This window comes from Leifsonia sp. PARNA 1/14 (assembly GCF_055720965.1).
In genome coordinates this window covers 113335-226635 of sequence record NZ_JBVQSP010000004.1, presented here as the reverse complement: position 1 = coordinate 226635, position 113301 = coordinate 113335, and the positions used below count along the sequence as shown (strand labels likewise).

General features: G+C 70.0%; 99 protein-coding genes (2 of these 99 cut by a window edge). 46 read left to right on the top strand and 53 right to left on the bottom strand.

Going from position 1 to position 113301, the window contains the following annotated elements; genetic code table 11:
* The 6 genes from AC0HS0_RS12665 to AC0HS0_RS12640 all read left to right on the top strand — a co-directional run.
* Positions 1-381 carry the 3' portion of a potassium channel family protein gene (locus AC0HS0_RS12665; protein WP_472964374.1) on the top strand. Its footprint begins 342 nt before the window's first position, so the window shows 381 of its 723 coding nt (coding positions 343-723); its start codon lies beyond the left edge, outside the window; the stop codon is at positions 379-381.
* A 40-nt stretch (positions 382-421) separates the two neighbouring features.
* Positions 422-1627 carry a homoserine O-acetyltransferase MetX gene (metX, locus tag AC0HS0_RS12660; protein WP_472964373.1) on the top strand — a complete coding sequence of 402 codons (1206 nt, stop codon included), beginning with the start codon at positions 422-424 and terminating at the stop codon, positions 1625-1627.
* A 15-nt stretch (positions 1628-1642) separates the two neighbouring features.
* Positions 1643-2809, top strand: a complete 1167-nt coding sequence (locus AC0HS0_RS12655; protein WP_472964372.1) for a sensor histidine kinase — start codon at positions 1643-1645, stop codon at positions 2807-2809.
* Complete coding sequence (locus AC0HS0_RS12650; RefSeq protein ID WP_472964371.1) at positions 2806-4065, top strand: hypothetical protein; 1260 nt, start codon at positions 2806-2808, stop codon at positions 4063-4065. Before AC0HS0_RS12655 ends, AC0HS0_RS12650 begins: the two co-directional genes overlap by 4 nt.
* 33 nt (positions 4066-4098) lie before the next feature.
* Entirely contained in the window at positions 4099-4752 is a 654-nt protein-coding gene (locus tag AC0HS0_RS12645; RefSeq protein WP_055918427.1) for a response regulator, read from the top strand.
* 80 nt (positions 4753-4832) lie between these two features.
* Positions 4833-6113, top strand: coding sequence for an MFS transporter (locus tag AC0HS0_RS12640; RefSeq protein WP_472964370.1), 1281 nt, complete (start codon positions 4833-4835; stop codon positions 6111-6113).
* Between the two features lie 91 nt (positions 6114-6204).
* Here the strand turns inward: AC0HS0_RS12640 and AC0HS0_RS12635 are convergent, their stop codons facing one another.
* The 4 genes from AC0HS0_RS12635 to AC0HS0_RS12620 all read right to left on the bottom strand — a co-directional run bounded on the left by AC0HS0_RS12635 (position 6205) and on the right by AC0HS0_RS12620 (position 9141).
* Positions 6205-6402, bottom strand: a complete 198-nt coding sequence (locus AC0HS0_RS12635) for a hypothetical protein (protein WP_472964369.1) — start codon at positions 6400-6402, stop codon at positions 6205-6207.
* Positions 6403-6410: 8 nt separating this feature from the next.
* The gene (locus AC0HS0_RS12630; RefSeq protein ID WP_472964368.1) at positions 6411-6725 is read right to left on the bottom strand and encodes a thiamine-binding protein; all 315 of its coding nucleotides are present in this window, start codon (positions 6723-6725) and stop codon (positions 6411-6413) included.
* Positions 6726-6801: 76 nt separating this feature from the next.
* Positions 6802-8202 (bottom strand): hypothetical protein, encoded by a 1401-nt coding sequence (locus tag AC0HS0_RS12625; protein ID WP_472964367.1) that lies wholly within the window; start codon positions 8200-8202, stop codon positions 6802-6804.
* A gap of 69 nt (positions 8203-8271) precedes the next feature.
* Complete coding sequence (locus AC0HS0_RS12620; protein WP_472964366.1) at positions 8272-9141, bottom strand: ADP-dependent NAD(P)H-hydrate dehydratase; 870 nt, start codon at positions 9139-9141, stop codon at positions 8272-8274.
* Positions 9142-9174: 33 nt separating this feature from the next.
* Between AC0HS0_RS12620 and AC0HS0_RS12615 the strand changes: the two genes are divergently transcribed.
* Together AC0HS0_RS12615 and AC0HS0_RS12610 are read left to right on the top strand one after the other, a co-directional pair.
* Positions 9175-9792 carry an HAD family hydrolase gene (locus AC0HS0_RS12615; RefSeq protein ID WP_472964365.1) on the top strand — a complete coding sequence of 206 codons (618 nt, stop codon included), beginning with the start codon at positions 9175-9177 and terminating at the stop codon, positions 9790-9792.
* A 7-nt stretch (positions 9793-9799) separates the two neighbouring features.
* Positions 9800-10885 carry an NADH:flavin oxidoreductase/NADH oxidase gene (locus AC0HS0_RS12610; protein WP_472964364.1) on the top strand — a complete coding sequence of 362 codons (1086 nt, stop codon included), beginning with the start codon at positions 9800-9802 and terminating at the stop codon, positions 10883-10885.
* 14 nt (positions 10886-10899) lie between these two features.
* Here the strand turns inward: AC0HS0_RS12610 and AC0HS0_RS12605 are convergent, their stop codons facing one another.
* From AC0HS0_RS12605 to AC0HS0_RS12595, 3 genes are all read right to left on the bottom strand, one after another.
* Positions 10900-11286, bottom strand: a complete 387-nt coding sequence (locus AC0HS0_RS12605; RefSeq protein WP_472964363.1) for a VOC family protein — start codon at positions 11284-11286, stop codon at positions 10900-10902.
* Positions 11287-11360: 74 nt separating this feature from the next.
* Complete coding sequence (locus AC0HS0_RS12600; protein ID WP_472964362.1) at positions 11361-12398, bottom strand: hemolysin family protein; 1038 nt, start codon at positions 12396-12398, stop codon at positions 11361-11363.
* A complete protein-coding gene (locus AC0HS0_RS12595; protein ID WP_472964361.1) occupies positions 12395-13717 on the bottom strand; it encodes a hemolysin family protein in 1323 nt (440 codons plus the stop codon). The genes AC0HS0_RS12600 and AC0HS0_RS12595 overlap by 4 nt, the downstream gene beginning before the upstream one ends.
* Positions 13718-13956: 239 nt before the next feature.
* Between AC0HS0_RS12595 and AC0HS0_RS12590 the strand changes: the two genes are divergently transcribed.
* Positions 13957-14358, top strand: coding sequence for a hypothetical protein (locus AC0HS0_RS12590; protein ID WP_472964360.1), 402 nt, complete (start codon positions 13957-13959; stop codon positions 14356-14358).
* A 6-nt stretch (positions 14359-14364) separates the two neighbouring features.
* Here the strand turns inward: AC0HS0_RS12590 and guaB1 are convergent, their stop codons facing one another.
* Positions 14365-15804 carry a GMP reductase gene (guaB1, locus tag AC0HS0_RS12585; RefSeq protein ID WP_472964359.1) on the bottom strand — a complete coding sequence of 480 codons (1440 nt, stop codon included), beginning with the start codon at positions 15802-15804 and terminating at the stop codon, positions 14365-14367.
* Positions 15805-15939: 135 nt separating this feature from the next.
* On the opposite strand from guaB1, the gene AC0HS0_RS12580 reads away from it, so the two are divergent.
* A complete protein-coding gene (locus tag AC0HS0_RS12580) occupies positions 15940-19821 on the top strand; it encodes a multifunctional oxoglutarate decarboxylase/oxoglutarate dehydrogenase thiamine pyrophosphate-binding subunit/dihydrolipoyllysine-residue succinyltransferase subunit (RefSeq protein WP_472964358.1) in 3882 nt (1293 codons plus the stop codon).
* 65 nt (positions 19822-19886) lie between these two features.
* On the opposite strand, the gene AC0HS0_RS12575 is transcribed toward AC0HS0_RS12580, so the two are convergent.
* Entirely contained in the window at positions 19887-20291 is a 405-nt protein-coding gene (locus tag AC0HS0_RS12575; RefSeq protein WP_472964357.1) for an arsenate reductase ArsC, read from the bottom strand.
* A gap of 218 nt (positions 20292-20509) precedes the next feature.
* On the opposite strand from AC0HS0_RS12575, the gene AC0HS0_RS12570 reads away from it, so the two are divergent.
* On the top strand, positions 20510-20857 hold the full coding sequence (locus AC0HS0_RS12570; protein ID WP_472964356.1) for an ArsR/SmtB family transcription factor: 348 nt from the start codon (positions 20510-20512) through the stop codon (positions 20855-20857).
* Positions 20858-20861: 4 nt separating this feature from the next.
* Here the strand turns inward: AC0HS0_RS12570 and AC0HS0_RS12565 are convergent, their stop codons facing one another.
* Positions 20862-21968 (bottom strand): epoxide hydrolase family protein, encoded by a 1107-nt coding sequence (locus AC0HS0_RS12565; RefSeq protein ID WP_472964355.1) that lies wholly within the window; start codon positions 21966-21968, stop codon positions 20862-20864.
* Positions 21969-22002: 34 nt separating this feature from the next.
* On the bottom strand, positions 22003-24360 hold the full coding sequence (locus AC0HS0_RS12560) for an arylsulfatase (protein WP_472964354.1): 2358 nt from the start codon (positions 24358-24360) through the stop codon (positions 22003-22005).
* Positions 24361-24509: 149 nt separating this feature from the next.
* On the opposite strand from AC0HS0_RS12560, the gene AC0HS0_RS12555 reads away from it, so the two are divergent.
* Positions 24510-25916, top strand: coding sequence for an MFS transporter (locus AC0HS0_RS12555; RefSeq protein ID WP_472964353.1), 1407 nt, complete (start codon positions 24510-24512; stop codon positions 25914-25916).
* Positions 25917-25920: 4 nt separating this feature from the next.
* Here the strand turns inward: AC0HS0_RS12555 and AC0HS0_RS12550 are convergent, their stop codons facing one another.
* Positions 25921-26838 carry an HAD family hydrolase gene (locus AC0HS0_RS12550; RefSeq protein ID WP_472964352.1) on the bottom strand — a complete coding sequence of 306 codons (918 nt, stop codon included), beginning with the start codon at positions 26836-26838 and terminating at the stop codon, positions 25921-25923.
* A gap of 63 nt (positions 26839-26901) precedes the next feature.
* On the opposite strand from AC0HS0_RS12550, the gene AC0HS0_RS12545 reads away from it, so the two are divergent.
* On the top strand, positions 26902-27681 hold the full coding sequence (locus tag AC0HS0_RS12545) for a VOC family protein (RefSeq protein ID WP_472964351.1): 780 nt from the start codon (positions 26902-26904) through the stop codon (positions 27679-27681).
* A 21-nt stretch (positions 27682-27702) separates the two neighbouring features.
* On the opposite strand, the gene AC0HS0_RS12540 is transcribed toward AC0HS0_RS12545, so the two are convergent.
* The gene (locus AC0HS0_RS12540; protein ID WP_179607524.1) at positions 27703-27948 is read right to left on the bottom strand and encodes a zf-HC2 domain-containing protein; all 246 of its coding nucleotides are present in this window, start codon (positions 27946-27948) and stop codon (positions 27703-27705) included.
* The gene (locus AC0HS0_RS12535; protein ID WP_200935271.1) at positions 27945-28553 is read right to left on the bottom strand and encodes a sigma-70 family RNA polymerase sigma factor; all 609 of its coding nucleotides are present in this window, start codon (positions 28551-28553) and stop codon (positions 27945-27947) included. Before AC0HS0_RS12535 ends, AC0HS0_RS12540 begins: the two co-directional genes overlap by 4 nt.
* Positions 28554-28725: 172 nt before the next feature.
* Here AC0HS0_RS12535 and aroA point away from each other — a divergent pair, with 172 nt between their 5' ends.
* The 3 genes from aroA (at position 28726) to bcp (ending at position 31728) form a co-directional block, all read left to right on the top strand.
* The gene (gene aroA, locus AC0HS0_RS12530) at positions 28726-30090 is read left to right on the top strand and encodes a 3-phosphoshikimate 1-carboxyvinyltransferase (RefSeq protein ID WP_472964350.1); all 1365 of its coding nucleotides are present in this window, start codon (positions 28726-28728) and stop codon (positions 30088-30090) included.
* Positions 30091-31137, top strand: a complete 1047-nt coding sequence (rsgA, locus tag AC0HS0_RS12525) for a ribosome small subunit-dependent GTPase A (RefSeq protein WP_472964349.1) — start codon at positions 30091-30093, stop codon at positions 31135-31137. It abuts the gene before it with no gap.
* Between the two features lie 117 nt (positions 31138-31254).
* Complete coding sequence (gene bcp, locus AC0HS0_RS12520) at positions 31255-31728, top strand: thioredoxin-dependent thiol peroxidase (protein ID WP_472964348.1); 474 nt, start codon at positions 31255-31257, stop codon at positions 31726-31728.
* Positions 31729-31797: 69 nt separating this feature from the next.
* On the opposite strand, the gene AC0HS0_RS12515 is transcribed toward bcp, so the two are convergent.
* From AC0HS0_RS12515 to AC0HS0_RS12485, 7 genes are all read right to left on the bottom strand, one after another.
* Positions 31798-32562, bottom strand: coding sequence for an ABC transporter ATP-binding protein (locus tag AC0HS0_RS12515; protein ID WP_472964347.1), 765 nt, complete (start codon positions 32560-32562; stop codon positions 31798-31800).
* Positions 32559-33347, bottom strand: coding sequence for an ATP-binding cassette domain-containing protein (locus AC0HS0_RS12510; RefSeq protein WP_472964346.1), 789 nt, complete (start codon positions 33345-33347; stop codon positions 32559-32561). The genes AC0HS0_RS12515 and AC0HS0_RS12510 overlap by 4 nt, the downstream gene beginning before the upstream one ends.
* Positions 33344-34222: an ABC transporter permease gene (locus AC0HS0_RS12505; RefSeq protein ID WP_472964345.1), complete on the bottom strand. Its 879-nt coding sequence runs from the start codon at positions 34220-34222 to the stop codon at positions 33344-33346. The genes AC0HS0_RS12510 and AC0HS0_RS12505 overlap by 4 nt, the downstream gene beginning before the upstream one ends.
* Positions 34219-35181 (bottom strand): ABC transporter permease, encoded by a 963-nt coding sequence (locus AC0HS0_RS12500; RefSeq protein ID WP_472964344.1) that lies wholly within the window; start codon positions 35179-35181, stop codon positions 34219-34221. Before AC0HS0_RS12500 ends, AC0HS0_RS12505 begins: the two co-directional genes overlap by 4 nt.
* Positions 35182-35268: 87 nt before the next feature.
* Positions 35269-36768 (bottom strand): ABC transporter substrate-binding protein, encoded by a 1500-nt coding sequence (locus tag AC0HS0_RS12495; RefSeq protein ID WP_472964343.1) that lies wholly within the window; start codon positions 36766-36768, stop codon positions 35269-35271.
* A 47-nt stretch (positions 36769-36815) separates the two neighbouring features.
* Positions 36816-37565: a DUF1684 domain-containing protein gene (locus AC0HS0_RS12490; protein ID WP_472964342.1), complete on the bottom strand. Its 750-nt coding sequence runs from the start codon at positions 37563-37565 to the stop codon at positions 36816-36818.
* A gap of 36 nt (positions 37566-37601) precedes the next feature.
* Positions 37602-38042: a hypothetical protein gene (locus AC0HS0_RS12485; protein ID WP_472964341.1), complete on the bottom strand. Its 441-nt coding sequence runs from the start codon at positions 38040-38042 to the stop codon at positions 37602-37604.
* A gap of 225 nt (positions 38043-38267) precedes the next feature.
* On the opposite strand from AC0HS0_RS12485, the gene AC0HS0_RS12480 reads away from it, so the two are divergent.
* A complete protein-coding gene (locus tag AC0HS0_RS12480; protein ID WP_018190103.1) occupies positions 38268-38516 on the top strand; it encodes a WhiB family transcriptional regulator in 249 nt (82 codons plus the stop codon).
* 120 nt (positions 38517-38636) lie between these two features.
* Here the strand turns inward: AC0HS0_RS12480 and AC0HS0_RS12475 are convergent, their stop codons facing one another.
* Positions 38637-40130, bottom strand: a complete 1494-nt coding sequence (locus AC0HS0_RS12475) for a sensor histidine kinase (protein WP_472964340.1) — start codon at positions 40128-40130, stop codon at positions 38637-38639.
* Between the two features lie 183 nt (positions 40131-40313).
* Here AC0HS0_RS12475 and AC0HS0_RS12470 point away from each other — a divergent pair, with 183 nt between their 5' ends.
* Positions 40314-40829: an Rv3235 family protein gene (locus AC0HS0_RS12470; RefSeq protein ID WP_472964339.1), complete on the top strand. Its 516-nt coding sequence runs from the start codon at positions 40314-40316 to the stop codon at positions 40827-40829.
* A 59-nt stretch (positions 40830-40888) separates the two neighbouring features.
* On the opposite strand, the gene secA is transcribed toward AC0HS0_RS12470, so the two are convergent.
* From secA to mtrA, 6 genes are all read right to left on the bottom strand, one after another.
* Positions 40889-43699: a preprotein translocase subunit SecA gene (secA, locus tag AC0HS0_RS12465; RefSeq protein ID WP_472964338.1), complete on the bottom strand. Its 2811-nt coding sequence runs from the start codon at positions 43697-43699 to the stop codon at positions 40889-40891.
* Positions 43700-43899: 200 nt separating this feature from the next.
* Positions 43900-44598: a ribosome hibernation-promoting factor, HPF/YfiA family gene (hpf, locus tag AC0HS0_RS12460; RefSeq protein WP_472964337.1), complete on the bottom strand. Its 699-nt coding sequence runs from the start codon at positions 44596-44598 to the stop codon at positions 43900-43902.
* A gap of 172 nt (positions 44599-44770) precedes the next feature.
* Positions 44771-45448 carry a ComF family protein gene (locus tag AC0HS0_RS12455; protein ID WP_472964336.1) on the bottom strand — a complete coding sequence of 226 codons (678 nt, stop codon included), beginning with the start codon at positions 45446-45448 and terminating at the stop codon, positions 44771-44773.
* A gap of 96 nt (positions 45449-45544) precedes the next feature.
* Complete coding sequence (locus AC0HS0_RS12450; RefSeq protein ID WP_472964335.1) at positions 45545-47239, bottom strand: LpqB family beta-propeller domain-containing protein; 1695 nt, start codon at positions 47237-47239, stop codon at positions 45545-45547.
* Complete coding sequence (gene mtrB, locus AC0HS0_RS12445) at positions 47236-48939, bottom strand: MtrAB system histidine kinase MtrB (RefSeq protein ID WP_472964334.1); 1704 nt, start codon at positions 48937-48939, stop codon at positions 47236-47238. Before mtrB ends, AC0HS0_RS12450 begins: the two co-directional genes overlap by 4 nt.
* 15 nt (positions 48940-48954) lie before the next feature.
* Entirely contained in the window at positions 48955-49638 is a 684-nt protein-coding gene (gene mtrA / locus AC0HS0_RS12440) for an MtrAB system response regulator MtrA (RefSeq protein WP_472964333.1), read from the bottom strand.
* 225 nt (positions 49639-49863) lie between these two features.
* On the opposite strand from mtrA, the gene AC0HS0_RS12435 reads away from it, so the two are divergent.
* The 5 genes from AC0HS0_RS12435 to AC0HS0_RS12415 are packed head-to-tail and all read left to right on the top strand — an operon-like array spanning position 49864 to position 55540.
* On the top strand, positions 49864-51201 hold the full coding sequence (locus AC0HS0_RS12435; protein ID WP_472964332.1) for a hypothetical protein: 1338 nt from the start codon (positions 49864-49866) through the stop codon (positions 51199-51201).
* Between the two features lie 2 nt (positions 51202-51203).
* Complete coding sequence (locus AC0HS0_RS12430; RefSeq protein WP_472964331.1) at positions 51204-51860, top strand: DUF4129 domain-containing protein; 657 nt, start codon at positions 51204-51206, stop codon at positions 51858-51860.
* Entirely contained in the window at positions 51857-53140 is a 1284-nt protein-coding gene (locus AC0HS0_RS12425) for a DUF4350 domain-containing protein (protein WP_472964330.1), read from the top strand. Before AC0HS0_RS12430 ends, AC0HS0_RS12425 begins: the two co-directional genes overlap by 4 nt.
* Positions 53137-54198 (top strand): AAA family ATPase, encoded by a 1062-nt coding sequence (locus AC0HS0_RS12420; RefSeq protein WP_472964329.1) that lies wholly within the window; start codon positions 53137-53139, stop codon positions 54196-54198. The genes AC0HS0_RS12425 and AC0HS0_RS12420 overlap by 4 nt, the downstream gene beginning before the upstream one ends.
* A gap of 10 nt (positions 54199-54208) precedes the next feature.
* Positions 54209-55540, top strand: coding sequence for a DUF58 domain-containing protein (locus AC0HS0_RS12415; RefSeq protein WP_472964328.1), 1332 nt, complete (start codon positions 54209-54211; stop codon positions 55538-55540).
* Between the two features lie 138 nt (positions 55541-55678).
* Here AC0HS0_RS12415 and AC0HS0_RS12410 read toward each other — a convergent pair whose 3' ends face one another.
* A complete protein-coding gene (locus AC0HS0_RS12410; RefSeq protein ID WP_472964327.1) occupies positions 55679-56674 on the bottom strand; it encodes a stage II sporulation protein M in 996 nt (331 codons plus the stop codon).
* A 35-nt stretch (positions 56675-56709) separates the two neighbouring features.
* Between AC0HS0_RS12410 and AC0HS0_RS12405 the strand changes: the two genes are divergently transcribed.
* The 4 genes from AC0HS0_RS12405 to AC0HS0_RS12390 all read left to right on the top strand — a co-directional run bounded on the left by AC0HS0_RS12405 (position 56710) and on the right by AC0HS0_RS12390 (position 59155).
* Positions 56710-57576, top strand: coding sequence for an RDD family protein (locus AC0HS0_RS12405; protein WP_472964593.1), 867 nt, complete (start codon positions 56710-56712; stop codon positions 57574-57576).
* Between the two features lie 44 nt (positions 57577-57620).
* Positions 57621-58523 carry a cyclase family protein gene (locus AC0HS0_RS12400; protein WP_472964326.1) on the top strand — a complete coding sequence of 301 codons (903 nt, stop codon included), beginning with the start codon at positions 57621-57623 and terminating at the stop codon, positions 58521-58523.
* 90 nt (positions 58524-58613) lie between these two features.
* Positions 58614-58892, top strand: a complete 279-nt coding sequence (locus tag AC0HS0_RS12395) for a type II toxin-antitoxin system Phd/YefM family antitoxin (protein ID WP_472964325.1) — start codon at positions 58614-58616, stop codon at positions 58890-58892.
* The gene (locus AC0HS0_RS12390; RefSeq protein WP_472964324.1) at positions 58889-59155 is read left to right on the top strand and encodes a type II toxin-antitoxin system RelE family toxin; all 267 of its coding nucleotides are present in this window, start codon (positions 58889-58891) and stop codon (positions 59153-59155) included. Before AC0HS0_RS12395 ends, AC0HS0_RS12390 begins: the two co-directional genes overlap by 4 nt.
* A gap of 3 nt (positions 59156-59158) precedes the next feature.
* Here AC0HS0_RS12390 and AC0HS0_RS12385 read toward each other — a convergent pair whose 3' ends face one another.
* The 4 genes from AC0HS0_RS12385 to AC0HS0_RS12370 are packed head-to-tail and all read right to left on the bottom strand — an operon-like array spanning position 59159 to position 62878.
* Positions 59159-59710, bottom strand: a complete 552-nt coding sequence (locus AC0HS0_RS12385) for a GNAT family N-acetyltransferase (protein WP_472964323.1) — start codon at positions 59708-59710, stop codon at positions 59159-59161.
* Positions 59710-61191, bottom strand: coding sequence for an adenosylhomocysteinase (gene ahcY, locus AC0HS0_RS12380; RefSeq protein ID WP_472964322.1), 1482 nt, complete (start codon positions 61189-61191; stop codon positions 59710-59712). The genes AC0HS0_RS12385 and ahcY overlap by 1 nt, the downstream gene beginning before the upstream one ends.
* Positions 61192-61215: 24 nt before the next feature.
* Complete coding sequence (locus AC0HS0_RS12375) at positions 61216-62655, bottom strand: phosphomannomutase/phosphoglucomutase (protein ID WP_472964321.1); 1440 nt, start codon at positions 62653-62655, stop codon at positions 61216-61218.
* A gap of 10 nt (positions 62656-62665) precedes the next feature.
* Positions 62666-62878, bottom strand: a complete 213-nt coding sequence (locus tag AC0HS0_RS12370; RefSeq protein ID WP_055918289.1) for a DUF3499 family protein — start codon at positions 62876-62878, stop codon at positions 62666-62668.
* A gap of 42 nt (positions 62879-62920) precedes the next feature.
* Between AC0HS0_RS12370 and AC0HS0_RS12365 the strand changes: the two genes are divergently transcribed.
* A complete protein-coding gene (locus AC0HS0_RS12365) occupies positions 62921-63364 on the top strand; it encodes a metallopeptidase family protein (RefSeq protein WP_472964320.1) in 444 nt (147 codons plus the stop codon).
* A 28-nt stretch (positions 63365-63392) separates the two neighbouring features.
* On the opposite strand, the gene AC0HS0_RS12360 is transcribed toward AC0HS0_RS12365, so the two are convergent.
* The 5 genes from AC0HS0_RS12360 to AC0HS0_RS12340 all read right to left on the bottom strand — a co-directional run bounded on the left by AC0HS0_RS12360 (position 63393) and on the right by AC0HS0_RS12340 (position 70866).
* A complete protein-coding gene (locus AC0HS0_RS12360) occupies positions 63393-64823 on the bottom strand; it encodes a DUF5719 family protein (RefSeq protein ID WP_472964319.1) in 1431 nt (476 codons plus the stop codon).
* A complete protein-coding gene (locus AC0HS0_RS12355) occupies positions 64816-68061 on the bottom strand; it encodes a glycosyltransferase family 2 protein (protein ID WP_472964318.1) in 3246 nt (1081 codons plus the stop codon). The genes AC0HS0_RS12360 and AC0HS0_RS12355 overlap by 8 nt, the downstream gene beginning before the upstream one ends.
* Before the next feature lie 70 nt (positions 68062-68131).
* Positions 68132-68455, bottom strand: a complete 324-nt coding sequence (locus AC0HS0_RS12350; protein WP_082518918.1) for a WhiB family transcriptional regulator — start codon at positions 68453-68455, stop codon at positions 68132-68134.
* A 185-nt stretch (positions 68456-68640) separates the two neighbouring features.
* Positions 68641-69603: a UDP-glucose 4-epimerase GalE gene (gene galE / locus AC0HS0_RS12345; protein ID WP_472964317.1), complete on the bottom strand. Its 963-nt coding sequence runs from the start codon at positions 69601-69603 to the stop codon at positions 68641-68643.
* An 84-nt stretch (positions 69604-69687) separates the two neighbouring features.
* Positions 69688-70866, bottom strand: a complete 1179-nt coding sequence (locus AC0HS0_RS12340; RefSeq protein WP_472964316.1) for an acyl-CoA dehydrogenase family protein — start codon at positions 70864-70866, stop codon at positions 69688-69690.
* Positions 70867-70978: 112 nt separating this feature from the next.
* On the opposite strand from AC0HS0_RS12340, the gene manA reads away from it, so the two are divergent.
* Genes manA through AC0HS0_RS12325 form a run of 3 tightly spaced genes read left to right on the top strand, consistent with a single transcriptional unit; the run spans position 70979 to position 74818 of the window.
* Positions 70979-72154, top strand: coding sequence for a mannose-6-phosphate isomerase, class I (gene manA / locus AC0HS0_RS12335; protein WP_472964315.1), 1176 nt, complete (start codon positions 70979-70981; stop codon positions 72152-72154).
* A 14-nt stretch (positions 72155-72168) separates the two neighbouring features.
* Positions 72169-73518, top strand: a complete 1350-nt coding sequence (locus tag AC0HS0_RS12330; RefSeq protein WP_472964314.1) for an O-antigen ligase family protein — start codon at positions 72169-72171, stop codon at positions 73516-73518.
* Between the two features lie 10 nt (positions 73519-73528).
* Positions 73529-74818 (top strand): O-antigen ligase family protein, encoded by a 1290-nt coding sequence (locus AC0HS0_RS12325; RefSeq protein WP_472964313.1) that lies wholly within the window; start codon positions 73529-73531, stop codon positions 74816-74818.
* A 28-nt stretch (positions 74819-74846) separates the two neighbouring features.
* On the opposite strand, the gene AC0HS0_RS12320 is transcribed toward AC0HS0_RS12325, so the two are convergent.
* The gene (locus tag AC0HS0_RS12320) at positions 74847-76919 is read right to left on the bottom strand and encodes an FG-GAP-like repeat-containing protein (protein WP_472964312.1); all 2073 of its coding nucleotides are present in this window, start codon (positions 76917-76919) and stop codon (positions 74847-74849) included.
* Positions 76920-77134: 215 nt separating this feature from the next.
* On the opposite strand from AC0HS0_RS12320, the gene AC0HS0_RS12315 reads away from it, so the two are divergent.
* A complete protein-coding gene (locus tag AC0HS0_RS12315; RefSeq protein ID WP_472964311.1) occupies positions 77135-79738 on the top strand; it encodes a GH25 family lysozyme in 2604 nt (867 codons plus the stop codon).
* A gap of 28 nt (positions 79739-79766) precedes the next feature.
* On the opposite strand, the gene AC0HS0_RS12310 is transcribed toward AC0HS0_RS12315, so the two are convergent.
* Positions 79767-80492 carry an LbetaH domain-containing protein gene (locus AC0HS0_RS12310; protein WP_472964310.1) on the bottom strand — a complete coding sequence of 242 codons (726 nt, stop codon included), beginning with the start codon at positions 80490-80492 and terminating at the stop codon, positions 79767-79769.
* Between the two features lie 87 nt (positions 80493-80579).
* Between AC0HS0_RS12310 and AC0HS0_RS12305 the strand changes: the two genes are divergently transcribed.
* From AC0HS0_RS12305 to AC0HS0_RS12285, 5 genes are all read left to right on the top strand, one after another.
* Positions 80580-81680: a DegT/DnrJ/EryC1/StrS family aminotransferase gene (locus AC0HS0_RS12305; protein WP_472964309.1), complete on the top strand. Its 1101-nt coding sequence runs from the start codon at positions 80580-80582 to the stop codon at positions 81678-81680.
* The gene (locus tag AC0HS0_RS12300; RefSeq protein WP_472964308.1) at positions 81677-82642 is read left to right on the top strand and encodes a Gfo/Idh/MocA family protein; all 966 of its coding nucleotides are present in this window, start codon (positions 81677-81679) and stop codon (positions 82640-82642) included. The genes AC0HS0_RS12305 and AC0HS0_RS12300 overlap by 4 nt, the downstream gene beginning before the upstream one ends.
* Positions 82639-83118: a GtrA family protein gene (locus tag AC0HS0_RS12295; protein ID WP_472964307.1), complete on the top strand. Its 480-nt coding sequence runs from the start codon at positions 82639-82641 to the stop codon at positions 83116-83118. Before AC0HS0_RS12300 ends, AC0HS0_RS12295 begins: the two co-directional genes overlap by 4 nt.
* A gap of 2 nt (positions 83119-83120) precedes the next feature.
* Complete coding sequence (locus AC0HS0_RS12290) at positions 83121-84083, top strand: glycosyltransferase family 2 protein (protein WP_472964306.1); 963 nt, start codon at positions 83121-83123, stop codon at positions 84081-84083.
* 74 nt (positions 84084-84157) lie between these two features.
* A complete protein-coding gene (locus tag AC0HS0_RS12285) occupies positions 84158-85378 on the top strand; it encodes a hypothetical protein (protein ID WP_472964305.1) in 1221 nt (406 codons plus the stop codon).
* 12 nt (positions 85379-85390) lie between these two features.
* On the opposite strand, the gene AC0HS0_RS12280 is transcribed toward AC0HS0_RS12285, so the two are convergent.
* The gene (locus tag AC0HS0_RS12280; RefSeq protein ID WP_472964304.1) at positions 85391-86371 is read right to left on the bottom strand and encodes a glycosyltransferase family 2 protein; all 981 of its coding nucleotides are present in this window, start codon (positions 86369-86371) and stop codon (positions 85391-85393) included.
* A complete protein-coding gene (locus AC0HS0_RS12275; protein ID WP_472964303.1) occupies positions 86371-87570 on the bottom strand; it encodes a glycosyltransferase family 2 protein in 1200 nt (399 codons plus the stop codon). Before AC0HS0_RS12275 ends, AC0HS0_RS12280 begins: the two co-directional genes overlap by 1 nt.
* 85 nt (positions 87571-87655) lie before the next feature.
* Here AC0HS0_RS12275 and AC0HS0_RS12270 point away from each other — a divergent pair, with 85 nt between their 5' ends.
* From AC0HS0_RS12270 to AC0HS0_RS12260, 3 genes are read left to right on the top strand one after another with little or no spacing between them, the layout of a single operon-like run.
* The gene (locus AC0HS0_RS12270) at positions 87656-88600 is read left to right on the top strand and encodes a glycosyltransferase family 2 protein (RefSeq protein ID WP_472964302.1); all 945 of its coding nucleotides are present in this window, start codon (positions 87656-87658) and stop codon (positions 88598-88600) included.
* 1 nt (position 88601) lies between these two features.
* Positions 88602-89744, top strand: a complete 1143-nt coding sequence (locus AC0HS0_RS12265; RefSeq protein WP_472964301.1) for a hypothetical protein — start codon at positions 88602-88604, stop codon at positions 89742-89744.
* A gap of 9 nt (positions 89745-89753) precedes the next feature.
* The gene (locus AC0HS0_RS12260) at positions 89754-90839 is read left to right on the top strand and encodes a glycosyltransferase family 4 protein (RefSeq protein WP_472964300.1); all 1086 of its coding nucleotides are present in this window, start codon (positions 89754-89756) and stop codon (positions 90837-90839) included.
* Here AC0HS0_RS12260 and AC0HS0_RS12255 read toward each other — a convergent pair.
* The 6 genes from AC0HS0_RS12255 to AC0HS0_RS12230 all read right to left on the bottom strand — a co-directional run bounded on the left by AC0HS0_RS12255 (position 90815) and on the right by AC0HS0_RS12230 (position 102209).
* Positions 90815-91978, bottom strand: coding sequence for a glycosyltransferase family 4 protein (locus tag AC0HS0_RS12255; RefSeq protein WP_472964299.1), 1164 nt, complete (start codon positions 91976-91978; stop codon positions 90815-90817). The two genes, AC0HS0_RS12260 and AC0HS0_RS12255, sit on opposite strands and share 25 nt — an antisense overlap.
* On the bottom strand, positions 91971-93563 hold the full coding sequence (locus AC0HS0_RS12250) for a DUF2142 domain-containing protein (protein ID WP_472964298.1): 1593 nt from the start codon (positions 93561-93563) through the stop codon (positions 91971-91973). The genes AC0HS0_RS12255 and AC0HS0_RS12250 overlap by 8 nt, the downstream gene beginning before the upstream one ends.
* On the bottom strand, positions 93560-95140 hold the full coding sequence (locus tag AC0HS0_RS12245; protein WP_472964297.1) for a DUF2142 domain-containing protein: 1581 nt from the start codon (positions 95138-95140) through the stop codon (positions 93560-93562). The genes AC0HS0_RS12250 and AC0HS0_RS12245 overlap by 4 nt, the downstream gene beginning before the upstream one ends.
* A 27-nt stretch (positions 95141-95167) precedes the next feature.
* Positions 95168-97609: a hypothetical protein gene (locus AC0HS0_RS12240; protein WP_472964296.1), complete on the bottom strand. Its 2442-nt coding sequence runs from the start codon at positions 97607-97609 to the stop codon at positions 95168-95170.
* Between the two features lie 149 nt (positions 97610-97758).
* On the bottom strand, positions 97759-100248 hold the full coding sequence (locus tag AC0HS0_RS12235; RefSeq protein WP_472964295.1) for a glycosyltransferase: 2490 nt from the start codon (positions 100246-100248) through the stop codon (positions 97759-97761).
* Between the two features lie 122 nt (positions 100249-100370).
* Positions 100371-102209: a glycosyltransferase gene (locus tag AC0HS0_RS12230; protein ID WP_472964294.1), complete on the bottom strand. Its 1839-nt coding sequence runs from the start codon at positions 102207-102209 to the stop codon at positions 100371-100373.
* 36 nt (positions 102210-102245) lie between these two features.
* Between AC0HS0_RS12230 and AC0HS0_RS12225 the strand changes: the two genes are divergently transcribed.
* Positions 102246-103646: a glycosyltransferase family protein gene (locus AC0HS0_RS12225; RefSeq protein WP_472964293.1), complete on the top strand. Its 1401-nt coding sequence runs from the start codon at positions 102246-102248 to the stop codon at positions 103644-103646.
* A 24-nt stretch (positions 103647-103670) separates the two neighbouring features.
* Here the strand turns inward: AC0HS0_RS12225 and AC0HS0_RS12220 are convergent, their stop codons facing one another.
* Positions 103671-105578 carry a glycosyltransferase gene (locus AC0HS0_RS12220; RefSeq protein WP_472964292.1) on the bottom strand — a complete coding sequence of 636 codons (1908 nt, stop codon included), beginning with the start codon at positions 105576-105578 and terminating at the stop codon, positions 103671-103673.
* Between the two features lie 179 nt (positions 105579-105757).
* Here AC0HS0_RS12220 and AC0HS0_RS12215 point away from each other — a divergent pair, with 179 nt between their 5' ends.
* Together AC0HS0_RS12215 and AC0HS0_RS12210 are read left to right on the top strand one after the other, a co-directional pair.
* Entirely contained in the window at positions 105758-106684 is a 927-nt protein-coding gene (locus AC0HS0_RS12215) for an ABC transporter permease (protein WP_472964291.1), read from the top strand.
* Positions 106685-106696: 12 nt separating this feature from the next.
* Positions 106697-107938, top strand: a complete 1242-nt coding sequence (locus tag AC0HS0_RS12210; protein WP_472964592.1) for an ABC transporter ATP-binding protein — start codon at positions 106697-106699, stop codon at positions 107936-107938.
* Between the two features lie 11 nt (positions 107939-107949).
* On the opposite strand, the gene AC0HS0_RS12205 is transcribed toward AC0HS0_RS12210, so the two are convergent.
* Entirely contained in the window at positions 107950-108879 is a 930-nt protein-coding gene (locus AC0HS0_RS12205) for a GDP-mannose 4,6-dehydratase (RefSeq protein WP_472964591.1), read from the bottom strand.
* 4 nt (positions 108880-108883) lie between these two features.
* A complete protein-coding gene (locus AC0HS0_RS12200) occupies positions 108884-109861 on the bottom strand; it encodes a glycosyltransferase domain-containing protein (protein ID WP_472964290.1) in 978 nt (325 codons plus the stop codon).
* 66 nt (positions 109862-109927) lie between these two features.
* Here AC0HS0_RS12200 and AC0HS0_RS12195 point away from each other — a divergent pair, with 66 nt between their 5' ends.
* Together AC0HS0_RS12195 and AC0HS0_RS12190 are read left to right on the top strand one after the other, a co-directional pair.
* Positions 109928-110785: a hypothetical protein gene (locus AC0HS0_RS12195; RefSeq protein ID WP_472964289.1), complete on the top strand. Its 858-nt coding sequence runs from the start codon at positions 109928-109930 to the stop codon at positions 110783-110785.
* A 52-nt stretch (positions 110786-110837) separates the two neighbouring features.
* Positions 110838-111704 (top strand): glycosyltransferase family 2 protein, encoded by an 867-nt coding sequence (locus AC0HS0_RS12190; RefSeq protein WP_472964288.1) that lies wholly within the window; start codon positions 110838-110840, stop codon positions 111702-111704.
* Between the two features lie 15 nt (positions 111705-111719).
* On the opposite strand, the gene rfbA is transcribed toward AC0HS0_RS12190, so the two are convergent.
* Together rfbA and AC0HS0_RS12180 are read right to left on the bottom strand one after the other, a co-directional pair.
* The gene (gene rfbA / locus AC0HS0_RS12185) at positions 111720-112583 is read right to left on the bottom strand and encodes a glucose-1-phosphate thymidylyltransferase RfbA (protein ID WP_472964287.1); all 864 of its coding nucleotides are present in this window, start codon (positions 112581-112583) and stop codon (positions 111720-111722) included.
* Positions 112584-112615: 32 nt separating this feature from the next.
* On the bottom strand, positions 112616-113221 hold the full coding sequence (locus tag AC0HS0_RS12180) for a dTDP-4-dehydrorhamnose 3,5-epimerase family protein (protein WP_472964286.1): 606 nt from the start codon (positions 113219-113221) through the stop codon (positions 112616-112618).
* A 70-nt stretch (positions 113222-113291) separates the two neighbouring features.
* On the opposite strand from AC0HS0_RS12180, the gene rfbB reads away from it, so the two are divergent.
* A protein-coding gene (rfbB, locus tag AC0HS0_RS12175) for a dTDP-glucose 4,6-dehydratase (protein WP_472964285.1) crosses the window boundary here: on the top strand, positions 113292-113301 show its 5' portion. The gene runs 980 nt beyond the window's last position; 10 of the gene's 990 nt are visible here — the first part of the coding sequence; its start codon is at positions 113292-113294; its stop codon lies off the right edge, out of view.

Genomic DNA, 113301 nt, shown 5'->3' with positions numbered 1-113301 from the left:
CGGCGCATCCTGATCATCGCCGGCACCTTCGTGCTGATGTTCATCTACGTCATCTCGCTGGCGGTCTACCAGGTGGAGCGCTTCGCCCCCGGCTCCAACATCCACTCGTTCGGAGACTCGCTGTGGTGGGCCTGCGTGACGATGGCGACGGTCGGCTACGGCGACTACTATCCGGTGACGCTGACCGGGAGGCTGCTGGCCGTGGTGCTGATGATCGGCGGCATCGCCATCGTCGGAACCGCCAGCGCGACGATCGTCAGCTACCTCAACGAGCAGACGCAGCAGGCTCGCCAGCGGCGCTCGAGCCAGGAGCGCATGGGGCGCGAGCTGAACCTGCCCTCCGACGACGAGCCGGACGATCGCCCGGACGGCTCCACGTAACACAGCAGCCGGCGCCTCCACGCTCCGGGAGAATGAACCCATGGAGTGGCAGACCTCGGCGGACACAGCACCCTCGAGCTTCATCACGGAGGCTCAGGCGCGATCGCTGCTGGGCAAGCCTCCGGCGAGCGGAGCGTGGAAAGAGTCCGACCCCGAGGGCGAGCGGCGCTTCGCGGGCATCGGTGCGTTCGCGTTCGAGAGCGGCGAGAGCCTCCCCTTCGTGCGCGTCGCCTACGAGACCTGGGGTGAGCTCTCGCCGGAGGCCGACAACGCCGTCCTGGTGCTGCACGCTCTCACCGGCGACAGCCACGTCGTCGGAGGCTCGGGAGACGGTCACCCCACCGCCGGCTGGTGGCAGGGCGTCATCGGCCCGGGCAAGGCGGTCGACACCGACCGCTGGTTCGTCGTCGCCCCCAACATGCTCGGCGGCTGCCAGGGCACCACCGGTCCCGCCTCGATCGCGCCCGACGGCGCCGAATGGGGTCCGCGGTTCCCGTTCACCACTATCCGCGACCAGGTGAACGCGCAGGCCGCGTTCGCCGACGCGATCGGCGTGGGCCGCTGGGCCGCCGTGATCGGCGGGTCGATGGGAGGCATGCAGGCGCTCGAGTGGGCGGTCTCGTTCCCCGAGCGCGTCGAGCGACTCGCGGTGATCGCCGCTCCGCCGTTCTCCACCGCAGACCAGATCGCGCTCAACTCGGTGCAGATCGAGGCTGTGCGCACCGACCCGCTGTTCCACGGCGGTCACTACTACGACGAGAAGGACGGCGAGGGCCCGCACCGCGGCCTGGCGCTCGCCCGCCGGATGGCGCTGCTCAACTACCGCAGCCCGTCGGAGCTGAACGAGCGGTTCGAGCGCGCCTGGCAGAGCGAGATCAGCCCCCTCGGCGGTGGCGGACGGTTCGCGGTCGAGTCGTACCTGGACTTCCACGGCAACAAGTTCACGCGCCGCTTCGACGCCAACAGCTACCTCACGCTGGTGGAGGCCATGAACTCGCACGATGTCGGCCGCGGACGCGGCGGACTGGCCGCCGCGCTCGCCCGCGTCACCGCCCGAACACTCGTGGTCGGCATCGACAGCGACCGACTGTTCCCCGTGGAGGGACAGCAGCTCATCGCGTCCCACCTCCCGGAGACGATCGACGGTAGAGTTCCGGTGGTGATCCGCTCCGACTTCGGTCACGACGCGTTCCTGATCGAAGACGACGCGATCACCGAGCAGCTGAGGAGGCTGTTCGCGGCCTGAGGGGAACGGAGAGGCATGTCGCGCATCCAGAAGGAGCGTGATCGGCTTCTCGCCACCACCGCCCGCACCGTCGGTCTCGTCGCCAGTGCGACGACCCTGTTGACCCTGAGCGTCCCCGGCACGATTCCCTTGCCCCTGTACTTCGCGTCGCTCGTGCTGCTCGCCTGCATGGGGGTGGCGCAGTTCCAGCTCGCCACGCTCAGCCGGCTGACGGTCTGGATGTGCGTCATCATCGTCACGGGAGTCGGGATCATCGCGCTGAACCTGCTGCCCAAGACGCAGCTCGGACCGTCGGCGGTCACCACGATCGGCGTCGTCGGCGCGGTCGGGGTCGCCTGCGTCTCGTTGCTGGGGCCGACCTCCCGGCGCCGCACCCTGCTGGCCATCCTCGCCGGCGCGGTGACGCTCGCCGCCACCGTGACGACGCTGCTCGTCACGGGCTCGCGGCTGGTCGAGGTCCTGATCTTCATCGTGGCCGGCTGGGTCGCTCTCACTGCGACCGGGATCTGGCTGGGCCGCACCGTGCCGCGCGCCCTCAAGCGCATCTCCACCATGAGCCGCGCGTACCGGGTCGAGCGCCAGGCGAGCGAGACCGAGGCGCGACGCCGCCAGGGCGCCCGCCTCCTGCACGACACCGTGCTCGCCACGCTCACGCTGCTCGCCCACTCCGGCGTCGGCGTCGGAGCCGGAGCGCTGCGCGAGCAGGCCGCGGAGGATGCCGCCCTATTGCGACAGCTGCGCCTCGGCTTCACACCGGACCCGACGCGGTCGGGCGACTATCGCCTCAAGCCCGTCGAGGAGTCCACCCTCGGCAACACCCTGGAGTCGGTGAAGCAGCGCTTCCGGAGGATGGGGCTCGAGGTCAACTGGCACGGCGCCGGGCAGGTGCTGCTGCCGAGCGACGTCCTCGACTCGTTCCTGCTCGCGCTCGGCGAGTGCCTCGAGAACGTGCGCAGGCACTCCGGCGTCAACGAGGCGCACGTCACGATCACCGACGACGAGACCACGGTGCGCGCGATGGTCACCGACGCCGGCAAGGGGTTCGACGTCGCGAGCATCGAGGAGGGCCGGCTCGGCTTCACCGAGTCCATCGTCGCCCGCCTGCGCGACGTCGGCGGCAATGCGCGACTGTTCTCGTCGCCCGGCAGCGGGACGACCGTGGTGCTGGAGGTGCCGAAGTGAGCCAGGACGACCGCACCATCCCGATGTCGCGCGGGCTGCTCGGCTCCCGCCGGTCGGGAGCGGTGGGCTCCGCGAACCTCCCCCGCGGGCGCCAGGAGCGCGACGCGCTCGGCCGTGCGCGCCTCGACCTCGGCTTCAACATCGCCTCCGTCGCCCTGATCGCGTTTCTGTTCGCCATCATGCTGATCGCCGCGCCGAACTACCCCGACCTGGCTTTCAGCGTGGCCGCATGGGGTGTGCTGCTGGTCACCCTGGTGACGGCGCTCGTGCTGCGGTTCCGGCTGCCCGATCTCCTGCCGAACTGGCTGTTCGCCGTCGCGCTCGTTCTGTGGGCGGCGGTCGTCGCGCTCGACATCCTCGGCACCTCGACGTCGGGAGTGTGGATCCCGCTGACGGCCGCAGCGGCCGTCGGCCCTGCCCTCCTGCTGTGCGTACCGGTGCGGCCGGCCCGCGACATCGTCGTCGCAACCGCGGTGCTCGGCGTCGTGCTGGCGACGGTGCTGCTGGTGCGCTCGATGGGCGACCTCCAGATGCTCGGACCCGCGATCGCCACCGTGGCCATCGCGATCGCGCCTCCCCTGGTCGGTATGCAGGTCGTCCGCTCGCTCAGCACCCTCGTGCAGTTGGAGCTCGACCTCGTCCAGGTGCAGAGCACCGTGTCGTCGCCCGGTTACGCGGTCGGGATGATGGCCTCGGAGGAACTCGCCCGCCTCGACCTCGCCGCTGAACGGCTGCTCGACGGCGTCGCGACCGGACGCACCGCCCTCCCCCTCGACGAGGCGACGGCCGACACGGCCGCCAGCATCGCCACCGAACTGCGGCTGCACCTCATCCAGGGCCGCAAGGAGACGTGGCTGTACCACGCGGTGACCGAGTCGGCGCTGCTCGGCCCGACGGTCACCCTGACCGACCCGGACGGACTCGCAGCCGGGCTCACCCGCGACCAGCGCGACGGCCTGCTCACGGCGGTGTGGCTGCTGATCAGCGACCCGGTCCGCTCCGGGGCCGGTCAGGCACGCACGCTCAGCCTCGACATCGAGCGGGCCGCGGGCCCTCAGGTCGCCGCCGGATCGGCCGTCGCGACCGGTGCGACAATGGCGATCGTGATCACGACGACCGGTGTGCCGCGAAACGGGGTAGACCCTGCGGCGTGGCAAGCTATCCGTAAGGTGGGACGCCACGCCGAGTCGTACTCCGACTCGGCGCTCCGCATCGAGATCACCACCGTGAGCGACACAACGGCCGAGCTGACCTGACCAGACGGCCATCCGAAGGAAGAAAGGCTGCTCATGAGCGAGGCTCCCCCCATCCGAATCGCCATCGTCGACGATCACAAGATGTTGCTCGGCGCCCTCACCGAATGGATCCGCGGCGCAGCGGACGACATCCGCATGGTCGCGGCCGTCGCCAGCTGGCCCGAGCTGCTGACCCACCCCGAGTTCCCGGTGGACGTCGTGCTGCTCGACCTCGACCTCAAGGACAACATCCCGATATCGCTGAAGCTGTCGACCCTGAAGACGACGGGCGTGCGGACGGTGCTGATGAGCACCTACTCCGAGCCGGCGGTCGTCCGCGAGGCGCTGGCCGCGGGCGCGCTCGGCTATCTCGTCAAGAGCGAGGACGCCGAGATGATCGTGGAGGCCATCCGCGCCGCGAGCAAGGGCGAGTCGTTCATCTCCGCAGAGCTCGACCTGGCCCTCAATGCCGGCGAGCTCGGCGGCGCGCCGAAGCTCAGCGCGCAGGAGCGCCGCGTGATGGCGCTGTACGGCGCAGGCGAGCCGGTGAAGGCCGTGGCCTTCCAGCTCGGGATCTCGGACGAGACCGCGAAGAGCTACCTCAAGCGCATCCGCGAGAAGTACCGCGTGGCCGGCTACGACGTCGGCACGAAGGTGGCGCTGCGCAAGCGCGCCATCCAGGACGGCATCCTCCTCCAGAACGACTGACGCGGGCGGCCTGGCCACAGTTCGTTTCGTCGTAACCCGGTTGAAACGTCACACTCGAAACGATTCGATAGACTGACGTAGTGAACCCCGTCATCAACGGGCCGACGCAGCTGTCGTCGGCCCGTACTCGTCTTGCGCTGCTCGCTCTCGCCCTGGGCGGCTTCGGCATCGGCTCCACGGAGTTCGTCGCCATGGGCCTGCTGCCGAACATCGCCCACGATCTGCTGCCGCAGCTCTATGCCGCCTCCCCCACCGAGGCGAACGCGCAGGCCGGCTGGATCATCTCGGCGTACGCACTCGGCGTCGTCGTCGGTGCGCCGACCATCGCCGCGGCCGCCGCGCGCTGGCCCCGCAAGAAGCTGCTGCTCTGGCTGCTGGTCGCGTTCACGCTCGGCACCGTCGCCTCCGCGCTCGCTCCGACCTTCCAACTGGTGCTGCTGGCCCGGTTCGTCTCGGCGCTGCCGCACGGCGCCTACTTCGGCATCGCCTCCCTGGTCGCCGCGTCGCTGATGGGGCCGGGCAAGCGCGGCCAGGGCGTCGCCTTCGTGCTCTCGGGCCTGACGATCGCCAACGTGATCGGCGTCCCCTTCATCACGTGGATCGGGCAGACGCACGGCTGGCGCATCGCCTACCTGGTCGTCGCGGCGATCTTCGCCCTGACCTTCGCCGCCGTCGCCCTGCTCGTGCCGTGGCAGGCGGGCGACGCGAAGGCCACCCTGCGCAACGAGCTCAGAGCGTTCACCCGCCTCCAGGTCTGGCTCGCCCTCCTCATCGGAGCGATCGGCTTCGGCGGCTTCTTCGCCGTCTACACGTACGTCGCCCCGATGGTGACGACGGTGACGGGCCTGTCGGCCTCCGCCGTGCCGCTGGTGCTGATCCTGATCGGCGTCGGGATGACGGTCGGCAACATCCTCGGCGGCCGCCAGGCCGACCGCAGCGTCGAGCGCGGGATGCTGCTGTTCTTCGGTGTGATGCTCGCCGGCCTGGCCGCGCTGTTCTTCAGCGCGTGGAGCCTTGCCGGCCTCCTGATCTCGGTCTTCGTCATCGCTGCGGCGGCGTCGGCGCTCTCGCCGATGATCCAGACCCGGCTGATGGATGTCGCGCACGACAGCCAGTCGATCGCCGCGGCGCTGAACCACTCGGCGCTCAACATCGCGAACGCGTCCGGCGCGTTCCTCGGCGGCCTGACGATCGCAGCCGGCTTCGGCTATCTGTCGCCGATCCTCGTCGGCATCGTCCTGGCCGTGGCCGGCATCGTGCTCGCGCTCGTGTCCTTCGGCATCGACCACTCGCGCATGCGCCGCGGTGTCGACACCGGCGTCGTGCACGCCCAGCGCCCCGACCCGGTCCCGATCGACTGAGGCACGCGTAACCCACCGCCGAGGGGCACGTTGTTGTCGCTTTCGGGGCCCGAAAGCGACAACAACGTGCCCCTCGCGCAGTAGCGGAGGCTCAGTGCGACTGGGCCTCGAAGAATTCGGTGACGTCGACGTCGTCGTCGACGGCGTCGGCGCGCCGGAACCCGGTTCGGATCGCTCCGACGATCGCGACGAGCACCGCCCCGAACAGCGTGCCGGCGACCAGTACGAGCACCGGCAGGTAGATCGGCCAGCCATAGACAAGCACGTAATAGCCGATCGTGAACGCCACCGGGTCCACTACTGCGCCTCGCCCCGCTCCAGCGCCGCCTCCAGCCGCTCGACCTTGCCCTCGATCTCGCCGCTGTAACCCGGCCGGATGTCGGCCTTCAGCACGAGCGAGACCCGCGAGCCGTAGGCGCCGACCGCCTCGGTCGCCCGGCGGACGACGTCGAACACCTCGTCCCAGTCGCCCTCGATCTCCGTGAACATCGACGACGTGCGGTTCGGGAGGCCGGACTCCCGCACGATGCGCACTGCGGCCGCCACCGCGTCGTGCACGGACGCGTCCGGCGCTTCGCCCCCGCTCGGCGCCACCGAGAATGCGACCAGCATGAGTCCTCCTTCGTCTGGCACCCGAGTGCCCGGGCACACCAGTCAGTCTAGGAGGGTCGCCCCTCGTTGCGACCCCTCAGCCGGCCTCCCGCACCGGCACCGGGTGCGCGTCGGGCGCCGCGCGGAACGGCCAGGCGTGCGCAGGCAGCAGGTCGCCCGCGGCCTCGTCGGCGTGGCGCTTGCGCCAGAGCGCACCGATCGTCCAGCCGAGGATCACGAAGTACATCAGGTTGCGCACCGTCAGCACCGCCACCATGATCGGCAGCGGGACGAGCAGTCCGTCGTAGAGGTACGGATAGATCACCTGGGTGAGGGTCGCGGTGATGAGCACGAGTACCGCCGGCGTCTTGAACCCACGCCCCTGGTAGACCAGGCCGATGATGACCGGAGCGGCGAGCCACGTGATGTACTGCGGAGAGCCGACTTTGTTGAACGCGATGAACGCCGTCACCAGCGCCAGCGACAGCTCCGGCAGGATGCGCGTGTACGGCGTGCCCCGCCGCAAAGAACGGATGCCGATCAGGGCGACCACGATCGCCGTGAGGCCGAACAGCGGGTTCATCAGCGAACCGGCCGCCACCGTGCCCTCGCCCGTGACCTGGAAGGTCAGCAGGTCGCGGTCGTAGTAGACGACGGCGCCCGGCACGTGGAACGCGGCCTGCCACATCCAGAATGTCGCCACCGGCGCCTCGATCTGGATGCCGCGCCCGGTCTGCATCGTGATGAAGCTGAGCACGTGGAGGCCGGCGCCGAAGATCAGCGGTACGGCGACGATGATGGCGCTGGTGATCGCCGCGGTGGCGACGATGCGCCATCGTGTTTTCAGCCCGATCACCGCGGCCAGCAGGATGGCGGCCGGCCACACCTTGATCCAGGTCGCGACGGTCAGCACCACCACCGCGGCGCGCTCGTGGAGGGTGAGCCAGAGCACGCCGACGACGGCGAGCGCCGCCGAGACCGAATCGAGCCGGCCGACGGCGATCGGGCCGAGCAGCAGCAGGAACGACAGCCACCACCAGCCGGCGACGAGTCGCCGCGGCTCGCGGCCGACGATGAGGACGGCGAAGGCGGCGGCGTTCAGCAGCAGCACCATCGTCAGCCAGCCGCCGACGTAGTTGTCCGCTCCGAACAGCAGCGGCAGCATCACCGGCACGATCGCCGCGAACGGGTACACCCAGTCCGCGTTGACGCCGACGATGTCGGTGCCCTGCGCGGCGAGCTGCGCCCACGGCTTGTACACCCACATCACGTCGCCGAGGCCCTTGCCCTCGCTGAGCGCGAGCGAGCCGATCACGAGGTGCACGGCCAGGAACGCGATCCACAGGCTCAGCGGGCTGGAGGCCACGCGACTGAGGGTCGTGCCGGGCAGCAGTCCGGCGATGGCCTGAGCGCCGTCGTATCGAGCGGCGACACGTGCCCCGGAGGCCGCGCCCGAGTCGCTGCTCGCAGCGCTCGTCCCCGCCGCGTCAATCCCCATGGGGCCTCATCCTAGGGGACGTAACCGAACCCGGACCGACGCCGCAGGCCCGCTCGTGTGCGAGGTCGCTCAGCTTGCGGCGAGCAGTCGCCGCAGCACGCCCGGTACGGCCTCCGCCACGTCGAAGGCGACCACGGGGCCGCCCTGCGACGCGCTCTCGCCCGCCCGGCCGTGCACCCAGGCCGCGGTCGCGGCGAGCGCCGCCAGCGCGTCGTGACCGCGCTCGCCCACCGCGTCGGCGTGCGTCGCGACCAGCGCTCCGAGCACGCCGCCGAGAACGTCGCCGCTGCCGGCGGTGGCGAGCCAGGAGGGCCCGGCGGTGACGGTGAGGCGCTGCCCTCCGGGGGCCGCCACGTGGGTGGTGTGCCCCTTGAGCAGCACCGTCACGCCGAGGGCGGAGGCCGCGCGCTCGGCCCACCCGCCGGGGTCGGAGCGGATCTCGTCCGCGTCGGGGGTCGGCGCGTCGCCGCCCGCCGCCGCGAGGGCCACCGCCAGTTCGCGATAGTGCGGCGTGATGACGACCGGCCCGCTCGCGCGGGACACCAGGTCGAGCGCCCCGGCGTCGATCACGAGCGGGGTGCCGTCGTCGAGCGCAGCGTTCAGCCGACGCGCGTCGTCGTCGCTGCGGTCGTCGGCCGACATCCCCGAGCCGAGGAGCCAGGCCTGCACCCGCCCGGGCGCGGAGACGACCTCGGGGCGGCGGCGCAGCACCTCGTCGGCCGCGTGCTGCGCCCCGAGGTACCGGATCATCCCCACCCCGGTGCGCGCGGCCGCCTCGGCGCCGAGCACGGCTGCGCCCGGATACCGGGCCGAGCCGGTGACCATCCCGAGCACGCCGCGCGAGTACTTGTCGTCGTCCTCCGTCGGCACGGCGATCCACCCTCGGGCGTCGCCGGCCTCCCAGGTGGCCGGCACGTGCCGGTCGCGGTTGTCGTCCATCGCACCTCCCCTCGCCCACGATAGATTCAAGAGATGAGCATCTCCATCCCCGGAACGGTGGTCGTCTTCGATTACGGCGAGGTCATCTCGGTCACTCCGAGCGAGACCGACCGCACGGCCCTGGTGGGGATCGCCGGCGGCGACGCGGAGCAGTTCTGGCCGGCCTACTGGCGGCACCGCAACGCGCTCGACCAGGGCACGCTGACGATCCAGCAGTACTGGCGCGGCATCGAGCGCGAGCTCGGCGAGAGCTGGGAGGATGCGACGATCCACCGGTTGTGGCTGGCCGACTTTCGCAGCTGGCTGACCATCGACCACGACACGCTCCAGGTCCTCCTCGACCTGAAGTCGGGAGGCACCCGCCTGGCTCTGCTCTCGAACGCCGGGCGCGATTTCGGCTCGTACTTCCGGCACGGCACGCTCGGCGACCTGTTCGAGCAGGTGTTCGTCAGCGGGGAGCTCGGCACCGTCAAACCGAGCGCCGAGATCTTCGAGCACGTCATGGCAGAACTCGGCGTGACCCCCGAGCAGACCGTCTTCATCGACAACAAGGCCGAGAACGTGGAGGGCGCCCAGGCACTCGGGATCGCCGGGCACGTCTACACGTCGGCCGCCGACCTCCGGGCATATCTGCAGCGGTTGGCGGCTTAGGAGATACATGACCTCCCTCTTCGATCCGATCACCCTGCGCGGGATCACCGTCCGCAACCGCATCTGGACCTCGCCGATGTGCCAGTACTCCGTGCTCGACGAGTCGGGCGTGCCGCAGACCTGGCACCTGGCCCACCTCGGCTCGCTCGCGACCGGCGGCAGCGGGATCGTGTTCACGGAGGCGACCTCCGTCAACGCGGAGGGCAGGATCTCGCCCCGCGACACCGGCATCTGGACGCACGAGCAGGCGGAGGCCTGGCGGCCGATCGCGGCGTTCATCGCCGAGCAGGGCGCCGTCCCGGGCATCCAGCTCGCCCACGCGGGCCGCAAGGCCTCCAGCTGGCCGGCCTGGGGCTTCGAGGACCGCCACGGCTCCGTCCCCGCCGAGGAGGGCGGCTGGGCGACAGTCGCGCCGTCGCCCGTCGCGTTCGGCGACCTCGCGGTGCCCGCCGAGCTCGACCTCGCCGGCATCGACACGATCGTCGACGACTTCCGCTCGGCGGCGCGGCGCTCGGTCGAGGTCGGCTTCCGCATCCTCGAGCTGCACGCCGCGCACGGCTACCTGCTGCACCAGTTCCTCTCCCCCATCTCCAACCACCGCACCGACGAGTACGGGGGCTCGCTCGAGAACCGGGCGCGGCTGCTGCTGCGGATCGTGTCGGCGGTGCGCGACGAGGTCGGCGACGGCGTCCCGCTGTTCGTGCGGTTCTCCGGCAGCGACTGGACGCCGGGAGGCTGGGACGAGCAGCAGACCGCGACCGTCGCCGCCTGGGCGCAGGAGGCCGGGGCCGACTTCTTCGACATCTCGTCCGGCGGCATCCAGACCGGCGTGCGCATCCCGCTCGAGCCCGGCTACCAGGTGCCGTTCGCCGAGCACGTCCGCAGCTCGGCCGAGGTGGACGTGAGCGCCGTCGGCCTGATCACCACGCCGCAGCAGGCGGCCGACATCGTCGAGAACGGCAGTGCGGACGCCGTGATGCTGGCGCGCGAACTCCTGCGCGACCCGCATTTTCCGCTGCGGGCCGCGCACGAACTCGGCGCCGCGATCGACTACTGGCCCCCGCAGTACCTGCGGGCGCGCTGGCGCGACTGACTAGGTGCGACTGATCACATCGGCGTATTGGGCTGCGTCAGGCAGAGGTAGTTCCCTTCGCTGTCCTGGAACCAGGCCGACTTGCCCTGGTCGTCGGTCGCGACTCCGTTCTCGGTCTTGAGCCCGGGGAAGTCGTAGTCGGCGAAGACGACACCGTTGCCGCGCAGGTGCTCCATCTCTGCGGCGATGTCGTCCACCAGCCAGCACATCGACGTGTTCTGGGCGGTGCCGGCGTTGGCGGTCTCGTAGATGTAGATCCAGGAGTCGCCGCCCGTGCGGTAGCGGACCCCCTGTTCGCCCACGTCCTCCGGCTCGAGCTCGAGCTTGTCGCGGAACCACGCCATGGCACGGGAGAGGTCCGCTGCGGGGAGGACGGAGTAGGTCTTGCTGGACGATAACATGAGAATTTCTCCTCTTCTTTCCGCGCCGCATGGTACTCCCGGTCGGCCGGTTTGGCCCTCCTGAACCGGACGTTCTAGCGGCGTCGGGTGGCGTCCTGCACTTCGCCCACGAGCTCCTCGATGATGTCCTCGAGGAACAGCACGCCCGCGGTCGAGCCCTCCCCGTCGACGGCGCGCGCCAGGTGGCTGCCGGTGCGGCGCATGCTCGCCAGGGCGTCCTCCAGGTCGCTGTCGACGAAGACGGTCACCAGCCGGCGGACCCGCTTGGCGGGCACCGGGAGGTCGAATCCGGTCTCCTCCAGGTCGAGCACATCCTTCAGGTGGAGGTAGCCGGTCGGCTCGCCGTCGCCGTCCGGCACGACGTACCGCGAGAAGCCGTGCTTCGCCACCGCCTTCTCGACGTCGGCGGGAGTCGGCGCCGGCGGCAGCGAGACGAGCGTCTCGGGCTTGACCATCGCGTCGCGCACCTTCTTCGCGGTGAACTCGAACGCGGCGGTCAGCGCACCGGTGCGGTCTGTCAGCAGGCCCTCCCGCGTCGACTGGTTCACGATGGTCGCGACCTCGTCGAGGGTGAAGGTGCTCGCGGCCTCGTCCTTCGGCTCGACGCCGAACAGGCGCAGCACGCCGTTCGCGGTCGCGTTCAGGGCGACGATGATCGGACGCACCGCGCGACCCACACCGACCAGCGGAGGCGCGAGCAGGAGCGCAGCCCGGTCCGGCATCGAGAACGAGATGTTCTTCGGCACCATCTCGCCGAACACGACGTGCAGGAACGACACCAGGATCAGCGCGATGATGAACGCGACCGTGCCGATCACGTCCTCCGACCAGCCCGTGGCGCCGAGCGGCACCTCGAGCAGGTGGTGGATCGCCGGCTCGGAGACGTTCAGGATCAGCAGCGAGCAGACGGTGATGCCGAGCTGCGTCGTCGCGAGCATGAGTGTCGCGTGCTCCATGGCGTAGAGCGCGGTCTTCGCGCTGCGCTTGCCGCGTTCGGCGAGCGGCTCGATCTGCGAACGGCGTGCGGAGATGACCGCGAACTCGGCGCCGACGAAGAAGGCGTTCACGAGGAGGAGCACCACCAGCCAGGCGATGCCGGCCCAGTCGCTCATGCGTCACCTCCCGCCGTCGATTCCTCCGGGTCGGGCGTGTACCGGATCCGGTCGACTCGGCGCCCGTCCAGCCGCTCGACGCGCAGCGTGCCGCCCTCGATCAGGACCTCGTCGCCGACTTTCGGGAGGCGGCCGAGCTCGTTCATGACGAAGCCCGCCACCGTCTCGTACGGGCCTTCCTCCGGCACGGTCACGCCGGCCTGCTCCTGCAGCTCGTCCGGCCGCAGGATGCCGGGGAAGGTGATGGAGTCGCGGCCGCGCACCACTCCGGCCCGGGTACGGTCGTGCTCATCGGCGACCTCGCCGACGATCTCCTCCACGAGGTCCTCCAGCGTGGCGATGCCGGAGGTTCCGCCGTACTCGTCGACGACGACCGCCATCTGGTAACCACGACCGCGCAGCTCCCCGAGCAGCGTGTCGAGGCTCATCGTCTCAGGCACCCGCAGCGCCTCCGTCTGCAGAGCGGAGACGGGGACGCGCGCGCGACGCTGCCGCGGCACGCCGACGGCCTGCTTGACGTGCACGAAGCCGACGACGTCGTCGACGTCCTCGTCGACGACCGGGAACCGGGAGTAGCCGGTGGTGCGGGCCAGGCCGATCACCGTCTGAGCGGGATCGGTGCGCTTGACCGCCTCCACCCGGGGCCGGGGCGTCATCACGTCGGAGGCCGTGCGCGTCGAGAACGCGAGCGTGCGGCTCAGCAGGGTCGCCGTGTCCGCCTCGAGCACGCCGGCACTTGCCGAGCGGCGGACGAGCGACGAGAGCTCGTCGGCCGTGCGCGCCGCCGACAGTTCCTCCTTGGGCTCGATGCCGAGCATCCGGAGGAACCCGTTGGCGGTGCCGTTGAGCACGAACACGAACGGGCGGAAGACGGTCGTGAAGACCGTCTGGAACGGGATGACCAACTTGGCGGTCGCGATCGGCAGCGCCAGCGCGAAGTTCTTGGGCACGAGCTCGCCGAGGATCATCGACAGCAGCGTCGCGACCGCGATCGCGACCACGGACGCGATGGGGACGACGGCGACGTCGGGCAGCCCCAGCGCCGTCAGCGGCCCGCGCAGGAGCGAGCTGATGGCCGGCTCCATCGTGTAACCGGTGAGCAGCGTCGTCAGCGTGATCCCGAGCTGGGCGCTCGAGAGGTGCGTCGAGGTGATCTTGAGAGCGGCGATCGTCATGGTGAGACGGGATTCACCGCGTGCGCGTCTGGCCTCGAGGTCGCCGCGGTCGAGGTTGACCAGAGCGAACTCGCTGGCCACGAAGAGGCCGGTGCCGACGGTGAGCAGGAGCCCGACCCCCAGCATGATCCACTCATAGAGCATGGCGATCACCCCGCACAGGGGGACTCATCGGATGGAATGGGCTGGCAGAAGGAGGGTCGTCCATTTCGCGAGTCAGTATAGCGGCGCGGCCCGCAGAAATGCCGGGGCCGAGCGATTCTCAGCCTGCGCGGCGATTCTCAGCCGGCGCGGTGATTCTCAGCCTGCGCATCGACTCGGCATAGGACGCCCGAAGCGAGCGGCGGGATCCTCGCGGCAGAAGCCCACCGAGAGGACCAGCCATGAGTACCGCAGCCCCGAACCCCGGCCAGCCCTGGCAGCCGGCTCCGCAGTACCAGCCGCAGCAGCCGGTTCCCGGATACGCACAGCCCGCCTCTCAGCCCGCGCCGCCCGCGACTGCCGGGCCGTCGGCGTCGGCCGGCGCGTCGCACCCGAGCGTCCTGCACCGCTGGCCCGCCTGGGCGCAGAACACGGCGCTCGCGGTCGGCGCGGTCGCGGTGCTGGTGATCGTCTTCTTCGCGGGGTACTTCACGGCCAACGCCGTCGACCATGCCCGCAGCGGCTTCGGCACCGGACAGAATTTCACCCCGCGCCAGTTCGGAGGCAACGGCAACGGCTTCGGCGGTCAGTCCGGAAACGGCTCCGGATCGGGCTCGCAGTCCGGGTCGGGCAACGGTTCCTGAGCGTCGCTACCAGCTGACGGGGAGGGCCTTGCCCTCCTCGTAGCCGGCGGCCGACTGGATGCCGACCAGCGCGCGGTCGTGGAACTCCGCCAGCGTCCGGGCTCCGGCGTAGGTGAACGAGCTGCGCAGCCCGGTGGTGATCATGTCGAGGAGGTCCTCCACCGACGGACGGAGCGGATCCAGGTAGATGCGCGAGCTGGAGATGCCCTCGGCGAACAGCGTCTTGCGCGCCTGCTCGAAGGGGTCGAGTCGCTCGAACCGGCCCTTGACCGCCTTGGTGGAGGCCATCCCCCAGCTCTCCTTGTAGAGGCCGCCGCGGTCGTCGGCCACGAGCGCGCCGGGCGCTTCGATGGTTCCGGCGAACCACGAGCCGATCATCACGGAGGCGCCGCCCGCGGCGAGCGCGAGGGCGACGTCGCGCGGATAGCGCACGCCGCCGTCCGCCCAGACGTGGGCGCCGAGCTCGCGGGCGGTCGCGCTCGTCTCGAGCACGGCGGAGAACTGGGGGCGACCGACGGCCGTCATCATGCGGGTGGTGCACATCGCGCCCGGGCCGACGCCGACCTTGAGGATGTCCGCGCCGGCCGCGACCAGGTCGCGCACCGCCTGCTCGGTCACCACGTTGCCCGCTACGATCGGCAGCCCGAGGCCGAGGCCCTTGACCGTGTGGATCGCCCGGCGCATGCCGTCCTGGTCGCCGTGCGCCGTGTCGATCACGAGCACGTCGACTCCCGCGGCGGCGAGGGCCTTCGCCTTCGAGGCGACGTCGCCGTTGATGCCGATCGCGGCGGCGACGCGCAGGCGGCCGTGCTCGTCCAGCGCCGGAGCATAGATCGTGGAGCGGAGCGCACTCGTGCGGCTCAGCGTTCCGACGACGCGCCCGTGGTCGAGAACCGGCGCGAACGACAGACCCGCGGCCTCCATCACGTCGAACGCCGCGCGGCCGTCGGGGAGGTCCTCCGCGTCCAGCGACGTCAGCGCTCCGTGCAGGAGGTCGCCGATGCGCGCGTCCGGCAGCGCCGACCCGAGCTGCGCGGCAGCGAGGCAGCCGAGGTAGCGGCCGCCGTCGTCGCTCACCACGACACCGTGCCCCTCCACCGGCGGCACGCGGCGGAGCACGTCGGCGACCGTCTCGTGCGGGAGGGCGGAGTACGGGGTGTCGAAGGCGACCGGCTGGGCCTTGACCCAGCGGATCGCCTCGTCGAGGTCCTGCAGGTGCATGTCCTGCGGGAGCACCCCGAGGCCGCCGCGTCGGGCGAGCGTCGCGGCGAGCCGTTTGCCGGTCACCGAGTTCATGTTCGCCGACACGATCGGGATGGTGGCGCCTGTGCCGTCGTGGGGTGCGAGCGAGACGTCGAGCCGGCTGGTCACGTCCGAGCGCGACGGCACCAGGAAGACGTCCGAGTAGGTGAGATCGTGGCGCGGGGTCGTGGCATAGAACTGCATGGGAATAACGGTATCCTCCCGGCTCGGACGGCCGCACCCGGCCGCCGATGGGATTAGGCTTGATGCTCGGATGGAACGGGCGGTCGACGGACCCCCGATCGGAACGAAATCAACGGAGAGAGTGGGCGATCGGCTGTGTCGAGCCAATTGACCGGTGTGGGAACCGACGACGGATCGTCGGGCGAATTCGGAGCCAATGAGTGGCTCGTCGACGAGCTGTACGAACAGTTCGTCCACGACAGGAACTCGGTCGACAAGTCCTGGTGGCCGATCCTGGAGAGCTACAAGCCGACCGTGAAGGACGACGAGGCGTCGACCCCGAGCGAGACCCCCGCTCCGACACCGGCCGAGCCGGGCGTCCCGACCCCGAGCGAGCCGACGGTCCCCGCGCCCAGCGAGCCGACCGTCCCGACCCCTCCCGCCGAACCGGCTCCCACGCCCGCCCCGGCCCCCGGTGCTCCGCAGCCGCCCGCGGCGCCGGCCGGGTCGGCCGCGCCCTCCGAGCCCCGCCCGGTCACCACGCCCATCCCGATCATCGGCTCGCAGCCGGCGGCACGGACCACGTCGATCGCGCCCAAGCCGCAGCCTGTCCCGGCGGACGCCCCGGTCACCTCCCCCAACGCCGCCCTCGAAGCGGCCGAAGAGGACAAGGTCACTCCGCTGCGCGGCATGTCCAAGTCGCTGGCGACCAACATGGACGCCTCGCTCAGCGTGCCCACCGCGACCAGCGTCCGCACCGTGCCGGCCAAACTGATGATCGACAACCGCATCGTCATCAACAACCACCTCAAGCGCGCCCGCGGCGGCAAGGTGTCGTTCACCCACCTGATCGGCTGGGCGCTGATCCAGGCGCTCAAAGACTTCCCGAGCCAGAACGTCTTCTACGAAGAGGTCGACGGCAAGCCGTCCGTCGTCGCCCCCGCGCACATCAACCTCGGCATCGCGATCGACCTGCCCAAGCCCGACGGCACGCGCGCCCTCCTGGTGCCGAGCATCAAGCGAGCCGACACCATGAGCTTCGGCGAGTACCTCGCCGCCTACGAAGACCTCGTCTCCAAGGCGCGCAACAACAAGCTCACCGCCGGCGATTTCGCCGGCACCACGATCTCGCTGACCAACCCGGGCGGCATCGGCACCGTGCACTCGGTCCCGCGCCTGATGAAGGGCCAGGGCGCGATCATCGGCGCAGGCGCCCTCGAATACCCCGCCGAATTCCAGGGCTCCAGCGAGAAGACCCTCGCCGGACTCGCGATCGGCAAGACGATCACGCTGACCAGCACCTACGACCACCGCGTCATCCAGGGCGCAGGGTCGGGCGAATTCCTCAAGATCGTCCACGAGCTGCTCATCGGCAAGCGCAACTTCTACGAGGACATCTTCGCCGAGCTGCGCATCCCGTACGTGCCGATCCACTGGAATCCGGACATCTCGGTCGACCTGGCGAGCGCCGTCGACAAGACCGCCCGCGTGCAGGAGCTCATCAACTCCTTCCGCGTGCGCGGCCATCTGATGGCCGACATCGACCCGCTGGAGTACGTGCAGCGCAGCCACCCCGACCTCGAGATCGAGAACCACGGCCTCACGTTCTGGGACCTCGACCGCGAGTTCGTCACCGGCGCATTCGGCGGCGACAAGCGCACCATGAAGCTGCGCGACATCCTCGGCGTGCTCCGCGACTCGTACTGCCGCACGGTCGGCATCGAGTACATGCACATCCAGGACCCGGCCCAGCGCAAGTGGTTCCAGGACAAGCTGGAGCGTCCCTACGAGAAGCCGGGCCACGACGAGCAGCTGCGCATCATGGGCAAGCTCAATGAGGCGGAGGCGTTCGAGACCTTCCTGCAGACCAAGTACGTCGGCCAGAAGCGCTTCAGCCTCGAAGGCGGCGAGTCCACCATCGCCCTGCTCGACACCATCCTGCAGGGCGCTGCAGAGGCCGGCCTCGACGAGGCCGCGATCGGCATGGCCCACCGCGGCCGCCTGAACGTGCTCACCAACATCGCGGGCAAGACCTACGGTCAGATCTTCCGCGAGTTCGAGGGCACTCAGGACCCGCGCACCGTGCAGGGCTCCGGCGACGTCAAGTACCACCTCGGCACCGAAGGCACCTTCACGGGCGCAGACGGTGCGGAGATCGCCGTCTACCTCGCCGCGAACCCTTCGCACCTGGAGGCCGTGGACGGGGTCCTGGAGGGCATCGTCCGCGCCAAGCAGGACCGCCGCCCGGCGGGAACCTTCCTCACGCTGCCGATCCTCATCCACGGCGACGCCGCAATGGCGGGCCAGGGCATCGTGGTCGAGCAGATGCAGATGTCGCAACTGCGGGCGTACCGCACCGGCGGCACCATCCACGTCAACATCAACAACCAGGTCGGCTTCACCACGCCTCCGGCCGAGGGCCGTTCGTCGGTCTACTCGACCGATGTTGCGAAGACCATCCAGGCGCCGATCTTCCACGTGAACGGCGACGACCCGGAGGCCGTGGTGCGCGTGGCGCAGCTCGCCTTCGAATACCGCCAGGAGTTCAAGCGCGACGTCGTCGTCGACCTCGTCGCCTACCGCCGCCGCGGTCACAACGAGGGCGACGACCCCTCGATGACCCAGCCGCTCATGTACAACCTCATCGAGGCCAAGCGCTCCGTGCGCCGCCTGTACACCGAGGCCCTCGTCGGCCGCGGTGACATCACCGAGGAGGAGTACGAGGCCGCGCACGCCGACTTCCAGGACCGCTTGGAGCGGGCCTTCATGGAGACGCACGCCGCCCAGACCCACTCGACCCCGGTCATCACGCAGGGCGAGGCCACCGCCGACATCGAGCATCCGATCGCGCAGCAGGACGACAACGACAACGTCGGCGAGCCGGAGACGACGGCGGTGAGCGAGCAGGTCATCCAGCTCATCGGTGACGCGTTCAACAACCCGCCCGCCGGCTTCACTGTGCACCCCAAGCTGCAGCAGCTGCTCAACAAGCGCAGCGACATGAGCCGCAACGGCGGCATCGACTGGGGCTTCGGCGAGCTGCTCGCGCTCGGCTCCGTGTTGCTGGAGGGCACCCCCGTGCGCCTCGCCGGCCAGGACGCCCGCCGCGGCACGTTCGTGCAGCGCCACGCGGTGCTCCACGATCGCGCGAACGGCCAGGAGTGGCTGCCGCTGGCGAACCTCAGCGACAACCAGGCGAAGTTCTGGATCTACGACTCGCTGCTGAGCGAGTACGCGGCCATGGGCTTCGAGTACGGCTACTCGGTCGAGCGGCCCGACGCCCTGGTGCTGTGGGAGGCGCAGTTCGGCGACTTCGCCAACGGGGCGCAGATCATCATCGACGAGTTCATCTCGTCGGCCGAGCAGAAGTGGGGCCAGCGCTCGTCGCTCGTCCTGCTCCTCCCGCACGGCTACGAGGGCCAGGGACCGGACCACTCCAGTGCTCGCATCGAGCGCTACCTGCAGCTGTGCGCCGAGAACAACATGACCGTCGCGCGCCCGTCGACGCCGGCGTCGTACTTCCACCTGCTGCGCCGCCAGGCGTACGCGCGGCCCCGCCGCCCGCTGGTGGTCTTCACGCCGAAGGCGATGCTGCGGCTGCGCGGCGCCTCCAGCGACGTCGCCGACTTCACGAACGGCAAGTTCGAGCCGGTCATCGACGACGCCCGGATCACCGACAAGGCCGCCGTCAAGCGGGTGCTGTTCATGGCGGGCAAGCTCTACCACGACCTCGTGAACGAGCTGGAGAAGAACCCGAACCCCGAGATCGCCCTGGTGCGCGTCGAGCAGTTCTACCCGCTCCCCGGCGCGGAGCTGAAGGCCGTGGCCGACTCCTACCCCAACGCCGAGCTGGTGTGGACGCAGGACGAGCCCGAGAACCAGGGTGCGTGGCCGTTCATCATCCTGGAGACCTCCAAGCTGGGCCCGCGCCCGATCGGCGTGATCTCGCGACCGGCGTCGGCATCGCCGGCAGCCGGTTCGGCGAAGCGTCACGCGCAGGAGCAGTCGGTGCTGATCCAGCGGGCGCTCACGCTGTAAGGCGCTCCGAACGCGAGGAGCCCCGGTCCGCATGGACCGGGGCTCCTGCCGTTTCGGGCGGTGAGTCAGCCGAGCTCGGCGAGCAGGGCCTCCACACGCCGCTTGATGTCGTCGCGGATCGGCCGCACCTCCTCGATCGGCCGACCGGCCGGATCGGTGAGGTCCCAGTCCTCGTAGCGCTTGCCGGGGAAGATCGGGCAGGTGTCGCCGCAGCCCATCGTGATGACGACATCGGACTCGCGCACCGCGTCGGTCGTGAGGATCGCGGGGGTGCTGCCCGCGATGTCGATGCCCTCCTCTGCCATCGCCTGCACGGCGACCGGATTGAGCCGGTCGGCGGGCTCGGAGCCGGCGGAGAGCACCTCCACGCGGCCTCCGGCGAGCTCGCGCAGGTAGCCCGCGGCCATCTGCGAGCGGCCCGCGTTGTGCACGCAGACGAAGAGCACGGTCGGGGTGGCGGTGTCGGTCATCGGGTCTCCAGATCGAAAGGGGTCGGGCCGCCGCTCGAGAGCGACGGCCCGAGCGGTGTCAGCAGCACTCGGGCGAGCAGGAGCCGTCGGGCAGCACTTGGCAGTCGTCGGTCTCGCAACATCCCATGATGATTCTCCCTTCTTCATCGACGTATGTCGATGAAGCAAGCGTGAACGTATACATTGACGTTTGTCAATGTATAGCTCAGAATCGATGCGTGACGATCGAGCTCCTCCCCCTGCGGGACCTCCAGGCGTGCTGCGCCCCGATCACGAAAGAAGTGATCAGCGAGGAGAACGCCGCCTCGGTCGCCCGGGCGATGAAGGCGCTGGCCGATCCGGCCCGCCTGCGCCTGCTCTCGATGATCGCTGCGCACGAAGACGGCGAGGCCTGCGTCTGCGACCTCACGGAGCCGCTCGACCTGTCGCAGCCGACCGTCTCGCACCACCTCAAGATCCTCGTCGATGCGGGCTACTTGAGCCGGAGCAAGCGCGGAACGTGGGCGTACTACCGCATCGTGCCGGGCTCGCTCGACACCGTCTCGTCGTTCCTGGCCACGGTCTGACGCGTCAGGAGTCGTCGCGCAACCGCGAATGGAACCGCCGGATCGCATCCGCCGCGAGTTCAGGATGCTCGAAGCCCGCGAAGTGACCTCCCGCCGGGGCGAGCACGAACTCCCGCAGCCCGGGCGCTGCTCGCTCGGCCAGCGAACGCGGGAAGCCCGCGAACCCGGGCTCCCGGCCCAGGTACACGCCCAACGGCGCCGTGATCGGCGGGCGAGGCGGGTTCTTCTCGTAGTCGTAGTACTGCTGAAACGACGTGCCGATGCTGTCGGTCACCCAGTACAGCGTCGCGATCGAGTACAGGATGCCCGAGTCGAGCACCCGCTCCCAGCCGCCGTTCTCATGGTCGACCCAGTCGTGCCACTTGTCGGCGATCCACGCCAGCAGCCCGGCAGGCGAATCAGCCAGTGCCGCCGCGATGGTGTCGGGTCGCGTCAGCATGATCTCGCTGTAGCCGCCGTCGAGGCGGTCGTACGCGTCGAGGGCGGCCAGGTAGTCGCGCTCCTGGTCGCTCTGCGGGGTCTCGTCGGCGGGGAACGGCGCGCTCAGCAGCTGGAGGCCGACCACGCTCGACGGGCGGTCGGCGCCGAGCCAGGTGGAGGCTCCCCCACCGATGTCGCCTCCGAAGGTCGCATAGCGCTCGAACCCGAGCACGTCGGTCATCAGCCCATGGAGCGTCTCCGCGATCGCGCGCCGCGTCAGAGGAGGCTCGAGCGCCTCCGAGAACACGAAGCCCGGCAGCGAGGGGATGACGACGTCGAACGCGTCACTGAGCAGCGCGGCGAGCGGCAGGTACTCGACGTAGGCGCTCGGCCAGCCGTGGAGCAGCAGCAGCGGCGTGTGCGGTCCGGCGCCGGTTCCGCGCACGCGCGCGAAGTGCACGCGGTGGCCGCCGACGGAGGCCGTGTGCTGCTCGACCGCGTTCAGCCGGCGCTCCTCCGCCCGCCAGTCGAACGCGAGCCAGCCGTCGACGAGGGTGCGCAGCTCGTCGCCGCCGAGACCACCCTCCCAGCCTGCCCGCGGAGAACGCAGGTAGCGGGTGCGGGTGAGCCGGCCGCGCAGATCGGCGAGGACGTCGTCGGGCACGTGGACACGGAAGTCGTCGATGGCCATGCCGCCACCGTAGCCGCTGCGTCCGACGGTGCCGCTACTCCCGGGCGAGCATGGCCGCAGCCTCCCGCTCGAGGTCCACGTAGGGTTCGCCGCTGACGTCGACGACGATGCGGTGCAGCGTCCCGCCGTGGAATCGGTACGGCCGCTCCCCCGGATAGTCGTCCGTCACCGGCTCCCCGCCGTCGTAGCCGACGCAGAGCCCCTCGCCGGCGAGGCTGAACATGCCCGGCTGGGTCTTGATGCGGCCTTCGCCGACCTTGTGCTCGCCGTGGTAGAGGCTCAGGATGCCGGTCGCGACGCCCGGAGCCTCCTCGCCGTCCTTGTCGAACGAGGCGGAGAGGATGAGGTCGGTACCGGTGGGCGCATCCTCCGTGGCGTCGACCTTCTGCTCCAGGCTGCCGACGAAGTTGTAGACGTAGTGGAGGCGGCCGTCGTTCAGGTAGAGGGCGTGGCCTCCGAACCGGGCGCCGTGGGCGAAGAGGACGCCCTCCGCTCCCGGATCCGGGAGGTCGACGTGGGCGGCGATGACGTACGACCGGTTGCGGACGTTCACCGACTGCGACTCCGGGATCTCGGCGCCGCCTGCGCGATAGATGTACCGGTTGCGCGGGCTGGTGAGCTGCGGTCGCGGCGTCTGGAGGATCTCCAGCGCCGACCGGTCGTCGAGCGGGAAGGCCTGGTTGGCCCCGGCCTCGGCGAACCAGAGGTTGACCAGCTCGCGCACCCGGTCGGGGTTCTCGGCCGCGAGATCGTGCGACTCGGACCGGTCGACGTCGGTGTGGTACAGCTCCCACGTGTCGTCGTTGAAATGGCTCCACCCGCTGATCACCGGGTGCGTCGAGACCGCCTTCCAGCCGTCGTGCCAGATCGACCGGGAGCCGATCATCGCATAGAACTGCGTATGACGGTCGGACGGGGCGTCCGCGTCGGCGACTGCCGATCGCATGCTGATGCCGTCCATCCGGGACTGCACGTGACCGCCGATCTGCTCCGGCACCTCCACGCCGAGCAGGTCGAGCACGGTCGGGACGATGTCGACGGCATGGTGGTACTGGTGACGCAGTTCGCCGCCGTGGCCGAGAACCTTCGGCCACGACAGGATGCACGGGTCGGCCGTCCCGCCGTTGTAGTCGTAGCGCTTCCACATCTTGAACGGGGTGTTGAAGGCCATCGCCCACCCCGTCGGGTAGTGGTTGTAGGTGGCGGTGCCGCCGAGCTCGTCGATCATGGCGAGGTTCTCCTCCAGGCTGTCCGGGATGCCGTTGAAGAACTTGTTCTCGTTCACCGAGCCGTCCGGGCCGCCCTCGCCGCTCGCTCCGTTGTCGGACACCAGCACGATGAGGGTGTCGTCGAGGTGCCTGGACTCCTCGAGGTAGTCGAGCAGCCGGCCGATCTCGTGGTCGGCGTGGGCGAGGAAGCCCGCGTAGACCTCGGCCATCCGGGCGTAGAGGCGCTTCTCGTCGTCGCCCAGCGTGTCCCACGGCTTGGTGTAGTCGAGCGCGGGGAACGGCTTCCCGTCCGGGCCGGTGCGGGTCTCCGGGGTGCCGATCGGGTTGATCGGAGGGAGCACGGTGCCCTCGGGGACGAGCCCGAGCGCGATCTGGCGCTGGAGGGTCTCCTCGCGCATCTTCTCGTAGCCGCCGTCGAACCGGCCGCGGAACTTCTCGATCCACTCCTGCGGAGCGTGGTGCGGCGCGTGACACGCTCCCGGCGCGAAGTAGAGGAAGAACGGCTTGTCGGGCGCCAGCGCCTTGGCGTCGCCGATGAACTCGATCGCCTTGTCGGTCAGGTCGGTGGTCAGGTGGTAGCCCTCGTCGGGCGTCGACGGCTGGTCGACGGGATGGTTGTCGTAGACGAGATCCGGGTACCACTGGTTGGTCTCCGCCCCGAGGAAGCCGTAGAACCGTTCGAAACCGCGACCGGTCGGCCAGTTGCGGCGGGTGGAGGCCAGGTTCATCTCATCCGAGGGGCACAGGTGCCACTTGCCCAGAGCGTAGGTGTTCCAGCCCTGCTCGCCGAGGATCTGGGACAGCATGCCGTTCTCGGGCGGGATGGTGCCGCTGGCGTTCGGGAAGCCCGTCGCGGCCTCCGTGATGCAGGCCATCGAGTTGCGCGTGTGGTTGCGACCGGTGAGGAGGGCCGCGCGGGTAGGTGAGCAGAGGGCGGTCGTGTGCCACTGCGTGAACCGGACCCCGGAGTCGGCGAGCCGGTCGATGTTCGGCGTCTCGATGGGCCCGCCATAGCAGCTCAGGGCTGAGAAGCCGACGTCGTCGAGCACGATCATCATCACGCTGGGCGCACCCTCCGGTGCCTTCGGCGGCTCGAAAGGGGCCCAGTCCGGCACGGAGTCGCGGATATCCAGGTCGATGCGGCCACGGAACTGAGCGGGCATTGCCTCTCCTTTCGGCGCCGGCGCGACGTGGCCGGACGGCCGCACCCTAACGCCGGTCTTTCGGCCGCGGCAAGGACTGCGCGACGAGCATTGCCGTCGGCGTGCGCCGCGCAGTACCCTCCCGCTGGAACAGACCGCCGGGAGCCGACATGACCGGAATCACCGCTGAGGCATCGCGTTCGACCATCCGCCGCATCATCGCGCCGCTCGCGCTAGCGCAGTTCATCTGCAGCTTCGCCGGATCGAACATGAACGTGATGATCAACGACATGTCGCACGACCTCGACACGTCGGTCGAGGGCATCCAGCTCAGCATCACGCTGTTCCTGCTGACGATGGCCGCCCTGATGATCCCGATGGGCAAGCTGACCGACAACATCGGGCGCAAGCGGAGCTTCGTGATCGGCCTCGTCGTCTACGGCGTCGGAGCGCTCATCACCGCGTTCGCACCAGGGCTGTGGGCGGTCATCCTCGGCAACTCGCTGCTGGAGGGCGTCGGGACGGCGATGCTCATCCCTCCCGTGTACATCCTCACCACGATCCATCTGCCCGACATCCCGACCCGCGCAGTGGCGTTCGGCATCATCAGCGGGATGGGCGGGGTCGGAGCGGCCGCCGGACCGTTGATCGGAGGCCTCATCACGACCGGGATCAGCTGGCGGGCGGCATTCGTGTTCCAGGCCGTCGTGATCGCGGTGATCCTGCTGCTGAGTCGTTCGCTGACCGACCCGGTGCCTGCAGACCCGAAGCGGCCGTTCGACATCGTGGGCGCCGTCCTCTCCGCCCTGGGGCTGTTCGTGCTGGTGATGGGCATCCTCGCCGCCGACACGAGCGTCCCGCTGATGATCGTGCTGGTCGTCGCGGGCGTGGCGATCCTCGTCGGGTTCTTCCTGTGGGTGCGCCGCCGTGAACGTGTCGGGAAGGCGCCGCTGCTCTCGACGGCCCTCTTCCGCGTCCGGGTGTCGAACCTCGCGCTGATCACGCAGAACCTGCAGTGGGTGATACTGATGGGAACGTCGTTCACCGTGTCGGCGTATCTGCAGGTCGTGCGGGGTTACAACGCGATCGAGACCGGCGTGATCTTCACAGCGGCGACAGTCGGCCTCCTGCTGACCTCCCTTCTGGCCGGACGGCTGGCGCGCCGGTTCTCGCAGCGCGCGTTGATCATCACCGGCTTCGTGCTCTGCGTGCCCGGAGTCGTGCTGCTCATCTGGCTGACCGCGGGCACCACGGGAGGCTGGCCGTTCGTGCCCGGGCTGCTCCTGATCGGTGCGGGCCTCGGGCTGATGCTGACGCCGTCGGTGAACGTGGTGCAGTCGGCGTTCCCGGAGAGCGTCCAGGGCGAGATCTCAGGGCTGTCCCGCTCCGTCTCCAACCTGGGATCGACCTTCGGCACGGCCATCGCCGGCACCATCCTGGTCGCCAACATCGACGCGGGCGGCGCGGCGTACGGGGTGGCGATGGCCGTCGTCGCGGTGCTCGGTGCGACCGGACTGATCGCCGCACTGCTGCTGCCGCGCACGTCGGCGGCACGCGAGCACGGGAGGCCGGCATGACCGATCACTCCACGAAGACCGTGCTCCAGTCGTCGCGGACGCTCACCACCGTCAGCCCATCGGCCTCCACGGCGTCGAGCGCCTCCTCGGCTCCCGTGTCGTACGGGATGTCGCCGCGGCCGTCGTCATCGTGGTGGACCAGCAGACTCAGCGAGAGCGCGTGTCGGCGCGGGAAGCGCAGCATCGGCAGATCGCCATTCGAGTTGCCCGCCGCGAGGATGGGCCGGCGGCCGGTGCGCGTCCAGATCCGGATCGGCTTCTGAGGGCCGTCGTCGAAGAAGTCCCACGCGGTGCCGTACCGGACGTCGTTCGTGTCGGCGTCGTACTCGAGGCCGACGGCCGAGCCGACCACGCGCTCCGGCGGGATGCCGTAGTAGGCGCTGCTGATCGGCCGCATGAAGTCACGGTCCCCTCCCGAGACGATGTAGCAGCTGAAGCCGTTGGCCTCCAGGTAGTCGATGAGCTCGACCATCGGCCGGTACACCGTGTTCGCGTACGACCGGTGCAGCGTGAGGTGCTGGGCGTCGCGGTAGAAGGCCTCCACCGAGGCGTGGTAGTCGTGCACGCTCATCCCCGCCGTCGTGCGGACCAGTGCTCCGATCAGCGTGTGCAGGTCGCTGTCGTCGCCCTGGTAGTGCTTGTCGACGGCGCGGCCCAGCCAGGCGAGGTCGCCGTCGCGTACCGCCGTGTACGGCTGCTGTGCGGCGAGGCCGGGGTCGGCGGCGACGGCGGCGCTCCACTGCTCGACGATGTACGCGAGCTGCGTCGGCATCGGCTTCTCGGTCCACAGCGTGCCGTCGTTGTCGAAGACGGCGACGCGCTCGGGCACGGGGACGGCGCGCGAGCCGTCCACGACGGCCTCGACGAATCCGGTGATCGCGTCTCTCGTCGGGCCCGGACGCCACGATGCCAGCTCGGTCATGCCGTCAGGCTAGGGAGCGCTCGGGACTGTCGGCAATCCCCGGCCGCGGCGTAGCGTGAGGCCATGACCGTCGTGACCAATCACCGCCTCGGAGAGCCGTGCTGGGTGGACTACGCCGCCTCCGACCTCCCGCGTGCCGAGGAGTTCTACACCTCGCTGTTCGGCTGGACGGCCGAGACCGGCGGCGGAGAGTACGGCGGCTATGTGACGTTCCGCCGCGACGGACGCCTCGTCGCGGGGATGGGCGAGGCGATGGAGGGAGCACAGCCCAACGCCTGGCTCACCTATCTGCTGGTGGAGGACGCGGACGCCGGCGAGAAGGCCGTCGCGAACGCGGGCGGCCGCATCCTGTCGCCCACGATGCAGGTGGGCGACCAGGGCCGCCTTGCGGTCGCTGCCGACCCCGGAGGCGCGGTCCTCGGCCTCTGGGAGCCCGAGCAGCATCGCGGCTTCGAGCTCGTCGCCGAGGTGGGAGGCCTCTCGTGGCACGAGCTCTACGCGCGTGACTACCCGGCCCAGGTGGAGTTCTACAAGCGGGTCTTCGGCTGGACGACGACCGTCCTCGGCGATACCGCGGACTTCCGGTACGAGACCTTCGGCGACCCCGACGCCCCCAGCGGCGGCGTGTTCGACGCCGACGGGATGCTGCCTCCCGGGGTGCCCTCGCACTGGGTCGTCTACTTCGGCGTCACCAGCGCGGCCGACGCGGCGCGTCGGGTGGTCGAACTGGGCGGCACCGTGGTGCGCGACCCGTGGGACAGCGAGTTCGGCCGATTCGCCCAGGTCACCGATCCCCTCGGCGGCCTGTTCTTCGTGCACGAGGTGCCCGGCTCCGTCGCCTGAGCGCGCCGAACGCTCGAGGGGTCAGTGCACCGACGCCTGGAAGGACCGGATGCGCAGCAGCACCTCAGTGCGCAGCGTCTCGGGCGCGGTCTCCTTGCACGCCCGCTGCACGACTTCGGTGAGCACGACGTTCAGGTGCGCCTCGCTGGAGCAGCCGTCGCAGTTCGCGAGGTGCTCGCGAACGTCCGCAGCATCCTCGTTGCAGAGCTCGTTGCGCAGGTACTCCTCGAGTTCGGCCTTCGCCTTCTCGCAGCCGCAGTCGGTCATTTCGTTCTCCTGGTGGTCTGCACGTCCGGGCTCTGGACCGCCGAGAGCCCGCGCTCGTGCGCGTAGTCGGTCAGAAGCTCCCGCAGCATCCGTCGCCCGCGGTGGAGGCGGCTCATGACGGTGCCGATCGGGGTCTTCATGATGTCGGCGATCTCCTGGTAGGAGAATCCCTCGACATCGGCGAGGTAGACGGCCAGCCGGAAGTCCTCCGGGATGGCCTGCAGCGCGTCCTTGACGGCGCTGTCGGGCAGGTGGTCGATCGCCTCCGCCTCGGCCGAGCGGCTGGAGGACGCGGTGGTCGACTCCGCACCTCCGAGCTGCCAGTCCTCGAGTTCGTCGATCGTTCCCTGATACGGCTCGCGCTGCTTCTTGCGATAGGTGTTGATGAACGTGTTCGTGAGGATGCGGTAGAGCCAGGCCTTCAGGTTGGTGCCCTGCTGGAACTGGGCGAACGCGGCGTACGCCTTGACATACGTCTCCTGCACCAGGTCTTGCGCGTCCGCCGGGTTCCTGGTCATGCGGAGGGCGGCCGCGTAGAGCTGGTCCATGAAGGGCAGCGCCTGCTCTTCGAACAGTGCGCCCTTGTCCTCGGTTTCGGTGCTCATCAGGGGCCAGTCTAGTTGCGCCCGCCGCTGCGCGATCCGGCGATGGGGCCGGATGGCCGACGACGTCGCCGACGGTGACTGCGCGCGGGTGCGCGGTGCGTCGAGGACGGCGGTCGCTGCGGGCACGTGCTGATCCTTCCTTCGGGCTCGATCACGGATACCCTTGACAACAATGCTGATCTCGAAATATTCCGCCCCGGACTTCGATCCGTACGGCGACAACCGCGTCGACGAGCCGAACACGCTGTGGCCCGCTCCGGTCGCCGTCGGGCCGGTCACGGCCTCCGTCTCGCTGCCCGGCTCCAAGTCGCTGACCGCTCGCGAGCTCGTGCTGTCGGCGCTCGCCGACGGCCCCTCGCTGCTTCGCGCGCCGTTGCATTCGCGCGACACCGCCAACATGGTGGAGGCGCTGCGCGCGCTCGGCGTCTCGATCGTCGAGAAGCCGGGCGCCAGCGAGTTCGGCAGCGACCTCCTGATCACGCCGGCGGAGGAGCTGCTCGGCAGCACCACGATCGAGTGCGGCCAGGCCGGGACGGTCATGCGCTTCGTCCCGCCGCTCGCCGGCCTCGCGCTCGGCCCGACGATGTTCGACGCCGACGACTCCGCCCGCGGACGGCCGATGGGCACGATCATCGCCGCGCTGCGCGCGCTGGGCGTCGACGTCAACGACGACGGGCGTGGCGCCCTCCCGTTCACCGTGCACGGAACCGGCGCGGTCACCGGCGGCGCCATCGAGATCGACGCCTCCAGCTCGAGTCAGTTCGTCAGCGCCCTGCTGCTCTCGGCGAGCCACTTCGAGGAGGGGCTCGACCTGACGCACTCCGGCGAGCGCCTCCCGAGCCTCCCCCACATCGAGATGACCATCGCGGCACTGGCCGAGCGTGGTGTGACTGTCGAGTCGCCGGAGGTCGGCCACTGGATCGTGACGCCCGGCAGCATCGGCGCGCGCGAGGTCGACATCGAGCCCGACCTCTCGAACGCCGCTCCCTTCCTGGCCGCGGCCGTGGTCACAGGAGGCACGGTGACCGTCACCGGCTGGCCCGCCTCCACGACCCAGGTCGGCGCCGACCTGGCCGACCTGCTGCCGTTGTTCGGTGCGACAGTGACCCGCGACGGCGACCGGCTCACCGTCACCGGCCCCGAGCGGATCCGGGCCGTGCAGCTCGACCTCACCACCGGCGGCGAACTCGCGCCCGCGATCGTGGCGATCGCGGCGCTGGCCGACGGCCCGAGCGAGATCACCGGCATCGGGCACATCCGCCACCACGAGACCGACCGGCTCGCCGCACTGGCGGCCGAGCTCAACGGGCTGGGCGGCGCCGTGACCGAGCTGGAGGACGGCCTCCGCATCGAGCCGCGCCCGCTGCACGGCGGCGTGTGGCGCAGCTACGAGGACCACCGGATGGCGACCGCCGGCGCGATCGTCGGCCTGGTGGTGCCCGGCGTCGAGATCGAGAACATCGCGACGACCGCCAAGACGCTGCCGCAGTTCCCGCAGCTGTGGACGCGCATGCTCGACGAAGGCACGGCGGCGTAGATGTCGTGGTGGTCGGATGACGACGACGAGGACGACGAGTACGACCTCTACGACGAGTCGACCATCCGCAGCCGCCCCAACCCCAAGGGCAACCGGCCCCGCTCGAAGCAGCGGCCCGAGCACGCGGAGGCCGAGATCGCGCGCGTGCTCGGGGTCGACCGCGGTCGTTACACCGTGCTGCTCGACGAGGACACGGCAGAGGAGCGCCAGGTCGTCGCCGCCCGGGCCAGCGAACTGCGGCGCAAGCCGATCGTGACCGGCGACCGGGTCGCGGTGGTCGGCGACACGACGGGCGACGAGGGCACGCTCGCCCGCATCGTGCGGATCGAGCCGCGGACGACCCTCCTCCGCCGCAGCGCGGACGACACCGACGAGGTGGAGCGCGTGATCGTCGCCAACGCCGACCAGATGCTCATCGTGGTCGCCGCGGCCAATCCCGAGCCGCGCACGCGTCTCGTCGACCGCTATCTGGTCGCCGCGTACGACGCGGGCATCGAACCGATGCTCTGCGTCACCAAGATCGACCTCGCCGACCCTGCGCCGTTCCTCCACAACTTCGCCGGCCTCGACCTGCCGGTCTTCACCAGCCGGGAAGACCACATCCCCGTGGAGGAGATCACGGCGGCGCTGATCGATCACGACACCGTCGTGGTCGGTCATTCGGGCGTCGGCAAATCCACCCTGGTCAACGCGATCGTGCCGGGCGCCCGGCGTGCCACCGGTCACGTCAACGAGGTGACCGGGCGCGGGCGGCACACGTCGTCCTCCACCGTCTCGCTGCGTGTGCAGAGCGGCGCGGAGCACGGCTGGGTCATCGATACCCCCGGCGTGCGCTCGTTCGGGCTGGGTCACGTGGACACCGCCAGCATCCTCAAGGCGTTCACCGACCTCGCCGCGATCGCCGAGGAGTGCCCGCGCGGGTGCACCCACCTCCCCGACGCTCCAGACTGCGCGATCATCGAGGCCGTCGAAGAAGGCCGGCTCGGCGAGACCGGCCGCGCACGCCTCGACTCCCTGCAGCGCCTGCTCGCAACTTTCGCCTCCTGACCTCCTGACCCTGCCGCCGGTCGCCGAGGGGCACGTAAACGCCCCTAAAACCGGGTTTTGAGGGCGTTTACGTGCCCTTCGACGAGGGAGCCGCGCGCTCGGAGGCAGAATGGAGGCATGACTGAGGTTCGACTCGAGGCTGGACAGCCCGCGCCCGCATTCACGCTCGACGACCAGGACGGCTCGCCCGTCTCGCTCGCCGACTTCGCCGGCGACAACGTGATCGTGTACTTCTACCCGGCGGCGATGACGCCCGGCTGCACGACCGAGGCGTGCGACTTCCGCGACAACCTCAACTCGCTGGCGTCCAGCGGCTACAAGGTCATCGGCATCTCCAAGGACGCGCCCGCCAAGAACAAGGAGTTCCAGGAGCAGGAGCGCCTCAACTTCCCGCTACTGTCCGACGAGGATCTGGCGGTCCACAACGCCTACGGCGCGTACGGCGAGAAGAAGCTCTACGGCAAGGCGGTCACCGGCGTCATCCGCTCGACGTTCGTCCTGAACCCGGACGGCACCGTGCGCCTGCCGCTCTACAACGTGAAGGCGACGGGCCACGTCGCATCGCTGCGGAAGAAGCTCGGCCTGGACTGACCCGCCCCCACCTCTACGCGCACGCTGGACCTGCTGCTGCGCGGCGTCTCCGGCGGGAGCTGAGGCTCGCTACGCCGGCAGCCGCGGAACCGACGCCAGCAGCCGCTGCGTGTACGGGTCGGTCGGCGCTCCGAGCACGTCGGCCGTGCGTCCCTGCTCCACGACCCGGCCGCCCTGCAGCACGACCGTCTGCTCGCACAGTGACGCGACGACGCTGAGGTCGTGCGAGACCATCACGATCGTCATCCCCTCGGCCTCCGCCAGCCGGCCGAGGAGCTCGATGATCTGGATGCGCGTGGTGACGTCGAGTGCGCTCACCGGCTCGTCGGCCAGCAGCACGCGTGGACGCGAGACGATGGCGCGCGCGATCGCGATGCGCTGCCGCTGGCCGCCCGAGAACTCGTGCGGGTATCGGCCTGCGGCATCCGCGGGGAGCGATACCGCGCGGAGGGCCTCCGCGACGCGCTCCCGGGCGTCGGACCCGGAGGCGATCCGGAGCGAGGCGAGCGGTTCGCCGACGATCCTGCCGACGCTCTGCCGCGGGTCGAGGGACGAGTACGGGTCTTGGAAGACCGTCTGCACGCTGCGGCGGAACGCGCGCATCACGGCCAGGTCGCGCCGCTCGAGCGGAGCACCGTCGAAGAACACGCCGCCGGAGGTCGGCGACGACAGCCCGAGGAGCAGCGAGAGCACGGTGGTCTTGCCCGCGCCGGACTCCCCCACCAGGCCGACGCTGCGGCCCGGCTCGACGGCGAACGAGACGCCGTCGAGGGCGGAGGCCGCGGCACCGCGGTAGCGGAATCCCGCGTCGCGGAGTTCGAGGATGGCGGTCACGGCACCTCCAGGGCGGCGTCCAGCTCGCGTGCGCTCCGGACGAGCTCGGCAGTGTAAGGATCTGCGGGCGCGGTCAGAATCCGCTCGATCGTGTTCTCTTCCACGACCCGGCCGCCCTGCAGCACCAGCGCGCGCTCGGTGAGCTTCGACACCACCGCGAGGTCGTGGCTGACGAAGAGCAGCGCCATGCCGCGCTCCGCGACGAGCGTGTCGAGCAGCGCGAGGATGTCGGCCTGCACCGTCACGTCGAGCGCGGTGGTCGGCTCGTCGGCGATGAGGAGTTGCGGGCGGCATGCGAGCGCGGCTGCGATCGCGACGCGCTGACGCTGGCCGCCCGAGATCTCATGAGGATACGCGCGCGCGATCCGCTCGGGATCGGGCAGGCGCACCTCGTCGAGCGCGGCGTGGACCGCCTCGCGGAGGGCGGCGCCACGCAGACCGAGATGCCGACGCAACGGCTCCGCGACCTGGGCGCCCAGCCGCATCAGCGGGTCGAGTGCCGTCAGGGGTTCCTGGAAGACAGTGGAGGCCGTGCGACCGCGCAGCGGAACCAGCGAGCGCTCCTTGGCCCCGATGACCTGGGTGCCGGCGAGCTCGACGCTCCCCGTCGCCGTGAGCCCCTCGGGAAGCAGGCCGGTGATCGCGAACGAAGTGAGCGACTTGCCCGACCCCGATTCGCCGATCAGGCTCAACCGCTCGCCGGCGACGAGATGGAACGAGACGCCCTCGACCAGCGGCGAACCGTCGCGCGCAGTGACGCCGAGCTCCTGCACATCGAGGATCATCGCGACCTCCTGCGTGTCGGGTCGGCGACGTCGCGCAAGCCGTCGGCCACGAGATTCACACCGACGACGAGCACGACCAGCGCGACGCCCGGAGCGATCGCGCCGACCGGTGCGACGGCGACGGTGCCCTGGGCCTCCTGCAGCAGCCGGCCCCACGACGCGTTCGGCGGCGGCGCACCGAGGCCGAGGTACGACAGGCTGGCCTCCGCGAGGACCGCGACGCCGAATTGGAGGGCGAGGTTGACGGCCAGCGTCGGCCAGATGTTCGGGAGGACGTGCCGGCCGACGACGCCGGCCCACGACGTTCCGGAGGTGCGGGCGGCGGTGACGTATTGCTGAGCGAGCACGCGCTTGGCAAGCACGCGCGTCAGGCGCGCGACGACGGCCGACATCGCCAGGCCGATCGCGAGGATGGCCGTTCCCAGCGAGGCGCCCTGCGCCGCGACGATGAGCATCGCGAGCAGCAGCACGGGGAAGGCGATGATGATGTCGAGAATGGCCGAGATCGTGTCGTCGAGCCATCGGCTGGCGAATGCGGCCAGCATCCCGATGGTGATGCCGATGATCGCGCCGATCACCACGGCTCCGACGCCGACCGCCAGGGCGATCCGGGCGCCGATCATCAGCTGCGTGGTCAGGTCGCGGCCGAACCGGTCGGTGCCCAGCCAGTGCCCACCGCCGGGCGGCTGCAGCCGGCCGCCGGAGGTGTCGCCCTGCGCGTACGGAAGCCACACCAACGACACGACGGCGACGAGCACGACCAACCCGACGAGCGTCAGTCCGACGCCGAGCGTGACAGACCGGCGCGCGCGCCGACGCACCCGCTCCCGCGGGTCCGGCGCCGCCTGCGCGGCCTGCTCCACCACCGCGCTCATCGATTGCCCGAGATGCTCTGCCGCAGACGCGGGTCGATGATGCGCTGGGCGATGTCGGCGAGGAAGCCGACGATGAGCACCAGCAGCGTGGAGACGAACAGGATGCCCTGGATGTCGGGATAGTCGTGCTGCTCGATCGCTGTGAGCAGCATGCTGCCGAGCCCTGGCAGGGTGTAGACGCTCTCGACCACGACGGCGCCGAGGAAGGTCGTGGCGAGCTCGATGCCGAGGATGGAGATGATCGGGACCGCGCCGTTGCGCAGGCCGTGCCTCCACATCGCCCGGCCGAACCCGGAGCCCAGAGCGCGCGCATTGCGGAGGTAGTCGCTGCCGATGACATCGAGCGTCGCGCTGCGGACGTAGCGCGCGATCGACGCGCTCATCACGATCGCGATGGTGATGACCGGCAGCGCCAGCGACTGCAGCGCGGCGGCCGGATCGGCCCAGTCGTCACGCGGGAAGCCTCCCGACGGGAACCACCGCAGGTCGATCGCGAAAGCGTCGACGAGCAGGATGCCCACCCAGAACACCGGCACGGCGATGCCGAGCTGCGAGAACGCGGAGAGCACGAGTCCGTACCAGCGGTCGGCCTTCCACGCCGCGACGAAGCCGATCGGGAGTGCGAGCGCCAGCGCCAGCACGAACGACAGCAGCGTGAGCGGCACGGTGACCGCCAGCCGTGACGCGATCTCGGGACCCACCGGCAGCGAGGTGATGAACGACTGGCCCAGGTTCAGCGTGAGGAGCGAGCCGAACCAGTTCGCGAACTGCTCGGGCAGCGGGAGATTGCTGCCGACCTGCTCCTGCGCCGCCTTGATCTGCTCCGGCGTCGCGCTGGCAGACAGCAGCGCATTGGCCGGGTCGCCCGGGAGCACCCGCAGCAGGAAGAAGAGCACCACCATCGCGAGCAGCAGCGACACCAGGAGGAACGCGGTGCGGCGGAGGAGGTAGGAGGTCATGATCTTTTCAGCGTAGATGCTCGGGGAGGCCGTTTCGTGGCCTCCCCGAGCATCAGTGGAGAACGCGGGCGAGCCGCGCGCTGTGGATTACTTCTTGACGATGTCGTACGCGTAGAACTGCGAGTTGAGCCCGTTCACCGGGTAACCGCTCACCGAGCTCGACGCGACGACGATCTGCGGGTACAGGTACAGCCATGCGCTGGCGGCGTCCTTGGCGATCTGCTCGTTCACGAGCTTGAGTTTCGCCGTCTGATCGGCCGTGGTGGAGGCCTGTTCCGCCTCGTTCACCCAGGTCGTGACCTGCGGGTTGTCGTAGCCCCAGTAGAAGTCGGGATTTCCGTACCAGACCACGTCGCGGTCGTTGACATGCTCCTGCAGCGTGGCGACGAAGTCGTGGTTCTTGAAGACCTTCGTGTACCACTGGTCGGCCGAGATCGAGTTGATGTTCACCGTGACGCCGACCTTGGCGAGCTCGGTCTTGAGGAACTCCGCGACCGCGGGGTGCGGGTCGTAGGTCGGGGTGTCCAGTGTGAACGTGAACCCGTTCGGGTAACCCGCTTCGGCCAGCTCCTTCTTCGCGAGGGAGACGTCGTAGGGGTTCACTTTGGTGAGGTCCTCGTACCAGGGGTCGCTCGGCGGCACCATCGAGCCGATGAGCGTGCCGTACTTGCCCCAGATCGAACTGAGCAGCTTCTTGGTGTCGATCGCGGAGTAGACGGCCTTGCGGACCTCGGCCTTGTCGAACGGCGCGACCTTGTCGTTGAAGGCCAGGAGCTCCTTGGTCGTCGACTTGCCGTTACTGATCGTGTAGCTCTTGTTACCCTCGAACTGGGTCAGCGAGTCCGGGCTCTGGATGCTGGTGACGACGTCGACCTGGTTGGTGAGCAGGGCGTTCGAGAGGGCGCTGGCGTCGGTGAAGTAGTCGTAGACGACCTCCTTGTTCTTCGCCTTGTCGCCCCAGTAACCGCTCCAGCGCTCGAGGCTCAGCGAGCTGCCGCGCTTCCAGGTGCCCAGCGTGTACGGGCCGGTGCCGTCCTCCGCCGTCTTGTAGTTCGTCGTTCCCGGGCCGTAGATCCACACGTAGCTCAGGTTGTAGGGCAGCGAGATGGAGCGGGACTTCAGCGAGATCACGACAGTCTTATCGTCGGGGGTCTGGATGCCCGAGATGACGGCGAGCTGCGACTTGCGTGCGGACTGCGAGTCGTCCGCGAGCACCCGCTCGATGCTGGTCTTGACCGCAGCGCTGGTGAGCGGCTTGCCGGAGTGGAACTTCACCCCGTCGCGCAGAGTGAAGGTGTAGGTCAGGCCGTCGGAGCTGGTCGTGTACTTGGTCGCCAGCAGCGGCTCGACCTTGCCCGCGTCGGTGAGCTTGAACAGGCCCTCGTAGACGTTGCCGTTGAGCGCCTCGGTGACGCCCTGGCCTCCGCCGGCGGTGTTGTCGAGGTTGACGGGCTCGTAGAGCGAGCCGACGGCGATCGACGCGTCGGCGCCCGACGAGGACGACGACGTCGCGCCGGAGCAGCCGGCGAGCGTGAGGGCCGCGGCGATGCCGATCGCGAGCGTGGCGAGCAGGGGGGTCTTTCTCAACGGAGTTCTCCTGTGCTGTGGGGAATGCGAAGGGGTGGGGATGAAGCTCAGTGGGCGGCGCCGTCGCGGAGCACGACGCGCTTCTCGCCCGCGGTCACGGGCACGGCGAAGCGGTTGTTCCGCGGCGGCAGCGGACAGTTGTACTGGTCCGAAAAGCCGCAGGGCGGCACGAAGGCCCGGTTGAAATCGAGCACGGCGTCGTCGCCGTCGCGCGTGACGAAGAGGAAACGGCCGGAGGCGTAGGTGCCGTCGGGGCCCTCAGCGCCGTTCGTCGGATCGCCGAAGACGAGCAGGAGGGTTCCGTCGTCGTCGAACGCGCTCAGCGTGTACTCGACGCCGTCGCGCTCGAAGGTGATGTCGCCCGGCACGACGAGCTCGCGTGTCAGCCCGTTGTCGCGGATGTGCTCGAACGGAATCGTGCGCTCGCCCTCGACGGGCGTGAAGCGGGCCTCGATGACCCAGGAGGGGTCGAACGGGAACGCCTCGATCGTCTCGAATGCGCGGATCGCCGGGGAGGCGGCGTCCCACAGCCGGATGCCGCGCTCGGGCGCTCCGGTGTCGAGGTTGCGCCGGCTCAGCTCTGTCGCCGTCACGGTCGCCGGCTGCCCTGCGAGTGCCTGCTCCGTCGTCGTCTCGTCACCCTCGGGAAGCCAGCGGGTCTCGACGAGGGCGAGGTTGCCGGTGGGCTGGGCGACGGAGCCGAGTCGCCACGCACGCCACGCGGCGTACCCGGCCTCCGCGGTCTCGATGGTGGACGGAGAGGCGGGGGCGGTGGTTTCAGTCACGATATCGGGCATAACAGAGCGAGTCTCCGTCTTGTTCCCGCTCCGGCGCTATTCGTGTGTCTCCGTGTTGCGGGCATCGGAGCGCGCGGTCGCGCGCGCGACCGACGGAGTCAGGGCGAGCACGCCGGCGACGACCGCGGGAACGAGGAGCGCCCAGCCCACGTCGGGCCGCGCGACGAGGCCCTGGAAGCTGCCGACCGCGACAGCGATCATCAGGATCTGGATGGTGACGATCGACGCTCGCGCCCATGCGTGCAGCCGAAGGAGGCCGACGAGCGTCGCGATGACCCAGGCCGCTCCCAGCGCGACGAGCACGGTGATCGCGACAGCGGTGGTGTACGACTGGGGCTTCTGCGTGAGAAGCTCGAACAGCAGCCAGAGCGCGAGCCCGGTCACCAGCAGCGCCTCCAGGGCCACGATGACCGCCAGGACGATGAGAAGCGGTGGCCTGGCGGGGCCTCCGGAGGCGGGCGCGGACGGATCGGGCACTATAGCATCCAGACATTTCGAGTGTGTGTTCACAGCGTTATCCCATACAAAACTATTGATTCGGATTAACCGCTATGGGAGCATATTCAAGGCCGAGTTAGTGCTCACAGGGTGGTGGGCAGGTCTCATTCCCCATGGATCTGAAGAACCCTGTAACGCGGCTGCTTACCTGCATTCTAGGCCCCTCGGGCCAGGAAACATCCAGCAAACAAGGAGCATATCTTCATGGATTGGCGCGACAAAGCCGCCTGCCTGACCGCGGACCCCGAGCTGTTCTTCCCTGTCGGAAACACCGGACCCGCGGTCGACCAGATCGACAAGGCCAAGGCGGTCTGCGCACGCTGCACCGTGACGGAGATCTGCCTGCAGTACGCCCTCGAGACCGGCCAAGACTCCGGGGTGTGGGGCGGCCTCTCCGAAGACGAGCGCCGTGCGCTCAAGCGCCGCGCCGCCCGCGCGCGCCGCGCCTCCTGAGCCCCGACCCAGGCTCCCTGCAACACACCGCCGCCGAGGCGGCGCTCCTGAACACCTAGCAGACGTCATCGTCCAGGAGCGCCCCTCGGCGTTTCTCGTGGTGGACGACGCTCGAGGGCCTCAGACGGTGGTGAGGTAGCGGAGCGGCACCTCGATGGTGACCTCGGTGCCCTGGCCCATCATCGTGTGCCAGTCGATCGCGCCGCCCAGTTCGCCCTGGATCAGGGTGCGCACGATCTGCGTGCCGAGCCCCGAGCCGACCTTTCCCTCGGGCAGGCCGGACCCGTTGTCGACGACCTTGACGGTGAGCGACTCGGCAGACCGGTTCGCCACGATCTCCACCTGACCCTCGCGCCCCGCCAGGCCGTGCTCCACCGCGTTCGTCACCAGCTCGGTGAGCGCCAGCGCCAGCGGCGTCGCGTACTCGCTCGGCAGCGAACCGAACGTGCCCGACTTCTTCGGGTGCACCGTCGTCGTGTGGCTCGCCGCCACCTCCGCGACCAGGAGCAGGACCCGGTCGAAGACGTCGTCGAAGTCGACGATCTGCGCGAGGCCCGTGGAGAGCGTGTCGTGCACGACCGCGATCGCCGCCACCCGCCGCATCGCCTGGCTCAGGGCCTCCCTGGCCTCCTCCGAGTGCGTGCGGCGCGCCTGGATGCGCAGCAGCGACGCGACGGTCTGGAGGTTGTTCTTGACGCGGTGGTGGATCTCGCGGATCGTGGCGTCTTTGGTGATGAGCTCGCGCTCCTGGTGCCGCTGCTCCGAAACGTCGCGACACAGCACGATCGCGCCGACGCGCTGCCCGCGGTTGCGGATCGGGATGGCACGCAGCGACACGGTCACCCCGCGCGCTTCGATGTCGGTGCGCCACGGCGCCCGGCCGGTCACGACCAGTGGGAGCGACTCGTCGACCGTGATCGTGCCGGCGAGGAGGCCGGTCGTCACCGTGGCGAGCGACTCGCCCTCCAACTCACCCGTGAAGCCCATCCGGTTGAAGGCGCTCAGCGCGTTGGGGCTGGCGAACGTCGTGACGCCGTCGACGTCGAGGCGGATGAGGCCGTCGGCCGCACGCGGCTGACCGCGCCGCGGCGCCGCCGGTGCGCCGAGATCGGGGAAGTCGCCGGTGGCGATCATGTTGAACAGGTCGTTCGCGCAATCGTTGAACGTCAACTCCTGACGGCTCGGCGTGCGCGCCTCGCTGAGGTTGGTGTGCCGCGTGATGACGGCAACCGGCTCGGACGCCGTCTCGGGCGAGTGGACGGTGAGCCGCCGGATCACCGGCACGGCGCGTACGCGCGTGGGCGTCTCCTCGTACCAGTCGGGGGCGGAGGTGTCGATGATCTCCTTGGTGCGGTACGCGTCGGTGACCTGCTGACGCCACTCCGGCTTGATCCGCTGACCCACGAAGTCGCGGTAGAAGAGCGTCGCCGCGCTCGACGGCCGCGCGTGCGCGACCGCGACGAAGTCGTCGTCGGTCGTCGGCACCCACAGGACGATGTCGGCGAAGGCCAGATCGGCGAGCAGCTGCCAGTCGCCGACGAGCGAGTGGAGCCACTCCACGTCCGCCTCGGAGGAACGACCTTGAGCATGGACGAGATCACTGAGCGTCGACACTCCCCCACTATAGACAGACGGCGTCACGCCCGGTGACAGCGGCCTGAGGCCCTCTCCGGCGGCCGCAGTGGAACGAGTTGTCCACACCCGCGTTGATGCCCTGGACCCCTGCGAACCGCGCTGCTTGAGTGAGAGGCAGGCAATCGACGAACGCGTCGAAGAGAAGAATCGAGCTCCATCAGAATGAACACACTCTTGACTCCCGTCCTCGACCGCGACGGTGTGCACAGCGACCACATGAAGAGCGACCTCATGAAGAGCGACCGGCTGCACAGCGACTACCAGGGCCGCGACGCCCGGCCTCCGCTGAGTGTCGTGCAGCAGAGTCCCGACCCCGACCTCCGGCTCGTCAGCGGTCTCGACGACGATCCGAGCCTCTTGAGCGCGAAGCTCGCGCTGTGCGTCATCGAGATCCTCGCGGGCGCGCGCCCTCTCGATCAGCTCGGCAGGTGGGTGAGCGATTCGGTGTTCGTGCAGTTATTGCGCCGCACGGTGATCGCTGCGCGCTCCCGGGAGGTCACGGGCGACGACGCGCGCCGCCCGCGCGTGCGCGTCGGCGAGCCGATGGTCAACCGTCTGGGCGAGTCCATCGTCGACGCCGTCGTGATGATCCACCAGCCGACCCGGTCGCGCGCTGTGGCGCTGCGGCTGGAACGCCACCGCACACGCTGGCGGGCGACCGCGATCAGCGTGCTGTGAACGCCTGACGGCGGGGAGGCCGGTCGAGCCTCCCCGCCGTCAGGCGGACGTCATTGCGATCAGCGCTTCTTGGCCTGCGCCCGGCGCTCGGCGCGGTTAGCAGGGGCGTCGTCGGACTCCTCCACACGCTGGCCGAACGCGCCGCGCTGGTTCGACGCCTGAGCGGGCGGAGCCGCCTGAGCCGGAGCGGCCTGGCGCTGCTGGCGCTGCGCGCGGTCGGTCGCGGCCTTCTCGATCTGGCCCCGCTGGTTGCGGACCTCGACCTCGCCCTGTTCGCCGGGAGCCGAGTAGCTGAGCCGGGCCTCCGAGGACTCGCCTCGGGCGAGGCCCTTGGCTGCGACGGCCGGGGCCGCGACCTCGTCGGGAGCCTGGTTGACCTCGACCTCCAGGTTGAACAGGAAGCCGACGGTCTCCTCGCGGATGGCGCCCATCATCTGCTGGAACATCGCGTAGCCCTCGCGTTGGTACTCGACCAGCGGGTCGCGCTGCGCCATGGCGCGCAGGCCGATGCCGTCCTTGAGGTAGTCCATCTCGTACAGGTGGTCGCGCCACCGGCGATCGATCACCGACAGCACCACGCGCCGCTCCAGTTCGCGCATCGCGGGCGAGCCCAGCGACTCCTCGCGCTTCTCGTACGCGATCTTCGCATCGGACATGATCTCGCGGCGCATGAAGTCGCGGTTGATGCGACCCTTGTTGCCGGCCTCGGCGATGACCTCGTCGATGGAGACACCGACCGGGTACAGCGTCTTGAGCTCTGCCCAGAGGGCGTCGAAGTCCCAGTCGTCGCCGCTGCCCTCACCAGTGTGCTGGTCGAGGATGTCGTCGACGACGTCGGTGAGGAACTTCTGCACGCGCTCGTGGAGGTCGTCGCCCTCGAGGATGTGACGGCGATCGCCGTAGATGGCCTCGCGCTGACGGTTGAGCACGTCGTCGTACTTGAGGACGTTCTTGCGGATCTCGGCGTTGCGCGCCTCCACCTGCGACTGCGCGCTGCGGATGGCGCGGCTGACGACCTTGGACTCGATCGCCATGTCGTCGGGGACGCTCGTGCGCCCCATCAGGCTTTCGGCCGCGCCCGCGTTGAACAGGCGCATCAGGTCGTCGGTCAGCGACAGGTAGAAGCGGCTCTCGCCCGGGTCGCCCTGACGGCCGGAGCGGCCGCGCAGCTGATTGTCGATGCGCCGCGACTCGTGGCGCTCGGTTCCGAGCACATAGAGACCGCCGGCTGCGATGACCTTCTCGGCCTCCTCCGCCACCTTCGCCTTGACCTCGGTGAAGACGTCGTCCCATGCGGCCTCGTACTCCTCCGGAGTCTCGACCGGCGACAGCCCACGGGCGTTCATCTCGGCGACCGCGATGAACTCGGCATTGCCGCCGAGCATGATGTCGGTTCCACGACCGGCCATGTTCGTGGCGACGGTCACCGACCCGACGCGTCCGGCCTGCGCGACGATCGCGGCCTCGCGCGCGTGGTTCTTCGCGTTCAGGACCTCGTGGCGCACGCCCTTCTTGGCGAGCAGGCGCGAGAGATACTCGCTCTTCTCGACGCTGGTGGTGCCGACGAGGACAGGCTGGCCCTTCTCGTGGCGCTTGGCGATGTCTTCGACGACCTGGTCGAATTTGGCCATCTCGTTCTTGTAGACGAGGTCGGGCTGGTCCTTGCGCTGCATCGGCTTGTTCGTCGGGATCGGGACGACGCCGAGCTTGTAGGTGCTCATGAACTCGGCCGCCTCGGTCTCGGCCGTACCGGTCATGCCGGACAGCTTCTTGTAGAGACGGAAGTAGTTCTGCAGCGTGACCGTGGCGAGCGTCTGGTTCTCGGCCTTGACCTCCACGCCCTCCTTGGCCTCGATCGCCTGGTGGATGCCCTCGTTGTAGCGACGCCCGACCAGGATGCGACCGGTGTGCTCGTCGACGATCAGCACCTCGCCGTTCATGACGACGTAGTCCTTGTCGCGCTTGAACAGCGCGTTCGCCTTGATCGCGTTGTTGAGGAAGGAGATGAGCGGGGTGTTCGCCGACTCGTAGAGGTTGTCGATGCCGAGGTAGTCCTCGACCTTCTCGATGCCCGGCTCGAGAACGCCGACCGTGCGCTTCTTCTCGTCGACCTCGTAGTCGACCTCCGGCGTGAGCCGGGTGGCCAGGCTGGCGAACTCGTTGAACCAGCGGTTCGCCTCGCCGGAGGACGGCCCGGAGATGATCAGCGGGGTACGCGCCTCGTCGATCAGGATCGAGTCGACCTCGTCGACGATCGCGAAGTAGTGGCCGCGCTGCACCATGTCGCTCGCCTGCCACGCCATGTTGTCGCGGAGGTAGTCGAAGCCGAACTCGTTGTTCGTGCCGTAGGTGATGTCGGCGGCGTACTGCTCACGCCGTTCCTCGGGCGTCTGACCGGAGAGGATCACTCCGGTGGTCATCCCGAGCGCGCGGAACACGCGGCCCATGAGCTCCGACTGATAGCTCGCGAGGTAGTCGTTGACGGTGATGACATGCACGCCGCGGCTGGTGATGGCGTTGAGGTACGCCGCCGTTGTCGCGACGAGGGTCTTGCCCTCGCCGGTCTTCATCTCGGCGATGTTGCCGAGGTGGAGGGCGGCGCCGCCCATGATCTGCACGTCGAAGTGCCGCATGCCGAGCGTCCGCTTGGACGCCTCGCGCACGGCGGCGAAGGCCTCCGGCAGCAGGTCGTCGAGCGATTCGCCGTTGCTGTAGCGCTCGCGGAGCTCGACGGTCTCGTGCATGAGCTCGTCGTCGGTCAGCTCGCTGAAGTCGTCCTCGAGAGCATTGACCGCCTTCGCGTACGCCTCCAGGCGCCGCAGGGTGCGTCCCTCGCCGACGCGGAGAACCTTTTCAAGAACTGAGGCCACTGATGCACTCCATTTTGCTCGGTCGGGCCGATGATGCCCGCGCCCCGGCGGGCGCACGCCGCACGGCAGACTCCGCCGACGATAGAGAACATCGTACTTGGTCCGCCCCTGCGTACGACCCGCCCTCGCTGGGAGGCGTCTGCGAGGTGCGTGAACGGTGATGGCGTGCGCCGCCCGGGCGCACGCCATCACCGCGTCTGTCAGCCGAGCTTGCGGCTGGCCGTCGCCACCTCCTGCAGCTCCTCGGCGTCGTCGTCGAGGGCGATCACGCCGTAGTCCCAGCCCTTGCGGCGGTAGACAACGCTGGGCCGCTTGGACTCCTGGTCAACGAACAGGTAGAAGTCGTGGCCGACCAGTTCCATGTAATAGAGGGCGTCGTCGACGGTCATCGGAATGCTCGCGAAGACCTTCTGGCGGATGACGACCGGGCTGTACTCCTCCTCGGTCTCGATCGCCTCCGCTTCATCGGTGACGACCGGCGTGCTGCCGGTGCGCACCTGATCGAGCACGGAGACGGGAGCCGCTGCCAGCCCCACGGCGCTGAAGCCGTCGGTGCTGGCCTCGCGCAGCGACGTCGGGCGATGCTGCCCGCGGTGCACCTTGCGCCTGTCTTTGGCCCTCCTGACGCGTTCGAGGAGTTTCCCGAGCGCGATGTCGAACGCCGCGTACTTGTCGGTGCCGGTCGCCTCCGACCGCACCACCGCCTTCGGTCCGACCAGTGTCAGCTCGACACGATCGTCGCCGTTCTGGGATCCCGCCTTCTCGTTGTGCCTGCTGACCTTGATCTCGAACGAGATGGCCCGCTCGGCGAGATGAGAGACCTTGTCGGCCTTCTCTGTCGCGTACTCGCGGAACCGATCAGTGATTCCCAGGTTGCGTCCGACGATGTTGATGTCCATGGAGACCTCCCTGATCCGGCGCGACGTCCGCCCGGATCACGAAGGGCGGAATCGCTCGCGCCTTTTCGACTACCGTAGTGCTCCCCAGCGCGTTACGGAACCGTAATCAGCGGGTGAATTCTTAGTAATCGTCTGGATGTTCGCTCCATGAAACCGGTGGCACCGGGTGTCTTCATCGACGACGCGGCGTCTGGGCGATGGTCGCCGCTCCCACCACGATGCCGCCTGCTGCGCGAATCGCGCGCGCGGCCTCCACGAGGGTGGCGCCGGTCGTCACGATGTCGTCGACGAGCAGGCAGCGTCTGCCGGCGATCCGAGAAGAGCCGATCAGGCTGTCTTCGCGATTGTGTTCGCGGTCGTGCGACGACAGCCCCGCTTGATCGACGGTCTGGCGGGTGAGTCGCAACGCGCGCCAGAGTGGAGGGACGAGGGCGCGGGAGCGCGAGAGGATCATGCCGGTCGGGTGGTAGCCCCTGCGCCTCCAGGCTGCGCGCGTCGACGGGATGAGGACAGGAACCGGGACGGACCGGCCGTCTGCGGTCGAGGCGGCCACAGCGGCTCGAAGCGCGCGCCCCAGTGCCGACGCGACGTCCACCCGTCCCGCGTCCTTGTAGGCGAGCAGCACCGCGCGGGGCACGTCGTCGTAGTCGAGAGCGGAGCAGACGGTGATTCCCGCGACGGTCCTCGTGCGCTCCTGCGGCACGAGTCGGTGCGCGCAGACGGCGCAGACCGACCGGTCAGGGGCTGAGCAGCCGGCGCACCGGACCGGCAGGAGCACAGCGGCGGCGTCGAGCAGTGCTTCGCGGACGTACCGGCGCGCGGGAGCGGGAGGAGTGGGTGTCTCGATCATCGTCCCAGCCTCGCGCGAGCGGCCCGCCGACGTCCGCCCGGCGCAGGGATCCGTGGATTACCCGCGAGAAAGGCGCGTTGTGGAGGAGTGGTCAGGTCAGGGCTGCCCGAGCTGCACGGCGACCGCACCCACCTTGTCGGTCTGCGTCTGCCAGCCGCTCCCGGTCGGCGCCTGCAGAGTGCCGTCGCCGGCGAGCACCAGGTAGCGAGAGAGGCCTCCCGCCCCGACGATCGTGCGACCGGCGGCGGGGCCCGTGGTCGAGGTGGAGGTTCCGCCGATGGTCTGCTCCGTGATCGCCGTCGCGTCGCCGTTCGTGATCGAGAGCACGGCGACCGTCAACTCACCCGTCCAGGCGATCGACGTCGGCGTCCCGTCACCGACCGCGAGCTCGATCGGCTGCGTGATCGAGGTCGGCAGTCCGTCGGCTCCCCGGACGACACCGCCCGCGACCACCGCGTAGCCGGTGCCCGTGCTCAGCACGGCGACCACGCGGGTGCCGTCGCGCGAGACGGCGAGCGCCACGATCCTCGTCGCACCGGGCCACGCCACTTTCACGGCATGCGACTGTCCGTTCGTTCCCGCGACCTGGAGCGCGTCGGGCGCCGCAGCCGGGACGCTCCACAGCCAGCCCGCATTGTCGAGTGCCGGCGCGATCAGCCCGGGGCGCGTGTCGACGCGGACCGGATCGCCCGACTTGCGGACGAGCACGGCTGCCCCGTGGGACAGCACGGCGACCTGGTCACGGCTGGCGTCGATGGTCGCCGCGCTGGGCTGGAGGGCCACCACCTTGTCGCTCAGCCCGCTCAGGTCGGTGATCGTCGACCCGTTGAGCAGCCCGAAACTGTCGCCGCGGTAGACGATGGCGTGAGAGTCGACCGGCGGGTCCTGGAGCGGCGACGACGAGTCGGAGATCGGTGGGATCTGCTGCGCGTTGCCCTCGATCGAGAGCTGCACGGAGGACGCGAGCGCGCCCAGACTCTGCTCCAGTTGGAGCTGCATGCGCTGCAGCTGGAGCTGGTCCGCCTGGCCGGCCTCCGAGCTGAGATCGACGCGGGCGACACCCGCGGCGGTCGTGACCGAGGGCACGGCGAGCTGCGTCCCCTGCGGGAACGCACTCGTCACGGCGCCGTTCAGCCACTTGGCCGGCCCGGCGAGCACCGCACTCGCGACCCGGGTCGCCGCCGAGGCGACCCGCGCGGGGAACCAGCGCGCGTCCGGCACGAGGTAGGAGTAGCCGGCGTTGTAGAAGTACAGCGTCTGCTGGCTGTACACGGCACGGAAGGTCGGATCGTCGATGACGACGCCGTCCGGCGCCACGGCGATGCGCCACTGCCCGTTTTCGCGGGCGACCTGGTACGAGAGCCCGATCGGCGCCTTGCTCGCGATGGGACGGTACGAGCCGACGCTGTCGACGTTGGCGACCGGGATGACGTCCACCGACCACTGGTCGCCCTCGTGGTCGAACGTGCGGTTGCGGCCGTCGTCGACCGTGACCGACTCGTCGGGGTTCCAGGAGGCCGCCATCGACTTGGTCAGGTACTTGCGCGCGATCTGGAAGTTGTTCTTCGGGCTCGAGGCGGCGTCGATGAAACCCTGCACGATCCGCTGCGGCGACGCCCCGTTCTCGGGTGGCGACGGGTTGAAGTCCAGATCGAGCTGGTCGTTGACCTGCGCGACGGGGCCGCCCTGGCGCACCGGCCCGGAGTCGGGGATGCTCGCGCACGCGGCGAGCACCAGGGCGAGGGCGACGGCCACGGCCGCGCCGAGTCCGCGTACGGTCCGCCGGATCATGCGCGTGCCCCGCTTCCCGGTCGCACCGCGCCGTCGTCGACGTGCCCGGCTTCCCCGTTCGTCGAGGCGGTCGCTTCGATCGCGGCGGAGTCGTCGTGGCGGCGGCCCGGCTTGGCACCGGCGTCGACGGGAGGGAGCGGCAGGGGCGACGAGGTGATGCCCTTGCCGGTGACGCGCGGCAGCGTGAGCCGGAAGCACGCGCCCTCCCCCGGCATCGACCACACCTGCAGCCAGCCGGAGTGCAGCGTGACATCCTCCAGCGAGATGGCGAGGCCCAGGCCGGTGCCGCCGAGGGTGCGCTTGCGTGACGGATCGGCCCTCCAGAACCGGTCGAACACATGGTTGGCGTCGTTCTGGTTCATGCCGATCCCATAGTCGCGGACACAGAGGGCGACGGCCGTCTCGTTGCTGTCGACGGTCACGACCACCGGCGCGCCCTCGCCGTGCTCGATGGCGTTGCCGAGCAGGTTGCGGACCACCCGACGGATGCGCCGCGGATCCATGCCGACGTCGAAGTAGCCGCCGGGCGCCTCCAGCCGCAACTCGGACCCGTTCTGCTCGGCGACCGTGCGGAGCTCGTCGACGACCTCTTCGGCGAGCCGCACCAGGTTCGTCGGCTCGGGCTCGAGGGCCACGGAGCCGGCGTCGTACCGGCTGATCTCGAGCAGGTCGGAGAGCAGGCGGTCGAAGCGCTCGATCTGGGTGTGCAGCAGCTCGGCGGTGCGGGTCGTCGCCGGCGGGAACGATCCGCGCTGGTCGTAGATCACGTCGCCGGCGAGCCGGATCGTGGTCAGCGGCGTGCGCAGCTCGTGCGACACGTCGGAGACGAAGCGCTGCTGCAGCTGCGACAGCGTCGCCAGCTGGTTGATCTGACTCTGGAGGCTGTCCGCCATCCCGTTGAACGACCGGGCCAGCGAGGCGAAGACGTCCTCGCCCTTCTCCGGAATGCGCACGGCGAGGTCTCCGGCGGCGAGCCGTTCACTCGTGCGCGCCGCCACGCGGATCGGCTCGACGACGAACCGGACGATCAGCCAGGTGATGGCGCCGATCAGGACGATGAGTGCGAGACCGGCCAGCAGCAGCGTGTTCTGCACGAACAGGAGCGTGTTCTCGGAGTCGCTCAGGTTGTAGCCGATGTAGAGCTCGTAACGGCCGTAGGACGGCAGGGTCAGCTGGGTCCCGACGACGATTCCGGGGTCGGTCGAGTCGGTGCCGGAGGGCAGCGCGACCGATTGGTAGTACTGCTTGGTGCCCCCGCTCTGCACAGCGGCCCGCAGCTCGGGCGAGATGACCGGGTTGAGGGCAGGGCTCCCACGGTCGGGCGGCGCCAGCACGCTGTTGTCCTGCCCCGGCACACGATACGCCGCGATCAACCGGCTGGAGGTCGAAGCCTGCACGGCCTGGAGGGTCGAGCTGAGCAGGTTCTTTCCGCTGTCGGCCGACCCGATGTCGGACGCGTTCAGGGTCGTCTGCGCCGCGGTCGTCGCGCGACTCGAGTCACGCAGGGCCTGGTCGAGGCGGGACTGGTACAGGTCGTTGCTGATGCTGAGCGCCATGTAGACCCCGGTGACGAGGATGGCGACACCGGTCAGCAGCACTGTGATCGCCACCGTCCGCAGCTGCAGGGAGCGGCGCCAGAGGCGCGCGAGCTCGGACGGCACCTGCCGCCACCACTCCCTGTCGGGCCAACGGAAGCGCATCGCGGTCGCCTCCGGTCAGGTCGCCGCGCCGGCGCGGTAGCCGACCCCGCGCACGGTCATCACGATCTTCGGGTTGTCCGGATCCTGCTCCACCTTGGCGCGCAGGCGCTGGACGTGGACGTTCACGAGCCGGGTGTCGGCCTTGTAGTGGTAGCCCCACACCTGCTCCAGGAGCATCTCGCGCGTGAAAACCTGCTGCGGCTTGGAGGCCAGCGCCAGCAGGAGGTCGAACTCGAGCGGCGTGAGCGCGATGCGGGCGTCGCCGCGCCGCACCTCGTGACCGGCGACGTCGACGAGCAGGTCGCCGACGCGCAGCTGCTCGGCGGGCGGAGCCGTCGGCGCCGGGCGCAGGCGCGTGCGGATACGCGCGACGAGCTCCTTGGGGTTGAACGGCTTGACCATGTAATCGTCGGCGCCCGACTCGAGGCCCTTGACGACGTCGGCCGTGTCGGACTTGGCCGTCAGCATGATGACCGGAGTGCCCGATTCTGCGCGGATCCGACTGCACACCTCGATGCCGTCGAGGCCCGGCAGCATGAGATCGAGGAGGACGAGGTCCGGCTTGGCCGCGCGGAAGATCTCGATGGCCTGGGCTCCGTCTTCGCAGAACACGGGGTCGAATCCCTCGGTGCGGAGCACGATGCCGATCATCTCGGCCAGCGCGGTGTCGTCGTCGACCACCAGGATGCGACTAGTCATGTCCGAAGATTCCCCTGAACCCCTCTCGGGCGGCGCATGCCGCGGATCTCACGGGTCCAGCGTAGTCGAGGAGGCTGCGCGAGCCTTGTATGCCGGCCCGATGCCGGCTGTGCGCCGCCCGTTGGAAGCTGAGCGCCCGCGACGTGCCCCGTGGGCGGGGCATCGCGCAAACCGCGGATGTGCCAGCATGGGAGCACGCATCAGACGGGGGATGAGAGGCACGGCGTGAGCGACGACCAGACCTGGCGGGCACCGGGCTCGTCCGACGACGCGAAGGCGTCCGACGGAGGAGGACCCGACGGCGCGGTGCCGCCTCCGCCCCCGGCCGGGCAGCCTCCGCAGGCCCCGCGCTACGGCGAGTACGCGCCAGGCGGGTTCCCGCAGCAACCCGGGTACCCGCAGCAGCCCGGCTGGCAGCAGCAGCCCGGCTGGCAGCAGCAACAGGGCTGGCAGCAGCAACAGGGCTGGCAGCAGCAGTACGGCGCACCCGGCCCCCAGCCCGGCTGGGCTCCCCCGCCGAAGCCCGGTCTCATCCCTCTGCGGCCACTGGCGTTCGGCACGCTCATCGGCGCCCCGTTCCAGGCTCTGCGGCGCAACCCCAAGATCACTGTCGGCGCCGCGCTACTGCTTCAGGGCATCCCGACGATCATCGTCTCGGTGCTCATCGCCGGCGGTGTGTTCGTACTCATCGACCGCATCTCGAACGCCGACGCGGCCGACCGCGACACCATCGCCGCGGGCGCCATCGGCGGCACCATCGTGCTCGGCGTGCTCGCCGTCGTCATCTCGACGGTGTTCAGCGCGCTGCTGCAGGGCATCGTCGTCAGCGAGGTGTCGCGCGAGACCCTGGGCGACAAGCTGACCTTCCGCGCGCTCTGGCAGCTGATCCGTGGCAGGATCGGCGGGCTCATCGGCTGGACGTTCCTCGTCTTCCTCGCCGGATTCGCCGGTATCGCGCTCGTCGTCGCCGTGATCGTCGCCCTCGCCATGCTCGGCGGGGTCGCCGGCGTCGTCGGGGCCGTCCTCGTCGGGATCGGCGGCTCCATCGGCCTGATCGTCGTGGCGGTCTGGCTCTACACCAAGCTCTCCGTCGTGCCGAGCGCCCTCGTGATCGAGCGCCTCCCGCTGCGGGCGGCGATCGCCCGCTCGTGGCGGTTGACCACCGGCTACTTCTGGCGCACGTTCGGCGTGCTCATCCTGCTCTGGCTCATCATCTACGCGGTCACCCAGGTGATCTCGGTCCCGTTCGCCCTCATCGGCGCGATGGCCGGCGGCGTCTTCGCCCCGACCTCGCTGAGCACGCCGGACTCGAGCAACTTCAGCGCGGTCCTCGCGAGCCAGCTCGGCGTCAACGTGCTCTCGGCCGTGGTCGGCGCGATCGTCGGGGCGATCGGCAGCGTCGTGCAGTCGGCCGCGATCGGCCTCATCTACATCGACCTCCGGATGCGCAAGGAAGGGCTCGACCTCGAGCTGGTGCGCTTCGTGGAGGCCCGCCAGACCGGCCGCGATCTGCCCGATCCCTACACACAACCCGCACCGACGGCGACCTGGCCGGGCGCCTGAGCGTGCTCCTGCACTCCGCGCTCCGGCTCGACGTGCCGGTGGACCCCGACTCGCCGCAGGCGCAGGACTGGCTCCGCAACGAGCTCGCCAAGCCCCAGTACCAGGCAGCGAAGCCCACCTGGTTCGATCTGGCGTCGAAGGCGGTGCAAGACTGGCTTGCCTCCCTGCTCAACGGACCGACGGGCGACGCGGGCCCTGTGCTGCTGCTGGTGGTCGTGCTGCTCGTCGCGGCCCTCATCGTCGCCGCGTTCCTGATCTTCGGGCGCCCGCGGATCAACCGCAGGGCAGCCTCCGATCGGCGTGCCCTGTTCGGCGCCGGAGACGCCCGCTCGGCCGACGAGCTGCGCCGTTCGGCCGCCGATGCAGCGCGTGCGGCCGACTGGGCCCTCGCGATCGAGGAGCAGTTCCGGGCGATCGCCGCCGCACTCGACGAGCGCACCCTCGTCGAAGTCCGGCCGGGCACGACCGCGACCGAGTTCGCGGCGCAGGCGGCACGCTCCGCCCCCGCCCAGGCCGCCGAGCTGCGCCAGGCCGCGCGGACCTTCGACGAGGTGCGCTATCTCGACCGCCCGGGGTCAGAGGCGGGGTACCAGCAGCTCGTCGCCCTCGACGCACAGCTGCAGCGCGTCCGGCCGGCTCAGGAGGCGGTGGTCGCGTGACGAGCACCCTGCCACCCGACACGACCAGAGCGCCGGCCACCGCGCCGTCGACGGAGGACGCCCTCGCCACCGCGGTCTCCCCGACCGTGCGGCGCACGGCCCGTCGCGCCGTCCCCTGGATCGTCCTCGGCGTCATCGCCCTCCTCGTCGCCCTGTCCGGCCTGGCCCTCGGCGCTGGGCGCTCCATCGCCGGCGATCCCCTGGACGCCACGAACCCGGGGCCGGCGGGCGGCAAGGCGCTCGCGCAGGTCCTCGGCCAGCAGGGGGTGTCGGTCAAGACGGCCGGCTCACTCAGCGGAGTCCGCGATGCGGCGGGTGACGACACGACGGTGCTCGTCTACGATCCCGAGGGCAACCTCGACCACGAGGGCTACGATCAGCTGACCTCGGTGGCGAGCACCATCGTGGTCGTGGAGCCGAGCTTCGCCGCCCTCCAGGCCCTCGCACCCGACGTGCACGCCGCGGGCGCACCGCGAGCCGTCGCCTCCGCCGGCTGCGACCTCTCCGCCGCGAAGCGCGCCGCGCGCATCGACCCGCGTGCGACCGCGAACACCGACGGCGCGTCGTCTCCCGGTACGTTCCGGGCGACCGGCGGCGCGACGACCTGCTTCGAAGGCTCGGGAGGCCGGGCCTCCCTGGTCGGCACGAGCTACCAGGGTCGCACGGTGTACCTGCTCGGCTCGGCGGCCGTGCTGATGAACGACGGCATCGACCGCCTCGGCAACGCGGCTCTCGGGCTCAACCTGCTCGGAGAGCACCGCACGCTGGTCTGGTACCTGCCCGGCCTGCTCGACCGCCCCGTCACCGGTCCGGCCGATCTCGCCTCCCTCACGCCCGGCTGGGTGACCCCGGTCGTGATCCTGCTCACGCTGGTGTTCGTGGCGGCGGCGGTCTGGCGCGGACGCCGCTTCGGACCGCTCGTGGTCGAGCACCTCCCGGTGGTCGTGCGCGCGGGCGAGACGCGCGAAGGGCGCGCCCGCCTGTATCAGCGGTCCTCCGCGAGACTCCGCGCCGCGGACGCGCTGCGGATCGGCACCATCGGGCGGCTTTGCACCGCGGTCGGTCTCCCCCGGGTCGCCACGACCGACGAAGTCGCCGAGGCGGTCGCAGCGGTGACCGGCCGCGACCATGCCGCGGTGCGGTCCCTCCTGGTGGAGGAGCACCCGCGCTCGGATCGCGAACTCATCGACCTCTCCGACCGGCTGGCCGAACTCGAACACGCCACCGCGGCCGCCGCCTCCCCCGACCGTCCGCGACCGACCGGAAGAATGGAACAATGACCGACCTCACGACCGGATCCCACCGCGCCGACGGGCCGCCCGCCGGTGCTCACGCTGACGGGGCTGCCCCCGCAGGCTCCTCCCCCGCAGGCTCCTCCCCTGCAGGCTCCGACGACCTGCGCCACGCCCTCGCCCGAGTGCGCGCCGAGGTCGGCAAGGCCGTCGTCGGCCAGGACGGCGCCGTGACCGGCCTGATGATCGCACTGCTCGCGCGCGGTCACGTGCTGCTGGAGGGTGTGCCCGGCGTCGCGAAGACCCTCCTGGTGCGCTCGCTCAGCGAAGCGCTGAGCCTCTCGACCACGCGCATCCAGTTCACGCCCGACCTGATGCCGGGCGACGTCACAGGGTCGCTGGTCTACGACGCCCAGACCGGCGGGTTCGTGTTCCGCGAGGGGCCGGTGTTCACGAACATCCTGCTCGCCGACGAGATCAACCGAACGCCACCCAAGACCCAGTCCGCCCTGCTGGAGGCCATGGAGGAGCGCCAAGTGAGCGTCGACGGCGTCAGTCGCCGCCTCCCCGATCCGTTCATCGTCGCGGCCACCCAGAACCCGATCGAGTACGAGGGCACTTACACGCTCCCCGAGGCGCAGCTCGACCGCTTCCTGCTGAAGCTCACGCTCGACGTGCCGGAGCGCGAGGCCGAGGTGGAGGTGCTGCGCCGGCACGCCGCCGGCTTCGATCCGCGCGACCTCGCCGGCGCCGGCGTGACGCCGGTGCTCGACGCTCGCCAGCTGAACGACGCCCGCACGGCCGCGGCCGCCGTCGGCGCCAACCCCGACGTGCTCGCCTACATCGTCGACCTCGCCCGGGCGACGCGCCGCAGCCCGTCGGTGCGGCTCGGCGTGAGCCCGCGCGGCACGACCGCGCTCCTCGCGGCGGCGAAGGCGTGGGCATGGCTGTCGGGCTACGAGTCGATCACCCCCGACCATGTGCAGGCCATGCTCGTCCCGGTCTGGCGCCACCGCATCCAGCTGCGCCCGGAGGCCGAGCTCGAGGGCGTGGGACCCGACGCGATCCTGCGCTCGATCGTTCAGCAGGTCCAGGTCCCGATCTAAGGCGGCTCCGATGACCGTGTCCGGACGTTTCGTCGCCCTGCTGGCGCTGGGCGTCGTCCCCGTCGTACTCCTCGGCGGGGAGGCGCCGCTCGCCTACGCCGCACTCGGCGGCTGGGTGCTGCTGTGCGTGGTGCTCGGGGTGCTCGACCTCGTGCTGGCCGCTTCGCCGCGCCGGCTGCGGGTGAGCCGGGAGCTGCCGGCCCGGGTGCGGCTCGGCGCCGACGCGGCCGCCGAGCTGTTCGTCACGAACGCGGGCACCCGCACGCTGCGCGGCGTGCTGCGGGACGCCTGGGAGCCGTCGGCCGGCGCCGAGCCGTCCCGCGTTGCGATCAGCATCCCACCGGGCGAGCGCCGGCGGGTCACGATCGCCTTGCGGCCCTGGCGGCGCGGCGAGCGCCGCGTGGAGCAGGTCACCGTGCGGGCGACGGGCCCGCTGGGCCTCTGGTCGCGACAGGCGACCCTCGCGGCTCCTGGGCGCATCCGCGTGCTGCCGCCGTTCACCTCCCGCAAGCACCTCCCGTCGCGCCTGGCACGGCTGCGCGAGCTCGACGGCACCACCAGCGTGATGCTGCGCGGGCAGGGCACCGAGTTCGACTCCCTCCGCGAGTACGTGCGCGGCGACGATGTGCGCTCCATCGACTGGCGCGCGACGGCCCGGCGGCACGACCCGACCGGTGGCCGGGGGGCGCGTGTGATGGTGCGCACCTGGCGCCCGGAGCGCGACCGACGGGTCGTACTCCTGATCGACACCGCGCGCACGTCCGCCGCGCGCATCGCGGACGAGCCCCGCATCGACACCGCGTTCGAGGCGTCCCTGCTGCTGGCCGCGCTCGCGACCCGAGCGGGTGACCGCGTCGACCTGCTGGCGTACGACCGGGTCGTGCGCGGGCGCGTGCAGGGCGCGACGGGCGCCGAACTGCTGTCGCGGATGGTGGACACGATGGCCGGCATCGAGCCGGCTCTCATCGACATGGACTGGTCGGCGGTGCCCGCCCAGGTCGGGACGCTCACCAGCCAGCGCTCGCTGGTCGTGCTGCTCACCTCCCTCGACGCGCCCGGCGGCTCGCGCGGCCTGCTGTCGGTGCTGCCTCAGCTCACGAAGAAGCACATCGTCGTCGTCGCGAGCGTGACCGACCCCGACGCCGAAGCCGCCGCCCTGCACCGCGGCCGCCGGGAGGACGTGTACCGGGCGGCCTCCGCCGAGCGCGCTCTGCTCGACATCGCGCGGGTGTCGGCCGCCGTCCGGCGCCTCGGCGGGGAGGTCGTGACCGGTTCGCCCGCGGATCTCCCGCCGGCCGTCGCCGACCGCTACCTCGCCCTGAAGGCCGCCGGCCGCCTCTGAGCGCTCATGTCCGTTGCGGATTTGCGCCGAATGTGGCGATACGCGGCCCCGAACGGCACATTTGCCGCAAATCTCGCGGCAACGCGGCTCGCGGCAGCGCGGCTCGCGGCAGCGTGCGGCGCGGCAGCGTGACGCTCGTCAGCCGGCGACGACGCGGCGGTCGCCGGCCTCGAACGCGGTGAGGTCGCCCGTCTCGCCCGCGCGCACCGCGCGCCGGCCGACGAAGAGCATGTAGAAGAGGAACGCGGCGAGCGCGAGGATCCCGATCGCGATCTTCGCCCACACCGGCAGCGCCGAGGGCGTCACGAAACCTTCGATGAGCCCCGAGACGAAGAGGCTGATCGTACAGCCGACGGCGACCGTGAACAGCGCCCTGCCGTCCTCCGCCAGCGCCTGACCGCGGGTGCGCGCTCCCGGCGCTATCCACGCCCAGAAGATCCGGAGGCCGGCCGCGGCGGCGACGAAGACGCTGGTGAGCTCCAGGAGGCCGTGCGGCAGGATGTAGGCGAACATCACGTCACCGCGCCCGTACGCGAACATCACACCCGCCGCGGTGCCGACGCCGACCGCGTTCTGCACGAGCACATACGGCACCCACAGGCCCGTGATGCCGAAAGCGATGCACTGGGCGGCGATCCACGCGTTGTTGGTCCAGACCTGGCCGGCGAACGACGCGGCCGGATTGTTCGAGTAGTAGTCGACGAACTCGTGGTTCACGTACTGCTTGAGCGCGGCGTCGTCGCCGAGGTTGCGCAACACGTCGGGGTTGCCGGTGATCCAGAGCGCGTAGAGCGTCGAGACGATGATCGTGAACACGGCGACCGCGAGCACGATCCAGCGGATCCGGTAGAGCGCGGCGGGCAGCTGCAGCGCGAAGAAGCGCGGGATCTGCGAGAACAGGTTCGTGCCGGCGCCGGTGAAGCGCAGGCGCGCGGTGGCGAGCGTCACCGAAAGCCGATCGCCGACGGCCGTGGAGCCCGCACTGGTCTGGATCGCCGACAGATCGGCAGCACCTGACTGGTAGAGGTCGATCAGTTCGTCGGCGTCGCGGCCGTCCAGGCGTCGACGGGACGCCAGCCGGGAGAGCCTGTCCCAGTCGGCGCTGCGTGCTGCCGTGTATGCGTCGAGATCCATCTGCTTGAATGATAGCCATGACGGCATCAGCGCCCATGCTCCCGAGCGGGGGTCAGTCGCGCGTGGCCCAGCCTGCTTCCGGCGCCACCGCCGGCGGCGATCGCGAGCTCGTGACCGGCGAAGCCGTCACCCTCGACGTCAAGCCGGTGAGCTACATCCTCCGCGCGGCGGGCACGATGATCGACTGGCTGTTCTCGATGCTCGTCATGCTCGGCTGCATCCTGCTCCTGGTGGCGACGGGAGGCGGCCTCGACGACGCGCTCGTGCGGGCGCTCGTCGTGCTCATCCTGGTGTTCGGGATGGTCGTGCTCCCGACCGCGATGGAACTGCTGACCCATGGCCGCTCGCTCGGCCGGCTGGCGGTCGGCGCCCGCATCGTGCGCGACGACGGCGGCGCGACGGGATTCCGGCACGCGTTCATCCGCGCCCTGGTCGGCGTGCTCGAGATCTACATGACGTTCGGAGGCATCGCCGCGCTCACCGGCCTCCTCAACTCCCGCTCCAAGCGGCTGGGCGACCTGCTGGCCGGCACGTACAGCCAGATGGAGCGCGTCCCCCGCCCGGAGCCGCTCCAGCTCTATCTGCCTCCGCAGCTCTACGGCTGGGCGCAGACGGCCGACGTCGGGCGGCTGCCCGACCGGCTGTCGCGACGGATCGCCCAGTTCGTGCGTCAGGCGCCGCAGCTGACGATCGCCGCCCGGGTCGGGCTGAGCACCGAGCTCGCGCGGGAGGCCGCACCCTACGTCTCGCCGCTGCCCCCGGTCGACGCCGAGACGTTCCTGGTCGCGGTCGCCGTCCTCCGCCGCCAGCGCGACGCCGCCGGACTCGCCCTGGAGGCCGAGCGCCTCCAGCGGCTCGAGCCCGTGCTCGACGCCCTTCCGCACAGCTTCCCCGACCGCTGACCCGCACCTCCGGCCGCGTGGTCGGACACACCCCAGGAGCGTCGATGACCGAGTACCGTGCCCACTTCGACGCCGTGGTGTCGTTCGTCAACGGCGGCGGCCTGACCACCGAGGGATTCCGGCTGGATGTGCCGTCGGCCGACGTCGCGGAGGATCGGCTCGCCGAGCTCTTCGTCCGGCACCTCGGGCTCGCGCTCGTGGGCGCGGTCGAGCTCCGCGACGTCCGCATCGTGGAGGAGCCGCACCGCGGCAGCCGGGGCATGGAGGAGGTGGCCGCCGATCGCGGCGTGTCGCGGATCGTCGACCTCAGCCACCCGATCCGCGCGGGCCTCGTCACTTATCCCGGCCTCCCCGAGCCTGTCATCACGCCGCATCTCACGCGCGAGGCGTCGCGCGAGCGCTACGCGCCGGGGACGGAGTTCGCGATGGACATCATCACGATGATCGGGAACACCGGCACGTACCTCGACAGCCCGTACCACCGGTACGCCGACGGCGGCGACCTGGCGTCGCTCGACCTGGGCACGCTGGTGGGGCTGCGCGCGGAGGTGTTCCACCTCACGGACGCCGGCGAGCGCGGCATCCCCGCGTCGGTGTTCTACGACCGGGAGCTCGCGGGGTCCGCGGTGCTGCTCCACACCGGGTGGGACACGCACTTCGGCACCCCGGAGTACGCGACCGGCGCGCCGTACCTGACCGAGGCGGGCGCCGAGCACCTCGCCCGGGCCGGCGTCGCGCTCGTCGGCATCGACTCGCTCAACATCGACGACACCGAGACCGACGGCTCGCGCCCCGCGCACAGCATCCTGCTGGCCCACGGCGTCCATGTCGTCGAGCACCTGACGCGGCTCGGCGACCTGCCCGCCCGCGGCGCCCGGTTCACGGCGGCACCGCCGGCGGTGGAGGGGTTCGGCACGTTCCCGGTGCGCGCGTTCGCGGAGGTGTGAGAGCGAGGACGTCTTGGACAATCGCTGAAAGGGGTTGCAAGTCCGAATAACAGTCTTAGAAGGACCTTTATTCGGACTATCATTGGCACTATGCAGACTCTGCCCATCTCCCAGGTGAAGAGCCACCTCAACGAGCTCGTAGACGCAGCGGCGACGACGCACGAGCAGGTCACCATCACCAAGAACGGCGTTCCCGCCGCGCTGATCGTGGGCATCGACGAATGGGAAGCCTTGCAGGAGACCCTGTACTGGCTGTCGCAGCATGGCACTTTGGACGCCGTCGATGAGGCACGCCGCGAGCTTGCCGCCGGCGATGGGCTCACCGAGCAGCAGATCCGCAGTCGCTTCGGAACCCAGCGAACCGCGTGACGTACGAGGTCATCTTCTCGTCACCAGCTGCGCGCGATCTCGAGCGCATCCCCCCGCGGATCGTTTCAGCCGTGATCGAATTCGTCTACGGCGACCTGTCCCGATCGCCATATCGCGTGGGTAAACCTCTCAGCAGGGAGTTGGAGGGGCTCTACAGTGCCAGGCGGGGACCCTATCGAGTCCTTTACGAGATCGACGACGACCACATCAAAGTCCTCGTGGTGCGCATCGACCATCGAGCAGATGTGTATCGCCGGCGCTGAATTTCAGTCGTGCAGGATGCGCTGGAACAGCACGTGGTCCTGCCAGCGGCCGGCGATCCTGAGGTAGTTCGGCGCGACGCCGATGCGCTCGAAGCCGGCGCGGGTGAGCACCGACTGGGAGGCGTGGTTCGCCAGCAGGGTCGCCGCCTGCACGCGGTGCAGGCCGAAGTCGTCCCTGGCGGCCTCCACCAACGCGGTGAGAGCGACGGAGGCCAGGCCGCGGCCGGTGTGGTCGCGGTCGAGCCAGTAGCCGACCATCGCGCTCTGGAACGCGCCGCGCACGACGTTGCTCAGGTCCATGCCTCCGGCGATCTCGTCGCCGTCGACGATCACCAACGGCACCGCGGTGTCGAGCGAGTGGAGGGCGAGAAGCTCGCGGGTGCGCGCCAGCTGACCCGCCTCCGTGAAGAACTCCTCAGACCGGGTCGGATCCCACGGCGCGAGGTGCCCGCGATTGCGCGCGTAGGCGGCCGCGAGCGCCGCGGCGTCCTCCTCGCGGCGCACGCGTAGGACCAGCCCGCCGGGCAGCTCCCGGTCTGCGAATTCGAGTGTCATCAGTAGCGGTAGTGGTCGACCTTGTAGGGGCCGTCCACCGGCACGCCGATGTAGGCGGCCTGCTCGTCGGTCAGGGTCGTCAGCTGCACGCCGAGCGCGGCGAGGTGGAGGCGCGCCACCTTCTCGTCGAGATGCTTCGGGAGCACATAGACGCCGATCGGGTACTTCTCGGTCGAGACGTACAGCTCGAGCTGGGCGAGCACCTGATTGGCGAAGGAGTTGCTCATCACGAAACTCGGGTGGCCGGTGGCGTTGCCGAGGTTCATCAGGCGGCCCTCGGAGAGCACCAGGACGCTGCGGCCGGTCGGGAGGCGCCACTCGTGCACCTGCGGCTTGATCTCAACCTTCTCGGCGCCGGGGAGGGCCTCCAGCGAGGCCATGTCGATCTCGTTGTCGAAGTGGCCCACGTTGGCGACGATGGCGAGGTGCTTCATCGCGAGGATGTGGTCGAGGGTCACGACATTGAGGTTGCCCGTGCCGGTGATGACGATGTCGACCTGGTCGACGACCGACTCGAGCGTGGTGACCTGGAAGCCGTCCATGGCCGCCTGGAGGGCGTTGATGGGGTCGACCTCGCTGACGATCACGCGGGCGCCCTGGCCGCGGAGGGCCTCCGCCGCGCCCTTGCCGACGTCGCCGTAACCGCAGACGAAGGCGACCTTGCCGCCCATCAGCACGTCCGTCGCGCGGTTGAGGCCGTCGGGCAGCGAGTGCCGGATGCCGTACTTGTTGTCGAACTTGCTCTTGGTGACCGAGTCGTTGACGTTGATCGCCGGGAACAGGAGGTCGCCGTGCTTGGCGAGCTCGTAGAGGCGGTGGACGCCGGTGGTGGTCTCCTCGGTGACGCCCAGGATGCCGTCGGCGATGCGCGTCCAGCGGTCGGGGGAGGTGGCGAGAGAGGCGCGCAGCGCAGCCAGGATCACGCGATACTCGTGGCTGTCGCCCGGAGCGTCGGCGGGGACGGCGCCCGCGAGCTCGAACTCGCGGCCCTTGTGAACGAGCAGCGTGGCGTCGCCGCCGTCATCGAGGATCAGGTTCGGGCCGGTCCAGTCGGCGCCTGCGGCCTGCGCCTCGGTCGTCCAGTCGAAGATCTGCTGGGTGCACCACCAGTACTCCTCGAGCGTCTCGCCCTTCCAGGCGAAGACGGGGACGCCCGCGGGCGCCTCCACGGTGCCGTGCGGGCCGACGGCGATCGCCGCGGCCGCTTCGTCCTGCGTGGAGAAGATGTTGCAGCTCGCCCAGCGCACCTGCGCGCCGAGGGCGACGAGCGTCTCGATGAGCACGGCCGTCTGGACGGTCATGTGCAGCGAACCCGCGATGCGCGCGCCCTTCAGCGGCTGCGTCGGACCGAACTCCTCGCGGAGGGCCATCAGGCCGGGCATCTCGTTCTCGGCGAGCCGGATCTGGTGCCTTCCCGCCTCGGCGAGCGAGAGATCCGCGACGCGGAACGGCAGGGAGGTGTCAATGGCAGGCGAAGGCATGCGGCTATTCTGCCATGCCTGCGTTCAGGCCCGGATGAGCGCCAGCACCTCGTCGCGCACGCGCGCCATCGTGGCGACGTCCCCGGCCTCCACGTTGAGGCGCAGCAATGGCTCGGTGTTCGACGGGCGCACCGAGAACCACCAGAACGGCTCGCTCTCGTCGGTCAGGCCGGTGATGGTGAGGCCGTCGAGCTCGTCGAACTCGGCGCGGCCGGTGAAGGCCTCGACGATCCGCGCGTAGGCGGCCGGCACGTCCTCCACGGACGAGTTGATCTCGCCGGACTGCGCGTACGGGCTGTAGACGGCCGCCAGCTCCGACAGCGGCTGCTCCTGCGAGCCGAACTCGGCGAGGAGGTGCATCGCGGCCAGCATTCCGTTGTCGGCGCTCCAGAAGTCGCGGAAGTAGTAGTGCGCCGAGTGCTCGCCGCCGAAGACCGCGCCGGACTCGCGCATGGCGTCCTTGATGAGGGAGTGGCCGACGCGTGTGCGGTACGGCGTCGCGCCGGCGGCCTCGATGGTCTCGGGCACGATGTTCGAGGTGATCAGGTTGTGGATGACCGTGATGTCGGCATCCGGGTCGGCCGCGCGCACCCGGGCGATCTCACGGACTGCGACGATCGCAGCGACGGCGGAGGGCGACACCGCGGCACCGGTCTCGTCGACGACGAAGCACCGGTCGGCGTCGCCGTCGAAGGCGAGGCCGAGATCGGCGCCATGCTGTACGACGGCGGCCTGGAGGTCGACCAGGTTCGCGGGCTCCAACGGGTTCGCCTCGTGGTTCGGGAAGCTCCCGTCGAGCTCGAAGTACATCGGGATGATCTCGATTGGAAGCTCAGGCAGCCCTGCGGCCTCCCCGAGCACGGCGGGGACGGTGAGCCCGCCCATGCCGTTGCCGGCGTCGACGACCACGCGGATCGGCCGGATGCCGCTCAGATCGACGAGACCGCGGAGGTAGGCGGCGTAGTCGGCCAGGACGTCCTGGTCGCGATAACCGCCCGGCTGCTCCACCTCGACCAGGCCCTCGGCCAGGTAGACGGCGGCGCGGTCGCGGATCGCCGCGAGCCCGGTGTCGAGGCTGATGCCCTGCGCTCCGGCGCGCGACAGCTTGATGCCGTTGTAAGTGGCCGGGTTGTGGCTGGCCGTGAACATCGCCGCAGGAGCGTTCAGGGCTCCGGACGCATAGTACGACTCATCTGTCGAGCACAGGCCGATCGACACGACGTCGGCCCCGCGTGCCTGTGCACCGCGCGCGAACGCGGCGGCGAACTCCGGCGACGAGTCGCGCATGTCGTGACCGACGACGACCTCGGAGCCCTCCGCACCGATCTCGTCGACGAACCCGGCGGCGACGGCGGTGACGATCTCGGGGGTCAGGCCGCTCCCGACGAGGCCGCGGACGTCGTAGGTCTTCACGACCGCCGAGAGGGCGGCACGGAAGTCGTCGATCGAGTCAGAAGTATGCACGCCGGTCACCCTACTTGATCTCGCCGAAGACCTCGTGGCGCACGATCTGCCAGCCCTGCGGCGCCGACAGACGCTCGGCGTGGATGGCGCAGAGGTCGTACGAGTGAGGCTCATGCGAGAGGCTGAGCGGGCCGAGCACCGCCATCGAGTCGGCGTACACATAGGTCAGCGTCGACACGGCGTCGCGTGGACAGGCGACACGGGAACACGGGCGGCTCAACATCGCGCTCAGACTACCCGAGCACCACCGACGTAGGATGGCGACATGCCCCGCAACCGCCGCACCAGCAGCAACCCTCCGGCGACCAGCCGGTGGCGCAGCCGTCACGGCAGAGGGGCCCGGGGCCCGGTGACCGGCCCGCACCTGCCCATGCTGCAGAACCGCATCGACTTCTTCGACATGACCGTGGCCTCCACGGCCGACTACCTCAAGGGCGTCTGGCCGGACGAACTGGCGAACGTGCACTTCGAGGTCGCGGCGACGCCGATCGGCAACACCGGAACCGACGGAGTCGACCGCTGGTACGTCGATCACGCGCGGCGCCGCATCGTGCTCTACCGGGTGCCCATCCAGCGGCTCACCAAGCTGCACCGCGACGACGACCTGCACCGGCGCATGTACATCGAAGGATGCGTCTTCCGAGCGGTCGCCGAGCTGCTCGGCAAAGACCCGTGGGACCTCGCGCCCGATCGGTTCCGGCACTTCTGACCGGCCGGTCCGCCGAGAAGGTGCCCGCTCAGTTCGGATAGACCTCGATCGGCGCCGCGAGCGGGCCCGCGGGCGACACCGCGAAGCTGCTGGCCTGGCCGTCTCCGCCCATGCTCACGCTGACCTCCAGCCCGTCGGCACCGGTCACCGTGTACCGGCCGGTCGGCACCGCCACGTTCGCGCCACCCTCGGCGGGCACCGAGAGGGCGATCGCCTTGCCCGACGACGGCTCGATCTTCACCTTCGCGTCTGCCTCGCCCGCATTGGCGAAGTGCAGCATCGGCTTGGGCCCGGGCGGCACGGCCACGAGCTGCGAGTCGCCGATCGCCGGCGCCGACACGAACCAGGAGAAGTCGCGCGCCTTCGTACCGATGACGGACGTGCGCACCGCGGCGACGACCGGCACGTCGGATCGGATGGTGACGGTGAAATTGCCGTCTTTCAGGTTGTCGAGCGGGATCTCGGCGACATTGCCCGCTTTCACGGTCTGCGCATAGGAGTTGCCCGCGTTGGTGCCGGCCTCCCCCACGGCTCCGATCGTGATCTTGGCGTCCCGGTCTCCTGGCACCAGGATGCGTACGGTCGGGAAGTCGACACCGACGCTCTCGGCGGATTGCGCCGCGGTGATCGCTGCGAGTGAAGCGATGTTCACGCCGGGAATCACCTGTACTCGGTCGGGAGCTCGCGTCGCCCCGGCAAGCTCGACGCCGCGCGGCTGGATGCCCTGCTCGAAGCTCTGCTGCATACTCGCGACGACCTGTCCACCCGTCGTCGTGACGTGCACGACCGGGGCGGTCGCCGACGGGGCGAGGCCCGCGAGCGGCACGACTTTCTGGGTACCGGCCGGTACCACGATGCCGGTGGCTCCCGGAGCGCTGACGTGGCCCGTCTCGGTGTAGATGTCGAGGTTGACCGTGGCATCGACCGAGGTCGGGTTCGACAGCAGTACAAGGCTCGTCTGGCCGAGAGTGGTCGCGCCGGCCGCCAGCCAGCTGTCGGCGGACGGCTCCGCGCAATCGGCAGCGGCGAGGCCCGCGAGGTCGTCGGTCTGAGCGTTCTGCACCTGGGCGCCCGCGAAGAGCGGCGGCCGGGTCGCACCCTGCGGCGTCGTCGCGGTCAATGCGACCGGCGCCTGGTCGGAGGACGTGGTGTCGGCGTCCGGCTTCAGGGTGCGCGTCTGGGTGTCCGCTCCGGTGGCTCCGTAGACCGAGGAGAAGGCGTCGATCGCGCTCGGGCGGGTTGCCTGCCCCGCGTCGGCGGCGAGGGCGAGCAGGGGGCCGGGGCAGACGCGCTGTTGATCGGCAGGCACGGGCTTCACGGTCTGCGACGGCGCGTCGATCGCGAAGCCGGAGAGCGGGAGGAGGGTCGCGCCCGCGATCACGGCGGCCGCGATACCGATGCCGACGACTCCGCCGATCGCGCGGGCGCCGCCCTGGGCGAGTGCTCGACGGTCAGCCACGATCGCTCCCCTCGGTCGACGAGCGCGGTCGGATGATGGTCTCATCGAGGCCGTCCTCCAGAGTCGTCGGCGCCCCTACGGGGACGGGTGCTCGGTGGAGATCGCGTTCGCGGTCGGGCTCCGGAGCGGTGCCAGGCTCAGGTTCCGGTTCGACGGCAGGCTCCTGCTCCGGTGCCGGCTCGGGCTCGGGCTCGGGCTCGGGCTCGGGCTCGGGCTCGATGATGGCAGGGCCCGGGTCGGCGTCGCCATACGATTCGACGGCCGCCTCGTCTTCGGGCTCCGCCTCCCAATCGTCGAGGCTCTCCTCCGCGATCGGCAGATCGCCGTCCGACGGTGGGTCCGGCTCGTCGTCCGGCTCGATCGCGGGAGGCTCGCCGCCATGACGGCGCTCGGGGCGGCGGGCGTTCAGCTCCGACACGCGGTCGGCCGAGCGCGTCGTCGGGATGGCCAGTAGCAGCGTGAAGCCCACGATGACGCCCTGCACGAGCAGCACGATCAGCCTCCAGACACCGCCGGCGTCCGGTGGGATCTGGGCCGCGGGAGGTGTCACGGTCGTGCCGCGGTCGAATGCCCAGAGCGATCCGGTGGTCGTCTGTCCGACGGACACCAGCAGCGGGTTGGCGTCCATGGCGACGCCGGCGCGGGTCCTCGTCGCCGAGGCGGCCGTGGTGTCCGGCTCGGCGCCGGCCTGCTTCTCGTTCAGTGCTGTCGCCGGGGGCGTGAGCAGCACGAAGTCGATCCCGAGGCGCTTCAACTCGCCGGAGGCGTCGTAGCCGCTGCGCGACGACAGGTTGCCGGCCAGGGTGGCGAGCTCGCGCTCCCCTTGAGTCAGCGAGCGCGAGGTCGAGCTCAGCGTGGTCTGGCCGTCGAGCGTCTGCCCGGCGCCGCGGACGACCTCCGCCTGGATGCCGCCGTCGGGCTGCGGGGTGATGCGCAGCGTTCCCGCGCGCGGCTGGGTGGTCGACTTCGCCGTCACGACAGCTGGCATGGTCCGGCCGTCGGTGGCGCTGACGACGGCCTGGCCGTCGTGGGTGGCGATCGCCGAGGGGACCGCCGCGATCGCCAGGGTGATCATGGCGACCCAGGCGGGGGCGAGCGAGCCGCGCTTCAGCGCGGACAGGGCGAGCACCGCCGCGCCGATCAGACCGACCCAGTACAGGCTCAGCGCGCTGCCCGGCCAGATCGGCGCGACCGTCGATCCGGTCACAGCGACCTCGACGTGCAGGGCGACCACGGCGGTCAGGAACCCGGCGAGCGCGACGAGCAGAGCGACGACGGCCCGCACGGTGCCGCGCAGGAACAGAGCCAGGATCGCGAGGATGCCCAGCGGCGCGAGCAGAAGCGGCACCAGGATGTTGCCCGCACCCGTTCCGAACGGCAGGGCCGCGGCGATCGCGTGCCAACCGCCGAGCGTGCCGTCGGGGAAGCCGAGCGCGAGCTGCCAGGCGGGCGCCTGCCGCGCGTCGAGCACGACGCCGGGGTCGGCGAAGATCGACAGCCAGGCTCCCCGGCCGACCTGCTGCCACACCAGCGGCGCGAACAGCACGACGGCCGGCAGCGGGATGAAGACGATGCGGGCGGCGCGGCGCCCGGCGAAGACGATGGCCGCGATCCACGCCACGACGAGCGCGGGGATGAGCACCGGGGCGCAGGCCACCGTCGCCGCGGCCACCAGGGCCGTCGTCGCACTGGCCGTCCACGAGCGGCGTGCGGCGAGCCCGGCGAAGAACAGCCACGGCAGCAGGACGTGGGCGAGGACCGCGCCAGGACGACCGCCCTGCAGCGCGATGAACAGCGTCGGAGCGAGCGCGTAGGTGATGCCCGCGAAGGCCCGCAGCGTCGGGCGCACGGTGAGCCGCGCCGCCGCGAGCCACGCGCCGAGCGCCGCGAGCGGGAGGGCGAACAGCCAGACGCCGACCAGGGAGGCGCTTGGCTGCCAGAAGGTCAGGGTGCCGAGCACCGCGAGGACGGCCGAGAACGGGTCGGCGGCTCCGACGAAGCCGAGGTTGATGTCGCGCCAGCCGTAGCCCAGGTTCGCCCACAGCTGGCCGACCGAAGTATCGAGCGGCAGCATTCCGCCGCCCGTGATGGCCGTGGACGATGCCAGCGGATAGAACAGCGCGATGCCGATGACGAGTGCCGCCAGGACGGTCCAGCCGCCGCCGGTGCCCCAGAAGTCGAGGTCCTGGCGCTCGCCCTGCTGGCGCACGAGTGCCGCCTCGCGCTTCAGCGCCCTGCCGCGCCGTACGTCGGCGAACGGGATGCGCAGCGGCGCGATCGCCGCCCACGTCACGGTCTTGGCCTTCGCGAGCCGCCGGCGTGCGTTGCTGACCGCGAGACCGGAGAACGCGACCCGGAAGGCGGCACCCAGCTCGCCGCCGACCGAACCGGGCTCCTTGCGCAGCAGGCGCAGGATCGAGCGGAGGATCGCGAGCGGAACGAGGGTCAACCAGTGCGGGGCCACCGCCCAGCCGGGCGCGTACACCATCCGCCGGTGGAGCTGCGCACGCCGCCGCTCCCCGGCGAGCTTGCGCCGCACCGACCACTTGCGCGACAGGTTGGGACCGGCGAGACCGTCGCCGCCCACGGCGACGCGGGCCTGGGCGACGAGAGTGACCCGGTAACCGGCGAGACGCGCCCTGGTGCAGAAGTCGAGGCCGTCGTCGACGGTCGGGAGGGCGGGGTCGAAGCCGTCGAGGGCCTCCCACACCGGCTGGCGCACGAGCATGCCGGCCGACGAGACGGCGAGCACGTCGCTGAGGCCGTCGTGCTGGGCCTGGTCGAGTTCGTTCTCGACCAGCGGCAGCGACGCGCCGAACGGGGTCATCGCCTCGCCGAACTCGCGGATGAACGCGGCATCGTCGGCGTCGACGAGCTTGGGCCCGACCACGGCGACGGAAGGCGACACCTCGAGGGCGCCGAGCAACGCCTGGAGCGCTTCGGGCTCAGGGGCGGTGTCGTGGGCGAGGAGCCAGATCAGCTCGTCGGAGGACGTGGTGGGAGGCAGGACGCGCACGGCGGTCGAGACGGCGGAGCCGAACGGGAGCCTCTCCCCGCTGCGGAGGAGGTGGGTGGGCTTCGCGTCGGCGAGCAGGCGTGCGGCGTCGTCCGTGCTCGCGCAGTCGACGGCGATCACGGCGTCAGGCTGGCGGGTCTGCGCCGCGATGGCGTCGAGAGTGCGCTGCAGGCGGGGGCCGCCGCTGTGGGCGACGACGATGGCGGTGACTCTCGGATACATCGGGAGTCAGCCTAAGTTGGGGCTGCGCCGATCCCGGTAGTGCGTCGGGCGCGGCGCGTATTCGACCTGGTCAGCCGGCGCGCTTGCGGAGTTTGCGACGTTCGCGCTCCGAGAGCCCGCCCCAGATGCCGAAACGCTCGTCGTTCGAGAGGGCGTATTCGAGGCACTGGGACCGAACCTCGCACGAGGTGCAGATCCGTTTCGCGTCACGCGTCGAGCCGCCCTTCTCGGGGAAGAACGCCTCGGGATCCGTCTGCGCGCACAGGGCGTCGGACTGCCAGGCGAGAGGGTTGTCGTCGTCGACACCCGCCGCCCGGACTCCCGGAACCCCGAGTCGCACCGGATCGATGAACCAGTCGTCGGGTACCCCAGAACGATATTCAGGAATTGCCATATCGGTCTCCCCACCCTTGAACTGTCAGCGACACGTTTGTCGTGTCGAAATAATTACACCGTTGTCATTCGCTCCAGTCAAGTCGCGAATCGTAAAGCCTTAACGCCTGGTCGAGACTTCACGACGCGCCGACGAACGACAACGATCACGACACGCCCGACCTGTCTACCCCCGCCGGTCGGGATTCAGGACGCCGACTGGCGTGCTTCCCAGGCGGTGCCTACCATCTCGTCGAGAGTGTGGCGCATCTTCCAGTCGAGATCGCGGGCTGCGAGCTCTCCCGAGGCAACGATCCTCGCCGGATCGCCCGGACGTCGAGGCCCCACTTCTGGGGTGAAGGCGATTCCGGTCAAGGAGGCGACCGTCGTCATGATCTCGCCCACGCTGACGCCGTCGCCGCTGCCGAGGTTGTAGACGGCCTCCACCGGCTCGCCCGCGTCGAGGCGCTTCGCCGCCGCCACGTGCGAGACGGCCAGGTCGGCGACGTGGATGTAGTCGCGCACGCAGGTGCCGTCGGGCGTCGCGTAGTCGTCGCCGTTGATGCGCGGCGTGCGCCCGGCGACGAGGGCGTCGAAGACGAGCGGGAAGAGGTTGTGCGGGCTCGTGTCGCGCAGCGACGGGTCACCCGAGCCGACGACGTTGAAGTACCGGAGGGAGGTGTGACGGAGCCCCACGGCGACGCCCTGGTCGCGCAGCAGCCACTCCCCGATCAGCTTGGACTCGCCGTACGGCGACTCCGGGTTCTTCGGCGTCGCCTCGGTGACGATCTCCACGTCAGGCGTCCCATACACCGCAGCGGAGGACGAGAAGACGATCGCGTCGACCCCCGCCTCCTGCATCGCGGCGAGCAGTATCGCCGTGGCGGTCACGTTCTGCTCGTACGTGTGCAGCGGGCGCTGCACCGAGACGCCGGCGTACTTGAAGCCGGCGACGTGCACGACGCCGCTGACGGTGTTCTCGCGGAAGATCCGCTCGAGCAACTCTCCGTCGAGGATGGTGCCTCGATAGAAAGGCACGGTCGACGGCACGAACTCCTCGTGGCCGCTCGACAGGTCGTCGACGACGACGACATCGATGCCCTCGGCGAGGAACGCCCGCACAACGTGGGAGCCGATGTATCCGGCCCCTCCGGTCACCAACCACGCCACGGCGTCCTCCAGCCTCGAACGGAATAAGGGGTCGTGGGAAACCCTATCGTCCGCACGAAGGGCGCTCAGGCGTCCGACGGACCGTCAGACGAACGCGGCCTCGCCGGTGATCGCGCGGCCGACGATGAGCGTGTTCATCTCGCGCGTGCCCTCGTAGGAGTAGAGGGCCTCCGCGTCGGCGAAGAAACGGGCGACGTCATAGTCGATGACGATTCCGTTGCCGCCCATGAGCTCGCGGCAGCGGGCGACGGTCTCGCGCATCCGGGCGGTCGCGAACGCCTTGGCGAGCGCCGAGTGCTCGTCGCGCTGCTCGTCGTCGTCGAGCATCTGCGAGACGCGGGTGCACAGCGCGATGGAGGCCGTGATGTCCCCGATCGACTTCACCAGGAGATCCTGGATGAGCTGGTGCTTGGCGATCGGCTTCCCGAACTGCACGCGCTCCTTCGCGTAGCGCAGCGCCGCCTCGTACGCGCCGACTGCGACGCCGACAGCGGCCCAGGCGACCTCCGCGCGGGTCAGGCGCAGTACGGCCGCGGTGTCGCGGAAGCTGTTGGCGTTCTGCAGGCGCAGCGACTCCGGCACGCGGACGTTCTCGAGGGTGATGTCGGCGTTCTGGACGATGCGAAGGGACTGCTTGCCCTCGATCTTCGTCGCGGAGTATCCCGGCGTGCTGGTCGGGACGATGAAGCCCTTCACCTGGCCGTCCTCCGCGCTCTTCGCCCAGATCACGGTGATGTCGCTGAACGTCGCGTTGCCGATCCAGCGCTTGGAGCCGTTGAGGATCCAGTCGTCGCCGTCGCGGGTCGCGACCGTGCGCAGGCCCTGTGCCGAGTCGGACCCGGAGTCGGGCTCGGTGAGCCCGAACGCGCCGAGCACTTCCCCGCTCGCCAGCTTGGGCAGCCACTCCGCCCGCTGCTCGGCCGAGCCGCAGACGCCGACGGCGCCGAGTGCGAGGCCGTTCTGCACGCCGACGTAGGTGCTGACCGAAGCGTCGACCCGGGCGAGCTCGAGGGCCACCCAGCCGCGGAAGACCGCCGAGTTCTCGAACGGGGCCGTCTCGGCGAAGCCCAGCCCGATCGTGCCAGCGCCGTGCAGCACGTCGATGATCTGGTGGGGGAACTCCGCCCGCTCCCAGTACTCGTTGACGATCGGCTTGATCTCGCCCTCCAGGCGGGCGCGCAGGTCGGCGAGGAACTCCTTCTCGCGCTCGGTGAGGAGGTTCTCGAAGCCGTAGAAGTCGCTGGCGAGGGTCTCGAAGGCCATGTGTGCTCCATTGCGTCCGGTCGGGCAGAGGCTTCGTCAGCCTAGGGAACGGCCGGGAGCGCGGCAAAGCGATTGGTACTTTGGTCTAACCGCATCGAAGGGAAGACGACGGATGTTTGTGCGCATCGGCAACACCCCGCGTGATTACGCGTGGGGATCCACTACGGCGATCGCCGGCCTCCTCGGAACGACGCCCAGCGGTGCGCCGGAGGCCGAGCTGTGGCTCGGTGCGCATCCCGGCTCGCCCGCCCGGATCCTCGACTCCACCCAGACGGACGGCGCGACCGACCTGGCGCAGTGGGAGGCGACCGCGGGAAAGCTGCCGTACCTGCTCAAGGTGCTCGCCGCCGCGAGCCCGTTGTCGCTGCAGGCGCACCCGTCGTCTGCGCAGGCGCGCGCCGGGTTCGAGCGTGAGAACGCGGAAGGACTCGCGCCCGACTCCCCCGAGCGCAACTACAAGGACCCGCTTCACAAGCCGGAGATGATCTTCGCCCTCTCCGACCCGTTCGACGCGCTCTGCGGCTTCCGTGAGCCCGCGCACAGCCGGGCCGCGCTGGAGAGGCTCGCCGGCGACGACCCGGCGGTCGCCGCGTTCGCCGCGTCGCTCGAAGGCGATCCGGCCGACGCGCTGCGCCGGGCGACCGAGTGGCTGCTCGGCGGGGCTCCGGAGGTCGCCGACGTGGTCGACGCGGTGGTCGCCGCAGCGCAGCGGGCACCCGAGACGGACGACGAGCAGGCCGTCGACGCCGACACGGTCCGGATGCTCGCCGCCGCCTTCCCCGGCGACCCGGGCATCGTTCTGGCACTGCTCCTCAACCGGGTCGCCCTGCGCCCGGGCGACGCGCTCTACCTGCCGGCCGGCAACATCCACGCCTACCTCCGCGGGCTCGGCATCGAGCTGATGGCCGCCTCCGACAACGTGCTGCGCGGCGGTCTCACTCCCAAGCGGATCGACGTCCCCGAGCTGGTTCGCATCCTCGACTTCGCGCCGTTCGCGGTGACGCCGATGGTGCGCGAGCGGCCGGCGCCGGGCGTCGAGGAGTTCGTCCCCGACGTGCCGGACTTCCGCCTCATCCGCATCGAGGTGGGCGGCGACGTGCCGTCGGCGTCCGTCGACATACCGGGCACCGCGATCGTGCTCTGCACGGCCGGCGACGTGGAGGTCGAGGGAGCGACGGAGGCCCTGCGCCTGGAGCGCGGGGAGGCCGCCGTGGTCACGGCGGACGAGCGCAGGCTCACGGTCGTCGGCGGTGCGGGGACGCTCTTCCTCGCGACGCCGAACCGGTGAGCTATTCTGCGGGGGTGAGCAGCCCGAGGCCCGTGCCGTCCAGCGGCCTGTCGCTGCGCGAACGCATCCGCACCGCGCGCGGGGCGTCGGGGACCGGCGCGTCGGTGTTCGCCGTTCTGCTGCTCTTCACGCTGTTCGCGGGAGATTTCTGGCGCAACCTGATCAGCTGGCCGGGCTATTTCGTGCTCGCCGCCCTGCTGGCGGTGGGCAGCATCGTCTTCCTGGTCCGGATCCGTCCGGCGTTCCGCTGGCGCAAGACGCCGAAGACCCTGGTTCTCTTCCTCGCTCTCGCGGTCGTCTCGCTGGCCTGGTCTGCCTACCCCGGCGCGACCGCTCTGGGCCTGGTGGCCCAGTTCGCCACGACCGCCGGCGCCGTGTTCCTGGCGCTCTGCCTGAGCTGGCAGGCGCTGCTGACCGCGCTCGGAAACGCGTTCCGCTGGATCCTGGGCCTCTCGCTGCTGTTCGAGCTGATCGTGGCGGTCTTCGTGCGGCACCCGATCCTCCCGCTCACGCCGGCGCAGCCGGTGCCGTCCGGCCGCCTCCCCGCCGCCTTCTATTGGAGCCGCGACCTGCTGTTCCACGGCGGTCAGATACAGGGCATCGTCGGCAACAGCAACCTGCTCGCGATGATCGCCCTGCTCGCCCTGCTGGTGTTCGGCATCCAGCTCGCCGACCGCACCATCCGACGCGGTACCGCGATCACCTGGCTGGTCGTCTCGGTCGTGACCTTCGCGCTCACCCGCTCCTCCACGGTCATCGTCGCGGCCGTGTTCACCGCGGTGGTGCTCGGCTTCGCGCTGTGGACCCGCCGAGTCGGCCCCGAGCGCCGCAGGCCGGTCTACCTGACGGCCGCAACGCTGGTCGTCGTCGTCGTGCTCGCCGTCGTGCTGTTCGCCTCCCGCATCCCCGCGCTGCTCGGCAAGAGCGAGGACCTCACCGGCCGGCTGACGATCTGGAACTCGGTCATCCACCTGGCGCAGGAGCGGCCGGCGTTCGGCTGGGGGTGGGTCAGCTACTGGGCGCCGTGGGTCGAGCCGTTCAAGAACCTCGCCGAACGCGGCGGCGTCGTCTACCTGCAGGCGCACAACGCGTGGCTCGACGTCTGGCTGCAGCTCGGCATCGTCGGCCTCGTCATCTTCGCGCTGCTCATCATCAGCACACTCTGGAGGTCGTGGTTCCAGGCCGTCGACCGCCCGCGGTTCGCCGCGGGCGACGACCTGCCGTACACGGCACTGACGCTGCTGCCATTGCTCCTCCTCGCCGCCCTGCTCGCGCAGAGTCTCGCCGAGAGCCGCATCCTGATCGAGGCGGGCTGGACACTCCTCGTGGTGATCACCGTGAAGACCAAGCAGTCTGCGCCGTAGGATTCTCTTCATGGCCGAACCGCGTCGAACTCTGGTGCCGCCCGCGGTGACCGAGTTCCTCGGATCGGCGAGATTCACCTCCACGCTCGCGCTGCTGGCCGTCGTGACCGGGTTCTCGACACACGCGATCCGCGCCGTGATCGGCTGGCCCGGCCTGATCGGGGTCCTGAGCACGGTCGCCGTGCTGGCCGCGCTGTCGTTCATCGCCCAGCGCAAGCTCATCGAGTGGCACGGCCTGCTGCCGGTCTCGGCGCTGCTCTTCGTCGGCTGGTGCGCGCTCTCGCTCATCTGGAGCGATTACCAGCTGGCCACCCTCGGCGGGGTGGTCTACCAGCTGCTGTTCGCGTTCCTCGCCGTCTACATCGCACTCGTGCGCGACGCCATCCAGATCGTCCGGGTCGTCGGCGACGCCCTCCGCGCGCTGCTCACCGCGTCGCTCGCCCTGGAGATCCTCAGCGGCCTGCTGCTCGACGTGCCCATCCGTTTCCTCGGCATCGCGGGGAACATCGCCGCGGGCGGCCCGATCCAGGGGCTCTTCGGTTCCCGCAACGCGCTCAGCATCGTCGCTCTCATCGCGTTCGTCACGTTCCTCGTCGAGCTGCGCACGCGCTCGGTGCGCCCGCAGCTCGCGGCGTACTCGATCACGCTCGCCGCCCTCTGCATCCTGCTGGCGCACTCCCCCGTGATCGCGGCCGTGTCGGTGGTCGTGGGCTTCGCGACCCTCGCGCTCTACCTGCTGCGCAAAGTCCCCGCGCATCGCCGCACGCTGGTGCAGTGGGGGCTCGCGGTCCTGACGATCGCCGTCCTCGTCACCGCGTACATCTACCGCACGCGCGTGATCGACCTTCTGAACGCCCGCGCCGACTTCCAGGTGCGCTACAAGCTCTGGATCCAGATCTGGGAGCTCATCCCGATCAACCAGATCGTCGGCTGGGGCTGGGTGGGCTCGTGGCCGACCGATCTCTACCCGTTCAACGCCATCCAGGATGCGACGGGCGTCTACCACGCGGACGGTTTGAACGCCTATCTGGATGTCTACCTCCAGGTCGGCTTCATCGGCCTGCTGCTGTTCGTCGCACTGATCGCACTCGCGTTCAGCCGTTCCTGGCTGCTCGCGTCGAACCGCCGCAGCGTCGTCTACGCCTGGGCGCCGCTCGTACTGGTCTCCCTGCTGGTCACCAGCGTCTTCGAGAGCTCGATCCTGATCGAGTCCGGGTGGATGCTGCTGGTGATCTGCACGGTGAAGGCGTCGCAGGGGATGAGCTGGCGGCTACGACTCCCCCACCGCGACGGCGCCTGACCGCCGGCGACAGACCGCCGGCGGTGGATCAGCCGATCCAGGACATGATGCCCCACCCGGAGCCGATCGCCCGCGGCGTTCCCCAACCGCTTCGGCCGTTGCCCGGGTAGAGCATGAGCACGCCATCGGAGCGCTGCGCGATGACATCGTCGTGTCCATCGCCGTCGAAGTCGCCGACCGAGACGATCGCGGTCATGGTCTGCCAGCCGGTGCCCACGATCGCCGGCGACTTCCACCCCGTGCTGGTGTGCCCGTAGAGCCACAGCCGTCCAGAGCCGTCGCGCGCGAGGATGTCGGGCTGGCCGTCCCCGTTGAAGTCGCCGATGCCCAGGACTGCGGTCATGCCGCCCCAGCCGGAGCCGGTCTGCTGGCGGGTCCGCCAGCCGCCGTGGCCGTCGCCGGGATACAGCCAGAAGGTCCCTGCAGTGTCGATCGCCCCCACGTCGGCGGCGCCGTCGCCGTTGAAGTCGTGCACGGCGATGATCCTGGTCATACCGCCCCAGCCCGAGCCGACCTGCTTGCGCGGCAGCCACCCGCTCGCACCGTCTCCGGGGTAGAGCCAGAGCAGCCCGGAGGAGTCGCGCGCGAGCACGTCGTTGCGGCCGTCGCCGTCGAAGTCGCCGGGCGAGAGGAGCGCGGTCATGCCGTTCCAGCCCGAGCCGACGGCCAGCGAAGCCGGAGAGAGCCAGCCTCCCGAGCCGTTGCCGCGATACAGGTAGAAGGCTCCTGAGGTGCTCCTGGCGAGGACGTCGGATGAACCGTCGGAATTGAAGTCGCCCATCGCCTCCGCCGCAGTAGAGGGCGACGCCGCCGCGAGCGCGCTGACGCCGTTGGGTGTGCCCAGGCCGGTCGGTCCGTCATAACCCGGCCCGGCCGCGCACATGAGCGCCGGGGTGCAGCCCGTGCCGTTGGTGCCGGCGGTGACGTCGAACAGCGCCGACGGCTTGGCCCACGGGTACGACGCCGGGTAGGTGCCGTCGGCCGGGGCGCCGGCGAGGGCGTACATCCCCGCGATCAGCGGCGACGAGACGCTGGTGCCGCCGAACACCTGCCACGCGGAGGTGTAGGGCGCGTTGGGCGTGGGGCCGAAGCCCGCGACGCCGGTGTTGGGATCGGCGACGGCGGAGATGTCGGACACGGCCTTGGTCGTGCATCCGGTGCCGGTCTCCCACGCCGGGCTCGGGCTGTACGAGCTGCAGCCGCTGCCCGCCCCGCTCCACGCCGACTCGGTCCACGCCCGCGCGCCCGGCGCCGGGTTGGCGACCGGAGACAGCGAGGTGCCGCCGACCGCGACCACGTACTGCGACGAGGCCGGGAACTGCGTCCCATAGCCGGCGTCGCCGCTGGAGGCCGTCACGACGACGCCCGGGTGGTTGTAGTAGTGGTCGAATCCGCTGAAGTCGCCTGCGTCGACCGCGCCGTACGAGTTGGTGACGTACTTCGCGCCGAGCGTCACGGCCGTCTGGGCGGCCGCGCCGAGGTTGGACAGCAGATCGCTGTCCGCCTCGACGAGCATGATGCGGCAGTTCGGGCACGACGCGCTGACCATCTGCAGGTCGATCGCGGTCTCCGGCCCCCAGCGGTGGGCCGGGTCGACCGACGGGTAGGCGGTTCCTCCGCGCTGGTCGAGCTTGCGGAAGCAGCCGTTGGCGGTCGTGCAGGCCGGCAGGCCGAACCGTGCGCGGTAGGTCGCGAGGTCCGACTCGGCGGTGGGGAGGTCGAAGGCGTCGATGACGGCGACCGTCGCCCCGACGCCGGCGGTGGTGGCCGTCGTGAGGTTGTAGGCCGAGCGGAGATCGCTGGGCCCGTACCCGGTCGGCGCGCCCACCGACGGGGACGCGACTCCTTCGACGACCTCGGCGAAGCACGAGGCGCGTCCCGGCTTCGGGTCGGAGCAGGTGCGCTTGTGCGGGTGGCCGGCCAGCTTGGGCGACGCGGTCGCGGTGGCGGGCGGAGCGGACGGCACGGCGGAGGGCACGGCGGACGGCGACGAGCCACCCGGCGACGCGCCGTCGGCCGCCGCCGGATCGGCCGCGACCGCGCCGAAAGCGACTGTCGCGATCACGGCGACGAAGATGAACGCTGTGGTGATCCTGTTCACCGTGACCTCCTGAGTGGCTCGCGGTCAGGGTAGCAGGCGGCCACGACGCGCCTTCTGCCCCCATTTGTGGGTTGTTCGTGCCGAACACGCGTGGATCCGGGAGACGGCCGACGGGTCGGCGTATACCATCGTCGTGCGCGAGCGCCCCAGCCGACCCGGGTCGCCGCGACGCATCCCGAGCGGGGAGGCTTCCGATGCACACCAAATTCCCACCCTTGATCTCAATCGCCACGGCGGTCGCCGCGGCGGTCCTCGTGACGTGCGCGGGCATCGCCCCGGCGACCGCCGAGACAGCGACGCCGACGCCCGGCCCGGCGACGACGGCGGCGGCGACGCCTGCGCCCACCCCGACGCCCTCGGCGTCGCCGACCGGGCCCGCGACCCCGTCGATAACAGGCACGGACCCGGACCTCGCTACGCAGAACAGGGCCCGCGACCACGCAATGGGATCCACGATCCCGAAGAACGACCCGGGCGCCGCGAAGCCGAAGGCCGTCGGCCCGAACACGACGGCGTCCCCTAACGCCGTGCCACCGGGGCTTCCCGGCCTCGATGTCAGCGGCTGGCAGACCAGCATCAACTGGCCGCAGGTCGCGGCGAACGGCGCGAAATTCGTCTACATCAAGGCGACAGAGGCGACGGACTACGTGAGCAGCCAGTTCGCCAGCCAGTACAACGGTTCCTATGCGGCCGGCCTCACGCGCGGCGCATACCATTTCGCCACGCCGAACACGAGCTCCGGTGCCGATCAGGCCAACTACTTCGTGAACAACGGAGGAGGCTGGACGCAGGACGGACGCACCCTGCCGCCCCTGCTCGACATCGAGTACAACCCGTACGGCGCCACCTGCTACGGTCTGAGCGCAGGCCAGATGGTGTCGTGGATCGCCGATTTCTCGAACACCGTCTTCAAGCGGACCAGCCGTTACCCCGCCATCTACTCCACCACCGACTGGTGGACGCGCTGCACCGGCAACAGCGCGGCGTTCGGCATCAACCCGCTGTTCATCGCGCGGTATCCCAACAACGTCTCCGACGGTGCAGGCACCCTCCCGGCCGGGTGGGGCGCGTACACGATGTGGCAGTGGGCCGACGCCGGCATCTTCCCTGGTGACCAGGACGTCTTCAACGGCAGCACCGCCGCACTGCAGCAGCTCGCCATCACCGGCCGTGCCATGCCGCAACCGGTCATCGGCGCCGGCGACCTCAACGGCGACGGCAAGCCCGACCTGCTGGCCAGGCGACCGGACGGCACGCTCTGGTTCTACGCGGGCACCGGGTCGAGCGGAGGCGCCGCCACGTACGCGGCAGGCGTCAAGATCGCCTCCGGCTGGGGCATCTACGACGAGATGATCGCCGCGGGCGACGTCAACGGCGACGGCAGACCCGACATCATCGCCCGCAAGACCAACGGCACCACGGTGCTGTTCCCCGGCACGGGCGTGATCAACGGCGCGAGCACCGGCTTCGGCAACGCGGTCACGCTGAGCTCGGGCTGGGACGCGTTCACCGACGTCATCCCCGCCGGCGACATCAACGGCGACCACATCCCCGACCTGCTGGGCCGTAAGCCCGACGGGACTCTGTGGCTCTACACCGGGAGCGGACACGTCGACGGGTCGAGCACCGGCTACAACGCCGGCGTGCAGGTGGGCACCTCCTGGAACCAGTTCTCGCAGGTGCTCGGTATCGGCGACCTCGACAAGGACGGCTGGTCCGACCTGGTCGGCTTCCGGCCGGACGGCTCGCTCTGGCTCTACCGCGGATCACGGTCGGGCATCCAGCCCGGAGTCCGGATCAGTGCGCCGGGCCTCGCGGCGAGCGACCTCCTGATCGTCGCGGGCGACGCCAACCGCGACGGCAGGCCCGATCTGCTCAGCCGCACCTCGTCCGGTGCGCTGCTCTACTACGCGGGCGGCCTGTTCACGCAGCCCGCGTTCGGCAGCCCGCAGACCGTCGGCTCTGGCTGGAGCATCTTCAACCGCGTCATCGGTGCGGGCGACCTCACCAATGACGGCGCACCCGACATCATCTCGACCGACACCGCGGGCAACCTCTGGCTCTACCAGGGCAACGGCTCGACGGGCGGCGTCAACCGCAGCTACAAGGCGGGTGTGCGCGTCGGCTGGGGCTGGACGGACTTCACGACCATCCTCGGCGGCGTCGACATGAACGGAGACGGCCGCTCCGACCTCCTCGCAGTGCGCACCGACGGCAGCCTGTGGCTCTACCCGGGCACGGGGACGGTCAACGCGGCGTCGCCCTCGACCTTCTCGAGCGGGATCCGCTTGGGCCCGTCCGGCTGGAACGGCTTCACGAAGATCGCCGCGGGCGACTTCAACGGCGACGGGACGACGGACATCCTCGCGACTGCATCGAACGGCACGCTGTACTTCTACGCGGGAGTCCGCCAGACGCCGTCGTCCACGTCGTGGCTGCGGGCGGGTGTCGTGGTGGGGTCCGGCTGGGACGCGTTCTCGCGCATCGTCTCGACGGGAGACGCGAACGGCGACGGAAAGGCCGACGTCGTGGCCGTGCGACCCGACGGAACGCTGTGGCTGTTCGCCGGGAACGGCAAGACCGGGGTGAGCGGCGCCAGCGGCCTCGCGAACTCCGTGGTCGTCGGGTCCGGCTGGAACATCTTCAGCACGATCACCGGGACTGGCGACACCGCCACAGGACGCGGAGGCGACCTGCTCGGCGTGCGACCCGACGGCGGCCTCCTCTACTACCCGGGCAGCGGCACCGCCGCAGTGCCGAACACGCTGGGCTACTCCGGCGCGGTCGTGTCCGGGTCGAGCTGGAACCAGTTCGGCTGAGCCGGAAGCCGGCTGGGCCGTCTTCGGCTCAGCCGGCGGTGGCCTCCCGCCATTCCGCGATGGTCTCGGCGAGCTCGCCCTGCGCGAGCGCGTCGAGACCGCGCGGGTCGAACGTGCCGGAGACGACGCCGGGCTCGTAGACCGCACGCAGGAGATCGATCGCGTCGGCGCCGATCCCGGCACGACCCATGCCGACCGTGTTCGCGCCCTGGATGCGGGCGGGGTTGCCGAAGGCCTTGGACCACGGAGGAACGTCGCGCGTGACGACGGAGCCCATCCCCACCATCGCGCCGCGGCCGACGTAACGCCGCTGGTGAACGGAGGTGGCGAGCCCGAGGTTGGCGCCGTCGCCGACGCGCACGTGGCCGGCGAGCAGAACGCTCGAGGCGAGCGTGACGCCGTCGCCGAGCAGGCAGTCGTGCGCGACGTACGCCTGGTTCATGATGAACGCGTCGTCGCCGATGAGCGTCCGGTCGTGCCAGCCCTGATGGATCTGGGCGTACTCGCGGAAGACGTTCCGGCTGCCGATCGTGATCCCGTTGCCGCTGGAGCGCTCCTCAGCGTCCTCCGGATGCCCCCACGAGCGCACCTCCGGAGGCGCGCCGATGACCACGCCGGTGCCGATCCAGTTGCCGTCGCCCAGCTCGACAGGGCCGGTGATCACCGCGAACGGACCGATGGTGTTGCCCCTCCCCATTCGCACGTCGCCGTCGATGAGAGCGGTGGGGTGGATGGAGTTTCCGCGGTCGCTCACCGGTCGGATCCTCCGCCCACGGAGACAAGGTAAGGTGGCAGCGCATACTTTTCCCGCACTCACGCACTATAACCACACGAAGGCTCCATGATCCCCATCACGACGGTCTCTTTCGGTCCGGACGAGGAGCGCGAGGTCCTCGAAGTCCTGCGCTCCGGATCCATCGCTCAAGGCCCGAAGGTGGCGCGGCTCGAAGACGAGTTCGCCCGCATGCACGGCGTCCCTCACGCGATCGCGGTGAACAACGGCACCACTGCTCTGGTGGCGGCTCTGCAGGCGCTCGACCTGCAGCCGGGCGACGAGGTCGTCACCTCGCCGTTCACATTCGTGGCGACGCTCAACGCGATCCTCGAGGCGGGCGCGACGGCGACGTTCGCCGACATCCGCTTCGACGACTTCAACGTCGACCCCGCGTCGCTGCGGGAGGCCGTCGGCCCGTCGACCAAGGTGCTCCTCCCTGTGCACCTCTACGGTCAGATGGCCGACATGGCCCCGATCGCCGAGCTCGCCGCCGAGCGCGGGTTGAAGATCCTCGAAGACGCGGCGCAGTCGCACGGCGCGACCTACGACGGCCGCTTCGCGGGAAGCTACGGCCTCGGCACCTTCTCGCTCTATGCGACCAAGAACCTCACCACCGGCGAGGGCGGTCTGATCACCACGAACGACGACGAGCTCGCCGACAGGCTGCGCGTGATGCGCAACCAGGGTATGCGCGCGCGTTACGTGTACGAGATGGCCGGCCACAACTACCGTCTCACCGACCTGCAGGCCGCCCTCGGCCTCCCGCAGCTGGCGCGATACGCCTCGATCGTCGAGACCCGCAAGCGCAACGCCGCACGCCTGATTGAGGGTCTGGAGGGCGTCCCCGGTGTCGTGGCGCCGCGCGAGCTGCCCGGCCGCTCGCACGTCTGGCACCAGTTCACCATCCGCGTCACCGATGAGGCCCGCGTCGACCGCGACGCCTTCGTCGAGCAGCTCGCCGCCGAGGGCATCGGCGCCGGCGTCTACTACCCGCGGCTGCTGTGGGACTACGACGCCTACCGGGATCACCCGCGCGTGCTGCGCAGAGACGCCCCGGTCGCCGAGCAGGTCGCCCGCCAGGTGGTCTCGCTTCCGGTGCACAACGCCCTCACCGATGACGACCTCTCCACGATCGTCGCCGCCGTGCGCAAGGTGGCCGGCGCATGAGCGTCACCCGCATCGCCCTGGTCGGCGCGGGCACGATGGGCAGCCACCACGCCCGCGTCATCGCGCAGTCGCCGCGATCGGAGCTCGCCGTGCTGGTCGATCCGCGCGAGTCCGTCGGCACGGCCGTCGCCGAGCGCTTCGGCGCCACCTGGATGCCCGAGCTGCCCGACCTCTCCGACATCGACGGCGTCGTCGTCGCCGCCGCGACGGAAGCGCACTACGACCTCGCGCTGCAGGTGCTGTCGCAGGACACCCCGCTGCTGGTCGAGAAGCCCGTCGCCGACAGCCTGCTCCGCACCGAGGAGATCCTGGCCCTGGCCGACGAGCGCGACCTGCCGTTCATGTGCGGCCTCCTCGAGCGCTACAACCCGGCGATCATGACCGCCAAAGAGCTGATGGGCGAGCCGGTGCACGTCACCGCCACCCGCCACTCCCCTTACGCGCCGCGCATCCGCACCGGCGTCGCCTGGGACCTCCTGGTGCACGACGTCGACCTCGCGATCGGCATCATCGGCACCGCGCCCGGCAACGTCGAGTCCCGGCTCGGACACTTCCACCCCGACTCCCTCGCCGACGCCGAGGATGTCGCGGAGACGCTGCTCGACTTCCCGGGCGGCGCCATCGCGCACGTGTCGGCGAGCCGCGTGGGCCAGCGCAAGATCCGCCAGCTCTCGATCTACGAGCGTGAGCGCCTGATCGAGGTCGACCTGCTGCGCCGCGACGTCACGGTCTACCACCACGTGTCCGAGAACTCGGTCGACGAAGGCCGCGGCTACCGCCAGCAGACGGTCATCGAGATTCCGGAGCTGGTGACCTCCGTCGAGCCGCTGACCACGCAGTTCGGCCGGTTCCTCGACGTGATCGACGGCACGGTCGACGCCGCCACCGAGCGTGGCACGATCCTCGCGCCGCACCGCGTCATCGACCAGGTGATCGCCGGCCGGCCCGTCGTCCGAGCATGAGCCTGCCCGCCGCCGCGGACGAGCCCACAGCGGAGGAGAAGCGCCTCCACCCGGTGAAGGCGTTCTTCCAGCACTCTGTCATCCGCTACCTCATCGCGGGCGGCCTGGCGTTCATCGTCGACTTCACGCTGCTCTGGCTCTTCCACGAGGTGTTCGGCTGGGTGACCTGGCTCGCCGCCGGCGTCGCGTTCGTCGTGAGCTTCGCCTTCACGTACACGATCCAGCGCATCGTCGGCTTCAGCTCCCAGGTCCCGCACGGCCCAGCACTGATCAAGTACACTCTTCTGGTCGTCGTGAACACCGTGGCGACATCCCTCATCGTCGCCCTCGTCGACCAGTCGCCGCTCAGCTGGGCGGGCGGCAAAGTCATCGCGACCGCTGTGACGACGGTGTGGAACTACTTCGCCTACCGCTACTGGGTCTTTGCCGGGCCCCGACGATCGAGCACGGCCGCCGAGGCCGCCCGAGAGGACTGAGGATGTACAACGGCGCACGGATCGCCGCAGTGGTGCCCGCCTACAAAGAAGAGAAGATGATCGCCACGGTCATCGACACCATGCCGGAGTTCGTCGACCACATCGTGATCGTCGACGACCACAGCCCGGACGACACCAGCGGCGTCGTCAAGGCGAACCCGGACCCGCGCGTCACCCTCATCCGCCACGAGGTCAACCAGGGCGTCGGCGGCGCGATCATCACGGGCCACCGCGTCGCCATGGAGCTGGGCTCCGACGTCAACGTCATCATGGCCGGCGACGCCCAGATGGACCCGGCGTACCTTCCGGCCCTGCTCGACCACGTCACCGTCGAAGGCTACGGTTTCGCGAAGGCCAACCGCTTCTTCGCACCGGAATCGTTCAGCGGGATGCCGCGCTACCGCATCTTCGGCAACATCATGCTGTCGTTCCTGACCAAGCTCGCCTCCGGGTACTGGCACCTGTTCGACCCGCAGAACGGCTACACCGCCGTGCGGACGGACGTGCTCGAGCGCGTTCCCCTCGACCACGTGGCCCGTCGATACTCGTTCGAGAACGACCTGCTGATCCATCTCAACATCCTCCAGGTGCCGGCCATCGACGTCCCGATCCCCGCCGTGTACGGCGAGGAGGTGTCGAGCATCAAACTCGGCCGCGTCGTGCCCGAGTTGCTCAGCCTCCTGACCCGCGGCTTCTGGCGGCGCATCTGGTATCGCTACGTGTTGTGGTCGTTCTCTCCGATCGCGCTGCTCCTGGTGCTCGGAATCGTTCTCTTCCTCTTCGGCCTGGGCGTCGCCATCTGGGTGTGCTTCCAGATCGCCGCGTCGGTCGTGGCGACGGCCGCGACGGTGATGCTCGCAGCTCTTCCGCTCATGCTGGGCACGCAGATGCTGATATCCGCGTTGCAACTCGACATCCAGGCCAGCCCGTCGAAGCCGACCTACACGCCCTTCACCAAGAAGTAGGCTCCGAAGCAGAAAATAGACCCGACAGTGCCTTTTCTGTAAGCTCTCTCACGTTGGACTCGGGGAGGGGTCGAATGAAGAAGGCACTGTTGCCGGCTGTCATCGTGGGCGCGCTGGCTCTCGGATCGATCATCGTGACGGCGGCGCCGGCGAGCGCGGCCACCACCATCGACGTGAGCGCGACCTACCAACTGAACACGAATCAGGGGCCGCAGCAACGCCCTCTGGATGCCGCCAGTCAGACGGACGTGACCTCCGGGAACACGCTGCTCACGCTGACGATCACCAACAACGACACCGAGACCTACACGCTCGACTCGGTGACCCCGACGACGCCGGCGAACCAGTGCGCGGGGACGATCGCTCCCGGAACGTCCATCAACTGCTATGTCTCGCCGACCTTCGGCTCGGGTGCCGGCGTGCTGGATCTGACCCTTGCGGGGTCCTTCCCGACCGCGGGCCCGGACACGACGGTGGTCTCGTTCCCGTACTTCGGCGTCGACTACGCCTTCACCTCGAACGACTTCGCGGTGCAGGCACCGCCGCCCGCGACGGGCTGGCTGACCACCATCCCGGACCCGCAACTGCTCAGCTATCCGGGTCTGTTCCGGCCGCAGGTGCGACTCGCGCTGAGCTGGAACGGCAACACGCCTGTGACCATCACGCGCGCGACCGCGGCGCTCGTCCCCTTCAGCGACCAGTGCTTCGGAACCCTGCCGAAGGTCGTGAATCCGGGCGATCCGATCATGTCGTGCACGTTCGAGATCGGGCAGGGCAACAACGCGTGGGGCTTCCAGTACACGGGTGCGATGGGCGAGCAGCAGGCCTACGCCGGATCGCTCACGTACATGGCCCCGTCCGCTCCCTGCCAGCCGGACAAGCCGAGCTACACCGGCGGTGAGACGATCACCGTCACGTGCTCCGGCATGGCTGCCGGGGTCAGCGCTCAGCTGCGCGTGTGGAACGTCGGAGTGTCGGCACTGCAGACCATCGCCGCCGACGGCACGGTCACCTTCACGTTCGCGCTTCCGACGATCACGTCGGGCTTCGCCTCGGGCTCCCTGGTGTTCCGCGAGGGAGGCGACCCGACGGTGGAGTTCGCGGGAACGACCTCCTTCACGATCGAACCGGGCGTCGCAACCACGACCGGTTCCGGCAGCGGCTCGGACTCGACAGGCACGGCCGAGCTTGCGGACAGCGGCTCGGACATCTCCGGCCCGGCTGTCGCCGCGATACTGGCCCTGGTGCTGGGAGGCGTGCTCCTCGCCTTCCGTCGCCGCCGTGCGGCCCGCTGAGGAGCCGAGCGACTAGGCCGGCTGCAGCAGGTCGCGCAGGATGTCCGCGCGTCCGCGGCTGGCATACCGCCCGTATTCGCCCGTGAGCGCGAGCCGGACGACCGGGAAGAAGCGCCGGAGCCGGGCCGGGTGCAGCGCCGCTCTGCGCTTCTCGAAAGCAGCCTTCGACCGGGCCGCGGCCCGATAGTCCGCCGGCACGCGCTCCCCCAGGGCGGCCAAGCGGTCGGCGAGGATCGCGAAGCGGGTCGCCAGGTCGCGATTGCGGCTGCCGCGTCGCTCGAGCACGCGCGAGACCTTGCGCGCCAGCGTCGGCGCCGCGACACCGATCTCGTTGGCCCCGTGCTGGCGATAGTCGATGGTGGGCTCCCGGACGACTTCCACTCCGCCCACTGCGGCCGCGATGATCGCGAGCCACTCGTCGTGCACCCACTCGCGGGGGAAGGGCAGCGCCGCCTCGAGCAGTGAGCGCCTGAAGACGACGGTGGCGCCCGTGGCGAGGTTGCGACGCAGGAAGGCGTGGAACGCCCGACCGGCTTGTTCCTCGGCGAACTCGTGGTCGCCGACCTCGAGCGACTCGAAGAGCGTGCGACCGAGCGGTGCACCCTCGGCGTCCACGAGTCGCGCGTCGGTGTGCAGGAGCAGCAGGGACGCGTCGGCGTCGAAGCGCGCGGTGAGCGCGGCGATCCGGCCGGGGTGCCACCGGTCGTCTTGGTCGCTGAGGGCGACGAGCGGGCGGGACGTGGCGACGATCGCCCGTTCGAAGTTCGCGGTCACGCCCGCCGTGCCGGCCGGGCCGAGAACGATCGGGAGGAGGTCGTGGCGCGCGGAGGCGGCGAGCGCGACCTCCACCGTGCCGTCGGTCGACCCGTCGTCGGCGATCACCAGCTCGGCGGGAGACGGTACCTGGGAGAGGATGCTCTCGATCTGCTCGTCGACGTAGCGCGCACCGTTGTAGGTGGCCAGAGCGACGCTCAGCCCGGCAGGTTGCGACATCAGCGCTTCAGCACCACCGACAGCACGCCCAGGAACATACCGGCCATGATCGTCTGGGCGCCGAGGATCATCAAGAGCGCGGCGGGGATCGCGATACGGAGCGTGGTCGAGGCGTCCATCGCCCCGAAGCCCGATCCGGCCCAGAGCGCGAACTGCACGACCGCGATCGCCAGACCGGACAGGAAGAGGATCAGGCCGGCCACCGCACTCGACTCGAGGCTGATCCGCCGCTCCAGGCGGTCGAAGTTGCGGCTGCGCGGTATTCGGAATCCCTCGTGCTGGGCGTAGATCTTGGTGAGGATCGCGAACAGGACCGCCTGGTAGCCGACGGCGGCGAGCGCGGCGGAGTACACCTGGCTGGAGATGTCGAACCCGACGTCGCCGATCGTCAGAGGACCGAGGCTGAGCAGGAAGGTGCCGAGGATGCCGATGAGGAATGCGACGGTGCCCGGCACCAGGAAGAGCCAGCGCGGGCTGTAGATGAGCAGGAACCTCAGGTGCCGCCACCCGTCGCGCCAGCTGCGCAGGTGCGGAGGCCGGGAGCGGCCGTCTTTCTTGAGAGTCGTGGGGACCTCGCTCACCCGGCGCCCCTCCAGGGAGGCCTTGACGACCATCTCGCTCGCGAACTCCATGCCGCTGGTCTGCAGATTGAGCTTCATGATCGAATCGCGGCTGAACCCTCGCAGCCCGCAGTGGAAGTCGCGGATCGGCGAACGGAAGAAGAGCCGGCCGATGTTCGAGAGCACCGGGTTGCCCAGGTAGCGGTGCAGTGGAGGCATGGCGCCCGGCGCGATGCCTCCGCGGAACCGGTTGCCCATGACCAGGTCGTCACCGGAGCGAAGCCGTTCGAGGAACGCGTCGAGGTCGGAGAAGTCGTAGCTGTCGTCGGCGTCGCCCATGATGACGTAGGTTCCGCGTGCTGCAGCGATGCCGCCGATGAGGGCGGACCCGTAGCCCTTCTGCGACACGTTGACGACGCGCGCGCCGTGCTCCTCGGCGATCGACTGCGATCCGTCGGTGCTGCCGTTGTCGGCCACGATGATCTCGCCCGAGACGCCGCTGCGCGTGAGATAGGACTGCGCCTTGTCGATGCACACGGCGAGCGTCTCGGCCTCATTGAGGCACGGCATGACGATCGACAGCTCGACGATGTCCACGCTTTGCATGTGTTCGGGGCTCTCTGGCAGATGGATAGACACGTTGAATCCTACGTGGTACAGCACGTCAGAACGGACAAGCAGCAAGAGATGCGATAGTGGGTGTCGTGAAAAGGATGACCCGCCGGTGACCGCAGCCATCGACGTCGTCGTACCCGTCTACGGCAACTGGCGCCTCAGCAGTGCCTGTCTCGACTCCCTCGCGACGCAGACGGTCCCGCATCGCGTGATCGTCGTGGACGACGGCAGCCCGGACGACAGCGCCGCCCGCCTCCGCGAGGCGCACCCGGAGGCGGAACTGCTGGAGCTCGGCGAGAACCGCGGCTTCGCCGCCGCGTGCAACGCCGGCATCGCGCACGGCGACGGCGACATCGTGGTGCTGGTCAACAACGACGTGACGGCGGAGAGCGGGATGCTCGAAGCGCTGGTGGATGCGCTCCAGGCCTCGCCGCGTGCCGGGAGCGCGGTGCCGCTGCTGCTCAAGCCGGACGGCCGTGTCGACGCCTACGGCCTCACCGCCGACCCGACGATGGCGGGATTCGTGCGGTTCGCGGGCGCCTCCGTCGAGGAGGCGCTGGCGGGCGGCGGTCACCGGTTGCTCGGGCCGTACGGCGCCGTGGCGGCATTCCGGAGGTCGGCGCTCGACGAGGTGGGCCTGCTCGACGAGGGCATCTTCATGTACGGCGAGGAGCTCGACCTCGCGCTCCGCCTCAGCAACGCCGGGTGGTCGACGGTCCCGGTCCCTGCCTCACGCGGCATCCACCTCGGGGGCGCCAGCTCCGGCCGAGGGTCGTCGGTGCAGCGCCGGCGTGCCGGCTTCGGCCGTGGCTATCTGCTGCGCGCGTACGGGGTCGTCGGCGGCGCATACGGCCTGCGCGCCGTGCTCACCGAGCTGATCGTGTGCGCCGGCGACCTGCTGCTCTCGCGCGACGCCGCCTCGACCGCGGGTCGCTTCGCCGGCTGGCGTGCCGGCGCCCGCGCGGCACGCCGCTCCCGGCACGTCCCCGGTGTCGACCGGTCGATCGGCTTCGTCGAGTCGCTGCGCCTGCGGGTGTCGGATCGGAGGGCGTGAGGTGACGGACGACCTCCCTCCGGAGATCACACTGCGCCGAGCGGCGATGTCGCTCGTGACGCTGGTCGGCGGCGTCTCGCTCGCCGTGATCCCGCCCGCGACGATCTCCATCGCGTCCCGGCTCTTCACACTCCCCGAGCAGGGCGCCATTTCGGTCGCCGCGATGCTCGCCACCTTCGCCGGTCAGCTGACCTTCGCCGTCGTGGTCGAGTCGCGACTGAGCTCCGCCGGTACGGCGCGACGGGTGACGTTCCCGCGCTGGCTCGCGCTGCTGTCCGTGCTCGCCGCCCTCGCGGTGGCCATCGGCTACCATTCCGCGGTCGTGGTCTGCATAGCCCTGCCCGTCCTGGTCGCTTCGCTCGAGGTGGGACGAGGCGTCTCTGTCGCAGAACGGCTCGACGGCCGGGAGTTCTGGGCAGCGCTGTCGGTCGGGGCGGGCGCCCTCATCGGTGTGCTCGCCGGGTTCGCCGGAGCGCCCTGGGCGATGATCCCGCTGGTGGCGGGGATCCTCGGCGCCACGGTGGTGCGCTCGATGCCCGTCGCGCACACCGCGTCGGCGCCTCAGCCCCGCGTGATGGCCTGGGTGGTCGCGGACGTCGGCATCACCGGTGGCGTCTATCCGCTCCTGAACGTCGCGATCCTGGGGCTGCTCGGCCCCCTGCACGCCGTGCTCTTCGCGTCGATCTCCACCGTCTCCGGCCTGCTGGCGATCCCGCTCAACTTCATGCGGCTGCGCCTTCTGAAGCATCACGCTCCGCTGGACATCGCGCTGTCGGCGGCCGCGACTCTGGGAGCTCTGATCGTGATCGTGATCTGCGAGCTGCTCGGGGTCTTCGGGTTCATCTTCGGCAGCAACTGGACACTCAGCGCCACTCTCGTCCCACTGATCGCGGCCTGCTTGTGGCGCGCGGCGTCTCTGGCGACGACCATCCCGTTCGCGAGCCTGCGCCGGATGGGCGAGGCCAAGCTGCTGACGATCCTGCGCGCGACGGTCGCCGTCATCACCTTCGCCGCCACGCTCGCCGTCGTTCCCACCGGTGACCTGGTCTGGATCTTCGGCGTGCTCCTGCTCGGTGAACTGCTCCAGGCCGCGACGTACGAGGTCGCCCGCCGTCGCCGCACGGCCGCGATCGGAGCCCGATAGGCTGACCCGGTGCCGCGTATTCTCGTCGATCTGCTGTTCCTCACCGGCGGCAAGGGCGGGATGGAGTCGTACGTCCGTGAGGTCTACGGCGCCATGCCGCGCGACGGCGCAGTCGAGTTCACCGCGCTGATCTCGCGGGAGGCCGAGCGGCTCGACCTCGGGTGGTTCCCAGGGGAGCTGGTGGCCTCGGGAATCAGCGGCGACGACCGCGTCGCGTGGGCGCGCGGCGAGCTCACGTCCCTGCCCGGCTGGGCGCGCCGGACCGGCGCAGACCTCGTGCACAGCCCCGCCAATGTGGGACCGCTGCGGGCGCCTGTGCCGGTGGTGCTGACCGTCCACGACCTGCTTCCGTTCGTCCATCCCGAGTGGGTCCCGGGCCGCTATGCGGGCGCCCTCCGCTGGATGATCCGCCGGGCGGCGCGTAACGCCGCAGCAGTGCTGACCGTCAGCGAGTCGTCCCGCTCCGACATCGTCGAGCGGCTGGGCATCGAGCCGCGGCGCGTCCACGCCATCCCGCTCGCCGGCCGTCCCGGCGCGGTGGCTCCGAGTCAGCAGGCCTCCCGCGACATCGTGCTGACGGTCGGCAACCGGATGCCGCACAAGAATGTGGAGACGGTCCTCGCCGCGTACGCGCAGCTGCCCGCCGGTGGACGGCCGCGTCTCGTCGTCACCGGCGGCGCCGAGGGCGACCCGCTGCGCGTCCTGGCCGATCGGCTGGGCATCGCCGACGACATCGACTTCGTCGGCTGGGTGTCCGACGCCGACCTGGAGTCACTGTACGGCCGGGCCGCGATCGTGCTGGTGCCCTCGCGCTTCGAAGGCTTCGGCCTTCCCGTCCTCGAGGCGATGTCGCGCGGCGCTGCGGTGGTGTGCGCCGACATCCCGCCCCTGAGGGAGGTCGCGGGCGACGCCGCGGTGTTCGTGCCCCCGACGGATGCCGCGGCCTGGGCGTCCGCCATCGCGGGCCTCTGGGCGTCCCCGGATCAACTCGACCGGCGCGCCAGCGCGGGTGAGGAGCGCGCGGCGCGGTACTCGTGGCCGGCCACTGCCGGCCGGACCCTGGAGGTCTTTCAGCGGGTCCTGGCCGAGCGGTAACGCGCAAGCAGCTCGTCGAGCGACGCACCGAGGCTCTGCGACGTACCTGCCTCCTGGAACCAGGACCGGGTGCTCGACCGGAGCGCCTCACCGCCGTCGAGAGCGGCTCCGATCGCGGCCCCCAGCTCGTCCGGCCCAGCGCTCGATGCCACGAAGCCGTTGACGCCGTCGACGACCAGCTCGGCCGACGCGTTGTCCTCCCCCGCCACCACGACGCTCGGCGTACCGTGCGCCGCGGCCTCCGCCACCACCAGACCGAAGCCCTCCCGCCGCGACGGGTTCACCAGCACGGCGGCGGTCGCCATCAGCCGTTCCAGCTCCTCGTCCGTCTCGCGGCCGCGCAGGTCGAGCCGCACGCCGGAGCTCTCGGCAGCGGCGGCGAGCCGAGCCGTCTCGGAGCCGGAACCGGTGACGACCAGGTGCACGCCGGGACGCTTGCGCGCCACGACGGCGAGGGCAGCCGGCAGCGTGTGCAGCTGTTTGTCCGGGATGTGCCGCCCGGCGAAGAGCACCAAGTCGGGGTCGACCTCTGCCGTCGACGGTGCGGCCGGCTCGGGGACGAGACCGACCAGTCCGAGGACGACGCCCCTTCCGGCCGGGAGGCCCCCCGCGTTCGCGCGCTTGCGGGTGAACCGGCTGTTGACCGTCACCTCGTCGCCCGCGCGGAGACCGAGCGACTGGATGATCCAGGCCACGCCGCCGACGAGTGAGCCGGAGTACTCGCGCCACTTGCGGAGCGGCCACACCTCGAGCCAATCGGCGACGAGCCACGTCGCCGAGCCGAGCAGAGCCGAGCGCGCCGCCAGCACGTTCAGCGGAGGCAGAGCGCTCACCAGCACCAGATCGTAGTCGCCCCGATGCCGGAGCAACGCGCGGAAGACGGCGGCGGCGAACCCGACCGCGGCACGGGTCGTGCGCGTACCGTCCGCGGCGGCGATCTCGCCTCGCCAGATCGGACGCACCCGGAACGGTGCGGCGGGCGCCTCTCCGTCGTCCCACTGGCGTCGGGTCAGGTAGTCGACGCGGTGGCCGCGCTCGACGAGCCCCTCCGCGATCGCGCGATAGACCCGCTCCCCTCCGCCGGTGTTGACCGGGTACAGGCAGTCGTAGACGACGGCGATGCGCAACTGTTCAGGCATCGACGACTCGTTCGGCACGCTCGGGCTCGGACACCCTCCACAGCCACCAGACGAAGACGACGAAGGCGGCGCAGAGCACGCCGAACAGCACGAGGAGCGCCTCCCAGCCGAGTGGAGGCTGCCACAGCGGCGCGGAGAACATCGATCGGATGGTGTGGCCGGTTCCGACGACGTACCGGCGAAGGACGAAGAACAGCGCCAGCCACGCGAACAGCGCGACCAGCGCCGCGATGACGACGGTGACCCGGCCGGCGAGGAAGGCCAGCCGATCGCCGGCTTCACGCGAGAGCGTCCAGCCGGCGAGCAGCAGGACCGTCAGGTAGAGGAAGAGCCCGTAGCGCCCCTGCCAGATCACACCCGTCTGATGCACGCTGTAGGCCTGCACCACGACCGGCACCGCCAGCGCAGCGATCGCGGCGACGGCGAGCGTCAACAGGTCGCGGCGGCGCGAGGCCGCGAACGCGAGCACGACCAGCACGGCGAGCGCCGCGATGACCGGCCAGAAGGCGAAACCCGGAAGCGGTGCGTCGAACCACCCGAAGTATCCGAGCGCCTGCGTGAAGAAGACCGGGGCCGCGCGCACCATGTACGCCGCGCCCGACAGGAATCCGGCGCCGACCAGTGGGGCGTCGGACTTCTCGGCCTGACCGGAGAGGCTGCCGCCGGCGAGCGTCCAGCCGAGCGAGACGAGCACGCCGACGGCGATCAGCGCCAGCCACAGGTAGCTGCGCGGTGCGGTGAACAGGGCCCTGACCGGCCTCCAGCCGGCCGCGAAGAGGCACAGCAGCACCACGACCACCAGCCACAGCGGGCCCAGTGCGCGCACGTTCGCCAGAACGATCGACGACACCGAGACGATCAGCCACAGGTACCACCGGGGCAGCCGCGGGGGCGGCGCCTCCGGATCGTGGCTCTCCAGGAGCCTCAGGAGCGCCGGAACGAGCGCGACGGTCGAGAGGACCTCCAGCCCGTTGGGGTTGACGGCACCGGTCAGGTAGACGACCATCGGCAGGGCGGCGAACGCGAGCGCCGCGGGCAGGAATCGTGAGCGCCGGGACGCCAGACCCGCCTGCACGGCCCACGCGAAGAACACGCCGCCGAGCAGGGCGCTCACGAGGCGCATCGCGTAGATTCCGGCCGAGCCTCCGAAGAGCAGCGTCGGCCAGCCGACGAGGTAGTAGTAGAGCGGGTTGTAGGCGCTGACCCAGGTCGCAGCCCAGTCGGTTCCCTGGTCGGTTCCGATCTCCACCCCGCAGCTCCCTGACACGTCCGGATGCGTCGCGAAGCAGAGCAGCTGCGGCGAATACGCGTACTCCTTCGGGAGGTCCATCACCAGCTGCCGCTGGCCGGGCTCGCGGTGGCCGAGCAGCTCACCGCGCACCTGGGCGATCGCCTTGACCGCGTGGGCGTTCTCATCCGGCACGGCGAACACCGGAGAGGCGAGCGCCCAGACCGACGCCAGCGCCGAGTACAGCAGGAACGCCAGCAGGAACACCAGGCCCGGGCGGAACGACCGGCGCGTGCGCGTCGGCGACGCGCTCGACGTCGTCTTGTCGGCGAGCGCGTCCCCCGGTGCCGTCGTCATCGGGCGAGCTGCGTGTCGGCCGCCTCGATCTCCGGGGCCGGGCCCTCGGCCGGCTCCTCCACCCGCGGTTCAGCCGGCACGACCGCCGCGGAGGCGAGCGTCGCCGCTCGCCAGGCGATCGCGATGATCGCGAGGCCCACGACGAGCGCCGCCAGCCAGATCAGCGCGCCGCCCGGCGGAAGCCAGCCCGGGTGCCGGAGGTACTTCACCCACTCGTAGTCCGCCCCCACCGAGTAGCGCTTGATGGTGAAGGCGAGCGCGAGCAGGTGTGCGCCGGCGACGACGACTGCGATGGTCCACACGGAGCGGCGCAGGAACGAGGAGGCGAGCACGGCGCCGTCGAAGCGCTCGGCGAGCACCAGGCCGCCCACGATGACGACGGCAGCGTAGGCGACCAGCGCGTAGCGGCCCTGCCAGATGTATCCGGAGTGCATCACCGACCCGGCCTGGGTCACGGCCGGCACCAGCACGAGGCTCGCAGCGGCGATGACGAACGACCGGAGGAGCGGCCCCCGGGCGACGACGAGCGCGAGGAGCACGACACCGCCGGCCAGTGCGCCCCACACGGCGACGACGTACCCGGGTGGGAAGGTGTCGAGCCAGCCGAAGACTCCGACGAACCCCGGGTCGATCGACCGGTTCAGCACCATGGTCACGAACGCGTAGTACCAGGGCGTCGCGCCGGCGCCGGGATACGTTCCCATGGCGTTGAGCGTGTTCGTGCCCAGGATCCAGGCGATGGCGAGCCCGGTGGTCACGGCGATGCCGGCGAGCGCCACCCAGGTGCTCGGCCGTCGGAACAATTCGGGGAGGCGCCCCTTGCGCGCGCCCACGAGGGCGATGACTCCCATGACGGCGACCCAGAGCGGGGAGAGCCCACGCATGTTGGCGAGGACGGCTGCACTGACGACGGTGAGCGTCAGCAGCAGTCCGCGTCCGGAGGAGTCGGCTCCGCGCACGAGCGCGAGCAGGACGGAGAGCAGTGCGACGCCGGACGCGATCTCGAGACCGTTCGGGTTGACCGACCCATTGAGGAAGAACACCATCGGCGTCGCCACCGCGAACGTCACGATGCCCGCGAAGAATGGGATGCCGAGCCGGCGGAGCGCGACGAAGCCGATCGCGAGGAACGCCGAGCACAGTACGGCGCTCACCGCCCGCATGCCGAACACGGCGAGTTTCGCGTTGTCGGTGAGCAGGCTGGGCCATCCGACGAGGGTGTAGTAGAGGGGGTTGTACAGACCGGCGGAGGTCTCGGCCGTCGTGTCCGGACCCGACGGGAAGCGGCCCTGACAGGTGGCGGGCGCATTCTGCTGGAAGGCGTAGCAGGGCCAGGCGCGAGCGTCGGCGAGATCGCCCGGCACCGTCACCCGCGTCGTCGCGGGCTGGTCGGTGGGGTCTCCGATGAACTGGCCGCGGACCACGGACGCCGCCTTGATGATGTGCGACGGCTCATCGGGGCTCGCCCCGAGCGGGGTCGAGATGGCCCAGGCGCCGGAGGCCACGGCGAGCCCGAGGAAGACCAGGAGGCCGGTCAGCCACGGGCGCGCGCCGACAGAGGACAGGAAGCGGGACATACAAGACTTTCTGGTAACGGTCGGCACTTAGCTTACGAGAACCGACCTGCATCCCAGCACAACGTTGCCGCCAGGCCCGGTGTTGATCGCGTAGACGCACACGGTGTGCGTCCCCGGGGTGGCCGCGATGGTCTGGTCGAACCCGTGCGAGGCCCCATAGACCGGGTACACCGCTCCGACGTCCGTCCGCTGGCGGTCGGCCTGATAGGCGGCACCCGCGGCGTCGACGTAGATGTGCACCGCGATCGGCGCCACAGTGTCGGGATCGATCGCCCAGCCGGTCGTCCGGATGCCGCCGGCGACGGCCTGCACGGAGTCGAGGTTGCCGATCGGCGGGCGCCCCTGGTCGGCGATCACGTTCGGTACGACGAGGGTCTTGCAGCCGAGCTGGACGTTGCCGCCCGCGCCGGTGTTGATGGCGTACACGCAGACCGTGCGGTTGCCGGCGCCGGCCTTCAGCTTGGCCGAGAAGCCGTGCCACGATCCGTACGCCGGATAGACCCGCGCCACGTCGGCGCGTGTGCCGTCCGCGGTGAGGGCGGTGCCCGCGTCGTCGATGTAGACGTGCACCTGGATGGGAGCCACCGTGTCGGGGTCGATCGCCCAGCCGGACACGCTCACGGTGCCGTCGGAGGCCACCGAGAGGCTTTCGAGGTTGCCGGTGGGCGCCCGCCCCTGGTCGGTCACCGTTCCCTGGACCATGACCTGCTTGCAGCCGAGGAGCGCGTTCCCGCCCGCAGCCGTGTTGATGGCGTAGACGCAGACGTTGTGCGGTCCGATGGCGACCGAGTTCACCTGTGCTGCGAAGCCGTGGCCGGGACCATAGGCCGGGTACAGCTGGGCGACGTCCGCCCGGTTGCCGGAGGCCGTGAACGCGGTGCCCGCGCTGTCGACATAGACGTGCACCTGGATCGGGGACGCCGTGTCGGGGTCGATCGCCCAGCCGCTCGCCGTGATCGACGACCCCGAGGTCGTGAGCGTCTCGAGGGCGCCGATGGGAGCCCTGCCCTGCTCGGGGATCGCACCGGGCCGAACGACGTCCTGGCAGCCGAACGAGACGTTCGCGCCGGCTCCCGTGTTGATCCCGTACACGCAGATGGTGTGCGGGCCCGGCGTGAGCACCGGCGTGGTCAGCTGATAGCCGTGCGCAGCGCCGTAGCCCGGGTACTGCGCCGCGACGTCCGTCCTGGCCTTGTCGGCCGTGTAGGCGACGCCGACGCCGTCGACGTAGAGGTGCACCGTGATCGGGGTGGTGACGTCGGGGTCGACCGCCCAGCCGGTGACGGTCGCGGTGCCGTTCGCGTTCAGGGTCGCGGCGTCCATCTTGCCGATCGGCGAGCCTCCGTAGAGGGTCACGGTCTGGCAGCCGAGGACGGTGTTGCCTCCGCGGGAAACGTTGATCGCGTAGACGCAGACCTGCTGCGGCCCGCTCTGGGTGACCGGCACCGTCGCGTTGAAGCCGTGAAGGGAGCCCAAGCCCGGGTACGCGGCTGCGACATCGGCACGGGTCAGGTTCGCCTGCACCGGAGTGCCGACGGCGCCGACGTAGACGTGGACCGTGATCGGCGCAGCGGTGTCCGGGTCGAGCGCCCAGCCGGAGACCTGCAGCTTGCCGGGCGATCCCTTGACGAGCTCCACGTTGCCGAACGGGTTCCCCCCGCCGACGGGGTCGCCGAACCACTGGCTGTAGTACACCCAGAAGTTGCGGTTGCCGTAGCTGGAGCAGCCGTCACCGGTGCCGTACAGATTGGCGAGGGCCGCAGCGTTCGGCTGATAGGGCGTGTAATAGTACAGCGCCGCCGTCGCCTTGTTCTTGATGGTGATGACCGGGGCGGCGCAGGTCGGTGGAGGCGTGGTGCTGTACCGCACCGACGACGGGGAGCCGACGGGGAACCACGTGAAGTAGTTCGAGGTCCCCGGCGGGTTCCCGTACCTCACGAGCTGATGCGCCGCGCTGTAGATCTGATTGAACAGGCCGTAGTACGTCGTATCGCACGCGGAGGTGTCCGGACAGGCGTAGCCCATCGCCGAATTGATCTGGCTGGTGGTCGGCGACGAGGTGGTGACCAGCCCCTGCTCCTTCTGGAGCGTGACCAGGATGACTTTCGCGCTGATGCTGCAGGCCTGCTGCACCTTGAAGATGATCGCGGCGGCCGACTCGGTGCCGCCTCCCGAATAGGCCTGACACATCGCATCGGCGGCCCTGCTGGAGGTCGCGAACCGACCCGCCGACAGGCACAGGCTGTTGCCGCAGCCCGCCTTCGACGAGAGGAACGACTGGATGTCGGCCTGCGTCATCGCCGCGGAGTCGTAGAAGTTGGCGTCGGAGATGATCTCGGCCGGGTCGAACTGCGAGCCGTCGAGCGCGTTCGCCGGGCCGGCGGTGCTCCAGCCACCGACGAGAGCCGCGGACACCGCAAGAATGACGGCGACCGCGCAGGCGACGATGCGTGAGCGTGTGCGAGGCATTCCGGTTCTCCTCACCCGGTGAGCTGAATGGCCCCAGTGAGACCCGCAGGATGGAACGTTTCTCCCACCCTATTGCCCGCACGCCGAAATACATGCGTTTGCACGGGGTCGCGCGCCGGAAAGGCCTCCCCCGGTTCGGGTGACACCGGTCAGGGCCGGCCGGCCTCCTTGCGCCGCTCCGCCCGCGCCCGGTACCGCTCCACGACGGCGGAGACCCCGCCCTCGCGGAGGTAGTAGGCGGCACGATCGAGATCGCGGCGAAGACCGGTGCGCGGGGTGATGCTGACCTTCCGCACCGCGGAGCCGGACGTCTTCGACGGTTCGCGGTCGGCCGCGGGCACCGGGTTGCGGCAGAACTCGACGAGCGGCGCCAGCGTGCGGCTCCAGCGGAACGCCTCCCGCACACGTGCGACGTTCTCCCGGGCGCTCTCGCGCGTCTCGGCGTCGTACAGCACGCGCTCCAGGGCGTCCACGAGGGCGTCGACGTCCTGCTCCGGGACGGACGCGCCCAGTCCCTCGGCGGCGACGAGGTCGCCGAACGAGTCGCCCTCGGTCGTGACGATCGGCAGGCCGGCCCACAGGTAGTCCAGGATCCGGGTGCGGAATGAGAACGTGGTCTCGACGTGCTGGAAGTGGGTGGACACCCCGAGGTCGGCGTCGAGCAGATAGTCCTGGCGCTCCTCGTACGGCACCCAGCTCTCGTTGAAGAACACCGCGCGGCCGAGCAGCCCGAGTTCGGAGGCCAGCGCACGGGACCGGCTCACGGCGTCCATCTCCGGCACGTCCGGGTTCGGGTGCTTCACGCCCATGAAGAACAGCCGGAGGTCGGGATGACGTTCGCTGAGCCGCGCGACCGCGCGGATGAGGGTCTCCGGATCGAACCAGTTGTAGATGCCGCCGCCCCAGACGATCACGGTGTCGTCGGTGCCGATGCCGGGAACAGTACCGCGGATCGCGTGCCGCGACTGCACGGGGTCGACGCCGGCGATGCCGAACGGCGCGATGGCGATCAGCGAGTCCAGCTCGGTGTCGCGGGAGTAGGTGTAGGCGTTGATCCGGCCGAGGGCGGCGAGCTGCCCGAGCCAGAAGTGCCGCTGCCGGTCACTGGCGCAGAGGAAGAAGTCCCCGCGCTCGAGCTGCTGGTTCAGTGTGCGCGTCGCGTCGTCGATCTGGTTGTTCCATTGGCCGAGCGACTTGCCGCGGCCCTGCTCGAGCTGCTCCAGGTGCATCGGGTCGTACACGTCGACCACCAGGATCTTGTTCGACTTCGCCAGCGCCGGGAACAGCGCGAGGGCGTTGCCCTGGAAGACGATGACGTCGGCCCATTTCTCGTGCGGGCCCATGGTGGAGGGCCGATGGTGCGAGACCGTCGCGAGCTCGAAGGGCGCGTCCAGCTCCTCCACCGAGGTCATCGAGACCAGGCGCACGTCGTGCTCCTCGGCGAGCGCCTCCGCGATGTGCCAGGCGCGGATTGCAGGGCCGGCCATCCGCTTCCCGATCGGGTCGCCGGTGATGACCAGCACGCGCCGGCGGTCGGTGTTCCCCAGGACGTCCATGCTGCCCACGATCTTGGCATAGCCGTCGAGGTAGGAGTCGATCGGGTACGCCGGCTCGTCGAGATTCCCGAAGAGGGAGAGGAGGGCACGGTCGCTGCGCACGCGGGAGGCCTGGATGGCGTTGCGCTTGTCGGTCATCTGCGGCAGCAGCTCCACGAACCGGTCGATCGCGAAGACTCCGGCCATCGTCGACTTGGGCACCTCGAGCGCCGGCTGATCGTCGCCTCCCGGATTGCGGAGGTCGAGCATGGTCGAGTCGAGGCCGCCGCGACCAACGGACCGGCGCACCGCCAGCAGCACCGCCGCCGCGAGGGTGTCGTCGAGCAGTTCGTCGCCGAGGTTCTTGTAGAGCGTGTAGAGAGCGTTGCGCTCCAGCAGGTACTCCTCGCGGAAGTTCCCGAACTTCTTCATCGACGCGTGGTGCTTGTGGAACGCCAGCGAAGCCGGCTGGAAGCGGAACCGGTAGCCCAGGAGGTTGAGACGCCAGCCCAGATCCACGTCGTCGTAGAACATGAAGTAGTCGTCGTCGAACCCGCCCAGGGCGTCGAAGACGTCGGCGCGGATGAACATCGCGGCACCGGTGCCGAACAGCACGTCTTTCTCGACGTCCCAGGAGCCACGGTCCTTCTCGCCCGCGTGCGGCTTGTAGCCCATCCCGTACCAGGTGATCGCGCCGTCGACGAAGTCGACCTCCTCGCCCTCCCAGTCGAGCACCTTGCTCGCCACGGCGCCGATGTCGCGACCCGTCGCGAAGGTGTCCATCGCCGCGCGGATCCAGTCGACGTCGGGACGGGCGTCGTTGTTGAGGAAGGCGATGAACTCGCCGGATGCGGAAGCCACGCCGAGGTTGCAGCCGCCGGTGAACCCGAGGTTGGCGCCCGAGTCGATCAGGAGGATGTCGTCGCCGAGCGCCCGCAGCTTCTCGAGGCTCCCGTCACCCGACCCGTTCTCGACGACCACGATCTCCAGCCGGTCGGCCGGCCAGTCCAGGGCGCGGAGACCCGCGACGCTCTCGATGGTGTCGTCCGCCCCGCGGAAGTTCACCAGCACGACCGACACGACACCCGGGCGGCGCTTCTTCATCCGGTCTCGATCCTCTCGTCCGACGATGCGCCCCGACTGTAGGCCGTGGCGCAGCCGCCCGAAAGTCTAGCGGCCGCGATTCTGCGGAGCCTGGGTCCGGTCCGTTGCCCGGGCGGCGCGGTTCAGACCGGGACGCGAGCGATGCTCCGCAGCGCCCCGAGCAGTTCGCCGGTGGCGAGGGCCGCGGCGCGTTCCGCCGACCGGCGGCCGTTCGCCGCGAGGTCCGCGCGGTTCGCCTCGTCGCCGAGCAGGTCGTCGAGTGCGCGACCGACCGCGTCGTCGGAGTGCGGGTCGATCAGGAGGGCGTTGTACCCGTCGAGGACCTCCCACGTCGTGCGCGGGTTCACGGTGCCGACGTAGGCGCCGCCGAGGGCCATCAGCAGGAGCGGGACAGCGCTGTGCGTGTACTCCTCGAACGAGACCACCGCGGCCGGCCGCAGCGCCGCGATCGCGGACGGGTCCGCCACGACATCGTCGTGCGCAACGTGCTGGACCCGCGCGTCGCGGGCGTACACGAGCGTGTCGAGCCGTGCACGCTGCGCGGGGTCGAGCCCGACGGTGACCACGAGCGGGACCGCGGGCGCGTCCCCCGCCACGGGCTCGGGAACGGAGAGCGCCGGCACGACGCGGTGCCGCACCTCCCACGCGGTCTCGGCGCGCAGCTGGTCGGCCGTCCACCGGTTGGGCGCGATGTAGTCGAACTCGGGACGGTAGCCCGCGACGATCGACATCTGGAGGTCCGGGTCGGCCGGGTACGCGCCGCTCTCCACGCCGGGCAGGAGGTAGACGGGCTTGCCGCCGCCCAGGGTCGCCAGCCACACGGTCTCGGCCGCGCCCCAGTCGGCGCAGACGACGAGCGACGGGTCGCCGGAGAGCCGGCTGACGAGCTGCTCGACGAGCTGCTCGTCCCTGCCGGCGGCCTCCTGCTCGTGCAGGCGCGTCTCGACGCCCGCCGCGATCAGGGCCTCCACCTGCTCGCGCACGTAGCGGCGCCAGGCGAGCGGAGCCGCCGGGCTCGACACGACGTCGACGCGCAGCGGCTCCTCGACCGCTCGCTCGAGGAAGAGCCTGCGCCACCGCGCCCAGAAGTGCCGCATCGACGCGAGCTCGCGCGCACCCTGGCTGTAGCCGCGGGAGGCCGACTCGTGATGGATCAGCAGCGACTGCGGCTCGTACCAGCATCTGATGCCCGCGGCCCACGCCTGCAGCCCGTAGTCGACGTCCTCGAAGCCCAGCCAGTACGACTCGTCGAGCCCGCCAAGGGTCTCATACGCGTCGCGGCGCACGTACACGCAGGCGCCGGAGATCGAGCGGTTGTAGCCGGCGACGTTGGCGAGCGGCCGGGTCGCGGCGCTGCCCACGTAGAGGTGGCCGAACCACTGGGGCGCGAGGACGCGTGCGTAGTACGTCCCGCCGTACTGGATGCGGCCGTCCGGGTACACCAGCTTGGGGCTCACCAGCCCCACCGCGGGATCGCGCTCGTAGGCCGCGTACTGCAGGGCGTCGAGCCAGCCCGGCTGGGCCACGATGTCGGAGTTGAGCAGGACGATGTCGTGCTTCGCCTGCGCCATCCCCACGTTCACCGACACGGCGAAGCCCTGGCGGTACTCCTTGAACACCACGCGCACGCGCTCCGATTCGAGCTCGCGCAGCCGTTCGCTGTTCTCCGGCTCGCAGTAGTCGTCGACGACGATGACCTCGTAGTCGAAGTCGCCCGCTGTGGCCGCGACGCTCGCGAGGCACTCGGTGAGCAGCGGGACGTCGTTGTAGCTCGGGATGACGATGCTCACCGGGCGCCGGTTCGCGGCCGTCCAGGCGTAGACGGCCGGGTCGACGTGCAGGCCGTGCGTATTAGTCTGGAACGAGCGTTTCGCCAGAGGCTGCCGCAGTCGGTCCGTGACGCCGGCCGGCATCCGGGAGGCGATCGATCGTGCGGCAGAGCTGATCGTGGTGCGAATCATGACATCCAAACGCTTCAGTGAGAGAGTCGGTTATCCATGGTACAGACAGCCCCCTCCCGAGCCGGCGAGCCCCGCCTCCTGGTCGTGGCCGGCGACGTGGTCGGGCGCCGGATGGCCGGCCCCGGGATGCGCGCGGTGGCCGTCGCCCGCTCCCTCGCCCCGCACATGTCCGTCACGCTCGCCCTCGGCGTCTCCGGCAGCCAGGCCGTGGAGGTCGACGCCCCGGGCGTCACCGTCACCGCCTACTCGTCGCGACAGGAGCTCGAGCTGCTGGTCGCGGCCTCCGATGTCGTGTTCTGCCAGTTCATCGACACGAACGTCGCGCGCATCGCGGTGGAACGCAACGTGCGCCTCGTCTTCGACCTCTACAACGCGCTGCCCGTCGAGACCGTCGGCGCCGAGGTGATCAGCGGGTTCAGCGACCCCGAGGGCAAAGACCGCGAGTACCGCGAACTGCTCAAGTACTTCCGGTTCTGCGCTCAGGCCGGCTCGTACTTCGTCGCCTCCAACGAGCGCCAGCGAGACTACTGGCTCGGGTACATCATGGCCGCAGGCGGCCTGCTCCCGAGCTCCCTCGACGCCCGTCCGCTCGACCGCATCATCGGTCTCGTCCCATTCGGCATGGAGGAGCACGAGCCCGTGCAGGCGCGGCACGGCCTCCGCGGCACGCACGGCATCGGCGACGACGACATCGTCGTCCTCTGGGCGGGCGGCATCTGGGACTGGTTCGACGCCGAGACGCCGATCCGCGCCGTAGCAGCGCTCGCCCAGGAGGACCCGCGGTACAAGCTCGTCTTCTACGGCACGGTGCACCCGAACGCGACGATCGGCCGCCCTCCCGCCGTCGAGCGCGCGCAGGCCGTCGCAGCGGAGCTCGGCGTCCTGGGTACTTCCGTCGTCTTCCTCGACGAGTGGGTGCCCGCGGACGAGCGCGCCGACTTCCTGCTCGACGCCGACCTGGCGATCTCGGCCCACAAGGACTCGCTCGAGACGCACTACTCGTTCCGCACGCGCATCCTCGACCACTTCTGGGCGACCCTGCCGAGCGTCGTCTCGCGCGGCGACTGGTTCGCCGACTACATCGAACGCGCGGGCCTCGGCATCACCACCCCGATCGGCGACGTGCAGGCGACAGCGGAGGCGATCCGCTCGATCGCGGACGACCCGGACCGCTCCGGAGCGATCCGGGAACGGATCTCCGCTATCCGCGACGACTGGAGGTGGTCCGCGACCACGGCGCCGCTACGCGACCTGATCCTGGGGTCGCTTCGGGAGGCGCCGGCGCCGACCCTGCTCTCGGACGTCTCCACGGACGCCCTGCCGCCGGCGACGCCCCTGCCCTCCGGCTGGAGCGCCCGCGTGCGCCGCACCAGGGCCTGGGCCGTCGGTGCGAAGCTGAAGCGCCGTGCGCTCAGCGTGGCCCGTCGGGCGCGCTAGGCCCCGACGATACAGCGGCGTCGGTCACTCGATTCCGCGGTAGTACTCGGCGAGCTCGTCGGTGACCACCGGCCAGGTGTAGCGCTCGGCCGTCTTCAGCCCCGCCGCTCGTAGCCGGCCCTGCAGCTCCGGATCTCCCAGCAGCCGGCGGATGGCCACCGCGAGTGCCTTCCGGTCGTTCTGCGGGACGATCAGGCAGTTGACCTCGTCTTCGCAGAAGTCGCGGTTGCCGTGGGTGTCCGTGGTGATGACGGGGCAGCCGGCGGCCATGGCCTCCAATGCGGGAAGACCGAAGCCTTCGTGCAGCGACGTGAGCACGAACGCCGTCGCCTCGTTGTAGAGCTCGTTGACCCTGCGGTGGGACGGGCGCACTTCGTAGTGCACGCGCTCGTCGACGACGAGATCGGGCTCGTAACCGAACAGCTGCAGCTGCGGGCGATCGTCGCCGAGCGACTTCCAGGCGTCGGCCGTCATCGCGAAGTTCTTCTGGAAGAACGAGCGGCCGAGCGCGAGCAGGGTGTCGTCCTTCCGCGTGATGCGCTCGGACGGGAAGAACAGTCGCGGGTCGTAGCCGACCGGGATGAGCGTGGAGTCGACGCCGATCTGGGCGAACTCCTCCGCCTGGTACGAGCCCGTCGTCAGCAGATGGAACTCGCGGCGTGCACTCGAGGCCACCGCCGCGCGCGACAGCCGCTGAGTGGGATAGAACCAGGTCTCGAACTCCTGGGCGTAGCAGACCGGCACACCGGTCACGACGCTGGCGAGCCAGACCACCTGCTGGGTCTCCCACCAGGTGGCCACCTTGATGGCGTCCTCGTCGCGCAGCGCCATCAGGAGGTCGAAGTAGTTGCGGAACGTCGAGACGGGGATCGCGAGGTCGGTCCACTCGGGATGGTCCTCCAGCGACCAGATCTCCACGTCGAAGCCGCGCACGGCGAGGCCCTCGGCTTCTTCGAACACCACGCGGATGCCTCCGGAGATCGTCGTCGCATTGAGGACGAAGATGATCCGTCGGCGCCCGTCTGCGCCGGTCACACGGCGGCCCGTCAGCCAGGCGCGGTGCACGTCCGTCACCTCGGGGGTGGCGAGGGAGGGGACGGCCAGCCGGACCGGGCTGTAGCCGAGCGTGCGGATGTTCTGCTGCCAGGCGCGTGCGACGAACAGCGAGACGTCGCCGTCGAGCGTCTCCGAGAGCTCGGAGTCCGAGCTGCGCGCCAGCACCGCGTCGACGGCCCACGACCGGATGACCGTGCCGTGCGCGAGGGCGGTGAGGACGTAGCGCGGGATGGCGTCCTGGCCGAGATCAGTGCGCGGGCCGCCGGTGGAGGCGAACCGCCCTCGCACCCGGTCGTAGTCGAATCCCGGGTGCACCACTCCGTCTACCACGTAGGCGGGCGTGGCGATCCCGACCTCCTCGTCGTGGTCGTACTTCCACGCCGCGTGCTGCAGCCGGAGGACGTCGAGCGCGGCGGGCACAGCGGCGTCCGCGTCGACCAGCACCAGATCGCACCGGCGCCAGTGCTGCTGCACCCAACGGAGGATGTCGCGCAGTCGGGTACCGCCGTCCGGGCGGAGGAAGTCGCACGTCGTGTACACGATCGGATCGACGTCGGCCAGGACCGACGCCGCCCCGGCGGGGACGAGGAAGTGCGCGGGCACGCGCCGGCGCAGCTCGCGGACCCAGGCGGCGTGCTGCGGCTGCAGGGTGCCGTAGACGGCGACCACGACCGGGACATGGTTCTCTGCGCTCCACTGCTCGGCCGCCGAGAGCGGCAGCTCGGTGCTGAGGCCGTTCGCGTACTGGAAGGCCGGCGGCGGTGCGGGATGGCGGTTGCGCTGCCTGCGGAGCCCGGCCGGGTCGATGCCCGCCCGCTCCAGGCCGCGCTTGGCGATGTCCTTGGCGACGCTCTTCGACTTCTCGATCAGACCCACGTGCAACGATTCCCAACTGTCCCCGCGCGCCCGTCCCGAGGCGCACCCGGGCATACTACCGACCCCGGATCGGCGCTGGCTCGCCGATCTTGCAATTGCAATGGTTACAATGACGTTCGTTAAAACGACAGACGCATCCTGAGAACCGAGCGTCTCGACGAAAGACGGTCACACATCCGATGAGCAACAGTGCAGCAGAGACCCGAGCGCACTCCATCGAAGCGACCCCCTTCCAGACGGTCAGTCAGAAGCAGGGGTTCTTCCGTGGAAGCGGGCGCTCGATCGCCGACGTCTGGGCGCACCGCGAGCTCCTGGGGCTCCTGGTCAAGCGCGAGATCAAGGCCCGGTACAAGGACAGCTCGCTCGGCCTGGTCTGGAGCCTCGCCCGTCCTCTGATCCAGCTGCTGATCTACTACTTCGCGATCGGTCAGGTGCTCGGCGCTGCGCGCAACACCCCTGATTTCGCGATCTTCGTCTTCACCGGCCTGACGATCTGGGGACTTTTCTCAGAAATCGTCTCGGGCGCCACCGGCTCCATCCTCGGAAACGGAGGTCTGGTCAAGAAGGTCTACCTGCCGCGCGAGATCTTCCCGCTGAGCACGGTCGGCGGCGCGCTGTTCAACTTCCTCGTGCAGATGATCGTGCTGATCATCGCGATCGTCGTCATCTCGCACTTCCCGTGGGGCCCGAACCTGCTGCTCGCGCCGCTCTCCGTCGTGATGCTCGTGGTCTTCGCCACCGCGGTCGGCTTGGTGCTCTCCGCTGTCAACGTCTACCTCCGCGACACCCAGCACTTCGTCGAGATCGCCCTCCTCGTCCTCTTCTGGGCGTCGCCGATCGTCTACCCGTTCACCTTCGTGCACCAGCAGCTGCACGGCAACTGGCTCGAGCAGCTCTACCTGGCCAACCCCGTCACGATCGCCGTCATCGGCATGCAGAAGGCACTGTGGGCGGGCGGCCTGGAGGGCACGGGCGCGACTAAGCAGGTGTGGCCCGACCACCTCGCACTCCGCCTCGTGATCACGCTCGGCGTCAGTCTCGTCCTCCTCTGGCTCTCGCAGCGCGCGTTCGCGAGACTCCAGGGCAACTTCGCGCAGGAGATCTGACCCGTGACCGACATCCCCCTCATCAAAGTCGAGGACGTCTCCAAGCGCTTCGTCATGCACAAGGAGAAGTCGCTCAAGGAGCGCATCCTCAACTTCTCCGCGTCGCGCAAGCACCGTGACGACTTCTGGGCGCTCCGCGACATCTCGCTCGACGTCGACACCGGCTCCACCGTGGGCCTGGTCGGCCACAACGGCTCGGGCAAGAGCACGCTGCTCAAGGTGATCGGCGGCATCATCGAGCCGACCGTGGGCTCCGTCTCCCGACGCGGCCGCATGGCGGCGCTGCTCGAACTGGGCGCCGGGTTCCACCCCGACCTCACCGGTCGCGAGAACGTCTACCTCAACGCCGCGATCCTCGGTCTCACCCGCAAGCAGACCGACAAGTACTTCGACGCGATCGTCGACTTCTCGGGCATCGAAGACTTCATCGACACCCAGGTCAAGTTCTACAGCTCCGGCATGTACGTGCGACTCGCGTTCGCCGTCGCCGTGCATGTGGACCCCGACCTCCTGCTCGTCGATGAGGTCCTGGCCGTCGGCGACGAGCCGTTCCAGCGCAAGTGCATGGACAAGATCGAGGAGTTCCAGCGCGAGGGACGCACCATTGTTCTCGTCAGTCACTCCGCCGAGCAGGTCGGCCGGCTCTGCGACCGTGTCGTCGTGCTCAACCACGGACACCTCATCCACGACGGAAGCCCCACCGAGGGCCTGCGCGTGCTGCGCCAGGGCTTCGAGCAGGAGCGTATCGACCACGACGCCGCCCACCCCGGCGGCGCCCCGGCGAAGTCCGCGAACATCGACAGCATCGTCGCCCTTCCCCGCGTGGACGGCGTGGTCGACACCTCGCGCGAGCCGGAGGACAAGTCGGAGGCCATCCTGCTGGAGCCGGCCTCCGACATCGTGATCCGTTACCGGTATCGCCTCACCGCGCCCCAGGAGCCCCTCGCGGCCGGCATCGCGATCGAGACCGCGACCGGGCTCGGCGTCTACGGCCTCAACACCAAGATGCTGCAGACGGAGATCCCCTCGGAGCCCGGCCTGCACGAGGTGGACTTCGTGATCGACCGCAACGCGCTCGGCGCCGGCCAGTACTCGGTCCGCGGAAGCCTCGAGGAGGTCGCGGGCCGCTCGCTCGACCGGCTGACCCCCGCTTCCACGTTCGAGATCGCGCCCTACGAGATCGGTTCGGGCATCGTCCGACTGGAGGCGTCCGCGGCGGTCGTCGGAGCGGAGGTGCCCTCGGCGCTGAGCTGAGGGCCTGGCGCTCAGAGCGAGCGGATCCACTCCCACTGGCGTCGCAGGCCCTCGTCGAGGGCGACCTGCGGCTGCCAGCCCAGGGCTTCACGCGCGCGAGTGCTGTCGCCTCCGGTGCGGAAGACGTCGCCTCGCACGGGATCGAGGCGCTGCACGTTCAGCTCGGTGCCGGTGACGGTGGCGATCGTCTCGAGCACCTCGTTCACCGACACGCTGCTGCCGCCGGAGAGGTTCATGACCCGGGGCAGCGGCGCGGGCGCATCGACGCCGGCGACCAGCGCGCCGACGATGTCGCCGACGTAGGTGAAGTCGCGGATCTGCTCCCCCGTGCCGTACACCGTGATCGGCGCACCGTCGCGCGCCGCGGTGAGGAACCGCGTGAACGCCATGTCCGGGCGCTGCCGCGGACCGTAGACGGTGAAGAAACGGAACGCCGCGGTCCAGACGCCGAAGCTCTCGGCGTAGAGGCCGGTCAGGTGCTCCCCGGCCAGCTTCGTGACGCCGTACGGCGAGAGCGGCCGCGGCAGCATGTCCTCGTGCGTCGGGTAGGTCTCGGCCTGCCCGTAGACGGAGGACGAGGATGCGTACAGGAATCGCGTGCGCGGGGTCGTCTGCACGATCGTCTCGAGCACCCGCTGCGTCGCGTCGACGTTGGCGCGGGTGTACGCGACGAAGTCATCACCCCACGACTTGCGGACTCCCGGCTGACCGGCGAGGTGCACCACGGCGTCGGCGCCGTCGAGCACGGGCGCGAGGTCGGCCGTGTTGAGGTCGGCCTCGACCACCGACAGCCGGGGCGCGGCCACGGCGGCGAGCGCCGCGCGCTTCAGAGCGGGGTCGTAGTACGGAGTGAGGGCGTCGACGACGACGACGTCGTCCCCGCGCTCCAGGAGGGCGGCGACGAGCGTGCTCCCGATGAAGCCGGCGCCACCGGTGACGATGACCCTAATCGCTGGTCCCCTTCGTCCGGAACCGCCGGGCCGAGTCGCCGATCCAGCGGATCGGGGCCGACGCCTTCCAGGACGTGCTGGTGAGCACGCCCTGCAGCTGCCCGCGCCATTCGGCCTCGATGCGCGCCTGGTCGCGCGCGGCGGCGACTCGCGTCTCGTGGAGCTCGCGACGAGTCTCCTCGAGAGCCTCGTGGTCTCCGACCTGATCGGCGAGCCGCGCCGACAGCTCGGCGGTCTCGCGCTTGAGCCGGGCGACCTCCGCGAGGAGCGGCCCCGCATTGCGGCCGTTGTTCTTGCCGAGGTGGATCTTGCGGCCGACCTCCACCGGCCACGCGTGCGTGTCGGAGTCGAAGTTGTCGTGCGCGACGCCGTTGACGCGCAGCCCGGAGATTCCCAGCGTCACGTTGGCCGAGAGCTGGTCGCGGCGCGAGTAGCGCAGCACGTGATCGAACCAGCGCTCCATCGCGGCCTGGATCTCGGGCGAGATGCGGCGGGCGATCATGCCGTTCCAGAACGGGTGCTGCTGCAGGAGGTCGGGGTACAGGTCGGCGTAGTGCAGCAGCTGTTCCTGCACGCGGGCGGCGTCGTCGTAGTTGAGCGCGACGACCTCGTCGAACTCGTCGATCACACGCTCGCGATAGCTGTGCAGCGAGACGGCGTAGTCGTGGTCGGCCAGCCAGGTGTCGAGGATCTCGTCCGGCGTCTTCTTGAGGAGCACCGAGTTGTCGATGTACAGGGTCTCCGCGTAGCCGGCGATCGCCTCATGCCCCCGGATCTTGAACTCGCGCTGGCTGCGCACGAGGTCGAGCGGGAACATCGGGTCGACGTGGACGATGGTCCAGGTCTCGCTCGTCAGCGAACGGTCGTCGGTGAGGCAGATGAACGGGATGTCCGTCTGCGCGGCGACCGGCTGTTCGAGCAGCTCCTCGTATCCCCCCAGGAGAGCCGTGTAGACAGCACGACTTCCGGTCATTGGTGGTGCTCCTTCGGGTAGGCAATCCCAAAGACGATAGCATCTGCGTCACTGTATGGTGGATTCATGCCCCGCCTGGTGTTCCTCTACGCCGAACAGTACAAAGGCGCAGGCTCCACGGTGATGCGGGGCTTCCAGCTGGCCGACCTGGCCCGGCACGCGCTGCGTAGACATTCGGTCCGAATCCGCCCCCTCGGGGCGCGCACGACGAACGCGACCGTGTTCCTCACCAAGGGCGCGCTCCGCGTCGCCACGCCGACTCAGCTGGACGAGTTGCTGCGCCGGGGCAATCGCCTCCTCTTCGACCCGGTCGACGAAATCCCGCCGGGGACGACGGCCCGGTTCGCCGACGTGCTCATCGCCAGCTCGCTGACCGCGTTCGAGGAGTACGGCCGCAGCTTCCCCGGCACGCGGGTCGCGCTGGTCAACCACCATGTGGATCCGCGGCTCGACACCGCGCCCGTGCAGCACAGCACCTTCCGCGCCGGCTACTTCGGCGAGCGCGTGAACGCGGAGCTCACCGACCGCATCGAGGAGCACGTGGACGTCGTCCCGATCGACACCTCGCGCCGCGACTCGGGATGGCTGTCATCGATCCGCGACTACTCGTTCCACTATGCCGTCCGCCGGCACCGGGAGCTGGACCACTACAAGCCGTTCCTCAAAGGCTTCACCGCCGCGCACTGCGGCGCACCCGTGCTCATCCAGCGCGACCAGCAGGAGGCCGTCCGCTGGCTCGGCGACGACTACCCCTATCTGGTCGACGCACCGGCGACGGAGGAGCAGGTGCTCGACGCGCTCGCCCAGGCGGAGGCCGACTTCGGGGGCCCGCGCTGGCGCTTGGCGGAGGCCGCGATGGCCGGGATCCGTGCCCGCACGAGCGCGCAGCGCATCGGCGAGGAGCTGGCCGCCGCCGTCCTCTGAGCTGCGGGGCTCTGGGGGGAGTCCCACCGTTCGACATCTATGCTGGAACGCGATGTCTTCTCCCCTGTCCTCCCGTACGGTCGCCGTCGTCACCGTCAGCTACAACTCGAGCGGCGAGCTCGACGGGTTCCTCGACTCCGTCGCGCGCGGGGAGCTCGCGCCGCACACCTACATCGCCGACAACGCGTCGGCCGACCTCGAGGCGACCCGGGCGATCGCAGCGACGCACGACGCGACCGTCATCGCGGTCGGTGAGAACCGCGGCTACGGCGGCGCGATCAACGCCGCTGCCGCTGCGCTGCCCGACGAGGTCGAGTACATCCTGGTCTCGAACCCCGATGTCCGGCTCTCCCCCGACGCCGTGGAGCGCCTCGTCACCGCGATGAGCGAGGACACGACGGTGGGCGCCGTCGGGCCCCGCGTGCTCAACGTCGACGGCACCGCGTACCCGTCCGCACGTTCGTTCCCGTCGCTCCGCACCGGGATCGGGCACGCGGTGTTCTTCTCCGTGTGGCCGCGCAATCCGTGGAGCCGGCGCTACCTGGCTCACCGCGACGACTCCCTGAAGCCGCGGCCCGTGGACTGGCTGTCCGGGTCGTGCGTGCTGGTGCGCCGGTCCGCGTTCCTCGAGATCGGCGGGTTCGACGAGGGGTACTTCATGTACTTCGAGGACGTCGACCTCGGCTATCGCCTCGCGAAGGCGGGATGGCGTCGCCTGTTCCTGCCGACCACCAGCGTCGTCCATTCCGGCGCGCACTCCACCACCACCGAGTCGGCACGGATGATCCGCGCCCACCACGACAGCGCCTACCGCTACCTCAGCCGCAAGTACAGCGGGCCGCTGCTCGCTCCGCTGCGCTGGGTGCTCAAGTTCGGGCTCGACGTGCGCGCCGCGTACTTGACCCGGCGCTCCGACTAACCCGCACGACCGGCGCTACGACTCGAGCAGGCGCTTCAGGTACTGGCCGTAGCCGCTCTTCACCAGGGGCGCCGCCAGCTCGCCGAGCCGGGAGTCGTCGATCCAGCCCGCGCGCCAGGCGATCTCCTCAATGCAGCCGACCTTGAAGCCCTGGCGGTCCTCGATGACGCGCACGTACTCCGACGCCTGCATCATCGACTCGAACGTGCCGGTGTCGAGCCAGGCCGTGCCTCGGTCGAGCACCTGCACCTGCAGCTTGCCCGACTGGAGGTAGCGCTCGTTGACCGTGGAGATCTCCAGCTCGCCGCGTGCGCTGGGCTCGATGGTCTTGGCGATCTCGACGACGGAGTTGTCGTAGAAGTACAGACCGGGGACGGCGTACTTGCTCTTCGGCTTGACCGGCTTCTCCTCGATAGAGAGTGCCGTGAAGCTGTCGTCGAACTCGACCACGCCGTACGCCGTCGGGTCGCTCACCTGGTAGGCGAAGATAAGCGCGCCGTCGATGTCGTTGTGCTGCCGGAGCGACGACCCGAGCCCGGTGCCGTGGAAGATGTTGTCGCCGAGCACGAGGGCCACCGACTCGTCGCCGATGAACTCCTCGCCGATGATGAACGCCTGCGCCAGGCCGTCGGGCGACGGCTGCACCGCGTACTCGATGCTGATGCCGAGCTGCGAGCCGTCGCCGAAGAGGGCGCGGAACTGGTCGTTGTACTCCGGCGTCGTGATGATGAGGATCTCGTTGATTCCGGCCATCATCAGCGTCGAGAGGGGGTAGTAGACCATCGGCTTGTCGTAGATGGGCATGAGCTGCTTGGAGATGCCTTTGGTGATCGGCCACAGCCGGGTGCCGGACCCGCCGGCCAGGATGATTCCGCGCATGAGAGTCGTGACGTCCTTACTTCTCGTCGGGCTTACTTCTGGTCCAGGGAGGCGTAGAAGGCGCGTGCGGCGTCCCACGTCGGGAGCAGCCCGCTCTCGCGCGCCTCCGAGAGGCCGGGCGCCTCGGTGTCCTTGGCCGACAGGAGGAGCTCGTCGGCGGGCAGCGGGAACTCGAGTGCGATCTCCTCGTCGAGGGGGTTGATGCCGTGCTCGCGTCCCGGGTTGTAGACGTCGGTGACCAGATAGCTCACGGTCGCGTCGTCGGTCAGCGCGACGAAGCAGTGACCCAGTCCCTCCGCGACGTAGATGGCGCGGCGGTCGGTGTCGTCGAGCAGCACGGAGTCCCAGTTGCCGAAGGTCGGGGAGCCGACACGGATGTCGATGACGAAGTCGAGCACGGCGCCGCGCGGGGCCATGACGTATTTGGCCTGGCTCGGCGGGATGTCGGCGAAGTGGATTCCACGGACGGAGCCGCGGCGCGACACGGAGGTGTTGCCCTGCTTGAGGTCGAGCGAGTGGCCCACGGCCTCCTCCAACCGGTCGAACCGGTAGAACTCGAAGAACAGGCCGCGGTCGTCCGCGTGCTGCACCGGGGTGATCTCGTAGGCGTCGGGGATCGTTAGTTCTCGGATCTGCACCCCGGGAGTCTACCAACCGGGCCTCCGGTAGACTCATCGGCGGTTCACCGACAGAAAGCAGCCCATCCGCATGAAGATTC

What these genes read in the sequence shown, in the direction of transcription:
- metX (WP_472964373.1), top strand. Translation starts at nt 422, where the DNA reads ATGGAGTGGCAGACCTCGGCGGACACAGCACCCTCGAGCTTCATCACG.
- AC0HS0_RS12655 (WP_472964372.1), top strand. Translation starts at nt 1,643, where the DNA reads ATGTCGCGCATCCAGAAGGAGCGTGATCGGCTTCTCGCCACCACCGCC.
- AC0HS0_RS12645 (WP_055918427.1), top strand. Translation starts at nt 4,099, where the DNA reads ATGAGCGAGGCTCCCCCCATCCGAATCGCCATCGTCGACGATCACAAG.
- AC0HS0_RS12630 (WP_472964368.1), bottom strand. Translation starts at nt 6,725, where the DNA reads ATGCTGGTCGCATTCTCGGTGGCGCCGAGCGGGGGCGAAGCGCCGGAC.
- AC0HS0_RS12625 (WP_472964367.1), bottom strand. Translation starts at nt 8,202, where the DNA reads ATGGGGATTGACGCGGCGGGGACGAGCGCTGCGAGCAGCGACTCGGGC.
- AC0HS0_RS12620 (WP_472964366.1), bottom strand. Translation starts at nt 9,141, where the DNA reads ATGGACGACAACCGCGACCGGCACGTGCCGGCCACCTGGGAGGCCGGC.
- AC0HS0_RS12615 (WP_472964365.1), top strand. Translation starts at nt 9,175, where the DNA reads ATGAGCATCTCCATCCCCGGAACGGTGGTCGTCTTCGATTACGGCGAG.
- AC0HS0_RS12610 (WP_472964364.1), top strand. Translation starts at nt 9,800, where the DNA reads ATGACCTCCCTCTTCGATCCGATCACCCTGCGCGGGATCACCGTCCGC.
- AC0HS0_RS12605 (WP_472964363.1), bottom strand. Translation starts at nt 11,286, where the DNA reads ATGTTATCGTCCAGCAAGACCTACTCCGTCCTCCCCGCAGCGGACCTC.
- AC0HS0_RS12600 (WP_472964362.1), bottom strand. Translation starts at nt 12,398, where the DNA reads ATGAGCGACTGGGCCGGCATCGCCTGGCTGGTGGTGCTCCTCCTCGTG.
- AC0HS0_RS12595 (WP_472964361.1), bottom strand. Translation starts at nt 13,717, where the DNA reads ATGCTCTATGAGTGGATCATGCTGGGGGTCGGGCTCCTGCTCACCGTC.
- AC0HS0_RS12590 (WP_472964360.1), top strand. Translation starts at nt 13,957, where the DNA reads ATGAGTACCGCAGCCCCGAACCCCGGCCAGCCCTGGCAGCCGGCTCCG.
- guaB1 (WP_472964359.1), bottom strand. Translation starts at nt 15,804, where the DNA reads ATGCAGTTCTATGCCACGACCCCGCGCCACGATCTCACCTACTCGGAC.
- AC0HS0_RS12575 (WP_472964357.1), bottom strand. Translation starts at nt 20,291, where the DNA reads ATGACCGACACCGCCACCCCGACCGTGCTCTTCGTCTGCGTGCACAAC.
- AC0HS0_RS12565 (WP_472964355.1), bottom strand. Translation starts at nt 21,968, where the DNA reads ATGGCCATCGACGACTTCCGTGTCCACGTGCCCGACGACGTCCTCGCC.
- AC0HS0_RS12560 (WP_472964354.1), bottom strand. Translation starts at nt 24,360, where the DNA reads ATGCCCGCTCAGTTCCGTGGCCGCATCGACCTGGATATCCGCGACTCC.
- AC0HS0_RS12555 (WP_472964353.1), top strand. Translation starts at nt 24,510, where the DNA reads ATGACCGGAATCACCGCTGAGGCATCGCGTTCGACCATCCGCCGCATC.
- AC0HS0_RS12550 (WP_472964352.1), bottom strand. Translation starts at nt 26,838, where the DNA reads ATGACCGAGCTGGCATCGTGGCGTCCGGGCCCGACGAGAGACGCGATC.
- AC0HS0_RS12545 (WP_472964351.1), top strand. Translation starts at nt 26,902, where the DNA reads ATGACCGTCGTGACCAATCACCGCCTCGGAGAGCCGTGCTGGGTGGAC.
- AC0HS0_RS12540 (WP_179607524.1), bottom strand. Translation starts at nt 27,948, where the DNA reads ATGACCGACTGCGGCTGCGAGAAGGCGAAGGCCGAACTCGAGGAGTAC.
- AC0HS0_RS12535 (WP_200935271.1), bottom strand. Translation starts at nt 28,553, where the DNA reads ATGAGCACCGAAACCGAGGACAAGGGCGCACTGTTCGAAGAGCAGGCG.
- aroA (WP_472964350.1), top strand. Translation starts at nt 28,726, where the DNA reads ATGCTGATCTCGAAATATTCCGCCCCGGACTTCGATCCGTACGGCGAC.
- rsgA (WP_472964349.1), top strand. Translation starts at nt 30,091, where the DNA reads ATGTCGTGGTGGTCGGATGACGACGACGAGGACGACGAGTACGACCTC.
- bcp (WP_472964348.1), top strand. Translation starts at nt 31,255, where the DNA reads ATGACTGAGGTTCGACTCGAGGCTGGACAGCCCGCGCCCGCATTCACG.
- AC0HS0_RS12510 (WP_472964346.1), bottom strand. Translation starts at nt 33,347, where the DNA reads ATGATCCTCGATGTGCAGGAGCTCGGCGTCACTGCGCGCGACGGTTCG.
- AC0HS0_RS12505 (WP_472964345.1), bottom strand. Translation starts at nt 34,222, where the DNA reads ATGAGCGCGGTGGTGGAGCAGGCCGCGCAGGCGGCGCCGGACCCGCGG.
- AC0HS0_RS12500 (WP_472964344.1), bottom strand. Translation starts at nt 35,181, where the DNA reads ATGACCTCCTACCTCCTCCGCCGCACCGCGTTCCTCCTGGTGTCGCTG.
- AC0HS0_RS12490 (WP_472964342.1), bottom strand. Translation starts at nt 37,565, where the DNA reads ATGCCCGATATCGTGACTGAAACCACCGCCCCCGCCTCTCCGTCCACC.
- AC0HS0_RS12480 (WP_018190103.1), top strand. Translation starts at nt 38,268, where the DNA reads ATGGATTGGCGCGACAAAGCCGCCTGCCTGACCGCGGACCCCGAGCTG.
- AC0HS0_RS12470 (WP_472964339.1), top strand. Translation starts at nt 40,314, where the DNA reads ATGAACACACTCTTGACTCCCGTCCTCGACCGCGACGGTGTGCACAGC.
- hpf (WP_472964337.1), bottom strand. Translation starts at nt 44,598, where the DNA reads ATGGACATCAACATCGTCGGACGCAACCTGGGAATCACTGATCGGTTC.
- AC0HS0_RS12455 (WP_472964336.1), bottom strand. Translation starts at nt 45,448, where the DNA reads ATGATCGAGACACCCACTCCTCCCGCTCCCGCGCGCCGGTACGTCCGC.
- AC0HS0_RS12450 (WP_472964335.1), bottom strand. Translation starts at nt 47,239, where the DNA reads ATGATCCGGCGGACCGTACGCGGACTCGGCGCGGCCGTGGCCGTCGCC.
- mtrB (WP_472964334.1), bottom strand. Translation starts at nt 48,939, where the DNA reads ATGCGCTTCCGTTGGCCCGACAGGGAGTGGTGGCGGCAGGTGCCGTCC.
- mtrA (WP_472964333.1), bottom strand. Translation starts at nt 49,638, where the DNA reads ATGACTAGTCGCATCCTGGTGGTCGACGACGACACCGCGCTGGCCGAG.
- AC0HS0_RS12420 (WP_472964329.1), top strand. Translation starts at nt 53,137, where the DNA reads ATGACCGACCTCACGACCGGATCCCACCGCGCCGACGGGCCGCCCGCC.
- AC0HS0_RS12415 (WP_472964328.1), top strand. Translation starts at nt 54,209, where the DNA reads ATGACCGTGTCCGGACGTTTCGTCGCCCTGCTGGCGCTGGGCGTCGTC.
- AC0HS0_RS12410 (WP_472964327.1), bottom strand. Translation starts at nt 56,674, where the DNA reads ATGGATCTCGACGCATACACGGCAGCACGCAGCGCCGACTGGGACAGG.
- AC0HS0_RS12405 (WP_472964593.1), top strand. Translation starts at nt 56,710, where the DNA reads ATGCTCCCGAGCGGGGGTCAGTCGCGCGTGGCCCAGCCTGCTTCCGGC.
- AC0HS0_RS12400 (WP_472964326.1), top strand. Translation starts at nt 57,621, where the DNA reads ATGACCGAGTACCGTGCCCACTTCGACGCCGTGGTGTCGTTCGTCAAC.
- AC0HS0_RS12395 (WP_472964325.1), top strand. Translation starts at nt 58,614, where the DNA reads ATGCAGACTCTGCCCATCTCCCAGGTGAAGAGCCACCTCAACGAGCTC.
- AC0HS0_RS12385 (WP_472964323.1), bottom strand. Translation starts at nt 59,710, where the DNA reads ATGACACTCGAATTCGCAGACCGGGAGCTGCCCGGCGGGCTGGTCCTA.
- ahcY (WP_472964322.1), bottom strand. Translation starts at nt 61,191, where the DNA reads ATGCCTTCGCCTGCCATTGACACCTCCCTGCCGTTCCGCGTCGCGGAT.
- AC0HS0_RS12370 (WP_055918289.1), bottom strand. Translation starts at nt 62,878, where the DNA reads ATGTTGAGCCGCCCGTGTTCCCGTGTCGCCTGTCCACGCGACGCCGTG.
- AC0HS0_RS12365 (WP_472964320.1), top strand. Translation starts at nt 62,921, where the DNA reads ATGCCCCGCAACCGCCGCACCAGCAGCAACCCTCCGGCGACCAGCCGG.
- AC0HS0_RS12355 (WP_472964318.1), bottom strand. Translation starts at nt 68,061, where the DNA reads ATGTATCCGAGAGTCACCGCCATCGTCGTCGCCCACAGCGGCGGCCCC.
- AC0HS0_RS12350 (WP_082518918.1), bottom strand. Translation starts at nt 68,455, where the DNA reads ATGGCAATTCCTGAATATCGTTCTGGGGTACCCGACGACTGGTTCATC.
- AC0HS0_RS12340 (WP_472964316.1), bottom strand. Translation starts at nt 70,866, where the DNA reads ATGGCCTTCGAGACCCTCGCCAGCGACTTCTACGGCTTCGAGAACCTC.
- manA (WP_472964315.1), top strand. Translation starts at nt 70,979, where the DNA reads ATGTTTGTGCGCATCGGCAACACCCCGCGTGATTACGCGTGGGGATCC.
- AC0HS0_RS12325 (WP_472964313.1), top strand. Translation starts at nt 73,529, where the DNA reads ATGGCCGAACCGCGTCGAACTCTGGTGCCGCCCGCGGTGACCGAGTTC.
- AC0HS0_RS12305 (WP_472964309.1), top strand. Translation starts at nt 80,580, where the DNA reads ATGATCCCCATCACGACGGTCTCTTTCGGTCCGGACGAGGAGCGCGAG.
- AC0HS0_RS12300 (WP_472964308.1), top strand. Translation starts at nt 81,677, where the DNA reads ATGAGCGTCACCCGCATCGCCCTGGTCGGCGCGGGCACGATGGGCAGC.
- AC0HS0_RS12295 (WP_472964307.1), top strand. Translation starts at nt 82,639, where the DNA reads ATGAGCCTGCCCGCCGCCGCGGACGAGCCCACAGCGGAGGAGAAGCGC.
- AC0HS0_RS12290 (WP_472964306.1), top strand. Translation starts at nt 83,121, where the DNA reads ATGTACAACGGCGCACGGATCGCCGCAGTGGTGCCCGCCTACAAAGAA.
- AC0HS0_RS12285 (WP_472964305.1), top strand. Translation starts at nt 84,158, where the DNA reads ATGAAGAAGGCACTGTTGCCGGCTGTCATCGTGGGCGCGCTGGCTCTC.
- AC0HS0_RS12280 (WP_472964304.1), bottom strand. Translation starts at nt 86,371, where the DNA reads ATGTCGCAACCTGCCGGGCTGAGCGTCGCTCTGGCCACCTACAACGGT.
- AC0HS0_RS12255 (WP_472964299.1), bottom strand. Translation starts at nt 91,978, where the DNA reads ATGCCTGAACAGTTGCGCATCGCCGTCGTCTACGACTGCCTGTACCCG.
- AC0HS0_RS12250 (WP_472964298.1), bottom strand. Translation starts at nt 93,563, where the DNA reads ATGACGACGGCACCGGGGGACGCGCTCGCCGACAAGACGACGTCGAGC.
- AC0HS0_RS12245 (WP_472964297.1), bottom strand. Translation starts at nt 95,140, where the DNA reads ATGTCCCGCTTCCTGTCCTCTGTCGGCGCGCGCCCGTGGCTGACCGGC.
- AC0HS0_RS12240 (WP_472964296.1), bottom strand. Translation starts at nt 97,609, where the DNA reads ATGCCTCGCACACGCTCACGCATCGTCGCCTGCGCGGTCGCCGTCATT.
- AC0HS0_RS12235 (WP_472964295.1), bottom strand. Translation starts at nt 100,248, where the DNA reads ATGAAGAAGCGCCGCCCGGGTGTCGTGTCGGTCGTGCTGGTGAACTTC.
- AC0HS0_RS12230 (WP_472964294.1), bottom strand. Translation starts at nt 102,209, where the DNA reads ATGATTCGCACCACGATCAGCTCTGCCGCACGATCGATCGCCTCCCGG.
- AC0HS0_RS12225 (WP_472964293.1), top strand. Translation starts at nt 102,246, where the DNA reads ATGGTACAGACAGCCCCCTCCCGAGCCGGCGAGCCCCGCCTCCTGGTC.
- AC0HS0_RS12215 (WP_472964291.1), top strand. Translation starts at nt 105,758, where the DNA reads ATGAGCAACAGTGCAGCAGAGACCCGAGCGCACTCCATCGAAGCGACC.
- AC0HS0_RS12200 (WP_472964290.1), bottom strand. Translation starts at nt 109,861, where the DNA reads ATGACCGGAAGTCGTGCTGTCTACACGGCTCTCCTGGGGGGATACGAG.
- AC0HS0_RS12195 (WP_472964289.1), top strand. Translation starts at nt 109,928, where the DNA reads ATGCCCCGCCTGGTGTTCCTCTACGCCGAACAGTACAAAGGCGCAGGC.
- AC0HS0_RS12190 (WP_472964288.1), top strand. Translation starts at nt 110,838, where the DNA reads ATGTCTTCTCCCCTGTCCTCCCGTACGGTCGCCGTCGTCACCGTCAGC.
- rfbA (WP_472964287.1), bottom strand. Translation starts at nt 112,583, where the DNA reads ATGCGCGGAATCATCCTGGCCGGCGGGTCCGGCACCCGGCTGTGGCCG.